This is a genomic window from Flavobacterium araucananum, assembly GCF_002222055.1.
GTDB classification, from domain to species: Bacteria; Bacteroidota; Bacteroidia; order Flavobacteriales; family Flavobacteriaceae; genus Flavobacterium; species Flavobacterium araucananum.
The window spans coordinates 230685-346027 of record NZ_MUGS01000002.1; the positions used below are offsets into that span (position 1 = coordinate 230685).

The 115343-nt window shown below is 33.8% G+C and carries 103 protein-coding genes and 4 tRNA genes (2 of these 107 cut by a window edge); 48 read left to right on the plus strand and 59 right to left on the minus strand.

The window, feature by feature from the left end:
* The 10 genes from B0A64_RS01305 to B0A64_RS01350 form a co-directional block, all read left to right on the plus strand.
* Positions 1–84, plus strand: the 3' end of a protein-coding gene (locus B0A64_RS01305) for a M1 family aminopeptidase (RefSeq protein WP_089477735.1). It extends 2493 nt beyond the left edge of the window; 84 of the gene's 2577 nt are visible here — the last part of the coding sequence; its start codon lies off the left edge, out of view; it ends in the stop codon at positions 82–84.
* Complete coding sequence (locus tag B0A64_RS01310; protein ID WP_089477736.1) at positions 81–1007, plus strand: DUF58 domain-containing protein; 927 nt, start codon at positions 81–83, stop codon at positions 1005–1007. The genes B0A64_RS01305 and B0A64_RS01310 overlap by 4 nt, the downstream gene beginning before the upstream one ends.
* Positions 1008–1093: 86 nt before the next feature.
* Positions 1094–1167, plus strand: a tRNA-Asp gene (locus B0A64_RS01315).
* 480 nt (positions 1168–1647) lie between these two features.
* A tRNA-Asp gene (locus B0A64_RS01320) sits at positions 1648–1721 on the plus strand.
* A gap of 354 nt (positions 1722–2075) precedes the next feature.
* Positions 2076–2897, plus strand: coding sequence for a helix-turn-helix transcriptional regulator (locus tag B0A64_RS01325; protein ID WP_089477737.1), 822 nt, complete (start codon positions 2076–2078; stop codon positions 2895–2897).
* A 269-nt stretch (positions 2898–3166) separates the two neighbouring features.
* Positions 3167–4525, plus strand: coding sequence for a TolC family protein (locus tag B0A64_RS01330; protein WP_089477738.1), 1359 nt, complete (start codon positions 3167–3169; stop codon positions 4523–4525).
* A 166-nt stretch (positions 4526–4691) separates the two neighbouring features.
* Positions 4692–5744, plus strand: a complete 1053-nt coding sequence (locus tag B0A64_RS01335) for an HlyD family secretion protein (protein WP_089477739.1) — start codon at positions 4692–4694, stop codon at positions 5742–5744.
* Between the two features lies 1 nt (position 5745).
* The gene (locus B0A64_RS01340; RefSeq protein ID WP_089477740.1) at positions 5746–7329 is read left to right on the plus strand and encodes an efflux MFS transporter permease; all 1584 of its coding nucleotides are present in this window, start codon (positions 5746–5748) and stop codon (positions 7327–7329) included.
* 169 nt (positions 7330–7498) lie between these two features.
* Complete coding sequence (locus tag B0A64_RS01345) at positions 7499–7732, plus strand: hypothetical protein (protein ID WP_089477741.1); 234 nt, start codon at positions 7499–7501, stop codon at positions 7730–7732.
* A 900-nt stretch (positions 7733–8632) separates the two neighbouring features.
* Entirely contained in the window at positions 8633–9094 is a 462-nt protein-coding gene (locus B0A64_RS01350; protein ID WP_089477742.1) for a hypothetical protein, read from the plus strand.
* A gap of 190 nt (positions 9095–9284) precedes the next feature.
* On the opposite strand, the gene B0A64_RS01355 is transcribed toward B0A64_RS01350, so the two are convergent.
* Positions 9285–9366: transfer RNA gene (locus B0A64_RS01355), tRNA-Leu, on the minus strand.
* A gap of 108 nt (positions 9367–9474) precedes the next feature.
* On the opposite strand from B0A64_RS01355, the gene B0A64_RS01360 reads away from it, so the two are divergent.
* From B0A64_RS01360 to B0A64_RS01375, 4 genes are all read left to right on the plus strand, one after another.
* Positions 9475–10863 (plus strand): dipeptidase, encoded by a 1389-nt coding sequence (locus B0A64_RS01360; RefSeq protein WP_089477743.1) that lies wholly within the window; start codon positions 9475–9477, stop codon positions 10861–10863.
* Positions 10864–11486: 623 nt separating this feature from the next.
* Entirely contained in the window at positions 11487–11909 is a 423-nt protein-coding gene (locus B0A64_RS01365; protein WP_089477744.1) for a toxin-antitoxin system YwqK family antitoxin, read from the plus strand.
* Between the two features lie 177 nt (positions 11910–12086).
* Positions 12087–12458, plus strand: coding sequence for a BlaI/MecI/CopY family transcriptional regulator (locus tag B0A64_RS01370; protein ID WP_089477745.1), 372 nt, complete (start codon positions 12087–12089; stop codon positions 12456–12458).
* Positions 12455–13678 (plus strand): M56 family metallopeptidase, encoded by a 1224-nt coding sequence (locus B0A64_RS01375; protein ID WP_089477746.1) that lies wholly within the window; start codon positions 12455–12457, stop codon positions 13676–13678. Before B0A64_RS01370 ends, B0A64_RS01375 begins: the two co-directional genes overlap by 4 nt.
* A 395-nt stretch (positions 13679–14073) precedes the next feature.
* On the opposite strand, the gene B0A64_RS01380 is transcribed toward B0A64_RS01375, so the two are convergent.
* Positions 14074–15438, minus strand: coding sequence for a saccharopine dehydrogenase family protein (locus B0A64_RS01380; RefSeq protein WP_089477747.1), 1365 nt, complete (start codon positions 15436–15438; stop codon positions 14074–14076).
* A 192-nt stretch (positions 15439–15630) separates the two neighbouring features.
* On the opposite strand from B0A64_RS01380, the gene B0A64_RS01385 reads away from it, so the two are divergent.
* Both B0A64_RS01385 and pckA read left to right on the plus strand, forming a co-directional pair.
* Positions 15631–16017 carry a DUF423 domain-containing protein gene (locus B0A64_RS01385; RefSeq protein ID WP_089477748.1) on the plus strand — a complete coding sequence of 129 codons (387 nt, stop codon included), beginning with the start codon at positions 15631–15633 and terminating at the stop codon, positions 16015–16017.
* Positions 16018–16317: 300 nt separating this feature from the next.
* Positions 16318–17922: a phosphoenolpyruvate carboxykinase (ATP) gene (gene pckA / locus B0A64_RS01390; protein ID WP_089477749.1), complete on the plus strand. Its 1605-nt coding sequence runs from the start codon at positions 16318–16320 to the stop codon at positions 17920–17922.
* 125 nt (positions 17923–18047) lie between these two features.
* Here the strand turns inward: pckA and B0A64_RS01395 are convergent, their stop codons facing one another.
* Positions 18048–19106: a phytase gene (locus B0A64_RS01395; RefSeq protein ID WP_089477933.1), complete on the minus strand. Its 1059-nt coding sequence runs from the start codon at positions 19104–19106 to the stop codon at positions 18048–18050.
* 74 nt (positions 19107–19180) lie between these two features.
* Complete coding sequence (locus B0A64_RS01400; protein ID WP_089477750.1) at positions 19181–21991, minus strand: TonB-dependent receptor; 2811 nt, start codon at positions 21989–21991, stop codon at positions 19181–19183.
* A gap of 236 nt (positions 21992–22227) precedes the next feature.
* On the opposite strand from B0A64_RS01400, the gene B0A64_RS01405 reads away from it, so the two are divergent.
* Positions 22228–23328, plus strand: a complete 1101-nt coding sequence (locus B0A64_RS01405; RefSeq protein WP_089477751.1) for a DUF4407 domain-containing protein — start codon at positions 22228–22230, stop codon at positions 23326–23328.
* Between the two features lie 125 nt (positions 23329–23453).
* On the opposite strand, the gene B0A64_RS01410 is transcribed toward B0A64_RS01405, so the two are convergent.
* The 7 genes from B0A64_RS01410 to ruvC form a co-directional block, all read right to left on the minus strand.
* A complete protein-coding gene (locus B0A64_RS01410) occupies positions 23454–24167 on the minus strand; it encodes a PH domain-containing protein (RefSeq protein WP_089477752.1) in 714 nt (237 codons plus the stop codon).
* Between the two features lie 70 nt (positions 24168–24237).
* Positions 24238–24609: an MmcQ/YjbR family DNA-binding protein gene (locus tag B0A64_RS01415; RefSeq protein ID WP_089477753.1), complete on the minus strand. Its 372-nt coding sequence runs from the start codon at positions 24607–24609 to the stop codon at positions 24238–24240.
* Positions 24610–24617: 8 nt separating this feature from the next.
* Positions 24618–24968, minus strand: coding sequence for a DUF4260 domain-containing protein (locus B0A64_RS01420; protein WP_089477754.1), 351 nt, complete (start codon positions 24966–24968; stop codon positions 24618–24620).
* Positions 24968–25366, minus strand: coding sequence for a GNAT family N-acetyltransferase (locus B0A64_RS01425; protein ID WP_089477755.1), 399 nt, complete (start codon positions 25364–25366; stop codon positions 24968–24970). The genes B0A64_RS01420 and B0A64_RS01425 overlap by 1 nt, the downstream gene beginning before the upstream one ends.
* A gap of 149 nt (positions 25367–25515) precedes the next feature.
* Entirely contained in the window at positions 25516–26268 is a 753-nt protein-coding gene (locus B0A64_RS01430; protein ID WP_089477756.1) for a cyclase family protein, read from the minus strand.
* Between the two features lie 88 nt (positions 26269–26356).
* On the minus strand, positions 26357–27514 hold the full coding sequence (hemW, locus tag B0A64_RS01435; protein WP_089477757.1) for a radical SAM family heme chaperone HemW: 1158 nt from the start codon (positions 27512–27514) through the stop codon (positions 26357–26359).
* Between the two features lie 71 nt (positions 27515–27585).
* Positions 27586–28140 (minus strand): crossover junction endodeoxyribonuclease RuvC, encoded by a 555-nt coding sequence (gene ruvC / locus B0A64_RS01440; RefSeq protein WP_089477758.1) that lies wholly within the window; start codon positions 28138–28140, stop codon positions 27586–27588.
* 130 nt (positions 28141–28270) lie between these two features.
* Here ruvC and B0A64_RS01445 point away from each other — a divergent pair, with 130 nt between their 5' ends.
* Positions 28271–29224: a lysylphosphatidylglycerol synthase transmembrane domain-containing protein gene (locus tag B0A64_RS01445; protein WP_089477759.1), complete on the plus strand. Its 954-nt coding sequence runs from the start codon at positions 28271–28273 to the stop codon at positions 29222–29224.
* Between the two features lie 561 nt (positions 29225–29785).
* The gene (locus tag B0A64_RS01450) at positions 29786–30892 is read left to right on the plus strand and encodes a glycosyltransferase family 2 protein (protein WP_394338339.1); all 1107 of its coding nucleotides are present in this window, start codon (positions 29786–29788) and stop codon (positions 30890–30892) included.
* A 15-nt stretch (positions 30893–30907) separates the two neighbouring features.
* On the opposite strand, the gene B0A64_RS01455 is transcribed toward B0A64_RS01450, so the two are convergent.
* Together B0A64_RS01455 and B0A64_RS01460 are read right to left on the minus strand one after the other, a co-directional pair.
* Positions 30908–31393, minus strand: a complete 486-nt coding sequence (locus B0A64_RS01455; protein WP_089477760.1) for a hypothetical protein — start codon at positions 31391–31393, stop codon at positions 30908–30910.
* Between the two features lie 48 nt (positions 31394–31441).
* Positions 31442–31825 (minus strand): hypothetical protein, encoded by a 384-nt coding sequence (locus B0A64_RS01460; RefSeq protein WP_089477761.1) that lies wholly within the window; start codon positions 31823–31825, stop codon positions 31442–31444.
* A 49-nt stretch (positions 31826–31874) separates the two neighbouring features.
* On the opposite strand from B0A64_RS01460, the gene B0A64_RS01465 reads away from it, so the two are divergent.
* Both B0A64_RS01465 and B0A64_RS01470 read left to right on the plus strand, forming a co-directional pair.
* A complete protein-coding gene (locus tag B0A64_RS01465; protein WP_089477762.1) occupies positions 31875–32375 on the plus strand; it encodes a DUF456 domain-containing protein in 501 nt (166 codons plus the stop codon).
* Between the two features lie 284 nt (positions 32376–32659).
* Positions 32660–33262 (plus strand): DUF937 domain-containing protein, encoded by a 603-nt coding sequence (locus B0A64_RS01470; RefSeq protein WP_089477763.1) that lies wholly within the window; start codon positions 32660–32662, stop codon positions 33260–33262.
* Positions 33263–33329: 67 nt separating this feature from the next.
* On the opposite strand, the gene B0A64_RS01475 is transcribed toward B0A64_RS01470, so the two are convergent.
* The 7 genes from B0A64_RS01475 to B0A64_RS01505 form a co-directional block, all read right to left on the minus strand.
* The gene (locus B0A64_RS01475) at positions 33330–34238 is read right to left on the minus strand and encodes a pseudouridine synthase (protein ID WP_089477764.1); all 909 of its coding nucleotides are present in this window, start codon (positions 34236–34238) and stop codon (positions 33330–33332) included.
* Positions 34239–34531: 293 nt separating this feature from the next.
* Positions 34532–35488, minus strand: a complete 957-nt coding sequence (locus tag B0A64_RS01480; RefSeq protein ID WP_089477765.1) for a geranylgeranylglycerol-phosphate geranylgeranyltransferase — start codon at positions 35486–35488, stop codon at positions 34532–34534.
* Positions 35489–35552: 64 nt separating this feature from the next.
* Entirely contained in the window at positions 35553–36143 is a 591-nt protein-coding gene (locus B0A64_RS01485) for a DUF502 domain-containing protein (RefSeq protein WP_089477766.1), read from the minus strand.
* A gap of 74 nt (positions 36144–36217) precedes the next feature.
* Positions 36218–37156 (minus strand): mevalonate kinase family protein, encoded by a 939-nt coding sequence (locus tag B0A64_RS01490; protein ID WP_089477767.1) that lies wholly within the window; start codon positions 37154–37156, stop codon positions 36218–36220.
* Positions 37153–37452: a type II toxin-antitoxin system RelE/ParE family toxin gene (locus B0A64_RS01495; protein ID WP_089477768.1), complete on the minus strand. Its 300-nt coding sequence runs from the start codon at positions 37450–37452 to the stop codon at positions 37153–37155. The genes B0A64_RS01490 and B0A64_RS01495 overlap by 4 nt, the downstream gene beginning before the upstream one ends.
* On the minus strand, positions 37452–37670 hold the full coding sequence (locus B0A64_RS01500; protein ID WP_089477769.1) for a hypothetical protein: 219 nt from the start codon (positions 37668–37670) through the stop codon (positions 37452–37454). Before B0A64_RS01500 ends, B0A64_RS01495 begins: the two co-directional genes overlap by 1 nt.
* Before the next feature lie 30 nt (positions 37671–37700).
* Positions 37701–38804, minus strand: a complete 1104-nt coding sequence (locus B0A64_RS01505) for a diphosphomevalonate/mevalonate 3,5-bisphosphate decarboxylase family protein (protein WP_089477770.1) — start codon at positions 38802–38804, stop codon at positions 37701–37703.
* 168 nt (positions 38805–38972) lie between these two features.
* On the opposite strand from B0A64_RS01505, the gene B0A64_RS01510 reads away from it, so the two are divergent.
* Positions 38973–39449, plus strand: coding sequence for a TspO/MBR family protein (locus B0A64_RS01510; RefSeq protein WP_089477771.1), 477 nt, complete (start codon positions 38973–38975; stop codon positions 39447–39449).
* A 20-nt stretch (positions 39450–39469) separates the two neighbouring features.
* Here the strand turns inward: B0A64_RS01510 and B0A64_RS01515 are convergent, their stop codons facing one another.
* From B0A64_RS01515 to B0A64_RS01560, 10 genes are all read right to left on the minus strand, one after another.
* Entirely contained in the window at positions 39470–40195 is a 726-nt protein-coding gene (locus B0A64_RS01515; protein ID WP_089477772.1) for a DUF3908 family protein, read from the minus strand.
* 157 nt (positions 40196–40352) lie between these two features.
* Positions 40353–41561, minus strand: a complete 1209-nt coding sequence (locus B0A64_RS01520) for a BaiN/RdsA family NAD(P)/FAD-dependent oxidoreductase (RefSeq protein ID WP_089477773.1) — start codon at positions 41559–41561, stop codon at positions 40353–40355.
* Between the two features lie 98 nt (positions 41562–41659).
* The gene (locus B0A64_RS01525) at positions 41660–42337 is read right to left on the minus strand and encodes a glycerophosphodiester phosphodiesterase (RefSeq protein ID WP_089477774.1); all 678 of its coding nucleotides are present in this window, start codon (positions 42335–42337) and stop codon (positions 41660–41662) included.
* Positions 42338–42621: 284 nt separating this feature from the next.
* Positions 42622–44211, minus strand: coding sequence for an alpha-amylase family glycosyl hydrolase (locus tag B0A64_RS01530; protein ID WP_089477775.1), 1590 nt, complete (start codon positions 44209–44211; stop codon positions 42622–42624).
* A 203-nt stretch (positions 44212–44414) separates the two neighbouring features.
* A complete protein-coding gene (locus tag B0A64_RS01535; protein WP_089477776.1) occupies positions 44415–46274 on the minus strand; it encodes a glycoside hydrolase family 13 protein in 1860 nt (619 codons plus the stop codon).
* Between the two features lie 153 nt (positions 46275–46427).
* On the minus strand, positions 46428–48542 hold the full coding sequence (locus tag B0A64_RS01540; protein ID WP_089477777.1) for a glycoside hydrolase family 97 protein: 2115 nt from the start codon (positions 48540–48542) through the stop codon (positions 46428–46430).
* Positions 48543–48771: 229 nt separating this feature from the next.
* Entirely contained in the window at positions 48772–51075 is a 2304-nt protein-coding gene (locus tag B0A64_RS01545; protein WP_089477778.1) for a glycoside hydrolase family 65 protein, read from the minus strand.
* A 92-nt stretch (positions 51076–51167) separates the two neighbouring features.
* Positions 51168–51824 carry a beta-phosphoglucomutase gene (pgmB, locus tag B0A64_RS01550; RefSeq protein WP_089477779.1) on the minus strand — a complete coding sequence of 219 codons (657 nt, stop codon included), beginning with the start codon at positions 51822–51824 and terminating at the stop codon, positions 51168–51170.
* A complete protein-coding gene (locus tag B0A64_RS01555) occupies positions 51817–53337 on the minus strand; it encodes an MFS transporter (protein WP_089477780.1) in 1521 nt (506 codons plus the stop codon). The genes pgmB and B0A64_RS01555 overlap by 8 nt, the downstream gene beginning before the upstream one ends.
* A gap of 178 nt (positions 53338–53515) precedes the next feature.
* Positions 53516–54547, minus strand: a complete 1032-nt coding sequence (locus tag B0A64_RS01560) for a LacI family DNA-binding transcriptional regulator (protein ID WP_089477781.1) — start codon at positions 54545–54547, stop codon at positions 53516–53518.
* A gap of 235 nt (positions 54548–54782) precedes the next feature.
* Between B0A64_RS01560 and B0A64_RS01565 the strand changes: the two genes are divergently transcribed.
* The 3 genes from B0A64_RS01565 to B0A64_RS01575 are packed head-to-tail and all read left to right on the plus strand — an operon-like array spanning position 54783 to position 60264.
* Positions 54783–57758 (plus strand): SusC/RagA family TonB-linked outer membrane protein, encoded by a 2976-nt coding sequence (locus B0A64_RS01565; RefSeq protein WP_089477782.1) that lies wholly within the window; start codon positions 54783–54785, stop codon positions 57756–57758.
* Positions 57759–57795: 37 nt separating this feature from the next.
* The gene (locus B0A64_RS01570; protein ID WP_089477935.1) at positions 57796–59424 is read left to right on the plus strand and encodes a RagB/SusD family nutrient uptake outer membrane protein; all 1629 of its coding nucleotides are present in this window, start codon (positions 57796–57798) and stop codon (positions 59422–59424) included.
* 18 nt (positions 59425–59442) lie between these two features.
* The gene (locus B0A64_RS01575; protein WP_089477783.1) at positions 59443–60264 is read left to right on the plus strand and encodes a SusE domain-containing protein; all 822 of its coding nucleotides are present in this window, start codon (positions 59443–59445) and stop codon (positions 60262–60264) included.
* Between the two features lie 138 nt (positions 60265–60402).
* On the opposite strand, the gene B0A64_RS01580 is transcribed toward B0A64_RS01575, so the two are convergent.
* From B0A64_RS01580 to B0A64_RS01595, 4 genes are all read right to left on the minus strand, one after another.
* Positions 60403–60630: a DUF6814 family protein gene (locus tag B0A64_RS01580; protein ID WP_089477784.1), complete on the minus strand. Its 228-nt coding sequence runs from the start codon at positions 60628–60630 to the stop codon at positions 60403–60405.
* Positions 60631–60640: 10 nt separating this feature from the next.
* The gene (locus B0A64_RS01585) at positions 60641–62137 is read right to left on the minus strand and encodes an MFS transporter (RefSeq protein WP_089477785.1); all 1497 of its coding nucleotides are present in this window, start codon (positions 62135–62137) and stop codon (positions 60641–60643) included.
* Between the two features lie 328 nt (positions 62138–62465).
* Positions 62466–62699 carry a hypothetical protein gene (locus B0A64_RS01590; protein ID WP_089477786.1) on the minus strand — a complete coding sequence of 78 codons (234 nt, stop codon included), beginning with the start codon at positions 62697–62699 and terminating at the stop codon, positions 62466–62468.
* Between the two features lie 466 nt (positions 62700–63165).
* A tRNA-Phe gene (locus tag B0A64_RS01595) sits at positions 63166–63241 on the minus strand.
* 99 nt (positions 63242–63340) lie between these two features.
* Here B0A64_RS01595 and B0A64_RS01600 point away from each other — a divergent pair.
* The 7 genes from B0A64_RS01600 to B0A64_RS01630 all read left to right on the plus strand — a co-directional run bounded on the left by B0A64_RS01600 (position 63341) and on the right by B0A64_RS01630 (position 70285).
* Positions 63341–64075, plus strand: a complete 735-nt coding sequence (locus B0A64_RS01600) for a type III pantothenate kinase (RefSeq protein ID WP_089477787.1) — start codon at positions 63341–63343, stop codon at positions 64073–64075.
* A complete protein-coding gene (locus B0A64_RS01605) occupies positions 64068–65300 on the plus strand; it encodes a hypothetical protein (RefSeq protein ID WP_089477788.1) in 1233 nt (410 codons plus the stop codon). Before B0A64_RS01600 ends, B0A64_RS01605 begins: the two co-directional genes overlap by 8 nt.
* 51 nt (positions 65301–65351) lie before the next feature.
* On the plus strand, positions 65352–65909 hold the full coding sequence (gene lptC / locus B0A64_RS01610; RefSeq protein ID WP_089477789.1) for an LPS export ABC transporter periplasmic protein LptC: 558 nt from the start codon (positions 65352–65354) through the stop codon (positions 65907–65909).
* 2 nt (positions 65910–65911) lie between these two features.
* Positions 65912–66112 (plus strand): hypothetical protein, encoded by a 201-nt coding sequence (locus tag B0A64_RS01615; RefSeq protein ID WP_089477790.1) that lies wholly within the window; start codon positions 65912–65914, stop codon positions 66110–66112.
* Positions 66113–66114: 2 nt separating this feature from the next.
* Positions 66115–67374: a hemolysin family protein gene (locus tag B0A64_RS01620; protein ID WP_089477791.1), complete on the plus strand. Its 1260-nt coding sequence runs from the start codon at positions 66115–66117 to the stop codon at positions 67372–67374.
* A 108-nt stretch (positions 67375–67482) separates the two neighbouring features.
* A complete protein-coding gene (locus tag B0A64_RS01625) occupies positions 67483–69582 on the plus strand; it encodes a peptidylprolyl isomerase (RefSeq protein ID WP_089477792.1) in 2100 nt (699 codons plus the stop codon).
* Positions 69583–69874: 292 nt separating this feature from the next.
* Complete coding sequence (locus B0A64_RS01630) at positions 69875–70285, plus strand: hypothetical protein (RefSeq protein ID WP_089477793.1); 411 nt, start codon at positions 69875–69877, stop codon at positions 70283–70285.
* 63 nt (positions 70286–70348) lie between these two features.
* Here B0A64_RS01630 and B0A64_RS01635 read toward each other — a convergent pair whose 3' ends face one another.
* Complete coding sequence (locus B0A64_RS01635) at positions 70349–71269, minus strand: GYDIA family GHMP kinase (protein ID WP_089477794.1); 921 nt, start codon at positions 71267–71269, stop codon at positions 70349–70351.
* Between the two features lie 3 nt (positions 71270–71272).
* A complete protein-coding gene (locus B0A64_RS01640; protein WP_089477795.1) occupies positions 71273–72586 on the minus strand; it encodes a hydroxymethylglutaryl-CoA reductase, degradative in 1314 nt (437 codons plus the stop codon).
* 182 nt (positions 72587–72768) lie between these two features.
* On the opposite strand from B0A64_RS01640, the gene B0A64_RS01645 reads away from it, so the two are divergent.
* From B0A64_RS01645 to B0A64_RS01675, 7 genes are all read left to right on the plus strand, one after another.
* Positions 72769–74940 (plus strand): S9 family peptidase, encoded by a 2172-nt coding sequence (locus B0A64_RS01645; RefSeq protein ID WP_089477796.1) that lies wholly within the window; start codon positions 72769–72771, stop codon positions 74938–74940.
* Between the two features lie 36 nt (positions 74941–74976).
* Positions 74977–76653 carry a peptide MFS transporter gene (locus B0A64_RS01650; protein ID WP_089477936.1) on the plus strand — a complete coding sequence of 559 codons (1677 nt, stop codon included), beginning with the start codon at positions 74977–74979 and terminating at the stop codon, positions 76651–76653.
* 1 nt (position 76654) lies between these two features.
* Positions 76655–78139, plus strand: coding sequence for a peptide MFS transporter (locus B0A64_RS01655; RefSeq protein ID WP_089477797.1), 1485 nt, complete (start codon positions 76655–76657; stop codon positions 78137–78139).
* A 52-nt stretch (positions 78140–78191) separates the two neighbouring features.
* The gene (locus B0A64_RS01660) at positions 78192–78659 is read left to right on the plus strand and encodes a thioredoxin family protein (protein WP_089477937.1); all 468 of its coding nucleotides are present in this window, start codon (positions 78192–78194) and stop codon (positions 78657–78659) included.
* 224 nt (positions 78660–78883) lie between these two features.
* A complete protein-coding gene (locus tag B0A64_RS01665) occupies positions 78884–79336 on the plus strand; it encodes a hypothetical protein (RefSeq protein ID WP_089477798.1) in 453 nt (150 codons plus the stop codon).
* A 271-nt stretch (positions 79337–79607) separates the two neighbouring features.
* Complete coding sequence (locus B0A64_RS01670) at positions 79608–80054, plus strand: thioredoxin domain-containing protein (RefSeq protein ID WP_089477799.1); 447 nt, start codon at positions 79608–79610, stop codon at positions 80052–80054.
* Between the two features lie 271 nt (positions 80055–80325).
* Positions 80326–80775 (plus strand): thioredoxin domain-containing protein, encoded by a 450-nt coding sequence (locus B0A64_RS01675; protein WP_089477800.1) that lies wholly within the window; start codon positions 80326–80328, stop codon positions 80773–80775.
* Positions 80776–80792: 17 nt separating this feature from the next.
* On the opposite strand, the gene B0A64_RS01680 is transcribed toward B0A64_RS01675, so the two are convergent.
* The 5 genes from B0A64_RS01680 to surE form a co-directional block, all read right to left on the minus strand.
* Entirely contained in the window at positions 80793–82814 is a 2022-nt protein-coding gene (locus B0A64_RS01680) for a ComEC/Rec2 family competence protein (protein WP_089477801.1), read from the minus strand.
* A 56-nt stretch (positions 82815–82870) separates the two neighbouring features.
* Positions 82871–83356, minus strand: a complete 486-nt coding sequence (locus tag B0A64_RS01685; protein ID WP_089477802.1) for a C40 family peptidase — start codon at positions 83354–83356, stop codon at positions 82871–82873.
* Between the two features lie 10 nt (positions 83357–83366).
* Positions 83367–84485: a lipid-A-disaccharide synthase gene (gene lpxB / locus B0A64_RS01690; RefSeq protein ID WP_089477803.1), complete on the minus strand. Its 1119-nt coding sequence runs from the start codon at positions 84483–84485 to the stop codon at positions 83367–83369.
* Positions 84486–84553: 68 nt separating this feature from the next.
* Positions 84554–84826, minus strand: coding sequence for a hypothetical protein (locus B0A64_RS01695; protein WP_089477804.1), 273 nt, complete (start codon positions 84824–84826; stop codon positions 84554–84556).
* Positions 84819–85598: a 5'/3'-nucleotidase SurE gene (gene surE / locus B0A64_RS01700; RefSeq protein ID WP_089477805.1), complete on the minus strand. Its 780-nt coding sequence runs from the start codon at positions 85596–85598 to the stop codon at positions 84819–84821. Before surE ends, B0A64_RS01695 begins: the two co-directional genes overlap by 8 nt.
* A 211-nt stretch (positions 85599–85809) precedes the next feature.
* Here surE and B0A64_RS01705 point away from each other — a divergent pair, with 211 nt between their 5' ends.
* Complete coding sequence (locus tag B0A64_RS01705) at positions 85810–87996, plus strand: carboxy terminal-processing peptidase (protein WP_089477806.1); 2187 nt, start codon at positions 85810–85812, stop codon at positions 87994–87996.
* A gap of 141 nt (positions 87997–88137) precedes the next feature.
* A complete protein-coding gene (locus tag B0A64_RS01710; RefSeq protein ID WP_089477807.1) occupies positions 88138–88920 on the plus strand; it encodes a DNA/RNA non-specific endonuclease in 783 nt (260 codons plus the stop codon).
* Positions 88921–88939: 19 nt separating this feature from the next.
* On the opposite strand, the gene B0A64_RS01715 is transcribed toward B0A64_RS01710, so the two are convergent.
* Positions 88940–90580 carry an MFS transporter gene (locus tag B0A64_RS01715; protein ID WP_262495522.1) on the minus strand — a complete coding sequence of 547 codons (1641 nt, stop codon included), beginning with the start codon at positions 90578–90580 and terminating at the stop codon, positions 88940–88942.
* Between B0A64_RS01715 and B0A64_RS01720 the strand changes: the two genes are divergently transcribed.
* A complete protein-coding gene (locus tag B0A64_RS01720; protein WP_208863506.1) occupies positions 90560–91399 on the plus strand; it encodes an AraC family transcriptional regulator in 840 nt (279 codons plus the stop codon). The genes B0A64_RS01715 and B0A64_RS01720 overlap by 21 nt on opposite strands.
* A gap of 188 nt (positions 91400–91587) precedes the next feature.
* Here B0A64_RS01720 and rpe read toward each other — a convergent pair whose 3' ends face one another.
* The 15 genes from rpe to B0A64_RS01785 all read right to left on the minus strand — a co-directional run bounded on the left by rpe (position 91588) and on the right by B0A64_RS01785 (position 107967).
* Positions 91588–92250 (minus strand): ribulose-phosphate 3-epimerase, encoded by a 663-nt coding sequence (gene rpe / locus B0A64_RS01725; RefSeq protein ID WP_089477808.1) that lies wholly within the window; start codon positions 92248–92250, stop codon positions 91588–91590.
* A 351-nt stretch (positions 92251–92601) separates the two neighbouring features.
* The gene (locus B0A64_RS01730; protein WP_007804760.1) at positions 92602–93465 is read right to left on the minus strand and encodes a sigma-70 family RNA polymerase sigma factor; all 864 of its coding nucleotides are present in this window, start codon (positions 93463–93465) and stop codon (positions 92602–92604) included.
* A gap of 129 nt (positions 93466–93594) precedes the next feature.
* Positions 93595–95322 (minus strand): hypothetical protein, encoded by a 1728-nt coding sequence (locus tag B0A64_RS01735; protein WP_089477809.1) that lies wholly within the window; start codon positions 95320–95322, stop codon positions 93595–93597.
* Positions 95310–96536 (minus strand): DUF4249 domain-containing protein, encoded by a 1227-nt coding sequence (locus B0A64_RS01740; RefSeq protein WP_089477810.1) that lies wholly within the window; start codon positions 96534–96536, stop codon positions 95310–95312. Before B0A64_RS01740 ends, B0A64_RS01735 begins: the two co-directional genes overlap by 13 nt.
* A gap of 5 nt (positions 96537–96541) precedes the next feature.
* On the minus strand, positions 96542–99280 hold the full coding sequence (locus tag B0A64_RS01745; protein ID WP_089477811.1) for a TonB-dependent receptor: 2739 nt from the start codon (positions 99278–99280) through the stop codon (positions 96542–96544).
* Between the two features lie 20 nt (positions 99281–99300).
* Positions 99301–100020, minus strand: coding sequence for a hypothetical protein (locus tag B0A64_RS01750; protein ID WP_089477812.1), 720 nt, complete (start codon positions 100018–100020; stop codon positions 99301–99303).
* Positions 100021–100229: 209 nt separating this feature from the next.
* Entirely contained in the window at positions 100230–100478 is a 249-nt protein-coding gene (locus B0A64_RS01755; protein WP_089477813.1) for a hypothetical protein, read from the minus strand.
* A gap of 206 nt (positions 100479–100684) precedes the next feature.
* The gene (locus tag B0A64_RS01760; protein ID WP_089477814.1) at positions 100685–101431 is read right to left on the minus strand and encodes a LytR/AlgR family response regulator transcription factor; all 747 of its coding nucleotides are present in this window, start codon (positions 101429–101431) and stop codon (positions 100685–100687) included.
* Positions 101432–101632: 201 nt separating this feature from the next.
* A complete protein-coding gene (locus B0A64_RS25035; RefSeq protein WP_165769736.1) occupies positions 101633–101773 on the minus strand; it encodes a hypothetical protein in 141 nt (46 codons plus the stop codon).
* Between the two features lie 45 nt (positions 101774–101818).
* Positions 101819–101968 carry a hypothetical protein gene (locus B0A64_RS25040; protein ID WP_165769737.1) on the minus strand — a complete coding sequence of 50 codons (150 nt, stop codon included), beginning with the start codon at positions 101966–101968 and terminating at the stop codon, positions 101819–101821.
* A gap of 250 nt (positions 101969–102218) precedes the next feature.
* Positions 102219–103751: a tetratricopeptide repeat-containing sensor histidine kinase gene (locus tag B0A64_RS01765; protein WP_089477940.1), complete on the minus strand. Its 1533-nt coding sequence runs from the start codon at positions 103749–103751 to the stop codon at positions 102219–102221.
* Between the two features lie 349 nt (positions 103752–104100).
* Positions 104101–104529, minus strand: coding sequence for a hypothetical protein (locus tag B0A64_RS01770; protein WP_089477815.1), 429 nt, complete (start codon positions 104527–104529; stop codon positions 104101–104103).
* Positions 104530–104766: 237 nt separating this feature from the next.
* Positions 104767–106902 (minus strand): polyribonucleotide nucleotidyltransferase, encoded by a 2136-nt coding sequence (locus tag B0A64_RS01775; RefSeq protein ID WP_089477816.1) that lies wholly within the window; start codon positions 106900–106902, stop codon positions 104767–104769.
* 177 nt (positions 106903–107079) lie between these two features.
* The gene (gene rpsO, locus B0A64_RS01780; RefSeq protein WP_041516556.1) at positions 107080–107346 is read right to left on the minus strand and encodes a 30S ribosomal protein S15; all 267 of its coding nucleotides are present in this window, start codon (positions 107344–107346) and stop codon (positions 107080–107082) included.
* A 165-nt stretch (positions 107347–107511) separates the two neighbouring features.
* Positions 107512–107967, minus strand: a complete 456-nt coding sequence (locus B0A64_RS01785; protein ID WP_089477817.1) for a GAF domain-containing protein — start codon at positions 107965–107967, stop codon at positions 107512–107514.
* 71 nt (positions 107968–108038) lie between these two features.
* Here B0A64_RS01785 and xrtF point away from each other — a divergent pair, with 71 nt between their 5' ends.
* From xrtF to B0A64_RS01815, 6 genes are all read left to right on the plus strand, one after another.
* Positions 108039–108575 (plus strand): exosortase family protein XrtF, encoded by a 537-nt coding sequence (xrtF, locus tag B0A64_RS01790; RefSeq protein WP_089477818.1) that lies wholly within the window; start codon positions 108039–108041, stop codon positions 108573–108575.
* Positions 108565–109011 (plus strand): exosortase F system-associated membrane protein, encoded by a 447-nt coding sequence (locus B0A64_RS01795; RefSeq protein ID WP_089477819.1) that lies wholly within the window; start codon positions 108565–108567, stop codon positions 109009–109011. The genes xrtF and B0A64_RS01795 overlap by 11 nt, the downstream gene beginning before the upstream one ends.
* 45 nt (positions 109012–109056) lie before the next feature.
* Positions 109057–109455 carry an HYC_CC_PP family protein gene (locus B0A64_RS01800; protein ID WP_089477820.1) on the plus strand — a complete coding sequence of 133 codons (399 nt, stop codon included), beginning with the start codon at positions 109057–109059 and terminating at the stop codon, positions 109453–109455.
* Between the two features lie 109 nt (positions 109456–109564).
* Complete coding sequence (locus tag B0A64_RS01805; RefSeq protein ID WP_089477821.1) at positions 109565–111571, plus strand: TonB-dependent receptor plug domain-containing protein; 2007 nt, start codon at positions 109565–109567, stop codon at positions 111569–111571.
* A gap of 50 nt (positions 111572–111621) precedes the next feature.
* Positions 111622–112011 carry a heavy-metal-associated domain-containing protein gene (locus B0A64_RS01810; RefSeq protein WP_244285323.1) on the plus strand — a complete coding sequence of 130 codons (390 nt, stop codon included), beginning with the start codon at positions 111622–111624 and terminating at the stop codon, positions 112009–112011.
* A 130-nt stretch (positions 112012–112141) separates the two neighbouring features.
* Complete coding sequence (locus B0A64_RS01815) at positions 112142–112822, plus strand: DedA family protein (RefSeq protein ID WP_089477822.1); 681 nt, start codon at positions 112142–112144, stop codon at positions 112820–112822.
* 236 nt (positions 112823–113058) lie between these two features.
* Here the strand turns inward: B0A64_RS01815 and rodA are convergent, their stop codons facing one another.
* Positions 113059–114294 (minus strand): rod shape-determining protein RodA, encoded by a 1236-nt coding sequence (gene rodA / locus B0A64_RS01820; RefSeq protein ID WP_089477823.1) that lies wholly within the window; start codon positions 114292–114294, stop codon positions 113059–113061.
* Positions 114295–114308: 14 nt separating this feature from the next.
* Positions 114309–115343 carry the 3' portion of a penicillin-binding protein 2 gene (gene mrdA, locus B0A64_RS01825; protein WP_089477824.1) on the minus strand. It continues 918 nt past the right edge of the window, so only the last 1035 of its 1953 coding nucleotides appear in the window; its start codon lies beyond the right edge, outside the window; the stop codon is at positions 114309–114311.

The following is a 115343-nucleotide window of genomic DNA, read 5'->3' on the forward strand; positions in this document are numbered from 1 at the left end:
TTTAGTCCGATTTTAAAACGAAAATTGCTGCAGGCGACAGACGGTTTATACCGCGCGCAAAACATTAAAAAAGAAACTGAATGAAAATTGAATCGGAAATAGAGAAAGTCTCCAGTTTTCAGCACCTCGAAATGCTGGCAAATCAGGTTGTAGAAGGTTTTATATCCGGAATGCATAAGAGTCCGTTTCATGGGTTTTCGGCTGAATTTGCTGAGCATAAAGTCTATAATGCAGGAGAAAGCACCAAACATATCGATTGGAAATTGTTTGCCAAAACAGATCGTTTGTATACCAAACGTTACGAGGAAGAAACCAATTTGCGTTGTCATCTTATAGTCGATAATTCGTCGTCGATGCATTATCCGGAACTAAAATCCGGTCAGCCTTTTTATGAAAAAAAGATTGGTTTTGCCGTTTTGGCATCGGCAGTTTTAATGAATATCTTAAAAAAACAGCGTGATGCCGTTGGTTTAAGTGTTTTCTCGGACAGTTACGAATATTATGCGCCCGAAAAAGGAAGCGATCGCCATCATAGAATGTTGCTCAATAAATTAGAGCAATTACTAGAACAGCCAAAAGTCAAAAAAACAACGGATACGATTACGTATCTGCACCAGATAGCAGAGAAAATGCATCGTCGTTCGATGATTATCCTGTTTACAGATATGTTTCAGTCAGAAGATGATGAAAAGCTTTTTAATGCCTTACAACATCTTAAACACAACAAACACAAAGTTGTTTTGTTTCATGTGGTAGACAATGAAACAGAGCTAAATTTTGACTTTGATAACACGCCAAGAAAGTTTATTGACTTAGAATCAGGTGAAGAAGTATCGATTTTTGCCGATAATGTAAAAGTAGAATACGAAAAAAGGGCAGAAGCTTACTTTAAAAAATTGGCTTTGACCTGTGCAAAGAACCAAATTAAGTACGTTCCGGTGAATGTTGGTGATAATTTTGAAAAAATATTGACTACATATTTAGTTGAAAAACAAAACTTTGGCTAAGGATTTAAAAATATATTTAATTTTTTTTAGCAAAACACTTGCAGAAATGAAATTCTGTACTATCTTTGCAACCGCAATAACGCAGAGGTTTGGTAGTTCAGTTGGTTAGAATACATGCCTGTCACGCATGGGGTCGCGGGTTCGAGTCCCGTCCAGACCGCAATATTGGGAAAAGCCTTTCGTAACAGAAAGGCTTTTTTGCCCAAATACGGTATCTAAGATTAGTTGTGTTGTTTTGCTACGACTTTGTAACTCGTAGCTGGTTTAGTAGTTAGACCAATGAAAAGCTTTCCACTTTTGTGGATGGCTTTTTTGATTTAAGCCATTTCTGTTTTGGATTCTATAAGTAATTAGGAGTTCATTTAAAGTAAAAATTTGAATATAAAGAACCCGAAGATTTTCGCAAAGTCCGCAAAGCTTGATTATTCAGCTTTGCGGACTTTGCGCTTTTAACCTTGCATTCTTTGGGGTTAAGTTTCGTCTTTTTTGGGTGGCGATACTAAAATTTGGGATTTTACTTACAACTATTGGTTTGGAATTTATTTAAAATCAGGAGATTAAAAATTTCTCAATTTTTATTGCTAAAAACCCTTGCAGAATCCAACTTCTATTGTATTTTTGCACTCACAATAACGCAGTTGGTTTGGTAGTTCAGTTGGTTAGAATACATGCCTGTCACGCATGGGGTCGCGGGTTCGAGTCCCGTCCAGACCGCAATATTGGAAGAAGCCTTTCTTAACAGAAAGGCTTTTTTATTTTATAGCCTTTCGGTAAATTCCAATTTTTTAGCTTTTTAAATTTTTGTTTTTGTACTCATTGTATTTAAACCATAGCCCAAGGTTTCATCCTTGGGAAACGTATTGTGATGATCTATATGGAAGCATATATTGCGTCCCAAGGTTGAAACCTTGGACTATGGTTTTGAAAAATTTTGCGAACCTTGCATTTTTACCTTATGAACTTTGTTGTTAAATCTACACAATCCAGTTTTGGAATTTGGAATTTTTAAAATATTGAAATTTAAATTTCCCTACATTTATATCACAATAAAGATATTCGATTACTTCAATGGAACATTCCGGCCAGAAACTAGATAAGTATTATATCAAAAAAGTAGATGCTGATAAAAAAAGCATTTATTGTCACCACGATTTGATGGGAGAATTGTTTGTGCCCACACACAAACACGAAAAAGCACAAATGCTGTATGCCGAGGGGGATGTGGTTTTTGTAACTACAGAAACTAAAACCTATTTTTTGCCTGCAAGACATTTTATCTGGATCCCCAGTGGAGTAGAACACAGTATTCAGCCCAAATCTGAAAATGTGATGATGCGAAACTTATATTTTCCGATAGAAAAAAACGAAGATGCTTTTTATAAAAACGAAGGTATTTATCCGGTCAATAATTTACTGCTTCAAATGATGCTTTTTACCAATCAATGGAACGGTGATCTTAAAAAAGGTTCTCCAAATTTTGTGATTGCAAAAGCTATAAAAGCCATATTGCCTCAAATATGTCTGACCAATTTGCCGCTTGAATTACCGTTGCCCAAAGACGCTCGTCTGGGTAAAATTTTGCGTTATGTCGAGAATAATTTGGGCGAAACAATTTTGTTTGCAAATGTTGCGCATGAATTTGGGTACAGCGAACGCTCTTTGTATCGCTTGTTTCAAAAAGATCTCAAAATGTCTTTTATTCAATATTACACGATTCGCCGAATCCTTAAAGCAATTGAACTTTTGCTTGACAGAAAACTTTCTGTAAAAGAGGTAGCCCAGGAAGTTGGTTATAATAGTGTACCTACTTTTAGTAATACTTTCTTTAAAATCCTCGGGCAAAGACCTTCTGACTACTTAAACGGAGAAGATGTTTTAAAGAGTAGATAGATTTTCTTCTCTCGCAGATCTTGCAGATCTTGCAGATTGAGCGGATTATTTGTAGAAAAAAGAAATCTGCTCAATCTGCAAGATCTGCGGGAAAATTTCATACTTAATGCCATTTGTTTGTAATTATTTGTTATTCAATGTTTTAATATAACGTTTTCGGGAAATTAAATTTTAACATTTGTCCGAAATGAATATGTTATTGACTTTTTAGAATTATCAGTCATCAGAAAAATGCAGGAACTTTGCATCATAAAATTATTTAAATATTCATGTTCCTTAAAACAACAAATACTACAGAAGATTGTTTTCTTAAAACGGTGTTGATATTTTTAATCCTATTAACATTTAATGGTTTACAGGCTCAGGAAATTCACTCGGTTTCGTTAACCGAAGCGGTGAAACTGGCGAAAGAAAACAATAAAAAAATCCTTAGATCTCAATTAGAGACTACGCTCTCTGAGCAAAACATCAAAGAACGAAAAGAAATGCGTTTGCCGGATATCGAACTAAACGGCGAATATTCGAGAATTACCAACATTACAGAATTTAAAGGCAGTGGTTTCCTGAATGGAAAAGAAGTAACGAAAGCAATTCCTGAAATCTATCAGGTCAATTCGACTTTCAAGATGCCAATTTATGCGGGTAATAAGATCAATAACGCCATCAAAATTGCCAATCAGGAAAACGAAATTGCCAAAATAAAAACCGAAAAGACTCAAAATGACATCGAGCTTGAAGTTGTGGCAAATTATCTGGCGGTTTATAAAATGATGGAACTTCAGAAGATATTCGAAGAAAATATTAAAGAAGAAAAAAGCCGATTGAAAGAAGTTCAGTCACTGCAAAAACACGGAACGGTAACCAAAAATGAAGTCATTAGAGCCGAATTGCAGCTTTCTGACCGTGAATTGAACTCGCTGACCAATTCTAAAAATATAAAAATTGCATTGCATGATTTAAAAACGTTGATTCAGATTCCGGAAAACGAAGAAGTCGCAATTGATACTACAGCAAATATGGATAAAATGAACGGTTTGGATCCGTATAATTTTTATCTGGAAAAAGCTTTTGAAAACGAAGAAATGCGAATGGCGAGTCAGGAATTGAACATCAAAAAAACAGAACTCAAGTTGGTAAAAGCAAATTATCTGCCAACGGTAAACTTTTTTGGGAACTATGGTTTCTATTATCCTAACTACAAATTTTTTCCGCCAAATCCGTATTTGTACACTTTAGGGCAAATTGGTATCGAAGCACATTTTGATATTTCGGCTTTGTATAAAAATAAAGTCAAAGTGCAGCAAGCCAATACCAATATCGAATGGCAAAAAATGCAGTCGGAAATTATAAAGGATGAAATTCAGGATAAGCTGTTTAAAGAACATACCCAATATCAGGAAATCCTCGAGAAGTTTGTGGTAGTAGATAAAGCCCTGGATCTCGCCAATGAAAATTACCGAATTGTAAAGCTAAAATACCTGAACCAATTGGTTTTGATAACCGAAATGGTCGATGCAGATAATGCGTTACTACAGGCAAAATACAACAAGATTTCGACCCGACTGGACGCGATCCTAAAACATTACGAATTGCTGCATACTGCGGGGATAATGCCAGAGGAGATTTAGGAGTTAGAGGATAGAGGCAAGATCTTAGAAGCAAGAGGATAGAGTATAGAAAATAGAGTGTAGAATATAGATTTTCAGTTCCGAAGGAACGATTCATATTGTAGCGCCGGATTTTAATCCGGTGGAGAATTAGAGAGAATAGAAAACAGAAAAAGATATAGAGTTTATGGTCAAGATTAAAAATGAAACTAGAGCAAACAGATCGTTTCATATTATAATAACAATAATTGCTTGTGTTTTGGTGGCAAGCGGAATCATTTTGGGGATTTGGTTTTATGTGTTCAACAAAAACCACGAAGAAACCAATGATGCTCAGGTTGAGCAATACGTAACGCCCATTATGTCCAGAATTACAGGTTATGTGCAGGAAGTTCGTTTTGATGAAAATCAGTTCGTGCATAAAGGCGATACACTGGTTGTAATCGACAATCGAGAATACAAATCGAAGCTAAATGTAGCTCTTGCCGATGTGCAAAGTGCGAAACAAAGCAGTGTTGTGGCCGAGAAAAATGTAGCTACAACGGCAAGTTCTGCCGTAATTGGCGAATCGCAATTGGCGGCGGCGAAAACCAATCTCTGGAAAACAAAATTAGAATACGACAGATACCAGGCTTTAGTAAAAGACGAAGCAGCAACCTCGCAACAATTAGAAAAAGTAAAGGCAGATTACGAATCAGCGCAAGCACATTTTCAGGAAATGAGAGACAGGATTCAGTCTTCGAACCTGAGTACTTCTCAGGCGCAGGCAAATGTGCCTACAACCCAAACCAATATTGCGTCCAAACAAGCTGTGGCAGACAATGCTGCATTGTTTCTTTCGTACACCATAATTACCGCGCCTTATGATGGTTGGGTGGGTAAAAGAACCATTCAGCCCGGACAAATGGTTAAGGAAGGTCAATCATTGCTTTCGATAGTAAGTAAAGAAAAATGGATTACCGCCAATTTTAAAGAAACACAATTGCAATATTTAACCATAGGTCAGGAAGTTCGTATTCAGGCAGATGCCTTAAATGACAAAGAATTTACAGGAATCGTAACCTCATTATCTCCGGCAAGTGGCGCGAGATTTTCGTTATTGCCTCCGGATAATGCAACAGGAAACTTTGTAAAAATTGAACAAAGAATTCCGGTTCGTATTCAGTTGAAAGATACTGACAAGCAAGCCGACTTTTTGAGAGCCGGAATGAATATCACGGTTATTGCCGAACACCAATAAAATGGAAGATAAAAGTATTTTTAAATCCTGGGTTCCAAACTGGGCGATCATCATCATATTATTCGTGTGTTTGTTGCATTCGATGATTTTGTTGGGCGTTTACAGTTCGAACGTGGCGTATGCCGCAAGTTTTCTGGATATAGAACCCGAAGATTTGCAATATGCCATGTGTGTAACCTACGGAACTTTGCTGGCAACGATCATGATCGAAAGTCGATTCTCGAATTACTTTCCTGCAAAAAGCTACTTAATTGCCCTTTATGTATTGATCGCCGTAACGATAATTTCGTCAGGATATGTAACCAATTTTGCTGTTTTTATAATGTTGCGAGTTGCCGAAGGAATCTTGATGGCTTTGCCGGTTATGATTTTGAGGCAATTGTTGGTAGAACGTTTTCATTCTAAAAACGCCATTATTATAGGATTCTCCTTTTATTACGGATCGCTTTTGTTGGCAACGCCCTTTATTATGAACATTGCTGTTTGGTTTCTGGATCATTACGACTGGAAATACATGTTGTATGTTTCAGGAATGCTGCAACTTATTAATGTTTTCCTGATCCTGGTTACCTTTAGAAGTCATAGAATAACAAAGAAAATCCCGTTGTATCAGGTCGATTTATTGAGTTATGTTTTGGTTTTGGTTTCGATTTTAACAGGCGCTTACTTTTTTGTGTATGCCGAAAAAAAGTACTGGTTCGAATCTTCGCAATTGATTCTCGCTTTGATAATGTGTTTGGTTACAGGCGGATTATTCATTTTTAGACAATTATTGGTCAAACGACCAAGTTTTGATTTTGAAGTTTTCAAGTACGCAAATCTTAGAATTGGGTTTCTCTTGTTTTTTCTCTTTTACATCGCCAGAGCAACCTTAAGTCTTTGTCATAGTGCGATGTTTAGCATCTGGAACTGGGATCCCTCGAGAGTTGCCGGAGTACAATACATAAACGGATTAGGAAATGTAATAGGCCTGTTTCTAGCCGCCATTTTCCTGATGCGATCTCTCGCAACCAAATACATATTTATGATAGGCTTTGCGCTTTTGGCCGTTTTTCATTTTTGGTTTACGTTTCTCTTTGTACCAGATGTTTCTTTGAGCGATATTATTATACCTTATATAATACAAGGAATCGCGGTTGGTATTTTGTTTGTGCCCTTGGTTTTGTTTACCGTTACTGCTGTTCCGGGCAAGATGATGACTTCGTCTGGAATTATTGGAGTTTCGGGACGTTTTTGGGGTAGTACAATTGGTTTTTGCATCATGCAGAATGCACAGGTATTCCTGAACAAAAAACACTTCCTGAAACTAAGTCAATTCGTAACAGGCGAAAATCCCGAAGCACAGCAAACAATTGCCACAACAGCGCAGGGTTTTATGGCCAAAGGATATTCGGCAGATAATGCCAATACACTTGCCCTGAAAAAAGTTTTTACGACCCTTGCCAAACAAGCAACCTTATTGTCGAATATGGAAATTTATACCGCTGTAGGATATGGTTTGTTGATTTTGGTCGTTTTAATAGGCTTTAATCAACATCTAAGACATACGGCAAACTTGTTTAAAAAGAAGATTTGGATTAGTTAGAAAATTAAAATTCCAATTTTGAAAATTGTCGATTCTACGAAAATAAATTGCCTCCTGCTTTAGCTGGAGGTTTTTTTTATGAAAAAATAAAATAGAATTGAACTCATATATGCGCTCAAATGAAAATATGTTCTAAGGATTTTTGTGGTATTCTTAAAACTTAACGATAATGACTACAGAAAAACTTTCAAAAGAAACAGAACAAATGCTGATAGATTTTTTTAATACTATTATCTCTGCCAAAGATCTGGCAAAAACAATACGACGATTAAACTATATAGTCGCTTTGGGGATATTAAGAAAAGATGAAACTCTAAAGCTTGAACTCGAAAAAATAAGCGATGGCTTTTATTGGCTCAATGAATTTGCAGAGATTCTAGATCCTTATTTTGAGGTTGAATAAGGTGAGGTTTTTGCGTCTGTTTTTTTATTTTTTTGTTTACGTTGTGTTCAACGGATTAAAATCCGTTGCTACAAAATAGATCATTCCTTCGGAATTTTATAGAGAGTTCCGTAGGAACGAAACCTTATTGTAGGGATGGATTTTAATCCGTCCTTCGTGGTTATAATCGACAAATATTTTGTTTACGTTGCGTTCAACGGATTAAAATCCGTTGCTACAAAATAGATCATTCCTTCGGAATTTTATAGAGAGTTCCGTAGGAACGAAACCTATTGTAGGGATGGATTTTAATCCATTCTACGTGGTTATAATCGACAAATATTGTGTTTACGTTACGTTCAACGCATTAAAATCCGTTGCTACAAATAGATCATTCCTTCGGAATTTTATAGAGAGTTACCTAGGAACGAAACCTATTGTAAGGATAGATTTTAATCCGTCCTTCGTGGTTATAATCGACAAATATTGTGTTTACGTTACGTTCAACGCATTAAAATCCGTTGCTACAAAATAAATCATTCCTCGGGAATTTTATGGAGAGTTCCGTAGGGACAAAACCTATTGTAGGGATGGATTTTAATCCGTCCTTCGTGGTTATAATCGACAAATATTGCGTTTACGTTGCGTTCAACGGATTAAAATCCGTTGCTATAAAATAGATCATTCCTCCGGAATTTTATAGCAAGTTCCGTAGGGACAAAACCTATTGTAAGGGTGGATTTTAATCCGTCCTTCGTGGTTATAATCGACAATGTTATAATTGCATTTTAATTTCGGCGAAAGCCAAAAGCTAAAAATGTTTTAAACAATCGATAAATATATTACTCTTTTACGGAAAATCGTAAAATCAATGATTTGCGCAGGACTACATTTGTCTATTATTAATTTAAGAAAAAAAACATGAAAAAATTATTATTAGTTGTTGTCTTGATTTTAGGGTTTAATCTTAATGCACAAATTGTAAGGCATTCCGAAGATAGCAAGCCAGATGAAGTAATTTCTGTAAATATGGGTACCACGAAAATAAACAGGTTTGGAGAATTATATAGTTTAAATATGCCGGATGTAACTACTAAAAACGATGTAAGATGGAGTTATGTGCTTAAAAAATCAGAAATGATAGAGATTTATAATGAAGTATTTAGAGTGATGAACAGTGCTGAATATAAAAAGGGAGAAAGTTTTGATTATAAAAATTGGAAAGGCGATATAGTGACAATTCGTTATGATAAAATGCTGGGGGTTAAAAGTGTTTATTTTGTAAAAAAACAAAACGAATCGGTGACTCATATTGGTGGCCCACTTACTTTAAAAAATTTACAAAAGTTATTTAGTATAGAAGATACGCAAAAAGATGGCTAGTAATTTAGACCCGATTCAGAAATGCGATCGGGTTTTTTATTACTTTCTTTTTAAGCTGTTTTATCTTTTGAAAAGATTTAATTATGCAAAACTAAAATGAACTTATATTACTTACAAGGTTCAAATAGTAGTAATATTTGTCAAAAGACCAAAAACAAAAAAGCTTCTGATTTCTCAGAAGCTTTTTCAGTGCGGATAATAGGACTCGAACCTACACGCCTTGCGGCACCAGATCCTAAGTCTGGCATGTCTACCAATTTCACCATATCCGCTCAATTGTGGGTGCAAAGATAAACATAACTTCTATATTTCAAAGCATTTTTGAAAAAAAATATTAATTCTATTTTTTGTATTTTTGAATTTCTATAAAAATAATTGAAATGGAAAATATTAAGTCTTACGTTCAACAACATAAAGATCGGTTTATCAACGAATTGATCGAATTATTAAAAATTCCGTCGGTAAGTGCTGACACTGCATATTCGCAAGATGTGATCGATACTGCCGAGGCTGTTAAGGAAAGTTTAACAAAAGCAGGCTGCGATTTTGTCGAAATTTGCGATACTCCAGGTTATCCAATCATTTATGGAGAGAAAATAATCGACCCAAATTTACCTACAGTTCTTGTTTACGGACATTATGATGTTCAACCACCAGATCCTATCGAATTATGGACATCGCCACCATTCGAACCCGTAATTAAAAAAACCGAAATTCACCCGGAAGGCGCAATTTTTGCCCGTGGAGCCTGCGATGACAAAGGACAAATGTACATGCACGTAAAAGCCCTTGAGCTTATGGTGCAAACCAATACTTTGCCTTGCAACGTAAAATTCATGATCGAAGGCGAAGAAGAAGTAGGTTCTGCAAGTTTGGCCTGGTTTGTAGAACGCAATCAGGAGAAACTAAAAAATGATGTAATCTTAATTTCAGATACCGGAATGATCTCGAACCAACAACCGTCGATCACGACAGGTTTACGTGGGTTGAGTTATGTAGAGGTAGAAGTTACAGGACCAAATCGTGATTTGCACTCCGGATTATACGGTGGAGCAGTAGCGAACCCAATAAATGTTTTGGCAAAAATGATCGCTTCTTTGCATGACCAAGACAATCATATTACCATTCCTGGTTTCTATGATCGAGTACAGGAGTTATCTACAGAGGAAAGAGCCGAAATGGCAAAAGCACCTTTTAGCTTAGAAAAATATAAAAAAGCCTTAGACCTAAACGATGTTTATGGCGAGAAAGGATATGTTACCAACGAGCGCAACTCGATTCGTCCTACATTGGACGTAAACGGAATCTGGGGCGGATATCAAGGCGAAGGAGCCAAAACAGTTATTGCGAGCAAAGCTTTTGCTAAAATCTCCATGCGTTTGGTCCCTAATCAGGATTGGCATGAAATCACAGAGCTTTTTACCAAACATTTTACCAATATTGCGCCGTCTGGAGTTACCGTAAAAGTAACGCCACATCACGGTGGGCAAGGGTATGTTACGCCAATTGACAGTATTGGATATCAGGCAGCAAACAAAGCCTATACAGAAACGTTTGGAGTTCCTGCAATTCCGGTTCGTTCCGGCGGTAGTATCCCAATTGTAGCGTTGTTTGAGAAAGAACTAAAAAGCAAAACAATCCTTATGGGTTTTGGTCTGGACAGTGACGCGATTCACTCACCAAACGAGCACTTTGGGATTTTCAATTTCTTGAAAGGAATCGAAACTATTCCGTTGTTTTACAAATATTTTGTAGAGCTTTCTAAGTAATTTGCCACGAAGGCTCTAAGACACAAAGTTTTTTTTTACAAAGTTTCCTAACAGGTTTTCAAAACCTGTTAGGTATCAAAATACAATCCGTTTATTCTTTTTAGAGTAAGCGGATTTTTTTTATGGGCGTTTCCGCTGCCGCGGTCGGGCTTTCGGCTATATCTTTTATTCCATTTCATTTCATAAAAGGATACCGCCTCTATCCCTAACGCAAAAGAGAGGTTCAAAGGCATAAAGTGACAAAGGTTTTCCGTAGAGACGCACAGCAATGTGTTTAAAGGTGCAAAGCGACAAAGGGTTTTTATATCAGAAATTGAATAGGCTCCAGCTTTAGCTAGAGTTTTTTGTAAAGAAAAGAAATGGCTTTAGCCAAAATATTTAAGCGTCTGAGAATTTATTTGGCTAAAGCCATTTCTTTCTCATTGTATTGTGAGCCCTGGCTAAAGCTGGGGACTATTCAAAAAAACTTTGTCCCTTTCAATGTTCTACAAACCTCTGTGCCTTTGTGGCTTTGTTTCTTTGAACCTTAAAAAAAGAAACTTTTTTTAAATTCTTTTTGTTATTAAAAAAATAACTCTACATTTGTAGAGCAACATCTATAAATGTAGAGTTAAATTCGAAATATGAAAAACCTTCTTTTACTATTTTTTTGCGGAATGATACTTTTGGGCTGTAAAAGCAAACCTATTAATCAGAAGATTGATAAAAAGAAAGAAGGTCTTTGGGTCGAAAACTATAAACAAGACAGCACAACTTATAAATCATTTGAATATTATAAACACGATATAGCGGTAAAAAAATGGAAATCCTATATTAACGGGAAAATCTACAAAACCGAGAAATACAAAAACGGAATCTGTATTGTAAAATATTATTATGAAAATGGAAAACTACAATCAAAAGGAAAAACAAAAATCGAAGTCAACGCTGTAGAAACACATTGGTTTTATTTTGGAGACTGGAAATTTTACTCAGACAAAGGCAAACTAACCGAAATCAAGAACTATAACAATGGTAATTTGATTTCAGAGCGAGAAATAAAGTAGCTTACTGTTTTTTTTAGAGAATAGAATATAGAATATAGAATATAGAATATAGAATATATAATATAGAATATAGAATATAGAATATAGATTAATCGTAATCATCAAAAAAATTAGAGAAAATTCGAGCAATTCATGGCAAAAAAACTTAGTATCTCAGAACCTTAGCACCTTAAAAGTATGCAACTATCAAACTCAGAAGAACAATTAATGGAGCATCTCTGGAAGCTTGAAAAAGCTTTTATGAAAGATTTACTCGAAGCGTATCCGGAGCCAAAACCGGCAACAACAACCGTTGCAACACTTTTGAAACGTATGATCGACAAGAAATTCGTCGCCTATAACGAATTTGGGAATTCGAGAGAATATTATCCTTTGGTCGAAAAGACCGTTTATTTCTCGAAACATGTAAACGGATTAATCAGTAGTTTTTTTAATAATTCGGCATCACAATTTGCTTCTTTTTTTACGAAAGAAACCAATTTGTCGACTTTAGAATTAGAGGAACTTAGAAAAATAATCGATTCAGAAATCCAAAAAAAGAAAAAATGACAACCTATCTTCTAAAATCAGGAATACTGCTTTTCGTTTTTTATGCAGTATATAAATTGTGGCTTGAAAACGAGAAAATGTTTCGTTTTAATCGTGCTTATTTATTGGTGAGTTTGGTTTTTAGTTTCGTGATTCCGTTGCAAATTATTTCGTTTCAATCGACTGTTTCAAGTACAATAGGATTGATTGAGCTCAATGAATTGGTGATTCAAAAAAGCAGTCAAAGTTTTGAGATAATTTCGTTTAGCGATTTTGTAATGGTTTTAATTTTAGCCATTTATTCCGTGGGCGTTTTATTGCTTACAACGCGGTTTTTATTTGGCTTATATTCATTTTATAAGAGGTTAAAAAGGAGTGAAGTACACTTTATAAAAGACGATAAAATAGTTTTGATCGAGGAATCTATTTTACCGCATTCTTTCTGGAAATCTATTTTTATCAATAAAAATGAATTCGAAAATGGTAAGATTCCATTAGAATTAATAGCGCATGAAAAAGCACATTTAAAGCAAAAACATACTTTGGATATTCTTTTTGTTGAGATTTTACAAATTATTTTTTGGTTCAATCCGTTGCTTTTGCTTTACAAAAAATCCATAAAACTCAATCATGAATTTCTGGCTGACGAAGCTGTAAACAAACAGTTTGAATCTGTTAAAAGTTATCAGAATCTATTGTTGGATTTTGCTTCTAATAAAAAAACGATTGCTCTTGCGAGTAATATTAATTATTTAATAACTAAAAAACGTTTACTGATGATGACCAAAAAAGAATCTCCGATTAAAGTTGTATTAAAAGTATTTAGCGTAGGTATAATTTATGCTTTATTGTTGTTTGTTTTTAGTACCAAAACAATGGCTCAAAAGGTTTCTAACAAAGCCGATGTTAAAGAAAAAGACCTTTATGTAATTGAGGAAGTTGAAAAATTGCCTGAATTTCCGGGTGGCATGAATGCGTTTTATAAGTTTATTGGTGAAAATTTTAAAATGCCGGTAGCAGTTGGAAAAAATAAGATTGACGGGAAAGCCTACATACGCTTTGTGATCGAAAAAGACGGCAGTCTAACAGATATCACAACACTAAAAGATCCGGGTTACGGGATAGGCAATGAGGCAATTCGCGTTCTTAAACTTTCCCCAAAGTGGACTGCCGCCACCCAAAAAGGAAAAGTCGTTCGGGTAATGTATACTTTGCCAATTACGTTTCAGGCTGAGAAATAGGTTTTTTTTTAAGGTTTTGAAAAAGGTTCAAAGTTGCAAAGGTTCAAAGCCACAAAGTTTCAAAGGTTTCTTTTGGGTATGAATAGGCTCCAGCTTTAGCTGGAGTTTTTGTAAAGAAAATAATTGGCTTTAGGTGAAATTTTAATCATCAAAATGTGTTTATTGGGCTAAAGCCATTTCCTTCTCATTGTATTGTGAGCCCTAGCTAAAGCTAGGGACTACCCAAAAACCTTTGTTACTTTTGCGTAATCTAAAGAAACCTTTGAAACTTTGCAGCTTTGTCCCTCTGTACCTGTTAACACCTTTCTTTCAAAAAAAAATCCGCTTCTGAAAAATAGAAGCGGATAAATAAAAAACTAAAAAAAAATTCTAAAAAAAACTAACAAAACCAGATCTTAAAACAAATCTGGGTTGTATCCAAAATAGGGCATATTTTGCTCGTTAAAAATGACCCCATATTCTTCTAACTCTTTCAAAATGGGTAAATACACTTCTTTTTTTATCGGAAGTTGTACTCCGGGAGTTGTTATTTGTTTATTCAAAATCAATAATGTGGCCATTGCAACCGGTAATCCTACCGTTTTTGCCATTGCAGTATAAGTTTGATCGTCGCCAATACAAACCATTTTTGAATCTATTTGCTGTTTTTTGCCATTTAGTTCGTATCCAAATTTGTGATACATAACAATCATATCCTTGTCGTTGGGTTCCAGGGTCCAACTGTCTGATAATATTTTTTCTAATATTTGTGCAGGAGTAGCATTGGGTAAATTCACTTTTTTGTCCGGATTAAACAAATCCAATTCCAGAAGTTTATCCCACATTATATCATCCTGATCTATTTTTAAAATCAATCGCGTTTTAATCTCTACAGAATCTGTTGGGTGATACGGCAAAAAGGAGTTCACAAACTCACGGTAACTCATGTTTTCTGAGCCTTCCATAATATAACTATCATCTGTCATGCCTAGTTGCACAAACATATTCCATGCTTTCGAATACCCCACTCTTCTAATTGTTCCTCGATATAAAGTCAGGATGTCATCCAAGCCGTAAATCGACCTGTATTTAAGCGAATCCCGGTTCGAATAGGCTTCGAATTTCCCGTAACCTTCGACTTCCAGAAATTCGGTCCTGCGAAACACAGTTCCGTAGGGGATATATTTATAAGTACCTTCCTGAATAAATTTTGCAGCCCCGCCTTGTCCCGCCAGAACTACATTTCTGGGCGCCCAGGTAAATTTATAATTCCATAAATTGTTATCACATTCGGGAGCCACTAATCCGCCACAAAAAGATTCAAAAAGCAACATATTGCCGCCTTTTGCTCTAATCTCGTCAATAACTTTCATGGCACTCATGTGATCGATTCCGGGATCAAGACCAATTTCGTTCATAAAAATCAGATTGTTTTTCCTGGCCTCTTCGTCCAGCGCCTGCATGGCATCGCTTATATAAGAAGCGGTTACAAGGTGTTTTTTGAACTCCAGACAATCCTTGGCGATCTCTATATGCAAATGAGCAGGCAGCATCGAGATTACGATAGATGCTTTTTCGATTGCAGCTTTTCGCTGTTCGGTATCAAAAATATTTAAAGCAATTGGAGTAGCATTGTGGTGATTCTGTGTCTTTTTTTCGGCTAGAGCCAATGACAGGTCAGCTACAATAAGATGTAGATTTTCACTTTCTGATTTTGATAGTAAATAACGTATCAAGGACGATGCAGATCTACCGGCTCCAATAATTAAAATGCTTCTCATGTTTTAAATATATAACACAAATATATTAAATTGTTAAATATGTAACAATTTTAATTTTCTAAAAATGCATTATTTTTTATTTTGAAGCCAAAAAGCAATGAAATTCTTTTTCCGGAAAAGATTTTCGAAAACTAAAATGCTTTTTAAAATGTATTGAAGTATTTTTGTTGTAGAAATAAAAAGATAGAAAACATGAAAAGAAAAATTGTTTTAGCAGGAGCTTTTATGGGAATGATAGCCATTATTTTGGGGGCTTTTGGTGCGCATTTACTAAAAAAATATTTATCTGTCGAAGAGCTAAATACTTTTGAAGTTGGAGTTCGTTACCAAATGTATCATGCCTTGTTTTTGCTTTTTCTTTCGACCAGAAAAGATATTGCCGAAAAAACCTTAAAAGCAATCTATAATTTAGTTGTGGCAGGTGTACTTCTATTTAGCGGTTCTATCTATTTATTAGCGACAAAAAGTCTTACAGTTTTCGATTTTAAAATTATCGTATTCGCAACTCCTTTGGGTGGTTTTTTATTAATTATTGCTTGGGCGGCATTATTTGTTACAATTTTGAGAAGAAAATCATAAAATCCCGAATAAAAAATTCTATCTAAAAATTAATCTTTAATTTTGTCTCATAAATAACATATAATCTTATTTATGTGAATTTCTGTTGTTTTTTGCTTTAATACGTAAATTATATAACAAATTCATTTAGTGGATTATAAGAAAACAAATTGGGGGCGGTTATTTTTTTGTTTTATTGATTTTTGAGATCAAATTTTACTTTATCGATATAAATAAAAGTGAAATTTAATTTTTTTTAAAGGTTTGATAATAAATACATAATTTTGCTTCTTATTAAATATCACACACAACTTAAAATTTATGGACAGTCACACAGTTTTCACGCAATCGATTTCGCTAAAGGAGTTAGGAATTGAAAATGCAAAAGTTCGCTACCAATTATCTGCTGATGAATTGCATGCGATTACTTTGCAATCAGGCCAAGGTGTTGAGAACTCTACAGGCGCATTGGCAATTAATACAGGTGAATTTACAGGGCGTTCTCCTCAGGATCGTTACATTGTAAGAGATAGTATTACTGAAGATCAGGTTTGGTGGGGAAAAGTAAATATTCCTTTTGAACCAGCTGCTTTTGAAAAACTATATAATAAGGTAACTCAGTTTTTATCAAACAAAGAGGTTTTTGTTCGTGATTCGTATGTTTGTTCTGATGCCAATTATAGATTAAATGTTCGCGTTGTTACAGAAACTGCCTGGTCTAATTTGTTTTGTTACAATATGTTTCTAAGACCGGAAGATTCAGAATTAGCAAATTTCACCCCGGAATGGACGGTAATTTGTGCACCAAGTTTCATGGCAGATCCTGCTGTAGATGGTACACGCCAGTCTAATTTTGCTATTTTAGATTTTACAAAAAAAATAGCACTTATTGGTGGAACAGGTTATACAGGAGAAATGAAAAAAGGGATTTTCTCTGCTTTAAATTTCATTTTACCGGTTTTCAAAAATACTTTACCAATGCACTGTAGTGCCAATGTTGGTGAAGATGGAGATACTGCAATTTTCTTTGGATTATCAGGAACAGGAAAAACAACTTTATCAGCAGATCCTGCACGTAAATTAATTGGAGATGATGAACACGGTTGGACTGCAGAAAATACAGTTTTTAACTTTGAAGGTGGTTGTTACGCAAAAGTAATCAACTTAACCGAAGAGAATGAACCGGACATTTTTAGAGCTATCAAAAAAGGAGCACTTTTAGAAAATGTGGTTTTTAAAGCAGGAACAAACGAAGTTGATTATGATGATGTTTCCATCACACAAAATACTCGTGTAAGTTACCCAATAACACATATCGATAATATTCAGCCGGGATCTATAGGTCATAATCCTAAAAATATATTTTTCTTAACGGCAGATTCTTTTGGAATTTTGCCTCCAATCTCAAAATTAACTCCAGGTCAGGCAGCGTACCATTTTATCTCAGGATATACTGCAAAAGTTGCAGGAACAGAAGCTGGAGTAACAGAACCACAACCTAATTTCTCAGCTTGTTTTGGTGCACCATTTATGCCATTGCACCCAACACGTTATGCCGAAATGCTAACGAAAAAAATGAAAGACGCAGACGTAAAAGTTTGGTTGATCAACACCGGTTGGACAGGTGGAGCATACGGAACAGGAACTCGTATGAAACTAAAATATACACGTGCCATGATTACCGCTGCATTAAACGGTGAATTGGACAATGTAGAATATAAAAATCATAAAGTGTTTGGAATCGCAAAACCACAATCATGTCCGAATGTGCCAAGTGAAATTTTAAATCCTAGAAATACTTGGGAAGATCCTGAGTTGTACGATAAAAAAGCAGTTGAATTGGCTCAGAAATTTAAAGCTAATTTCGCCAAATTTGAAGAGTTTGCAAACGCTGAAATTTTAGCCGGAGCACCGATTACAGAATAAGGAAGATTACTAATTCAAACTAAAAAAAGCTGTTCGTTATGAACAGCTTTTTTGTTATGTCTCAGTCTCAGTTTACAGTCCAAGTATTCAATCGCAGTTAAGAAACTGAATACTGAGACTGCAAACTATTTCTTAGCTTCGTCGATACGTTTCTGGATCAAATCCCAGGTATAATAATGAAAAGTCATTCCGTTGCTCATCGCTACAAAAAGTCCGTTTTTAAAATTTCCTCCTAAATTTATACTAGTCGCATCAGCGCCGTCGCATTCGATTGTTGATGTTGGGATTTCGGCTAACAAAGGATAATTGGCAGGATTGCCTTTTGCACCTTCTCTGGGATATACCATAAAAGTATTTGCTTGCTGATTAGAGACTAAAATATATCCTGTAGAATCTGTTTTTTTATAAATAGCAATTCCTTCATTGTCGGCTTTAAAGCCTTTTTTTCCAAAAATAGTGATCTCTTTGTTATCGTTTAAAGCAGGATCGGCTTTGTATTTTCTAATCCCAAATTGTTCATCACAGTACAAAACAGTTCCCAATTCGTTATCAACCGCAATGGCTTCAATTTCTTTCTTTCCGCTATAAGCGCCAAATTTCCGAACGACTTTTGCAGTTGCAAATTTTCCGTTTCCAGAAAGTTCATATTGCCATAAGTAACTTCCCGATGGTCCTGATTTTCTGCCTACGATGGCAAAAATTTTACCATCGCTTTTTCTGGTATACAAAGCAATTCCCATTGGATCACGCAGATCTTCACCGTCAAAAACAGCTATTCCGCCATTATCAATTGCTTTTAAATCAGGCAAACTAAAAATTCTTATTTTATTAGATTCACGTTCTGTAGTTACAGCAACGTCTGTTTTTTTTCCGTCAATTACCAAACCGTAAGCGATATCTACATTGTTCGGGCGTTTTAAAACCTCTGATTTGGCAACAATTTTTCCTTTTAAATCAAAAGCATACAAAGCACCGTCTGTATCCTTATCAGTCCCTACAATAATACTTTTTGATGCATCTGTTGGATGAATCCAGATCGATGGATCATCAGTATCGTGCGGTAAAGCCTGAGTAACAACGGTTGGTTTTACTGCATTTACAGCAACCGGCGCCAGTTTATTGTCTTTGCAAGCGATGAATAGAGTGCTTAAAAGTAAAAAAACTATGATAGATTTATTTTTCATTACAGATTTCATTTTAATAAAATTAGACAGAACGGTTATGTTCTGTCTAATTTAAGAATTTTATAAATTGATTATTACAAGTCAAGTTTTAACCCAAAATTGTATCGGGCCTGATAATACTCTGCTTGTTTGGTATGCGCCTCAACTCCTTGGTAGTAGCGTAAAGGCTGGTTTGTTAAGTTGTTAGCTTCGGCAAAAAGACGAAGTTTAGGTGTAATCTTGAACGAAGCATTTGCATCTAAAAAGAATTGTTTGTCGTAATAGCTGTCTTTGTAAGATTCTGAACCCAATTCGTCTAAATAATCTGAAGTGAAATTGGTCGAAACTCTGGCAGAAAAACGTTTGTTCTCCCAAGACAACGATCCGTTGAACATGTGTGGAGTTGTTCCCGGAAGACTGATATTATTTCTTTCGTTTCCGTCTTCGTCAGCAATTCCTTTTGCTTTAGATTTCGTGTACGTGTAGTTTAAATAAATACCAAATCCCTTAAGGAATTTACCCGGAAGGAAATCTAACTGACGTTGAAACGCCATTTCAAAGCCATAAACATCAACTGTATCTCCGTTTCTTGATTGTAAAAATGACCAGTTTTCTCCCGCTGGAATTGGATTAGTCTGATTGGGGAAATCAGCCGCAAATTTTGCATCAGTATATTGATTGTCACTATAGTTGTAAATAAAATTGTCTAGCCTCTTATAAAAAACACCACCTGAAATTAATCCAACAGATTTGAAATAATTCTCGGCCATAAAATCATAATTATAGGAATAGGTAGCGTCAAGATCCGGATTTCCGGCTGTAATTTCTTTATCGGCAGCAATATTATTTACATAAGGAGCCAATGCATAATAGTCCGGTCTTGCCAAAGCCGTTGTAACAGCCGCTCTCAAAACGAGATCTTTTGTAGCATTATACTGCAACGAAATACTCGGTAGCAAGTTTGTATAGGCATTCGTCGTATTTATTTGACTCTCTAGTTTCTCTTCATCTAAAACGCGATTTCCTGTATAATCAATATGAGTATTTTCGACTCTGAAACCTAAAACCATAGAAAGTTTGTCGTTAAAATCCTGATCCCATCTTACGTAAGCGGCATAAATACTTTCTTTGGCATTATAATTTACCGCTAAAAACTCTGATGGATCTTCGGATTTTTTAAATAATGCAGCATTGTTTAAGTCCAGACTTCCCAGAAAATTTGCCGAAGCAAAACTTCCAGGAACATATTTGCTTCCCGGATTAAAGTTCTGACCATCGTAATAACTGTTTTGAACTTGTGATAACAAAGCCATATCAGTATTGATTGGTGCATAAGCGTAGAAATTATTATCTCTTTCTTTTTCTTTTAATCGAAGTCTAAGCCCGGTTCTCAATCTTCCTTTTTCAGAAGGAATAATCGTAAAAGGAAAACGGATATTCACTTTTGCCCCAAATTCACTTTCGCTCGTTTCATTTGTATTTTCTGTAGCGGTTTGAAATTTGAACTTATCAAGAGATTCTCCGGTTGTTGTCATTAGCGGAAACCTGATATCAGACAAATCCTGAACCATATCCAGGCCTTTCTGACGGTATTCGATATAGCGTTCTCCAGGGCGATATTCTCTTGCTTTTGCATAATTGGCAGACCAGTCTAAATCTAGTTCGGAGTTGATTAAATGTTCTCCTCGAATCGAATAATTCTGAACACGTTGATCTTCTAATCTTCGGTTTTTATCACGATTATTATCAACCCCTCCTTTTGTCTGACGTTTTACACGACCTTTAAAACCTGTAATTTGTTCGCCATTATAAATAGGTGCAATGTCATCATAAGTAGTTCTAAAACGGTTTTCTCTGTCGTCTCTCCAGTTATAAATTGCGTTGGCAAAAATCGTATTGTTCTCATCAAATTTATAGTCTAATGCCACAGATCCGCTACGACGAATACGTTGTACATCATATTTTCTAATTTCTGATGCCTGTAGATATTCATTCCCGAATTTATCTTTTACCCATTCGTTTTCGATATTATCAGATCCGTAATTTACATTATTATAAGAACCGCTAAAAACAGCTCCTAATTTATTGTCAAAAAAACGGTTTCCGTAAACTAAACCAGCAGTATAGGTTGCATGCTCACGTATTGGCATAAAACCACCGGCAAGTGTGGCTGAGATTCTTTGGCCGTTAGGTGTTGCTCTGGTTACCAAATTTACAGACCCTCCAATTGCATCAGCATCCATGTCAGAAGTCAGGGTTTTGTTGACTTCGATTGTCGAAATCATATCAGATGGAATTAAATCCATTTGCACGTTTCTGTTGTCTCCTTCGGCAGACGGGATTCGATCACCATTTAAAGTTACCGAGTTCAATGACGGAGCCAAACCTCTAATGATAATGTTACGTGCTTCGCCCTGATCATTTTGCATTGTAATTCCCGGGACACGTTTTAAGGCATCTCCAACGTTTGCATCAGGAAACCGCCCCATTTGATCAGATGAAATGATGTTTCCGATATTTTTGCTGTTTTTTTGTTGGTTTAAAGCTTTTGCCTGGCCTTTTAGAATATCTCCAACAATAACCTCATTTAGTTCTGTTCCTGAAGTTTTAAGGGCAAAATCGATGACGTTATTTTTACTTTGTTCTACAGTGATCTCTTGAGTTATCGCAGTATATCCTATATATTTTACTTCTACTTTGTAAGTTCCAACATTGATGTTAAGCAATTCAAAACGACCGTTATAATCTGAAACCGTGTATTTGTTTTCACCTACAATTTGAATCATCGCTCCCGGTAAAGGAAGTTTATCATCAATATCTAATACTTTTCCGGAGATTATTGCTTTTTGAGCATAACCTGAAAAGGCTAATAGCATGAATGTTACTACTAAATAAATTTTTTTCATTGTGTTTTAGTTTGATTTCTTGCGAAACTAGAACCTTAATGTTATTAAAGGCGATAGAAAAAATTAACATAGTGTTATGATTCCTTTCCAACATTAGAAATAGATTAATGTTAAAATAACATTTAACAAAAAAGGATTTTTTATTGATGCAAGTAAAAACAAATCAACTATTTACATCAGAATTAAATTTTTGGCGTTAAATTTGCCCTATCAATCACAATCAAAAATCATCAATCATGTTAAAACAATTTTTTATCCTCTGCTCTGGGGCTGATCGGGACTTACTCGATAATTGCTCAGAAGGCGAACAAACCAAATATGTTGGTATTGGAGCCACCGTTTTTTTTACCGCTGTTATGGCTTTTCTTGCAAGTGCCTATGCGCTTTTTACTGTTTTTGACTCAATTTATCCAGCTTTAATTTTTGGATTTGTATGGAGTTTACTCATTTTTAATTTAGATCGTTTTATTGTTTCAACAATTAAAAAAAGAGACCGTTTTCTTGATGAATTTCTTCAGGCAACACCTCGAATTTTGTTGGCGGTTATTATTGCCATTGTAATTTCTAAACCTTTGGAGATTAAAATTTTTGAAAAAGAAATCAATACCGTTTTATTAAAAGAAAAAAATGAAATGGAATTGGCAAATAAAAAGCAAGTTGGTAATTACTTCAAATCAGATGTAGATAAAAATAAAGCTGAGATTGCGGCTTTAAAAAATGATATCCTTGCAAAAGAAAAAGAAGTAAACGCTTTGTATTCAACATATATTACAGAAGCCGAAGGAACGACGGGAACTAAAAAGCTGGGCAAAGGACCCGTTTATAAAGAGAAGCGAGACAAACACGATGCTTCCTTAAAAGAATTAGCAGTTTTAAAAACAACTAATGAGGCCAAAATTGCCGAAAAAGAAAAAACAGGTAAACAACTACAAGCCGATTTAGATAAAAAAGTCTTGCAAACTCAACCTATTATTGAAGGTTTTGATGGTTTAATGGCTCGTATAAACGCTTTAGATAAATTGCCCTGGTTGCCATCATTCTTTATTATGTTGTTGTTTCTCGCGATCGAAACTTCTCCAATTATAGCTAAATTACTGGCCCCTAAAGGCGAATTCGATTTTAAACAGGAAGAAGCCGAAACAGCAATGAAAGCTACTTTGGTACAAAATAAATACCAGCGTGAATTATTGGTAAAAACAAGTGCTTCAATGCACGATAGGGTTTATGCTGATATTGCCGGGGATAAAAATTTATACGATTTGCAACGAAAGAAAGCAACAGAATTGTTGGAACTGCAAGCGCATAGTTTTGTAGAAAAACAAAAAGCGACTTTGTAAGTTGAAAGTTATAAAGTCAAAAGTCAAAAGTTAAAAGTCAGAGTATAGACTTGAAAATAAAAGCCAGAAATATTTCTATTTCTGGCTTTTTTATTTTAGACAAAGGTTAAAACTTTCAGACTAAACTACATATAGCTTAAAATCTCTTTTTTGTAAGTATCATATTCACCTTGCATGATTAAACCATTATCAAGCAATTTTTTATAATTCTGTAATTTATCAAAAAGTTCTTCTTTAGATAATTCGCTTAATTTACGATCTGCTGTCGAAGGTTGCGCTTGCTGAATAGGCTCAAAAGTTTCGTAAGGTGTTGTTGTTGCAGGCAAAATTTCGGCATAATTTGTTACCTCTTCTGTTTCAACTTCTTCAACATCGTCTTCAGAATCATCTTCTGTCTCAATAGTTTGAGTTGTTTCTGTAATAGGTGCTTGTGCAACAACCGGATTTTTAAGTAAATCTAATTGTTCTTTAGCGTATGTATAAATTTTTCTAGCCTGAGTTTTTGGGATATAATCGATCGAAATAGTCAAGTCTGTCTGAGTGCCAAATGAAAACTCAGAACCCAAAATGTTTTCTTTTACAAAAGTACTTGTAATATCATCCCAGGTATAATCCGTAAAATCCATTGAAAGCCCTAAATTTTTAGGTTTACAAATGATGATACGTTTGTTGGTTAAGATTATGCTATCTGGAAAAACAGTAATTGCTGGTTTTTTTTGAACCGCGATATAGCCAATTTCTTCGTTTTTCATCAATAAATCATTGAGTTTCGAAGTGATTTTTTCAATCGCTTTTGGATCTTGTTCTTCGTTCAGAAATTTTTTAAATTGTTCTTTCATGTCTATAAGTTGCTAATTTGCAAATTAATTGAGTTGTTAAGTTTTTTATCTTACGATGCAAATGTAATGCCTAATTTTCTAATTCAATAATTTCATTCTGAATTTTCTTTGTCAAACTTTTGAAAACCAACTCATACGAATGATCGATTAATTCTTTTACAAAAGAAGTCGATAAATTCCCCTTTAAGCCAATAGTGTTCCAATGTACTTTGCTCATGTGAAAGCCCGGTTTTATCTCGTCATATTCAGCTCGTAATTCCTGAGCACGTTCCGGATCGCATTTTAAATTGACCGAAGGTTCATTTTTCTCCCACTGCAATAAGGAAGATAAAGCAAACATTTTGCCGCCAACTTTAAATACCAGAGTGTCTTCATCAAAAGGAAAATGCTCGCTGGCTCCCTTTTTTGAAAGACAATATTCGTAATACGTTTCTAAATTCATATTATTTTTTATTTACCAATTTCACCTAAATGAGTGTATTTAAAACCTTTTTCATATTTTAATCCATAACCAAAAATTCGATCCATAGCAGAATGAGAAAATAGAATGATTCCCGCCAATTGTATACTTTCGATTTTTAAATAACTACCTGCGATATATAATAAAACTGCAATTGCTTTATGATGAAATACATTATAAAAAAATGCGCCGCTTTTGTTTCCAAATAGATATCCAAACATTGACAAATCCGGAGCTAAAAGTAAAACTAAAAACCACCACCAATGATACGTTAAAAGACTAAATAAATAGATTCCGAGGATAAATAAGCCTAACTCTTCAAGTTTAGTTATTGTTTTCATCATAGTTTTTTCTCCATTAATTTTTCAGGATGTTCCAATTGAGTAAAGCCAAATTTACGATATAAAAAATGAGCATCAGTTGTAGCCAATCGCCAGATTTTAATGTCTTTTAGAATTGGTTCGTTCATCATATTTTCGATTAAAATGGATGAATATCCTTTTCCACGATGTTCTTCGGTAATAAAAACATCCATAACATATCCAAAAACGACATAATCTGTAATTACGCGTGCAAAGCCAATTTGTTTGTCATTCAGGTAAATTCCAAAACAAACCGAAGCATCAATTGTAGTTTGAACTTCATCGATTGTTCTTCCCGCAGCCCAATAAATATCCTTTAGGAAATTTTGAATAAACGGAACGTCAAGTTTAGTTTTATCTGTAGAAACGTTAATCATATTGGTTTAGTTTTTTCTGTCACGAATTACATGAATTTACACTAATTTCTTTATTCTTATTTTGATACAGATTAAATCATTTTAATCCCTTAATCTGTGGCAAAAAAACAGGATTAGCTTGTGTAAATTTGTGTAATTCGTGGCAAACTTTAAATTTTATATAAAATAGGTTTGCTTGGACTTGCGTCATTTTCAAACGAAGCGATTTGTAAATTTAGTATATAATCACCATCTTGAATTTCATCAGCAACAAAAATCATTTCTGTAATTGTTGCATTTAAGCGTGCGTCAGCGTTTAGGTATAAAGTGTCTTTTACATTCCAGAATGCTTTGTGGGCCAATAATTTCCCTTCGTCATGTTCTTTGTCCACACTTGGCAAATCAATAAGTAAATGCTCAATTTTGCTTTCGCGGATAAAAACAGCAGCTTCTTCAGAGAAATAGGGTGGATTTGTATTCGAGTATTTTCGAGATTTTTTGTCTTTTTGATTTGGAACCGTTCGGATAATTAAAGCCTCAATTGTCCCATTGAGCGAAGTCGAAATACTTTCTTTCGTAATCACCAAATCATCACCGATTTTTTCAGGTTCGATTGTAATTAGTTTTGCAAAAAAGAAAAACCGTTTTAAAGACTGATTGATGCTATAAAAATCATTTGTAATATGTCCTAAACATTCCGTATGTGTACCATGTCCATGCGGATTGAAGAAGATATTATTAAAGTTTGTTGATGATTTTCCTTCCGAAACTTTTCCAATCCAATCGCCAAAAACCACGGGTTCAATAACTGGTTTTTCAATATACCATGCAATTGGGTTTTCGTCTGTATTGGTTAACGGAATCGAAATATCAATGGGTTTTGATAAGTCTATTTGGTATTTGTCGTCAATAAGTGCTAGCATAACGGAACGCGGATTTACAGATATTTTAACGCGGATTTTACGGATTTTTATCAGCGTTGCCTGCCTCCGTTTTATCAGTGTCCAATTTTTATTCTTCCAAATTTAAGTAAAAGAGATCACTTGCAATTCCATCCGTTAAAAATTTTCCTTTTGCAGTAGGTTTTAAAATATTATTTTCGATAAAAACCAAATCGTCGTCTAAGAATTTCTGACTTTGTTTTTTGAGATAAGTCAGATAATTTAATCCAAATTCATTTTCAATTCGTTCTAGCGAAACACCCCAAATGGTTCTTAAACCGGTCATAATATATTCGTTATAACGATCAGAGAGTGTTAGGGTTTCTGTTTCTATGGGCAAGATATCTTCCTGAATAGATTTTAAGTAAAGAGAATTATTAGCAATATTCCAACCTCTTTTTTTACCATCATAACTATGTGCCGAAGGGCCAATTCCGATATATTTTTTACCTAACCAATACGCCGAATTATTTTTTGAAAAATAATTTTCTTTCCCAAAATTTGATAATTCGTAATGAATAAAACCATTTTTTTGAAGCATGTCGACCAAAATCATAAAATGGTTTGAAGCGACCTCGTCTTGTGGTTCAGCGATTTTACCGGTATCAATTAGTTTTTTTAAAGCTGTTTTAGGTTCAACCGTCAAAGCATAACTTGAAATATGCGGAATACCAAACGACAAAGCTGTTTCGATATTTTTCTTCCACATTTCATCTGTCAATCCCGGGATTCCGTAAATTAAATCAAGCGAAATGTTGTCAAAATATTTGGTTGCTTCTGTCAAGCAATTTATAGCTTCTACCGAATTATGAGCTCGATTCATCATCTTTAGATCGTCTTCATAAAAAGATTGAATGCCAATGCTTAAACGGTTTATTGGGCTTTTGGATAACTCTAAAATTCGTTCTGTAGATAAATCATCCGGATTTGCCTCGAGCGTAATTTCCGGATTTTCTACAACTTTATAATTGTCGTAAACAGTACGAATCAGAAGATTAATTTCTTCGGTTGTTAATACAGAAGGTGTTCCACCGCCAAAATAAATGGTTTCAATTTGGTTGTTATTTCCGGCAGAGTCAAGAAGCTCAAATTCATTTTTGCGCATGGCAATTTCTTTGGCTAAAGCCAAAATCATTTCGTCTTTCTTTTTCATGGAAGTCGAAAAATGAAAGTCGCAATAATGGCAAGCCTGCTTGCAAAATGGTATATGAATGTATATTCCTGACATTTTTTAGTTTTCAGTCTCAGTTTTCAGTCTCAGTTTCCAGTCTTAGTATAACTGTAAACGGCCACTGAAGACTATTTTCTAACTTTATCTTCGTTTTGTTTTACAAATGCATCCCAGCCGGTATAACTTTTTCCGGCAACGATTTTTCCGGAGTTAAAAAAATGGCAAACTGCGGCTGCTAATCCATCGGTAGAATCCAGATTTTTTGGCAATTCTTTTAGTCCTAAAAGCTGTTGTAGCATTTTTGCCACTTGTTCTTTACTGGCGTTTCCGTTTCCGGTAATCGCCATTTTTATCTTTTTAGGCTCATACTCAGTAATCGGAATGTCTCTCGAAAGTCCTGCTGCCATTGCAACTCCTTGCGCACGACCTAATTTAAGCATCGATTGTACATTTTTACCAAAGAAAGGAGCTTCGATCGCAATTTCGTCAGGATGATGTGTTTCGATTAACTCGATTGTGCGTTCAAAAATGATTTTTAGTTTTTGGTAATGATTGTCGTATTTAGAAAGTTGCAATTCGTTTAGTTGCAAGAATTCCATTTTTTTATTGATGACCTTAATCAATCCAAAACCCATAATCGTTGTTCCGGGGTCAATACCTAATATGATACGTTCTTTTGTCATTTTTTGTAATTACACAGAGATTCACGAAGAAACTTGAAGATTCGCAAAGTTTAAATTTCTATAAAATCTTTGCGAAACTCTGTGGGGCTTTGCGTGACTTTGTATAATAGTTTTTCCTTTACTTTGCAAGATGATTTCAATTCCTCACAAAGCTAAACAATTCCTAGTTCTTCTGGTCAAACTTTTGATTGTAGGCGGTGCATTTTATTTTATTTATAATCAATTGGCACACAATGATAAACTCGATTGGCAGAAGTTTATCACCTTGTTTCATAAGAATCAATCGGTATCAGGAATTGGATTTATCCTGCTTTTAAGTGTTTTGAATCGTTATTTTGAGATTTTGAAATGGCAAAATTTAGCCAGGGTAATTCATGAAATTTCTTTAGGGGAAGCTACAAAACAAGTTCTGGCAGCACTTACGGCTGGAATTTTTACGCCAAATGGTGTAGGAGAGTATGCCGGAAAAGCATTATTCTATCCTAAAACAGAAGCTAAAAAAGTAGTTTTCCTGAATTTGATCTGTAATGGAATCCAGATGATTTTAACAGTGATTTTTGGGATTTTTGGGATGTTGTATTTCAATGCTAAATATGAGATTATTACAGCACAAACAGTAGCTGTTTTATTTGGTATTTTTGTCTTGCTTTTTGTTGTTTTGTTTTCGTTGAAAAAAATAAAAATCAAAGGATATTCGATCGAGAAATTGCTGCATAAGATCAATGAAATTCCAAAACCAATTCATCGCAAAAATATTCTTTTAGGAGTTTTACGCTATTTAGTTTTCTCTCATCAATATTACTTTTTGTTTTTGGCTTTCGATGTTCATTTACCTTATTTCACGCTGATTGCTACAATTGCAGTGGTTTACTTTTTGGCTTCGTCATTGCCTACTTTTCAGTTTTTAGACTTTGCGGTAAAAGGAAGTGTTGCCGTCTATTTCTTTGGGATTTTGGGTGTAAACGAATGGATTGTGGTTTTTATAAGCACTTTGATGTGGTTTCTTAATGTGGTTTTGCCGGTAGTTATTGGTGCTTATTATGTGTTGAATTTTAAAAGCTCTTCAGTAAGCCTTAAACAATAATTGGCAAAAAAAGGGACTAGTTTCTTTATCTGATTAAAGATTTATATAGTCCCTACGAGACAAAATTAGTCAGGCATATTGATTCTGGTTACCAATATATAATCTCTACGAGATATACTTTTGGTAATGTTAAATGTATTTTAAGGAGTAACCCGTTGGGTGTAATTAATTTTAAGACATAGTAACATATTTTTTGACGCAAGCGAAGCGAACAGACGAAGTAATTACACCCAATGGGTTAAGGAGTAATAAAAGTACAATGATATATTTGCCATCTATAATTTCTGTATGATATACTCCGTTAGGAGTTAAATGTTTGTGGTAAATCATACAAGTACAATAATATATCTTCCAATTTGTAATTTATGCCGGATATACTCCGTTAGGCGTTAAATGTTTGTGGTAACTCATACAAGTACAATGATGTATTTGCCAATCTATAATTTTTGCAAAACATACTCCGTTAGGCGTTAAATATTGGTAGAAAACAATAAAATGAGTGAGTAAGAATGTCCCGTAGGGACTACATTTGCGAATGAAAAATGATTTTAAAACAAAGTTATGATTACCATTATTCTAAGTATAATTTCTGTTGTTTATTTATCTGGTATTGGATTGCTTATTTATGGTTTTAAACGAGTAAAAAAGCATCAAAAAACAGTTTTAGAGCCTCAAACTAGTTTTACAATTATAGTTCCGTTTCGAAATGAAGGCGAGAATTTACCGAATCTTCTAAAAAGTTTTTCGGCGTTGATTTATCCAACAAATTTGTTTGAAGTGATTTTGGTTGATGATAGTTCGAAGGAGAAGTTTGAGGTTTCAGGTTTGAAGTTTCAGGTTTCTGTTATTGATAATATTCGGGTTTCGAATTCGCCAAAAAAAGATGCTATAGCTACAGCGATGCAAGTCGTAAAAACAGACTGGGTTATAACTACTGATGCAGATTGTCTGGTGCCGGAAAACTGGTTACTCATATTTGACAATTACATTCAGCAAAACAATGTTTCGATGCTTGCCGGTGCTGTAACTTATGAATGCGACAATTCATTTTTGCATCATTTTCAGCAATTAGATTTAACGAGTTTACAAGGAGCAACAATAGGAAGTTTTGGGCTAGGTAAAGCTTTTATGTGTAACGGAGCTAATTTTGCGTACACAAAATCGCTGTTCAAAAAGCTAAACGGATTTGATGGAAATGATAAAATTGCAAGTGGTGATGATGTTTTTTTATTGCAAAAAGCGACCAATTTATTCCCTGATAAAGTTCATTATTTAAAATCGGAAGAATCGATTGTAAGTACAAAACCAACCGAAAGCTGGAAATCTCTATTTTACCAAAGAGTGCGTTGGGCAGCAAAAACAAGTTCATATCAAAGCAGTTTTGGAAAGGTTTTAGGATTGCTTGTTTTCTTTGGAAACCTAAATTTTGTAATAGGATTTTTCGCCTTAGCTTTTGGGATTTTGCCTTATCCGTTTTTTGTTTTGTTTGCTTTCTCAAAGTTTACAATTGACTTTGTATTGCTTTATATCACAAATCAATTTTTGAGAAAGACAAGAATAAAAAGTTTGCTTTTAAGTAGTTTCTTATATCCTTTTTTTAGCTCAACTGTAGCGTTATATAGTCTGTTTGGTTCTTATGAATGGAAGGGGAGACGATTTAAATTGTAAAAGAAAACAGTAAAATTATTCTTTACCTTTTGCTTTAAGAATTACCGGCAAGATAAATTGAGTTTTTACCGGAAGTCCGCGTTTAAGAGCAGGATTTATTTTTGGAAAATCGACTAAACGAGCGTGTAGAATACTATCGATTTTGATGGTGTCATAAGCGACTGAATCTTTAGGGAATTGTGGCTCAAATTTCATGGTAGCATTTGGAAAAACCGTTACTTTTACGGCTATGGTATCAAGTTCCGGATACAGTATAGACAGTGTATCGATGTCTAGTTTTTCCTGAATCAATTGTGCCATAACGTCAAAAAAACATTGTTGGCGTAGCTTTTTATCGGCTATTTTTTCGCAATTGGGTACAGACGGGTATTCGTCAACTTCTTTCCAGTTGATTGTTTTTAATTCTTTTTGAAGTAATTCTTTTTCAGACGGAACCTGCTTATCAATATATTGACAAGAATTGAAAAATAAAATAACTAAAAAAAGGAAAAACTGCTTCAAGATTTTGATGTTGAATTGAATGGACTGATTAAAGGTATAAAAATACGACTATTTTTTTTGAGATGCTTTGTATTGCAAATAATCTTCATAGCTTTCTAAGAGCCATTTTTCTTTGTTTTGTGCTGCAACTTCTTTCTGATCAGGATATAATTTTGCCAATCGGTCAGAAAAAATGGCAATTTGAACCGTGTAAGCATAAAAATCTTTTCTGCTTAACACCACATTCGAATCGGTTCTATGATTAAAATATTCAAAGAAAAGGGAATCAAATTCTCTCATAGAAAAATTAAGTACTTTTTTCTTATTACTTTTATAAATGCTGTCCTGAAGTAGTTGATCATCGATCGAAAGCTTTTTAACTTGCGAATACGTATTATCGCTGATTAAAATAATCAAAGAAGTAAATAATACGATTTGCAATATTTTACGCATTTAAGAGTTTTTATTAAGAATTTGTAGGTACAAAATTACAAAAAAATATATGGATTCACTATTGTTATTACTTGGTTTTATATGTATGATTGTGGGCGTTTTGGGTAGTTTTTTACCTGTATTGCCTGGGTTATCCTCTTGTTGGGTAGGTTTATTGTTGTTGTATATGACAAAAGCGGTAGACAATAATTATTGGGTTTTGGGTATTACTCTTTTGATAACAATAGTAATTACAGTTCTTGATTATGTAATTCCGGCAAAAGGAACGAAGAGATTTGGCGGAAGTTCTTACGGAATCTGGGGAACCAATATTGGTTTGATTGTTGGGATTCTTGCACCAATCCCTTTTGGTGTTATAATTGGTCCTTTTGTAGGGGCTTTTATTGGTGAATTAATCTATGATTCTAAAAATCACAAGCGAGCGTTAAAAGCTGCAACCGGATCATTACTTGGTTTTCTGGCATCTAGTTTTTTGAATTTTTTATTCTGCATCATCTTTTTAGGTATATTTTTGAATGTGACATGGGAATATCGAACAATTTTATTTTAATTGTGTAACATACGCTTAAGCTTTTTCTTATAATTCATTTTTTTTGCAAAAAATATTTATTTCTGTAATTCCACCTTTTGTGTATGTTTTGATAACGAAAGGGTTATATTTATTGATACTTCTAAAAATTGCTCTTAACAGACTGTTTATCTCGGGATTAATATTTTAACTTATTTTTTGGATATGTTAAAATATTTTATATTTTTATCCTGATAAACGATAAAAAGCCTCACTTTATCGGTTATTTTGAATAGATTTAAATAATTTCTTTAAACAATTTAAACATGACTCCAAACCTACAAATTGAACTTAGACGTTTTATTTCTTCTAATGTTGTCTCCAAGCTAAACAAGTTTTATTTTGAAAATGATGCACTTTTAATCAAGGGAATTGATGTTTCGATAGGTACGGTTTTGATGGGGTTGTATAATAGGGCAGAGGAATCAGATTTTTATAAAGGAATTGTCTCCTTATTACCGGATGATTCGACGTTTTATCAGGAAGTTGATTTTACATCCGGCCGAATTTTATCAGTAGATGATTGTTACCGTTTAGAAGGAAACGTTTTACTGAAAGAAATTTTCACCAATAAAAAAGGAAGGATTTCTGAAATGATTTCAAACGAAGTCGGAATCAAAAGTGAGACAGCAAGGGAGATTCTTAATTTTTCAGCCTTATTAGTCGCTTCTTATCTTAGAAATAATCTTCAATTACTGGAAAGCTTAAAATTGCTTCTGGACGATCAAAAAAGAGATATTTTAAACAGTATTCCGCCCGGAATCAAAATTATCCTTGGTTTCTCCTCTTACGAAACGGTCGAAGAAAAAAACCAATCTATCGGACGCTCTATCTTTACACTTTTCGGTCACAATTTTTTCAGTTTCTAAATAAAAAAAAATCCCATCTTACAAAAGTAAAACAGGATTTATATTCAAATCAATTTTGAATCGTTTATTAAACGTTTTTCAAATTGATAATTTCTTGCTCTGTCAAAAAGCGCCAGTTACCTCGAGGTAAATTCTTTTTGGTTAAGCCGGCAAATGACACACGATCAATACGTAAAACATCATATTCAAAGTTTTCAAAAATTGCACGAACTACTTTTACATTCGATGAACGTAATTTAAGGCCTACTTCGCTTTTTGCTTCTTTCTCAATATAACTGATTTCTTCAACAAATACGCGGTGTCCATCAAGAACTAAACCTTTACTTATTTTTTCTAAATCTTCAAATTTCAAGTTTTTATCTAAAGAAACCTGATAGATTTTAGATGATTTCTGACTCGGTAAAGTAAACTTACGAATCATATCTGTATCGTTTGTAAACAACAACAATCCTGTTGTGTTTTTGTCCATTCTTCCTATAGGAGCAATTTTAGCCGTTGTAGAACCACGAACCAATTCTAAAACATTACGATATTCCTGACCTTCGTCAAGAGCGGTTGTAAAGTTTTTAGGTTTGTTCAACAAGATGTATTCTTTCTTTTCCGGAGTCAACACAACACCATCAAAGTTTACAACATCATTCAATTTTACTAAATAACCCATTTCAGTTACCGGAACACCATTTACTTTTACGTTCCCGGACTGAATGTATATATCAGCATCACGACGCGAACAAACACCAGAATTAGAGATGTATTTGTTCAAACGAATTTCGTCTGCAGCTTTTTGTCTTTTTGGAGCCTGATTCTGTTTTTTAAGTTTTTGCGCCGCTTCTTCTTCCGCAGCCTTAACAGCGGGTTTCACTTTTTTTGGCCCTTGAGCGCGCTTCGCCATAGGAGGTTTTGGCTTGTTAGAGTTTGGTCTAGAGCTATTTGGCCTAGAACCGCCTCTTTTATTATTGCCTTCCTTATTGTTCATAAATTCTGTAATTTGTGCAAAGATAGTTTATTCTTGCTAAATAATCCTAAGTTGATTGTTCTTAGATTAATAGCTATTATTTTTTGGAGTTGCAGAAGCATCACAATTGGCTTTTTTTAGGCATAATTCCCGCTTTCGGCTTTATCTTGTTCCGTAAACTACACAAGGATAGCGCCTCTATCGGGGCTAGATTCAAACAATTGGCTTCTTTTAAACAAATTATTAGAAAACCTTGAGGTTAAAATTTTTGTGCATCTTCGTGAAATTCTCCGTGAGTCTTTGTGGTATAACTCTTAGGACTTTAAAAGTAAATTCTTTCCATGCCACAAAACACTTGGGTTTATCAAAACAATGCAGCAAACCCCTGAAACAATCAAAAATTTGAGCACATTGTGCAAAAGTAAAAACTGCTCTTTAGAATTTGAGTTCCATAGATAAACCAGAAAAAATAATAAAACAGCAAAACAAACATAAAAGTAAATATCCATATAACCCACATCATAAATATTGATCAGGATATAAACAGGAACCACTGTTAGAGCAGTCAAAGCAGTAATGATTTGTTTAGAAACGGTTTCGTTATAAATGATCGGAATCGTTCTGTAATTGTTGGCGATATCGCCTTTTAGATTTTCTAAATCTTTTATCATTTCCCTAATCAATAACAATAGAAACAAGAAGACAGCATGTGCCGAAATTACCATAAAATGGCTCATGTGATCCTCAATTTCTTCAAACGAAATCTTATTATAGAAATACAGCAGAATGGCAAAAAAAGGAATAACAGCCATAAAAGCAGCTGTTAGATTGCCAACAATGGGGTATTTTTTTATTTTGTGGGAGTAAAACCAAATCAGGAAAATATAGGCAGAAAAGAATAAAAATGCACGCCAGGAAACAATCAAAGCCATTAAGGCGGCAATAAAATTGAGCGTAAAGTAAACCGAAAGTTTTGTCTTTTGACTTACTAATCTGTCCAGCATCGATTTGTTGGGCCTGTTGATCAGATCTTTCTGGCTGTCGTAAAAGTTATTGATAATATATCCTGAAGCTATGGTAATTGCAGAGGCAAAAACAATCAGAAATAAGTTGAAATCGAGCAAAATGTCAAGGGCTCTTTTTTCTGGGGCTAATATAAAAATAGCGGATAAATATTGTGCTAAAACAATAATCGGAATGTTATAGCCTCTCACTACTGAGAACAAACTAACAATTTTCAGGACTAAAAGTTTGTGCTGTCTGCTTAACATTTTTTAAATTTCGTTTGGGATTTTAATTTAAGGCTTATTTTTGAGTTGAGTTTTAAAGCAAATGTTAAAGTTTGTCTTTTAACAATGCAGCAGAACCAATACCCAATTTTCTAATGCAAGCTAAGGCTTCTTTTTGAGATATTCCAACTTCTGTGATGTCTTTTTTATTTACAAAACAAACGGAGCCAGTCCAGGGACTTGGTGCATCAGGAATAAAGACGGTAAAGTTGTCTTCGTTTATTTGCTCTATCAAAAAGGCAAATTGCAATCCTGCATCTGTGGGAACTAAGACTACTTTTAGATTTTCATTAGATTCTATTCCCATGACGTTTTCATTCGTTTTCTTCATAAACGAATAACCAGGAACGAAGCTTAAAATCCCATTTTCTAATCTTTCAATTAGTTTCTTTGCATATGTAGTTCTGGCAACTAAACCAGCACTAATGCAAATAATGAATATAATTAAGATGGCGACGATTTCTTCAATTGCCAATCCTAAAATTTTCACTTTCGGGAAATGGCTTATAATCGGAAGTGTGATTTTCTGAATAATGTGATATCCTTTCTCCAGAATAACCAGTAGTAAAACTAAAGGTGCCAGAAATAGAATTCCGCCTAAAAAAGTTGCTTTGATAATCTTTAAAATACTTTTCATATTAAATAACTTTTAGGGTGATGATTTCTAGAAAAGGATATTCAATATGAAAGGTTTTTAAAAAAATTTAAATTTTAGAATTGATAAACAACTTCTAATTTATAATCTTTTAAAGATGCTTTAGCTCGTTCCAGATCCTCGGTGAATCCAAGAATATAACCTCCTCCTCCAGAACCGCAAAGTTTTAGATAATAATCATTTGTATCGATTCCGTTTTGCCAGATTCCGTGAAATTGCTCTGGAATCATTGGCTTAAAGTTGTTTAAAACGACTTTTGATAGTTTCTTGGTATTGGTAAACAATGACTTCATATCGCCATGTAAAAAGTTTTCTACACAGGCATCCGTATATTTTACAAATTGGTTTTTAAGCATCGCACGGAAACCTTTGTCTTTTAGGTTTTCCATAAAAATGCTTACCATTGGTGCAGTTTCGCCTACGATTCCGGAATCTAATAAAAAGACAGCACCTTTCCCGTCAAAACTTTGAGTTGGAATTCCGGTTGCTTCAATATTATCTTTAGAATTGATTAAAATGGGGATACTCAAATAACTGTTTAAAGGATCTAAACCGGAACTTTTTCCGTGGAAAAAACTCTCCATTTGAGCAAATATATTTTTTAGTTGTAACAGTTTTTCACGAGTTAAATTCTCTAAAACGGTTATTTTGTGTGTAGCATATTTGTCATAAATAGCAGCTACAAGTGCGCCACTACTACCAACTCCATATCCTTGTGGGATACTTGAATCGAAATACATGCCGGTTTCAACGTCATTTTTTAAACTTGCCAAATCAAAAGCAACCAATTCCGGCTGCTCTGTTTGTAAAGTTTCAAGGTAAGTTGCAAAACGTTTTAAACTTGCATTTGATGCGATTGCTTCTGCCGAAGGATCTTCGATTCTTTTCAACGCACCATTATAAAAATTATAAGGGATAGAAAGTCCTTTAGAGTCGCGAATAATTCCGTATTCTCCAAAGAGTAATATTTTTGAGTAAAATAATGGTCCTTTCATATGTGTTTTATGTCTTTTATTTTATTTGGGTCTTGTCGTGTGTCAAAAAATGTAATTATATCTACTCTTTTTGTATTGAATTTATAATAGATTGTTGTTTGTTTTGACAAGATACATTTGCGATTTAGTTCCGACTTAGGAAAATTTTCAGGATCACTTTGTATTAGATAAATTACTTTGTCAAGATTTGATATAAATTTATTTTTTACTGTTTTTGACCATTTAATTTCTAGATACCCAAATAATTCAAATAAATTTTTTTCTGCATTTTTTGAAAAGATTATTGCTCTTTTCATTAACGATGCTTTTTCATCATATCTTCATACAAAATAAATTCACCTCGTTCAATTTGTCTTTCTCCTTCTTTAATTTCTTCTTTCTGTGCCTCAGTTAAATCATCCCACCAATCTTTTTTCTTTTTGGTCAACAATTTTATGACGGCTTCAATGATTGATGGATCATTTGTCTCTTCAATCATATTTATTGCTTCGCGTTTTCCTAATTGAATGTCCATAATCAAAATTTTAATTAAAGATACGGAAAATTATAATGCAATTGCACCATCTCCAATCTGGTCGCAAATGTACTGACCATTCTGACAAAATACAACTAATTCGTCCTGAATAAATTGTAATACTTTTCCGATAACGTTTTCTGGATATAAAACATGAACATTTGCACCAGCATCAAGTGTAAAACAAATCGGAATCTTAGTTTCATTTCTAAATTTCCAGATCGCATTGATGATTTGCAAGGTGTTTGGTTTCATTAATATAAAATAGGGCATTGATGTCATCATCATAGCGTGCAAAGTCAGGGCTTCGCTTTCGACTACTTTAATAAATTCGTCTAGATTTCCGTTTTCGAAAATTGCAATTAACTGATCTAAATTTTCGTGAGCCTGAGCAAAACGTCTTTCTGCATAAGGATGGTTGTGCATTAAATCATGTCCAACGGTGCTTGAAACTTGTTTTTCGCCTTTGTCAACTAATAAAATAGTGTCTTGATAATTTTTGAAGTTCTCATGAATAGTATAAGGAAATTCGACTCCAAATAAATCAGAACTGCCTTTGATGTTTTTCTGATCTCCCCAAACAACAACATTTCCTTTTATACTTCGGCAAGCACTTCCAGAACCTAAACGTGCTAAAAATGATGCTTTTTGATAAAAATAGTCTTCTGTCATTTCCGGGTTTAAAACCTTTTCTAAACTCATGAAATTCATGGCTAAAGCAGCCATTCCTGAAGCAGATGAAGCAATTCCGGAACTGTGCGGAAACGTATTTTTTGTGTCAATCGTAAAATGATATGCTTTCAAAAAAGGCAAATAAATTTCGATTCGCTCTAAAAATTTCTGGATTTTTGGTTTGAAATCTTCTTTTGGTTTTCCTTCAAATAATAAATCGAATGAAAAACCTCCATTTGTCACATCGAGCGGAGTCGAAATGCTTTTTTTTTCAAAACCCAACTTAGTAATCGTTTTACAATTATTAAGGGTAAAACTAACCGAGGGATTTGCCGGAATTTGATTGTCTTTCTTTCCCCAATATTTCACTAATGCAATATTGCTTGGAGCGCTCCATTCAAAATTTCCGTTTTCGATCGTCGAGGTATATTTTTCAGGAATAAAATCAGTTGCTGTAAACATGAATTATAAAATTTTTGCAAAGATAGTTTTTTCACCATAATAGGTATTTTTTTTCACCATGTAAGTTATATAAGAAATTATAAGTTTGGCCTCGACTAAAATGAACTTGTATTACTTATATGGTTTAACCTTTCTTTTTAACTATTTTTGGATAAAAATTGAATAAGAATGAACAAGGTAGTCAAAATCGTCATAGCGCTCTTTATTTGTTTAATGGTAGGATATTCTGCAAGTGTAGTAACGAGACCAAGTGTCGAAATCTGGTATCCTACGATTGTAAAGCCTGTTTTTAATCCGCCCAATTGGATTTTCATGCCGGTTTGGACTTTGCTTTATATTTTAATGGCAGTTGCCGCAGGATTGGTTTGGGATAAAATAAAAGAACAAAACGAAGAGGTAAAAAAAGCGCTAGGTTTCTTCTTGATTCAATTGACTTTGAACGCAATTTGGTCGTATTTATTCTTTGGACTAAAGAATCCAATGTTGGCTTTGATCGAAATTGTGCTTTTATGGTTGATGATTTATGAAACGTACTTAAAATTCACCAAAATAAATAAAACTGCGGGTTATTTATTGATTCCGTATATGGCTTGGGTTGCTTTTGCAGGAGTTTTGAATGCCAGTATCTGGTGGTTGAACAAATAATCCAGTAGTGAGGTTTTAGTTTAATTTAGAGGTTCTAATTTAGCTTTTTTGAACATCTCATTTTTAGCATACAAAAAATCCATTGTAGTCAATATATTATTGTTTTCTATAATACCTTTTGATCTTGGGTCTGCATCACAAAAATCTATAAAAAGATCTTTTTCTTCGGGCTTTAATTTTAATTCCTGGGTAAAAAAGCTTGAAGGAATTGATGCTGCGATGAGTTTTTTGAAAAGACTCATGGTTTCCATTTTTTCTTTTGGTTTTCCAGACCCTAAAGCAAATGATACTGACATTCCGTTTGTTATTGTTCCGTCTTTATAGCCCGGAATCGATCGGGTTAAATCATTGGCTCTTTTTAGAACATCGATGTTGTTAATAGCGCCCTGATCGAATTTAATTTTGTCAAACTTTAAACTGGTTATCACAACTTCTTTTAATTCCTCAGGTTTTATAATCATATTGACCCAGATATTATCCTGAGCAATATTTTGGGAATTTATCTTTATTCTTGTAAAAAAGTAATTTTTAGAGAAAAACAACAAACTATCATTTGGTTGTACCAGAATCGAAAATTCTCCCATATAATTTGTTCTGGTGCTGGTTTTGGCTGTTTTGTTAATGACTTCAACTTTTTCTATCGGATAATTATTGGAAAGAACTTTTCCGTGAAGTAATTTTTCTGTCTGAGAAATAGAAAGTTGGTAGGTTAAAAAAGAAATTATGGTAAGTAATCTTACTTTCATTTAATGGTATTTAGTTGGGCGTAAAATTATTAGAATTGTCTTAACGAAAACTTAGAGAATCTGTAAAATCTTGTTAATTGATCAGTTCGGTTGAAAGTCGCAGTCGCAGTTTTCAGTCACAGTTTGCAAACTGAAAACTGTGACTGAAAACTGAAAACTAAATAGCATTTGCCAAAATAAACCCGCTTGTCCAGGCATTCTGAAAGTTAAACCCTCCAGTAATAGCGTCAATATTTACTATTTCGCCAGCAAAATAAAGGTTTTGATGTAATTTGCTTTCCATGGTTTTAAAATTGATTTCTTTTAAATCGATTCCTCCTGCGGTAACAAATTCTTCTTTAAAAGTACTTTTTCCGTTTACCTGAAATTGTGCTTTTGTGAGTTGTGATGCTAGATTCTGTAATTGAATTTTAGATAAATCTGCCCATTTCGTTTCGGCTTCAATTCCTGAAGCTAAAACCAGACTTTCCCATAAACGGTTAGGAAATTCGAAAGGGGATTTTTTTGAAACAGCTTTCTTGGCATGTTCTTGTTTTAAGTCTTTCAGGATTTTTTCTGCATCTTCTGTATCAACATCATTTAGCCAATTGACAAAGATTGTAAACTGATAGTTTTTGTCGAATAAAGTACGCGCACCCCAAGCCGAAAGTTTCAAAATAGCAGGACCGCTCATTCCCCAATGTGTGATTAATAAAGGTCCTGTCGATTCGAGTTTGGTGTCTTTTACGTTTACGGTAACTTGTGCTGCAACGCCTGGCAACTCTTTTATTCTGGAATCTTTAATATTGAAGGTAAATAGGGAAGGAACCGGGCTTACAATTGCATGTCCTTGTGTTTGCAGCATTTCCCAGATTTTAGGATTACTTCCTGTGGCAAGAACCAATTTTTCGGTAGCATAATTTTCATCCTGAGTATCAATTTTCCAGTGATTTTCGGCCTTAAAAATCGATTGTACACTTTGTCCGGTTAGTACTTTAATACCTAATTTTCCGGTTGCTTCTAAGAAACAATCAATGATAGTTTGCGATGAATTCGAAACAGGAAACATTCGTCCGTCGTCTTCGATTTTTAATTCTACACCATGTTTTTCGAACCATTCGATTGTATCGCCGGAACAAAATTGATGAAAAGGACCACGAAGTTCTTTTTCGCCACGCGGATAAAATTTGACTAATTCATTCGGTTCAAAACAAGCATGGGTTACATTACATCTTCCACCACCGGAAACTCGGACTTTCGAGAGTACTTCTTTTCCTCTTTCTAAAATGGCAATTTTCAGTTTCGGATTTTTCTCTGCAATATTAATCGCAGTAAAAAAACCTGCAGCGCCTCCGCCAACAATAATTATGTCGAAATTTTTGATCATGTTATTTTGTTTGTCACAAAAGTTTTAGCCACGAATTCACGAATTTTTATTCTCAAAGATTGTCAAGAAATAATTCGTGAATTCGTGGCTATTAAACTTTATATTTTATCGGGAAAATCAGAGATAATTCCGTCTACGTTAAAGCTTTTTATTTTTTGAATGTCTTCTGCTGTATTTACTGTCCAGGGTAAAACCATAAAACCTTTGTCCTGTATTTCCTGAACATTTTCTAGATTCAATAATTGATAATCGGGATTAATGGCGTGTGCTTGTATTAATTCGGCGAAAGCCAAAGCCTTGTTCACATCTTCTTCTGTCAAAACCCCAATTGCAATATTCGAATTTAGATTTGACGTTTCTTTCAGTAAATCCCAATTAAAACTAGAAACGATAAAATGTCCGTAATTCCAATTTTTCTCAGTAATGTATTCTTCAATTAATGCGGCAACTTTATCCGCAGTTCCTAAGCCTTTTAGCTCGATATTGATCAGACATTTTTTATTGACTAAATCAAAAACCTGTTTTAAAGTTGGAATCTCGTATTGATCATCAATCAAAAATGTCTTTAATTCTGCTAAAGAAAAAGTATTTACAAAACCTTTTCCATTGGTCGTTCTGTCGATCGTTTCATCATGAATTACGATTATATGTCCGTCAGAACTAAGGTGAACATCTAGTTCGATTCCGTCAGCCTTTAAGTCTAATGCTTTCTGGAAGGACTTTAGAGTATTCTCAGGTTCATATCCTCTGGCACCGCGATGAGCTATTTTTAGCATGTATTGAGCGTTTAACCGTTTAACTGCAAAGGTCGCAAAGTTTACCCAAAATGCGCTAAGGATTAGATAAAAAGTTAGCCACAGATTATAGGATTAAAATGATTTTTGTTTCACACAGATTTTGCAGATTTTTTAGAATGTATTTATAAATATCGGTATAGATTTTTTAATCTGCCTTATCTGCGAGAGAAAAAAAAGTTAGCCACCGATTAAAAAGATTAAAAGGATTTTTTAAATCTGTGCTAATCTTTTAAGTCTGTGGCTAAAAAACTTTGCAGTTAACTCTATATTTTTTCTAATAAAACAAGTCCAAATTCAGAATGTACAAATGCTTTTCCGTCCTGAACTTCTGTTTCTTCACCAGAAAAAGCATCTTTTAGTTTCGTGCCATCCTGAAAAATCGATGCTACGGGAAGTTCTTTTAGACCAAGGTTAAGGTCTAAACCAATTATGACTTGATCTGTATAATTTTCAGTGGTATAGCTTCTGGAAAAGATATATGGTTTTTGAGTAATCATACGGTGTATTCCTGCACCAACTGCGGGATGATTTCTTCGAAACTGACCTAGTTTTTGCCAGTGTAACAGTATCTTTTGTGTTTCTTCGTTAGATTGAATATCATCCCAATTCATTAAAGATCGTAAAGTAGCGTCGCCTTCTGTATCTTCAATCACCAGAGAGCGACCTGATTCGTCGCCATAATAAACCTGAGAGATTCCGGGCGAAAGCAATAATTTGGTTCCGGATTCGAAAGTTCTGTTACGATGCGCATCAAAAGGATCAGGATCATCGTGTGAGGATATATAATTAAGGACACTATATCCTTTTAATTCATTTTGAAGTTTCGTTGAATACTTCGAAAATATAAACTCATAATCATTTTGAACATCCAACTTAAACTCAAAATTGATCATGCAGTTAAAACCATTCTGGAAGTAATTTACTTTTCGATCTCCAAAATCATACTCCAGACCAGCGTTTATTCCGTAACCATATACTTCGGCAATTGTATAAAACGGATTTTGATCCAATATTTCTGTTGGATGGTTTTTTTTCCAGGTTTCGAATGCATAGTCACATTCTTTTTTAAAATCAAGCCAGACATTTTCTTCGGTATGTTTTACAGTATCGGCTCTGTAACCATCAATTCCAAATTCTACGATATAATCTGTCAACCATTTTATGATGTAATATTTAGGAGTTCGGGGATAATTGGTTCTTTTGAAGAATTCATTAATTGAAGCAATTTCTTTTTCATATCGACCTTCTTTGTGCCATTTTTCGATTAAAAAAAAGGGTATTGCAACTTCCTGATTACTTTCGGTTCTTACATCCGGAAGATTATCCACTAAGGTACACATGGTTGTGTTTTCGAATGATTTATAATCACATACAACTCCTGTTCTAACCCAGTCTTGGGGCCAGATAGGATCTTCGGGAGTTACAGGTCCGGTATGATTGATTACACCGTCGAGCATAATTCTGATGCCTTTTGCGTGTGCTTTTTTGACCAGATTAGCGAGGTCTTCTTTGGTTCCAAAATTAGGGTCTAATGTTGTCCAGTCTCTTGCCCAATAACCATGGTAGCCATAACTAAGTCCGGTTCCTTCGTCGACGCCATCATGAATTTGTTCTACAATTGGTGTAAGCCAAATGACATTGATTCCTAGTCGATCAAAATAACCGTCGTCGATTTTTTTAAGAATTCCGATGATGTCACCACCTTCAAAACCACGTAATTTTCCGGGAGTTTTGGTTCGGTTAAAATTTAAATCATTAGAAGGGTTTCCGTTGTAAAAACGATCGGTAAGTAAAAAATAAATATTTGCTCCTTGCCATGCGAAAGGAGTTTTTGAAGTAGTGTCGTTATTCATTGCAATTAATTTTTGCCAGAATATTAAAGATAATGAAAGAATGGCATATAATAAAAAAATAAGCCACAGATTACAAGGTTAAAAGGATTTTTTTAATCTGTGTCTAAAAAAAAACGCCACGAATTCACGAATTATTTTTAGACAATCTTTGAGGATAAAAATTCGTGAATTCGTGGCGAAAAAACGTTGTGCGTAATGTTTTCTTATTCCAATTCTAAAACAATTGCTGATTTTGGCTCTAAAGTAATTTCAGAAGCTAAATCGAATGTTTTTCCAGTCAAAATATCTTTTCCTGATTTAAAGTTTTTGATGTTTTCTTTAAAACGATTGGTTTTAACAACTTGCTGAGTTGCATTGTTATTAAAAACGACCATTACGGTTTTGGTATCTGTATATCTAAAATAAACATAGGTATTGTTTTCAGGGATATAATGAGTCATTTTCCCGAAATGAACGGCTTCATTTGATTTTCTCCAGTTGAATAATTTCGCAGTAAAATCAAAGTACTTTGCTTGGTCAGCAGTTCTTCCTGCTGTGGTAAAAGCGTTGTTTTTATCACCAACCCATCCTCCGGGAAAATCCTGACGAATAGCTGCGTCGCCTTTGCTTTTGTCACCGCCCATTCCAATTTCTGAACCGTAATACAATTGTGGAATTCCGCGAACGGTTGCCATTAAAGTCATGACTAATTTGTATTTAGCAAAATCATATTTATAAACATCATTGATTCTGTTGGTGTCATGATTTTCAGCAAAAACCAGAATGTTGTTTGGGTTTGGATATAAATAATCTAAAGTAAAATTGTTGTAGAACTTAATCATTCCATTGTCCCAGGTTGCATTGTCTTCATTAAAAGCAGAACCAATCTGGTCTTGCAAAGTAAAGTCCATTACACTAGGTAAATTTGAATTGTAGTTTTCGATGGCTCCAATTTTACTGTCTTTTTGCCAATAAGCTAAATTCGCCTGATTGTGCATCCAGATTTCTCCAACAATATTAAAATTTGGATATTCATTGGTAATTGCTTTTGCCCAATTTGACATGGCAGCCGGATCAGAATAATTATAAGTATCTACTCTAAAACCATCAAGATTTGCATATTCTATCCACCAAATAGCGTTTTGTGTTAAGTATTTTGCTACCAAAGGATTTCTTAAATTCAAATCCGGCATAGAAGGTACAAACCATCCATCGATACAAATTTCCTGATCTAATTTTGAGGCGTGAATATCTGTAATTACTTCGCGACGGTGATGTGTTTGTGTGTAGTTTTCGAACTGATTCAACCATGATTTAGTTGGTAAGTCTTTGATCATCCAGTGTGTAATTCCCCAGTGATTGGTTACATAATCCATAACCAGTTTCATGTCTTTTTTATGCATTTCTGTGCCAAGACGAACATAGTCTTCATTGGTTCCGTAACGAGGATCGATTTTATATACATCAGATTGTCCGTAAGTATGATACGAGTGTTGTTTGTCGTTGTCTTCGCATAAAGGCGTGCTCCAGATTGTGGTTGCGCCAAGAGACGAAATGTAATCTAAGTTTTTTATAATTCCTTCGATATCTCCGCCGTGACGCCCGCTTGGATCCTGACGATTTCCTTTTTCGGTTAAAGAAGCATCACTGTCATTTTTAGGATTTCCGTTGGCAAAACGATCCGGCATGATTAAGTAAATCATATCCGATGCATCGTAACTTTTTCGGTCAGCGGAATTTGCTCTTCTTTCTTTAAGCGAATATTTCTGCGTGAAAGCGACTTTATTATTGTTTTTGAAAGAGAAAACCAATTCAGAAGCTTTGATATTTTGCGTATCAATAGTTACGAAAAGGTAATTCGGATTTTCTGTTTTTTCTACATTTTTAATCACAACATTGTTTGAAACCGAAGCTTCGTATTGCGAGATGTTTTTTCCGTAGAACATAATTTGTAGTTCCGGATTTTTCATTCCTGCGTACCAAAATGGTGGTTCTGTTTTCTGGATTTGCGCTTTCGCGGAAGCGGAAAATAGTAGAATGAATAGAAGTGTTTTATAGATAATATGGTTTGTTTGAATTCTCATAATTTATAGATTTAGTTTTCCTGCAAGGTTTTGAAAACCTTGCAGGACTAGATATAATAAATACCTAACAGGTTTTTAAAACCTGTTAGGATAACGGTCAGTTTAAAAAAAAGACAAGTAATCTTGGGGAAAATTACTTGTCTTTTTAAAAAATTATTTAGTTTCGATTATGCTTATGGCATAACCTCCGCCCGGAGCAGATAACTGCGATAATTTTGATTTGTTTGTTACTGCAATTTTCTTAATGGTGTAAGCTTGCGGATTTGTTTTGTAATGTGCCTCTTTTGCATCAGCATAAATTGTAGCGGTATATTTTTTACCTTTTTCAAGGAAACTGAAATCGATGTTTGATGTACGAGGCGTTTCTCCGTTTACGTTACCAACAAACCAATTGTTTGTTCCTTTTGCTTTACGGGCAACCGTGATAAAATCTCCCGGTTCAGCTTCGATATATTTACTTTCTGACCAATCTACAGCTACGTCTTTAATGAATTGAAATGCATCTGGAAAACGGTTGTAATTCTCCGGAGTATCTGCTGCCATTTGCAACGGGCTGTACATTGTAACATACAAAGCTAGTTGGTTGCAAATTGTACTGTTTACATGAGATTTGTTATCAGGATTCATTTTGCTGATATCCATTTCGAAGATTCCAGGCGTGTAATCCATTGGACCACCAATTAAACGTGTAAATGGTAAAACGGTAACGTGATTTGGTTTAGAACCTCCAAAAGCTTGGTATTCTGTTCCTCTTGCAGCTTCGTTTCCAATTAAGTTAGGATACGTTCTGCAAATTCCTGTTGGACGAACTGCTTCGTGAGCGTTCACCATAATTTTATAATCGGCTGCTTTTTCAATTGCATATTGGTAATGGTTTACAATCCATTGATCGTAATGGTTTTCACCGCGAGGCAAAATATCTCCAACATATCCGCTTTTTACAGCATCATATCCATTGTCTTTCATGAATTGGTATGCTTTGTCCATGTGACGCTCGTAGTTACGAACAGAACCTGACGTTTCATGGTGCATGATAATTTTGATTCCTTTAGATTTTGCATATTCGTGCAAACCTTTTACATCAAAATCAGGATAAGGCGTTACGAAATCAAAAACATAATCTTTTGAATGTCCAAACCAGTCTTCCCAACCTTCGTTCCAGCCTTCGACTAAAACAGCGTCGAAACCATTTGCAGCAGCAAAATCAATGTATTTTTTTACGTTTGCATTGTTTGCTCCGTGCGTTCCGCTTGGTTTTGCTTTAGAGAAATCAGAAACACCCAATTGTACCGTTGGAAAATCGTTTGTGTAGGACCAAGAGCTTTTCCCGGTAATCATTTCCCACCAAACACCAACGTATTTTACTGGTTTAATCCAGGAAGTATCATCAATTTTTGATGGATCGTTTAGGTTTAAAGTCATTTTTGAAGACAAGATTTCTGTAGCATTATCGCTTACCATAATGGTTCTCCAAGGCGAGTGGCTTGGTGCTTGCATATATCCTTTGTCACCTTTTGCATCTGGGGTTAACCAGGATTCGAAAATCATGTTTTTGTCATCCAGATTCAAGTGCATACACGAGTAGTTGATTAATGCTGCTTCGTGTAAGTTGATGTAAATTCCATCATTTGTTTTTAACATCAAAGAAGTCTGAACTCCTGTTGGTGAAAAGTTTTTTTGCGAAACATTTGCCGTATATGCTTTTTCAGACAATCCTCTGATTTCAGATAATTTAGATTTTGTATAATCGTATTCCTGAGTATCATAATCTCCCGGAATCCAAAAAGCGGTGTGATCTCCCGCCATAGCAAACTGAGATCTTTCTTCTTTGATTACGAAATAAGTCAGGTTTTTTTGCGCTGGAAATTCATATCTAAATCCAAGTCCGTCATCAAACAAACGGAAACGAATTATGATTTGTCTCTCTGTTCCTTTTTGGTTAAGGGTAACGGCTAATTCGTTATAATGATTTCTAATGTTGTCTACTTCTCCCCAAACTGGTTTCCAGCTTTCATCAAAAGTGGCTGTTTTAGAATCAACAACGGTAAAATCATTCAATAAAGATTTTTTGTCATCTTTAAGCTCAAGACCTAATTTACTGGTTTTGATAACTTCTTTATTTTTGTATTTTAAATTGTAAGTTGGAGTTCCGTCGTTTTGAAGAGAAAATTCCATTACGAACTTGCCTTCGGGTGATTTTAATTGTTGTGCTTTGGCAATTGTGCTAAAAGCAAACAAGATTAAACTTGCGAAAAATAAGTTTTTCATGTTTTTTAGTTTTTAAATTTATAGTAATGTATTGGTGGGTATAATTGTTTTTAACACATAGAAACATAGGTTTTATTTGTAAAAAAAGAGAGAATAAAGAGAAACCTGTTTCTTTTACATAGCAACTATGTTTATTTTAAATAAGTGAAACGCCTATTTGAGTACTCTAAATCTATGTTTCTATGTATTTAATATTGTTTTTGTTAATTATCCCTAATGGATTATTGTATTAATTAATTTGCATAAATTTACTTACAGTTACAGGATTTTCGTTCACGATAATAGTTAAATCCTGATCTCCATCTACAGTAAAAGTAGTTTCGTTATGATTGACAGCTACTTTTATAATTTGATTTCTAAAGTTTATTTTAAAAGAGTAGCCTTTCCATTCTTTTGGAATTTTTGGAGAAAAATGAAGCTGGTCCTTTTTAATTCTCATTCCGCCAAAACCTTCTACGATACTCATCCATGTTCCCGCCATTGAGGTAATATGACAACCTTCTTCGACTTCTTTATTATAATCGTCAAGATCAAGACGAGAAGTTCTTAAATAAAAGGTATACGCCATATCCATTTTGTCCAGATGAGCTGCCTGAATCGAGTGCACACAAGGCGAAAGTGAACTTTCATGAACTGTAAATGATTCATAAAATTCGAAATTGCGTTTTAATTCTTCTTTAGAGAAATGATCTTCAAAGAAATAAAAACATTGTAAAACATCGGCTTGTTTGATATAAGGGGAACGTAAAACACGATCCCAGGACCATTTCTGGTTTATTGGTCGTTGCGAACGGTCTAAGTCTTTTACTGGAACAAGATCTTTGTCCAGAAAACCGTCTTGCTGTAAATAAATACCCAATTCCTTAGAAGTAGGGAAGTACATATCATCAGCTACTTTTTTCCATTCCTGAATTTCGGCAGCAGTAAGATTTACTTTTTCCAGAATTCGTTTGTGATCTTCAGGATATTCTGCTGCTACTTTTTTAATTTGTTCCTCAGTATAATCAATACACCATTTTGCAATATAATTGGTGTAGAAATTATTGTTGATGTTGTTTTCGTATTCGTTTGGACCTGTAACTCCAAGAATTACATATTGATTTTTTGCTGCAGAGAAAGAAGCTCTTTGGTGCCAGAATCGTGCAATTCCGATTAAAACTTCGAGACCTTTTTCAGGAATATAAGAGTAATCTCCGGTAAAACGGTAATAGTTATAAATTGCAAAAGCAATCGCACCGTTTCTGTGGATTTCTTCGTGCGTGATTTCCCATTCGTTATGGCATTCTTCTCCATTCATGGTAACCATTGGATACAAAGCAGCGCCATTTTTGAAGCCTAAATTGTCTTTGGCATTTTCGATCGCTTTGTCTAATTGATTGAAACGATACGTCAATAAGTTTCTCGCAACTTGCTGATCTTTTGTCGCCATATAAAACGGAATACAATAAGCCTCAGTATCCCAATAAGTAGATCCGCCGTATTTTTCTCCTGTAAAACCTTTTGGTCCAATATTCAAACGAGAATCTTTTCCTAAATAAGTTTGGTTCAATTGAAAGATGTTGAAACGAATTCCTTGTTGTGCTTTTACATCACCTTCGATTGTAATATCTGACATTTCCCAAATTTTACTCCAAGCCTCAATTTGATTTTGAAGTAAAGTATCGTATCCTAAATTAACGGCAGCTTTTATTGTTTTTTCGGCTGCCGCCAATGTATTATCGTGATTTAAAGAAACCGTATATCCTCCAACTTTCTGGATAGATGAGGTTTGTCCTTTGGCAATAATAGTTCCGTAAGTAAACTGAACTTTATCCGGAGTAGAATCGATTGTAGAAGGCGAAATATTTACGTTTTCACCATTTGCCATAATCGTATTGTGCATAAAAGTAGTTACTTTAAAATGCGTTTTAAAAGTCTGTGCTGTTACAAAAGCTTCGTTTGTTCCTTTTTTTACTTCAAGGGGTTCCCAGAATTTTTCTTCCCAGTTGGCATCTTCATTGGTTACACCAGCATCGATATAAGGTTTGTAAACAATTTTTGCATCTTTGTTTAACGGTGTAATGTCAAACTTGATAATTCCTGTTTCATCCAAATCCAAAGAAAGAAAACGACGCACGTTTACGGCAATTTCGGTTCCGTTTTTTAACGTAGCTTCAAAAGAACGGTTGTACCAGCCTTCTTTCATATTCAATTCTCTGCGAAAGTTTCTAACTTCGGTACAAGTGTTTAAATCTAAATTTTCTTCATTGATCTCAACATCAATCCCAATCCAGTTTGGCGCGTTTAATACTTTCGCAAAATACTTTGGATAGCCATTTTTCCACCAGCCCACTTTGGTTTTGTCCGGGTAATAAATTCCGGCAATATAACTTCCCTGAAACGTTTCTCCAGAATAGGTTTCTTCAAAATTGGCACGTTGTCCCATAGCACCGTTCCCGATACTAAAAAGACTTTCAGACGATTTTACCCTTTCGGCATCAAATCCTTCTTCTATGATAGACCAGTTGTCTGGTTTTATATAATCTTGGTTCATTTTTTTCAATTTAATGATTAAAAGATTTAAAAATTTAAAGATTTTCGAATCACTCTAAATCTTAATTTTAAATATTTCAATATTTTAATTTTTCAATTAATTAATTTCTCGATAAAACTTGAGTCGATTTCGGTAAAATCTTTAAAAATATAATCGGCTTCATGCAAAATTGTTTTCTCGCCAATTCCCACACTTACCATTGCGCCAATATTTGCTGCCTGAATTCCGGCAACAGAGTCTTCGAATACAATTGAATTTTTTGGATCAGTACCTAATAATTGAGCTGCTTTGAGGAAAACTTCCGGATCTGGTTTTGCATTAGTCACATCATTTCCGTCAACAATAATATCGAAATATGAAATGATTCCTGTTTTTTCGAGGATTGGTCGGGCGTTTTTACTGGCAGAACCCAATGCGATTCCCTGATTTTTTTCTTTTAATAGTTGCAGAATTTTAAAAACTCCCGGAAGAATTTCGCTTTCGTTCATATCAACCAGATAAGATAAGTAATCTTCGTTTTTTTGAATCAGCCATTTGTCTTTGTCTTCCTGAGAAGCCTGAACATTTCCTAATTCAAGAATTATATCTAACGAACGTACACGGCTTACTCCTTTTAGTAATTCGTTGTCTTCGTGTGTAAAGTTTATGTTTAATGCCTGAGCGATTTTTTGCCAGGCCAAAAAGTGGTATTTAGCGGTATCTACGATCACTCCGTCAAGGTCGAAGATGAATGCTTTTTTGTTACTCATGAATTTCAATTTTAGTTTTACTATTTACTCTAAGGGTAAGTAATCCGGCAAATATCATGGATACTCCTCCAATTATTAAGGCGTAAATAGGTTCATTATGAAAGAATTGTTTGATTACAAAACCTAATATTGTTGCTGCAACAATTTGTGGTATTACTACAAAAAAGTTAAAAACCCCCATGTAATATCCCATTTTTGCGGCGGGTAATGCGCCTGATAACATCGCATAAGGCATTGATAAAATACTTGCCCAGGCAATACCTACTCCTAACATTGGGAGAATTAGCATTTGTTTATCTCCAATAAAATAAATCGAAATTAAACCAACACCTCCAGCACATAATGCTAATAAATGTGTTGCTCTAACACCTACTTTTTTTGCAATAATGGGCAATAAAAAAGCTACTGCTGCCGCAATTCCGTTATAGACCGTAAACAATACCGAGACCCAGTCTGCAGCATCATTGTATACTTTTGAAGTGGTATCTGTTGTGCCAAAAATGTGTTGTGTAACGGCTTGTGTCGTGTATATCCACATAGAGAAAAGTGCAAACCAGGAGAAAAACTGAACCCATGCCAATTTTTTCATGGTGGTTGGCATATTCAACAGATCCGTCATAATAATAGTAAAGCCATTATGAACCTTAGAAGTTCTTAACTGTGATGCTATTATAAATAAAATCCCCATGAATACAAGACCAACAAAGAGAATATAGAGTTCTTTTGCAAGACTGTTTTCGAAAATAAAAAAAGAAACTACAGCACCAATAAGGGTTAGTAATAAGCCCAGAGACAATTGTCTTTTTATATTGCTTCCCGATTCTGTATCCGGATTTAGGATAAGATCTTCTTTGTCTTTTTTGCTGTGTTCTTCAAAAGCGTGAAGTTCTTCAGGGGTGTATTCTGTTGTTTTAAAAACGGTCCATAAAACAGAAAGCAGAAAAACGATTCCGCCAATATAAAAAGACCATTTTACTGAGTCCGGAATAATTCCTTCGGGGGCAGTATTGCTTACTCCAAAAACATTTGTAAAGAGATAAGGTAAAACAGAACCTACCACAGCACCGGTTCCTATAAAAAAGCTTTGCATGGCAAAACCTAAAGTTCGTTGTTTTTCTGGTAAATTATCGCCTACAAAAGCGCGAAAAGGCTCCATTGAAACGTTTATTGAGGCATCCATTATCCATAAAGTTCCTGCGGCAATCCATAAAGTTGGAGAGTTGGGCATAATGAATAATGCGATTGAAGATAAGAGGGCTCCAATTAAAAAATAGGGGCGACGCCTGCCTAGACGAGTCCAGGTTCTATCACTAAAATAACCAATTACGGGCTGAATTATTAAACCGGAAACAGGAGCTGCAATCCATAAAATTGGAATTTCATCTATTTTGGCACCAAGGGTTTCAAAAATTCTTGAAGTATTTGCGTTTTGCAGTGCAAAACCAAACTGTATTCCCAAGAAACCGAAACTCATGTTCCAAATTTCCCAGAAACTTAATTTACGCTTTTCCATTATCGTAATTAAATAATTAATTAGACGATAAGCGCTTTGCTTATCAAAACTTACTGTTTTTTCGAAGTAAAAGTAAAAGCCTTGATGGGCGTAAAAGTATAAATTATTTTTTTAATTCAAATCATAAAAAAACCATAAATAACATTTATGGTTTTAGAATAAGTTGATTTTAAGAAAATTAGTCTGTAGATTCCCTTTTTATCAAGTGTGTTTCGATTACTTCTGTGGTGTAATTTTCGTTTTCTTCTTCGTCGTCTTCGTGTCCGGCTTCTAGTCTTTCTATCAGCATTTTAGCGGCTTTATTTCCCATTTTTTCACCACTCTGGCTTACGGTTGTAATACTTGGCGTAGAATATTTGGAGATAATTCCGTCCGTAAAAGCAATTACAGCGAGATCTTCAGGAACTTTGAGTCCCATTTTGCTGGCTGTTTTAATAATGGTTACGGCAAAAAGCTCGTTTACCGCAAATACAGCATCAAAAGCTCTGTCATGCAAAAGCTGGCTAATGGTTATTTCACACGTATCGACATCTTCAATTTTTATAATTAAATCTTCGTTAAAGGGTAGTCCGTTGTCCAGAAGTGCTTTTTCGTAACCATCTGTTCGTAGTTTTCCAACACTTACATAATCAACTGTGGTGACCAGAGCAATCTTTTTTCGGCCATTATCAATTAAACTCTGAACCGCTTCGTAGGCCGCCGCTTTATCATCAATAATTACTTTATCGCATAAAATATCATTGGTAACGCGGTCGAACATTACAACAGGCATACCTTGATTGATAACTTCGGTAATGTGATGAAAATCACCTTTGTATTGGGTTTCTTTAGAGAGTGACATGATAAAACCATCGATACTTCCGTTGGCCAGCATTTCCATATTCAGGACTTCTTTATCAAACGAATCGTCAGATAAACAGATCACGACACTATAGCCATTTTCGTTGGCTACCTGCTCAATTCCGTTAATTACAGTAGAGAAAAAATAATGTACAATTTCCGGAATGATAATGCCAATACTTTTGGTTTTTCGGTTTTTCAGACTCAGGGCAATATTGTTGGGTTTATAGTTGTAAAACTTTGCAAAAGCCTGAACTTTTAAGCGGGTTTCTTCGCCTATTTCCAGACTGTTTCTAAGTGATTTTGAGACAGTTGAGATAGATACGTCAAGTTCCTTTGCAATCTGTTTTAAGGTTATTTTGCGTTTCATAGTTATTATTGAAAAAAATCTAATTATTAATAAAGGTATCTTTTATTTTTTGATTTGACATTTTTTGACTTAAAAGATTACAAAAAATAGAAAGTTTTCAACACTATCACGTTTTCGTAATCCAATAAAAACTGTAACTGGTTGGTCGTGTTAATAAATTCCTAATTTTGAAATTCGAAGTAAAATTAAAAACTCAACTAACAATCAAAAACTCAAACTAATTTAAACAAAAAGTATGAAAACAATTTACAAAAAGTTGTTATTTTTATTCTTACTGTTACCATTTACTGTACTGGCTCAAAGTACTTTAAAAGGAACAGTTGCCGATCAGGCAACGGGGCAACCAATCCCGGGAGTAAACGTAAGTATACAAGGTGCTCCGGGCGGAACATCGACTGATTTTGACGGTAAATTTCAGTTATCTAATGTAAAAAATGGAGACAAAATTGTAGTTTCATTTATTGGATACAAAACCTCTACTATAGCTTTTAACGGTCAACAAACATTAAGTGTTTCCTTAGAAGAAGATACTAATCAACTTAAAGAAGTTGTGGTACAAGTAGGTTACGGTACTGTTAAGAAAAAAGATGCAACAGGTTCTGTATCTCAAATTTCGGCTAAAGAATTTAATAAAGGAATCAACGTAACTCCTGAAAGTTTAATCAGCGGTCGTATCGCTGGTGTAAATGTAACGGGAGGTGGAGCTCCTGGGGCTAAAGCAGATATTAGAATTCGTGGAGGATCTTCTTTGAATGCTTCAAATGAGCCATTAATCGTTTTAGACGGACTTCCGTTAAGCAACGCGGTTCCAAGTGGTGCAACAAGTATTTTGTCTACTATTGATCCTAATGATATTGAATCTTTTACGGTGCTTAAAGATGCTTCTGCTGCTGCAATCTACGGATCAAGAGCTGCAAATGGTGTAATTGTTATTACTACTAAAAAAGGTTCTAAAGGTGGTGTAAAAGTTAATTTTAGTTCTCAAATTGGTATCAATACTGTAGCCAATACGGTTGATGTAATGAGTGCAGATCAATTTCGTGAATTGGTAAAGACAAAAGGTACTCCGGCACAACAGGCTTTATTAGGAAATGCAAATACAAACTGGCAGGATGAAATTTTTCATACAGCCCTGACAACTAACAATAATATCTCTGTAAGTGGTTCTTTGTTTAATAAAGTTCCGGTTCGTTTATCTGTTGGTAATGTTGATAATCCTGGAATCCTAAGAAACACTTCTTTTGAAAGAACTACGACATCGATATCGTTAAATCCTGTTTTGTTTGATAATCACTTAAAAATTGACATTAGCGGAAATTTATCTTTCGGTAAAAATCAATTTCAGGACGAAGCTGCCGTTATTGGAAGCGCTATTGGGTTTGACCCGACACAACCGGTTTATCAATCAGGTTCTCGTTACGGAGGTTACTACGAATGGTTAGAACCAAACGGAAATTTACCATTATTGCCGTCAAGAAATCCTGTGGCAAGATTAAACCAGGACGACAGAAGAGCAACTTCTACCAGAAAATGGGGTAACATTAGATTAGATTATAAACTTCATTTCTTTGAAGATTTAAGAGCAGTTGTAGAAGCTGGGATTGATCGATTTGACAGTAGCGGATATACTGAGGTAAGTACTCAAAGTGCTTTAGGATATCAGCCAAAAGCATTTAGTGATACGGGTTATGTAAACTTAGGAAACTATAATAGCTATACAGATGCGCTTCAAAATAAAAACTTAAATGCTTATTTTAATTATACCAAAGATTTAGGAAAAATTAAAATTGATGCAACTGCAGGTTATAACTACCAATTGTTTCAAAAAGAAAAATACTCTTCAGGAGAGGTTAGACAACCAAATCCTAATGAAGATGTTGCTACAGATCCTGATGTTAACTTACAATCTTTCTTTGGTCGTGTAAATTTAGGGTACGATAGCAGATATTTATTGACTTTAAATTACAGAAGAGACGGAACATCCCGTTTCTCTGAAGACAACAGATGGGGTAATTTTGCAGGAGGTGCTTTTGCCTGGAATTTATCTGAAGAAGCTTTCTTAAAAGACAACAAAACGGTTTCGACTTTAAAATTAAGAGTTGGATACGGTACAACAGGACAACAGGATATCTCTGCTCAGTATGATTATTTACGCAGGGTAACTTTAGGAACTATTAACTCTCAATATATTTTTGGTAATACTGTTTATTCTACAGCAAGACCGGAGGGATATAACGAAAACATTAAATGGGAAGAATTGGCAGAGGGTAACCTTGGTATCGATTACGGATTTTTTAATGACAGAATTACAGGATCGATTAACTATTTTGATAAAAAATCGACAGATTTATTAGCAGATATTGCAGTTCCTGATGGAGCAAATCTTAGAAATCAAGGTTTCTTTAATATTGGTAGTGTAAGAACAAAAGGGGTTGAATTTAGTATTGCTTCTGATATTGTTAAAAATGATAATCTGACATGGAATGTAGCTTTTAATACAACTTATATTGATCAGAATATTTCTGAGTTAGGAATCACGGTTCCTGGTTTTCAAGGATATTTGACAGGAGATAATATCGCTGGTGGAAACGGAAATAAAATCCTTATCAACTCAGTAGGATATGCACCAAATTCATTTTTTGTATACGAGCAATTGTACGATAGCAATCATAAACCTATTGCAGGAGCTTATGCTGACAGAAATGGAGACGGAAAAATTGATGCGGGAGACCGTTACAGAGCTGGTAAAGCAGCACCGGATTATACTTTTGGGTTGTTCTCTACTTTAAATTACAAAAAGTTTGATTTTACAATGAACTGGAGAGCAAGTTTAGGAAATCATATTTTTGATAACGTAAGTTCTAATTTAGGATATTCTGACGCCGGATTAAGAAGACAAACAGATTTGTCTAACGTAAGTTCAGATTACTATAATACTGGTTTTACTTTTGAAGATAACGGGACATCACGTTACTTGTCTGATTATTTTGTAAAGGATGCTTCTTTTATCAAATTAGACAACGTTACCCTTGGATACACTTTTGATAAAACAATAATTAAAAGTGCTTCTTTAAGATTTACAGCTGGTGTTCAGAATGTTTTAATTCTGACGAAATACAATGGATTGGATCCTGAGAAATTCAACGGAATTGATAATAATGTGTATCCAAGAGCAAGAACATTCTTGTTTGGAGTGAATGCGAATTTCTAATAGTAGACTGAAAATCAAAAATTTAAAAACAAACAAAATGAAAATATCATTTAAATATATATCTTATTTTTTCCTATTCGTTTTAGGATTGAGTATGACGCTTACTTCGTGTACGGACGATTTAAACGTGACGCCTAAGGATGATGATGAGTTTTTATCTGAGGCCTTTTTTAAAGATCCTGCATCATACAAAGAAGTATTGGCTAAATTATACGCCGGTTTGTACGTTGGTGGTAATGATGGTGATGGTGATGCCGCTGTACCTGGAAAAAGCCCTGATATTGCAGGACTTGGTGGTGACTTTAGCAGTTACTTAAGATTGCTTTTTGTAACTCAGGAGTTTACAACAGATGAGGCTATTATTGCATGGGCAGATGGTACTTTGCCAACATTAAATGCTCAGACATGGGCTCCGGCGAATGAATTTCTGGAAGGAACTTTCTCAAGAGCATTTTATCACATAAGTGTGGCAAATGAGTTTTTAAGACAAACTACAGATGAGAAATTAACAGAAAGAGGTGTTGATGCAAACTTAAAAGCTGATATCGCTAATTTTAGAGCCGAGGCTCGTTTTTTAAGAGCTTTCTCTTATTATAACTTAATGGATTTGTTTGGAAATGTGCCCATTACAACAGAAAAAGATCCTGTTGGATTTTTCTATCCGGAACAAAAATCAAGAGCAGAAGTTTTTGCTTTTATAGAATCTGAATTGAAAGACTTAGACAATAGTTTAGTGGCTTCAAAAGCAAACGAATATGGTAGAGTTGATAAAACTGCGGCTAAATTTTTATTGGCACAAATTTATTTAAATTCTAAAGTATATACAGGTGTAGACAGAAACAACGAAGCTGCAACATTGTGTAATGAAATCATTACCGCTTCTGGATATACGTTTGCAAATGTTCCTTACCGTTTCTTATTCTCTGCAGATAATAATAGAAATGGTGCTCAGTCTGAATTTATTTTCCCAATTATTGGCGATGGTAATGCAATTAGAGCTACTGGTGGAGGAATGAGTTTTATCATGCACGCTTCTATTGGTGGTAGCATGGATGCTGCATCAAGAGGTATGAATGGTGGATGGCAAGGGATCAGAACTCGCAGAGAGTTTGTAAATCTTTTCCCGGATGCAACTGCAACGGCAGACAACAGAGGGACATTTTATACAGATGGTCAATCAAAAGATATTAATAATGTTGGAACTTTTACAGATGGTTATGCAGTAACAAAATACATTAATAAAAATGCCGATGGTTCTGACGCACAAAGAAATGATATCCCGGATATCGATTTCCCAATGTTTAGATTAACAGATGCTTATTTAATGTATGCCGAAGCAACTCTTAGAGGTGCATCAAGTGGTAACCTTACAACTGCTTTAGGATATATAAATAAAATTAGAGCCAGAGCAAATGCACAAGCAATTACACTTCCAGAGTTGACACTTGATTTTATCCTGGATGAAAGAGGAAGAGAATTATTCTGGGAATGCCACAGAAGAACAGATTTAATTCGTTTTGGAAAATTTACCGGAAGTTCTAAAATCTGGCAATGGAAAGGTGGTTCTGTAAATGGTAACGCTACAGAGTCATTTAGAGATTTGATGCCAATTCCTGCAAGAAACATTCAGGCAAATCCAACTTTAAAGCAAAATCCAGGATACTAACATCTTATAAACATTAAAATGAAAAATATATATAAAATTTTAATCGCATTTATTGGTGTATTGGCGGTTTCATGTAATGCGGATGATGTAGACAACAGGCCTGTTATTGAGGCAGAAACTGCTCCGGTATTGTTAACACCAAAATCTGATTTTAGCATTGTGCTATCAAAAGAAACAGAGAAAAATGTTGCAACTACTGTAACCTGGAATAAAGCAACTTATACAGGAAAGCAAACAATTGTCAATTATACCATTCAAATTGCAAAAGCAGGAACTAGTTTCGCTAATCCAATAACTTTAATGAATACTACCGCTATTTCGCAAGAAGTAACAGTAGAAGAATTAAACTCGGCATTAGTAAACGGAGGTTTTATCGAGAAAGCAGTAAACAGTGTTGATATTCGTATTAAATCTGCTGTAGGAGCTTCAGGGATTCCTCAATATTCTAACTTTTTTACCATCAAAGCAACTCCTTATCATGTTCCTTTAGCGAGTTCTCATTGGTTAGTAGGTGGAGCGACTCCGGGAGGATGGTCTTGGGATGGCGATGCCGAAACTGAATTTCCTTTAGTTGCCGGAGAGACTAAGATCTACAAGGTTTCATTAGTACTAAAATCAGGAGAAGGATTTAGAGAGTTTCTGGCAAATGATTTTACAAGTGGTGGTAACTGGGGTGCAACCAATAGTCATAACTATACTTATTATGCAGATGCAGGATATACTATCGATTCAGAATTAGAAAATGCAAATGATGGAGATAAAAACTTTAAGTATACAGGACCAACAGGTCTTAGAGTTTTTAAAATTGATAACGTTGCAAAAACGATAACAGTAGATTAATTCTTATTGTAGATAATTTAAAAGGCTATCTTAAAGGTAGCCTTTTTTATAGAAATCAACCCGCAGGGTAAAAGATTTTGGTTTTGTTAGTAATCCGAAAGGGCTGTCTCTAAATGAGGCAGCCCTTTCAATTTTGTACTATTTCTTTTTGTTGCTGTATTCTCCAATTACAGAAAAGTAGCCAAAAGTTCCCAGTCCCAGAACAATTAGCGGAGTAAGAATAAAGAGGATAATGATCCCAAAGACTAAATCGTCTTGTTTGTCTGAAAGCAGTTTAGGTAAACCAAATTCAAAAACGCAAAAATAAGCCGCAGCAACCGCTAGTATAACCCATAAAACACCTAAAATTTGTTTGATCGTATCCATGTTAAAAATATTAAAGGTGATTAGTTTTGTTTTTATTATCGATATAAATCATTCCTATTACAAAGCATACAGATGCTATAATAATGGGGTACCAAAGCCCTTCGAGATAAAACTCCGGTTCCCCGGCTTCTTTGGCATGAGTTACAAAATAGGTTGAAATTGCGGGTAATAAACCTCCAAAAATACCATTGCCCACATGATAAGGCAGAGACATTGATGTATACCTGATTTTTGCCGGAAACATTTCTACTAAAAAGGCTGCAATTGGCCCATAAACCATTGTAACAAATAAAACCTGAATGAAAACTAAAAATATTAATGTCCATTCGTCGCCTGAATTTATATTGATCGAAATACTGCTTTGAGATTCTTTTTTATTTGCAAAAGTGGTCTTCTTTTCGATATACGTAGTTCCGTCAGTATAGGTTTTTGATATAGAGGTTATTGTGTCATTATTTTTTGTAGTTTCTATGGTTTGATTTCTCTCTTCTACAATTTCAGTTTTATAATTTATATCTGTTGTGTTGTACATCATCTTATAAATTGGTCTGTAGAATAAGATAGCCAGCAACATGCCAAACATCATAATATATTTTCGTCCTACCTTGTCACTCAACCATCCAAAAACAATAAAAAACGGAGTACCAATCAATAATGCAATCCCCAACAAGCCATCGACCTGAGATGAATCAATATTCATGACGGTTTTCATGAAGCTCATAGCATAAAATTGTCCGGTGTACCAAACAACACCTTGCCCCATTGTAGCGCCAAATAATGCCAGTAATACAAATTTTAAGTTATATCGATTGCCAAAACTCTCTTTTAACGGATTTGTACTCGTGGTTCCTTCTTTTTTTGCTTTGGCAAATACAGGAGATTCATCCATGTTTTTGCGTATTAAATACGAAACGCCAACCATAACAATAGAAACCCAAAACGGAACACGCCAGCCCCAGGAATCAAATTCTGTAGGCGAGAGAACATTTTTTGTGGCAAGAATTACCATCAAAGATATAAATAAGCCAATTGTAGCTGTGGTTTGAATCCAGGAGGTCCAATAGCCTTTTTGGCCTACCGGAGCATGTTCTGCGACATAAGTGGCGGCACCGCCGTATTCGCCACCAAGAGCAAGACCTTGCAATAAACGAAGAATTAAGACTAACAAAGGCGCCATAAAACCTATAGTTTCATAACTGGGGATACAGCCTATTAAAAAAGTAGAGCCTCCCATTAATAATAAAGTAGCCATAAAAGTGTATTTACGACCAATAATGTCACCAAGTCTCCCAAAGAATAATGCGCCAAAGGGCCTAACAACAAACCCTGCCGCAAAGGTGGCCAACGTAGATAAAAATGCTGCTGTAGGGTTATCACTCAGAAAGAATTTTGTTGAAATTACGACTGCCAAACTCCCAAAAATATAGAAATCATACCATTCGATCATTGTACCCATTGAGGAGGCCGAAATTACTTTCCAGATGCCTTTTGTAGAATTTTTACCCATAAAACGTTCTGTATTTTTAGCAATAAATAAAATAATTAAGTATCATTTTACGAATATATAATATATTTGTTTATTTAGTTGATACTTTTTTAACAAAAAGTACTTAATTATTAACTTGTGGGTTTTTAGTAGAAATTAGTTTGTTAAAATAACAGATCAAGAAGAGTTTCGACGCTAGAATGGTGCAAAGCGCCATGAACGAAAAGGATAATGTATGTTTAAGCCCTGAAAAGGCGAAAGATATTATATGAAAAGAATATTTTAATTTATAAAACCGAAAAAACCTCGATTAAAATTGAGGTTTTTTGTAAAAAAGGACTATTAGAAATTACTCCACATCCAGATAAGGATTGAGGGTTTCGGCCAATTCGTTGAGCCAATAAAAGCTGTTTTCTAATTTAATTATTTCTTCTTGCAGGGTTTCGTTTTCCCTGACGAGGCTTAAAGCGAGCACAAAATTTACTTGTCTAAGTGCTTTTGCCATACGTTCTGGTGCAATTGTTTGCGTAAAAAAATTCATTAGCCTTGTTTCGGCTTCTTTTGAAAGGGTGCTTGTACTCATAATGTGAAGATTTAAGAACAAAAACCCTCATGCGTTAGCAGTCTTACGCGTCTTCACGGCGTCAAAGTCCTTTCAGATCTTTACTACATAACATAAGGGCAATTTTATTTTGTTCTTAATGTGAAGATTTAAGAACCGCAAATGTAGCAAAAAAAGGGATTGTTGTATAGTAAGAAAATAATTATAAATAGATATTTGTATAAATCAATTTTTATCAAGTAGCAAAGGCACCTGGCAGGATTGTGTGGCAAGGCAATGATGGTTGCGCCTGTTGGTAAAGGCAAGCGAGAATAGATATTCAAAAAGATGCAGCGATGCTAGAACAAGGATAGAAATGTAGCGTTTTTTCTTTTAGACTAACCAATATTTACACTTAATTTTTGATGCTTTACAAGTTTTCGTGTTGATCCAATATTCTTTAGGAAAGTATTAAAAACAAAAAACCCGAATATTGCTATTCGGGTTTTGGTGGTGCCTCCAGGGATCGAACCAGGGACACATGGATTTTCAGTCCATTGCTCTACCATCTGAGCTAAGGCACCGTGCTGATTGCGGGTGCAAAGATAGAATCATTTTTCGTTTATCCAAAACATTTTTTAAAAAAAATCAATTCGTATCTTTGCAGTTGTAAAAAAGTAAACATGATTTTAACCGTCGATGTTGGTAATACCAGAATTAAAGCAGCTGTATTTGAGGGCGATACTGTTCTTGAAAATTATATTTTTGAGAAAAATGAGTTTGAAGAAAAAATTCAAAAAATTTTAAAAAAATTCCAAAACTGCTCTGATTTGGTTGTCGCATCTGTTGGAAAAATAGAAAAACAATCTTTTTTGGCTTTCGAAAAAGAATTAAACGTTCATTTTTTAACGCATGAAGATGTTTTTCCGTTTATAAATAAATATGCGACACCCAAAACATTAGGAATAGACAGGATGGTTTTGGCTTCCGGAGCAACTTTGCAGTTTCCGAAACAAAACCGATTGGTGATTGATGCGGGTACATGTATTACCTATGATTTCATCGACGAAAACGACAATTATTTGGGCGGAGCCATATCTCCGGGCTTAAGATTGCGTTACGAAGCATTGCATAACTATACGGCCAGACTGCCTTTGCTGACTTTTGAAACCCCGGAACAGTATATAGGAAACTCGACTTCGCAAGCCATTCATTCCGGAGTTGTAAATGGGTTCGTCTATGAGATTGATGGTTTTATCGATGAATATCGAGCAAACTTTTCAAATTTTATAATAATTTTAACGGGAGGAGATGCAGATTTTTTGGCTAAACGATTAAAAAATACCATATTTGCCAATTCAAATTTCCTTTTAGAGAGTTTGAACCAAACATTTCAATATAAAATCGACAATGATTAAAAAAATTATAGTAAGCGCTTGTTTGCTTATCTCGTTCGTTTCATTTGCTCAACAGGGTACTGCTTCTCCTTATTCTTTTTTCGGAATTGGGGATGTAAGATTTAAAGGAACTCTTGAAAATAGGTCTATGGCAGGAGTTTCGGTAGAGCAGGACAGTATACATTTAAACATTGAAAATCCAGCGAGTTATGCCAGTTTGGGACAAACGACTTTTACAGTTGGAGGAACTTTTGGAAGCGCAACACAAAAAACCAGCGAGCAGTCTGCAAAAGTGCAACGCTCAACTTTTGATTATTTAGCAGTAGGAATTCCCATGGGAAAATTTGGGGCAGCCTTTGGTTTGGTTCCTGTATCTTCTGTTGGGTATAAAATTCAAAATGACAATACAGCAACAGAAGGAGCAACAAGTACACAACTTCAGGGAAAAGGAGGAGTTAATAAAGTATTTTTGGGTTTAGGGTATAAAATTAAAAAACACTGGACTGTTGGAGCTGATGCACAATATAATTTTGGTAAAATTACCACCACAAGTGTAGAGCTTGTTACAGGAGTTCAAAATGCAACCAGAGAAACAAACGCATCTGAGTTGTCTGGTGTTAGTTTTAATATTGGTACGATGTATCAAACAAAAATCGATAAAAAATTAAGCTTGTTTACCAGTTTGAGTTATACTTTTGCGAGTACCTTAAACTCTAATAGTACCAGGGTTATTGATGTAGACGGCGATCCGGATCCTTATGCAGTTCCTGCGCATGAAGATAATCTTAAACTGCCAAATAAAGTAACATTTGGTGCCGGTATCGGAGAGGCAAGAAAATGGTTGGTAGGTACTACAGTTGCTTTTCAGGGTAACGGACAGCTTGCAAATTATTACAATGCAGCAGATAATGTGCGTTATGAAAAGTATCAGAAATATGCAGTAGGAGGTTATTTTATCCCTAACTATGCTTCTTTTACCAGCTATTTAAGCAGAATTACTTATAGAGCAGGTTTAAAATATGAAAAATTGGGTTTGATTGTTAATAATCAATCAATCAATGATGTTGGAATGAGCCTAGGAGCAGGAATCCCTTTGGGTAACGGATCTTTTTCGAATGTAAACGTAGGTTTGGAATTTGGAAAAAGAGGAACAACAACTGCCAGTCTGGTTCAGGAGAATTACATAAACTTTAGTTTGAGTTTCTCTTTTAATGACAGATGGTTCGTGAAAAGTAAATTCAATTAAGGATTAACTTTTGTGCTTTTTTAAGCCCATACAATTTACTACATTTGGCAAATGAATTTACCAAAGAGATATATTATAGCCGTTGTCACAGTTTTTGCTGTGACACTGTTTTTTGGATGCGAAAGTAATTTTAAAGATGTTCAAAAAATTAACTTCTCAGAGTTTGTTCCGGGAAGTGATGCAGACACTGTTAATATAAAATATACAGATTCCGGGCTTATAACCGGCGTTTTAAAAAGTCCAAAAATGTTGGATTATTCTAATCTGGATTTTCCATTTACAGAGTTTCCAAAAGGAATTGATGTTACCTTATACGATAAAAAACAAAAACGTACATTTATAGTATCAAATTATGCGGTTTCGTATAAGCCAACCAGTATAATAGACTTGCAGGGAAAGGTAAAAATTACCTCAGAAACAGGGCAGATGCTGGAGACGGAGCAATTGTATTTTGATCAGAAAAATGAATGGTTTTATACCGAGAGAAAGTTCAAGCTTACAGATGCAAAAGGCGTTTCTTACGGACAGGGAATTGATTTTAGTAAAGATTTTAAAGTGATTAATTCGCAACGTGTAAGCGGTGAGATAGAATCAGAAGAAAAATTATAATTATGGGCATTTTAAAATATACACAGTATCTTTATTTATTAATAGCAGCTGCTTTCATTTATGATGGAGTGATGAAGCTAATTTCGGCAAATGAAAATGAAAATCCGTGGTTGAGCTTTATAGTTGCAGGAGTGAGTGTTTTTATGTTTTTTTTCAGGAGAAAATATGCCAAGAAATTTGATGACCATTATAAAAAACAATAAAAATGGAAATTAGTATTATAATACTATGTTTAATACTATCAGCCTTTTTTTCAGGAATGGAAATAGCTTTTATTTCCTCGAATAAAATTTATCTTGAAATAGAGAAAAAGCAAGATAATTTTTTATCACAAATTTTAACCAAACTTACTCAGAATCCTTCTAAGTTTATTGCGGCAATGCTTATTGGTAATAATGTAGCATTGGTAGTTTATGGTTTTTTTATGGGAGATTTAATTCTAAAATGCATTGTCGATTTAGGATTTCATTTTTCTAATCTGACCAGTTTATTGGTGCAAACTATTATTTCGACTTTTATAGTTTTAATAACAGCAGAGTTTTTTCCCAAAGTTTTCTTTCAGATTTATGCCAATTCATTAATTAAAATTTTTGCAATTCCGGCGTATCTGTTCTACAGGTTGTTCTATTACATCTCTACTTTTTTTATCTGGATTTCGGATTTTGTTTTGCGAAAATTTTTCAAAACAGAAGGCGATCAGGTGCAGTTGTATTTTAGTAAAATAGAACTCGGAAATTACATTACAGAGCAAATGAATTCTGTTGAAGATGATGAAGAAGTAGATTCTGAAATTCAGATTTTCCAGAATGCATTAGAGTTTTCAGGTGTAAAAGCGCGTGATATTATGACACCTCGTACAGAAATAGTCGATATAGATTTGTTTGATAGTATTACAGATCTAAAAGATTTGTTTGTAGAAACAGGTTATTCTAAAATAGTAGTAAGTCAAAACTCGCTTGATGATATTGTGGGTTACGTTCATTCGTTTGATTTGTTTAAAAAGCCAAAAACAATAAAATCAGTTTTAATGACTGTTGAGTTTGTTCCGGAAACCATTTTGATAAAAGACGCCCTTAATTTGTTGATAAAAAAGCGTAAAAATGTAGCTGTCGTTTTAGATGAATACGGAGGGACTTCAGGAATAATTACCATCGAAGATATAGTCGAAGAACTTTTTGGCGAGATTGAAGACGAGCATGATCTCGATGAAGAATTAATTGAGCAGGAATTAGGAGAGGGTAAATATTTATTTTCGACCCGATTAGATGTCGAATATTTAAACGAAACTTATAAACTTGCGATTCCTGAAGAAGATTCTTACGGGACATTAGGCGGTTTTATTGTGAATTCTACAAAAGAAATACCTCAAAAAGGCGATGAAATAGCAATAAACAGGTATCATTTTGTCATTGAAGAAGCCACAAATAAGAAAATAGAATTGGTTAAATTGACAATAAAAGAGTGATTTTTTAAATTAATAAAAAAAATTGTGTAAAATAAAACGCTAGTTGTATTGTTATTAACTAGATAATTGTATTTTCGCAAACTGAATATAAAATTAACGATAATAAAAATGGCAGTTTTAGCAAAAATTAGACAGCGTTCCGCTTTATTGATAGGAGTTATTGCACTTGCATTATTTGCATTTATAATACAAGATCTTTTCACCAGAGGAAGTTTCGGTCAAAGTTCGAAAGATGTGGGAAGCATTGACGGAAAAGATATTTCATTTGAAGACTTTAGAGTTAAAGTTAGTAATGTTGAAAAAAGTGGTCAAGGAATTACTTCCACTGAAGCTGCAAACAGAGTTTGGGATCAAGAAGTTTCGATCGCATTATTATCAGCGCAATTTGATAAATTAGGATTAAGAGTTGGTGAAAAACACCTTCTTGAAGTTTTAAAATCAGATCCAAATATTGGTAAAAATCCAATGTTCTTAAACGCGGCTGGTGGTTTTGACGTAGTAAAATTTAAAGAGTACTTTAAAACAAATCCGGAAGCGGCACAATATATTTCTGAAAAAGAAAAAGATGCTGAATTAAACGCAAAATTTCAAATCTACAATACATTAGTAAAATCAGGTCTTTACACTACAGCTAGTGAAGGGAAATTGAAATACGAAATGGAAGCTAACAAAGTAAACTTTGCTTATGCTGCTGCATTATATTCTTCTATTAAAGATAGTGAAGTAAAAATTTCTGATTCAGAGATTGTAGATTATATGAAGAAAAACGAGAAAAAATTCAAAGCAGATGCAACTCGTGAAATTCAATACGTTTTAGTAGAAGACAAAGCTTCTAAAGAAGATGAAGCTGAAATTAAAGCTAAAATCACTGCTTTATTAAACGGTAGAGTAGAGTATAACGCAAAAACAGGTAAAAACGATACTTTGCCAGGTTTTAGAAACGCAACTAACATTGCTGAATTTGTAAACTCAAACTCTGATGTTCCTTACGATTCTACTTATGTAGCCAAAAATTCTTTACCAGCTGTTGATGCTGATAAATTGTTTAGTCTGCCAGCCGGATCAATTTACGGACCTTACGTTTTTGGAAGATACTATGCTGTTTCTAAATCTTTAGGATTTAAAGCTGGTGTTAATGCAAAAGCAAGTCATATCTTAATTGGTTATCAAGGATCTCAAACTCCAAACCAAAAAGAAAAAAGAACGAAAGAAGAAGCTAAAGCTAAAGCCGAAGAAATTCTGGCTCAGGTTCAGGCAAATCCGGATAGTTTCATGATGTTGGCTTTTACAAGTTCTGATGATTCATCTGCACAACAAGGTGGTGATTTAGGATATTTTGGTCAAAACCAAATGGTAAAACCATTCAATGATTTTGTATTCAATAACCCAATTGGTAAAGTTGGTTTAGTAGAAACTCCTTTTGGATTTCACATTATCAAAATTACAGATAAACAAGACGGAATTCGTTTAGCTACAATTGCTCAAAAAATTGAGCCTTCTGAAGCTACTTCTGATAAAGTATTTACATTGGCAACTAAATTTGAAATGGATGCTGCCGATAAAGATTTTAATGCTACAGCAAAAGAGTTAGGTTTAAAAGTGGCTCCTCCTGTAACAGCAAAAGCTATGGATGAAGCGTTTGGTCCTCTAGGAAACCAACGTAACATTGTAAGATGGGCTTATGATAAAGAAACAAATGTTGGAGATGTAAAACGTTTTGAAATCGCTAATATTGGTCACGTAATTGCTCAATACAAAAGCGAAAACAAATCAGGTTTAGTATCTGTAACATTGGCAAGACCTTATGTTGAGTCAATCTTGAAAAACAAGAAAAAAGCAGAACTTTTAAAAGCTAAAATGACAGGTTCTACTATTGAAGCTGTTGCTAAAAGTGCTGGTGTAGCCGTTCAACAAGCTGCAAACGTAACTATGGATAATCCGGTTTTACCTGGTGGAGTTGGGCAAGAGCCTAAAGTTGTTGGTAATGCATTTGCATTGACTGCAAATAAAATTTCGGCTCCAATTGAAGGGAATACAGGAGTTTATGTTGTAAAAAACATTAGTACTGTAAAAGCACCTGCAATTGCTAACCACGCAGAATATGTTGCTAAAGTAAAAGCGCAAACCGCATCTGATGCAAGCAGAATTTTGCCAGCTTTAAAAAGCAATGCTAAAATTGAAGACAACAGATTACAATTTAACTACTAGTTTTTAGTAGATAAAGATTTCAATATAAAAAACCCGAAACGTTCTTAAGAATGTTTCGGGTTTTTCTTATTTTATACAAATCTCACAATTGTTTTTTGTAATAATAATCACGCTATTTTCTTAAGTTATATAGGAATAATAGAAATATTATTGAAAAGTTTGTGATATTCAGATAATTACAGTTAATTTGCTCGAATTTTTATTTTAGTAAAGTTTTGTTGATTTAGAAATTGTCAAATAAAATTACAAAAATCGATGAGTAAGTACGGTAGTAATCAAGCATGTAATATTTATGTTTAATTTGTTGAGAAGAAGGCCCAGAGTATATTCTAAAATTGAGAACCATATTTTTGGAATAATTACCGAGCTTTTAAAACTTAGTAGTACCGACATCAATAGTGATGAACTGGCAGGAAAGTACTATTTAAGTAACGAAGAGCAACATTTTAAAGTTACCATCATGAGCAACGATCATGTGATCAGACTTACCAATACTCGGGATTCAGTTGCTGAAAAATATGAGAAAACCTTTGTAGAAGATGTTCTAAAAGCGGTAAAAGAAGAGAAACACCGCCGGATGGAACTTGTGTATGACTCTATTAACAACAGCATCGAAAAAATGGCTGAACGTTTGCATAATACCCTGATCGAATCGAATGAGCTCGAAACCCTAAAAATTCGACACCTTGAAAAAACATCTTAATAATAAGGTAAAACTTTTAGTTTATCTTTCTTGCCTGTAAAGTATTGCAAATGTAATGCATACTTATTTTAGTAAAATCATCTCCTCGTAAGGCAGTATAGTTTCATATCCTTTTGAAACAAAATAGGCAGTAGGATTTTCTTTTGAAATTGCCATTACAAAATCGCCACCCCAGGCGCCAAGACTTTTAATGACCCCGTTGAAATCCGGAAAAGCAACTTCTTTTATAGTTTGTATTTCTAAAATACTACTTAAATGAATTTCATGTTTTTCTATAGAAAAAGTAAATTCTTTAAGCGTTTGTGCCTTTATAACAGCATCGGTAATTTTGTTGTTAGCGTTTATATTTTGAGCTAAGCTTTGATTTTTGTTCGCATAGTAAGCAGTAATAGCTGCCTTGCTATTTTGCTTTTTATTCAGGTAAACAAAATAGATGTTATTTGTAAAATCGGGATCAAAGTCGACCTTTTCTACCACAGGCAAATTCTGCTCTAATCGATATACAATTGGAGTGTCATTTTGTGCGCAGGCAATATCATAACCACTTCCTCCAAAACTGTTTTTAAGCAATGTAAAAGCATCAATCTGTGTCCACTGAGCAATGTTGTTTAATAAAGTAGAAGAGGTGCCCAGACCCCAGTTTTTTGGAAACGTAAGATGCGTGCTGATTTTATATCCCTCATAATTATTGATAAAATCGGGATTTAATAAATAAGCTTCATGCAAAATGTTGATTAAAGTCGTTTTTACGGTTTCGATCTTTAGGTCTGTATTGCTTATAATTTCAGCAAAAGAAATAGTGTCTTCGTACCATAATTGTGCATCAAAATTGTAGCTTTTCCATTGAATTTCGTTGTTTGAACCATTTTCAACAATTAAATTTTGTCCAAATTTGGTAGGTAATGCAAAAGCTCTGGCTCCATCTAAAACTAAATATTCGCCCGTAATGAGAAGTTTCCCGTTACTGTAAAAGGTTGTTTTCATTCTTTATTTTCTTAAACTCTCAATAAACTCAACTACGGCACTATGTGAGACAGTATTTTTCTTGAAATGACTTTTTATTAAACGACGTTCTTCTTCGCTGGCTTCAAATTGATTGATGATGTTGTTTAAATGCATTTTCATGTGGCCTTCCTGAATTCCTGTTGTAGTTAAAGAACGTAAAGCCGCAAAATTTTGTGCCAAACCTGCAACCGCAACAATTTGCATTAATTCTTTTGCAGATGGTTTTTCGAGTATTTCAAAACATAATTTTACCAGAGGATGTAAGGATGTTAATCCGCCAACGGTTCCTAAAGCCAACGGAATTTCAAGCCAGAATGTAAAGATTCCGTTCTCGATTTTGGCATGCGATAAACTCGAATATTGACCGTTTCTCGATGCATAAGCATGAACTCCAGCCTCGACAGCCCTAAAATCATTTCCGGTAGCCAGAATTACAGCGTCAACACCGTTCATGATTCCTTTATTGTGTGTTACAGCTCTAAAAGGTTCAACTTCGGCAATTTGAACCGCTTGCAAAAAACGCTCGGCAAATTCTTGTGGATTTGGAATGTGTTTTTCGCTCAAATCTTCAATAGCACAAGAAACTTCGGCTCTTACAACACAATGTGGTACGTAATTAGACAAAATACTCATAACAACCTTTAATGTGTCATCTTCAGAAAATAAATCAGAATGTTGAAATTCATCTTTCAAAGTTGTGGCAAATTGCTCCAGGCATGAGTTGATGAAATTGGCTCCCATGCTATCTTTTGTTTCGAAAGTAGCATGAAGCTGAAAATAATTTTCGAGCAAACTTCTTTTGTCTTTTAGTTTAATATCTAAAATTCCTCCACCACGTTGTTGCATGTTTTTAGTAATGCTTTGGGTTTCAGAGAAAAATTTAGGTTTTATCTGATCAAAGAATGATTCTAGCTTTTCTGTATCACCATTGAAAATAAAATGAACCTGACCAATTTTTTCAGTATCAATAACAGTGGCTTTAAAACCACCTCGCGTCGACCAGTATTTTGCTGCTTTTGATGCAGCAGCGACTACTGAGCTTTCCTCAATTGCCATTGGGATAGTTTTATACTGTCCGTTGATCAAAAAATTTGGTGCAACCCCAAGCGGTATATATAGGTTTGTAATAGTGTTTTCGATGAACTCATCATGCAATTGTTGTAGCTTTTCGTCTGAATTCCAGTAATTTCTTATAATAGTAAGGGCTTCTTCGGGCTTTGAAAAATAAGTATTGGCAATCCAGTTTATTTTTTCTTTTTTGGATAATTTAGAAAATCCGGCAACAGCGTTGTTCATTCTCAGTATTTTAAATAATAAAGTTGTTACAAAGATACCATTTTAAGGGTTTTGTTTGCAAGTGATTTGAAATTTGAAAAGTACGCAAACGTTATTTTTTTTAACATTTAACAGTTGAAATGTGTATTATGTTCATTTTTTTTACTAAAATTGGTCTCTTTTTTATATTTAAAATAATTCTAATGAATACTAGTAAAATTACTGTAATACTTTTGTTTTTGGTCGCCTCCGTTTTTGGGCAACAAAAAATTACTGTCGAGAGCATTTATAGCGGAACATTTCGCGCAAAGGGAATGGATGAATTACAGTCATTAAAAAATACAGATCAATATACTGTTTTAAATGTAGATCAGGCAAGTAGGAGCATGCAGATCGATTTGTACGATTTTGCAACCCTAAAAAAAGTATCTAATTTAATTGATACTAAAAACCATGCAGCTCTTGCTGAAGGGATTGATAGTTATACTTTTGATGCCTCAGAAAAAAAGATTTTAATCGCATGCAACTCCAATAAAATTTTTCGCCACTCGTTTACGGCAGATTACTTTTTGTACGATATAACTTCTAAGTCCTTAACGAAGCTTTTTAATTTTCAAATACAAGAACCTACTTTTTCGCCTGACGGAACTAAAATTGCTTATGCGAGAGAAAATAATCTGTACGTATATGATGTAGCTTCGGCAAAATCTACAGCAATTACAACCGACGGGAAGAAAAACGCAATTATCAACGGTATTACGGATTGGGTTTATGAAGAAGAATTTGCTTTTGTCCGGGCTTTTGACTGGAGTAAAGACAGTAAAAAATTAGCCTATATTCGTTTTGACGAAAGCCAGGTTCCTGAGTTTTCGATGTCCATGTTTAATAAAGATCTGTATCCAACAATTGAAACTTTTAAATATCCTAAAGCAGGAGAAAAAAACTCAGAAGTTTCACTACATATATATGATGTGGCGGGCAATGCCACAAAAAAAGTTGAATTAGGTAATTATAATGACTTTTATATTGCCAGATTACAATGGACAAACGATAACAACATATTATCTGCACAGGTTTTAAACCGCCACCAGGACAATCTTGATTTATTATTTGTTGACGGAACGACTGCTACGGCAAAAGTAGTTCTGAACGAAAAAGATAAAGCTTACGTTGATGTTACAGACAATCTGACTTTCTTAAAAGATAATAGCTTTATCTGGACAAGCGAAAAAGACGGTTTCAATCATATTTATGTATATGATAAAACCGGAAAACTTAAAAACCAGGTTACAAAAGGAAACTGGGAAGTAGTGTCTTACTACGGTTTCGACGAAAAAACAAAAACTATTTTCTATCAGTCTACAGAAAATGGTTCGATCAACAGAGATATTTACCGCATCGCTTTAGACGGAAAAAACAAAGTGCGTCTGTCCAAAAATACAGGAACAAATGCGGCAACTTTTAGCCCTAACTTTCAGTTTTTTATTAATACTTTTTCAAGTGCAACTCAGCCTACGACCTATACTCTAAATGAGTCAAAAACAGGCAAAGAGATTCAGGTTATCGAAAATAATCAGGAGCTTGCAACCCAGTTAAAAAATTATAATCTGCCTGCAAAAGAATTTTTTGTTTTAAAAACAGCAAGAGGCAACGAACTAAATGCATGGATCTTAAAGCCAAAAGATTTTGATCCTTCAAAAAAATATCCGGTTTTTATGTACCAATATTCCGGACCGGGATCTCAGCAAGTTAATAACGACTGGAATAACAATGATGATTATTGGTTTGCTTCACTTACACAACAAGGTTATATTGTGGCTTGTGTAGATGGTAGAGGAACTGGTTTTAAAGGTGCTGATTTTAAAAAAGTTACTCAAAAAGAATTAGGAAAATACGAAGTACAGGATCAAATAGATGCAGCCAAAGTTATTGGCGCTTATCCTTATGTTGATGCTTCGAGAATTGGAATCTTTGGTTGGAGTTATGGTGGTTTTATGGCTTCGAACTGTATTTTTCAGGGTAATGACGTGTTTAAAATGGCAATTGCTGTTGCTCCGGTAACCAACTGGCGTTTTTATGACAGCGTTTATACAGAAAGATACATGCAAACTCCGCAGGAAAATGCGAGCGGATACGATCAAAACTCTCCAATAAATCACGTTGATAAATTAAAAGGAAAATTTTTATTGATTCATGGTTCCGGAGATGATAATGTTCATGTACAAAATTCGATGCAAATGATGGAAGCTTTGATTCAGGCAAATAAACAATTTGATTCTCAGATTTATCCGGATAAAAACCACGGGATCTATGGTGGTAAAACCAGAATTCAGCTTTATAATAAAATGACTAACTTTATCAAAGAAAATTTATAATCTAAAACTTTAAACCTTAAATAAATAATGAATAATATGGGAGAAACTCAAGTAAAAACTGCGCATCCAAAAGGACTTTGGGTATTGTTTGGAACGGAGATGTGGGAGCGATTCAATTTTTATGGAATGCGAGCTTTATTAACTTTATTTCTTGTGAATTCATTATTGATGAAAGAAGAAGAAGCGTCTTTAATTTATGGAGGTTTCCTTGGACTTTGTTACCTAACGCCAATGTTGGGAGGTTTTGTTGCCGATCGTTTTTTAGGGAACAGAAACTGTATTTTATTAGGAGGACTTTTGATGGCAGTTGGACAAATGCTTTTGTTTACCAGCGGAAGTATTTTTGAAGGAAATTTGCCTTTGGCCAAAATTATCATGTATTCTGCATTAGGAGTTATCGTTTTTGGTAACGGATTCTTCAAGCCAAATATTTCCAGTATGGTAGGAAGTTTGTATCCTAAACAAGAAAAAACAAAATTAGATAGTGCTTTTACTATTTTCTATATGGGTATCAACATCGGAGCTTTTTTAGGTCAGTCAATCTGTCCTTTGTTAGGAGATGTAAAAGATGCAGGAGGAATTAGAGATATCCATGCTTTTAGATGGGGATTCATGGCAGCTTCTGTTGCGATGTTGTTAGGAACAATTCTTTTTTACTTCTTAAAAAATAAATATGTAGTTTCTCCGGAAGGAAGACCATTAGGAGGTTTGCCTTCTAAAAATGTTGATGCAGATTTTGAAGAAGGTGAAGCGCAAAAAGCAAATTTCTCTGGAAAAGCCCTGGCTATTGCCGGAATTGCATTTATTGCTCTTGGATTCTTTTTTCATTATGCAGTAGGTCAAAACTTAATTTATACCCTTATTTATTCTAGTGGTTTGTCATTGGCAGGATTAATTATTTCAGATACTTCATTGACTAAAATCGAAAGAGACAGAATTATTGTAATTTATATCGTATCCTTCTTTATTATTTTCTTTTGGGCGGCTTTTGAACAAGCAGGTTCATCATTGACTTTTATTGCAGACAATCAAACAGACAGAAATTTCTTTGGCTGGTTAATGCCGCCATCAATGGTTCAGATTTTTAATGGATTATTTGTAGTTCTTCTGGCAGTACCTTTCAGTATACTTTGGGATACTTTGAGAGCTAAGGAAAAAGAGCCTATTTCGCCGGTTAAACTAGCAGTAGGTTTGGTAGTGATTTCTATAAGTTTCTTTATGATTGCAACTCAGGTTTCTTACATAGGAACTTCAGGTTTGTTATTGGTAAAATGGCTTATTTTATTATATTTCTTAAATACTTGTGCTGAGTTATGTTTATCGCCAATTGGTTTGTCATTGGTAGGTAAGTTATCTCCAAAACGTTTTGCATCTTTATTATACGGAGTATTTTTCTTGTCTAATGCATCTGGTTATGCTTTAGGAGGAACTCTGGGTTCTATCTTGCCTGCAACAGGAGATAAATTTGCAAAAGCAAAAGAATTAGGAATCGATCTTCAGGCAGTATTAGATAATAAAGTTGTGCCAACGGCAGAGCAACTATCACTTTTAGAACAACATCAAATTAGCGCTCATAATCACTTTTTTGCCGGATTTGAAATTCATAACCTATATGAGTTTTTTATGGTATTTGTTGTTCTTACAGGTATCGCAGCAATTGTATTATTTGCTTTGACTCCGTTCTTGAAAAAAATGATGCACGGTGTTAGATAAAATGGAAAAAACGATTACACTAGAAGAAATACAGAATTTTAAAGGCAATTACCCAAAGCAATTATGGTATTTGTTTTTTGTTGAAATGTGGGAGCGATTCTGCTTCTACGGAATGCGGGGAGTTCTTACCTTTTTTATGGTAGATCAGCTTTTATTAAAAGATGAACATGCCAATTTGCAGTATGGAGCCATTCAGGCGTTTGTATATGCTTTTACTTTTATAGGAGGTATTTTTGCCGATAAAGTATTAGGGTTCAAAAAATCATTATTCTTTGGAGGAATCGTTATGATTCTGGGTAATCTTTTGATTGCCTTTTCTCCGCAGGTAATGTTTTATTATGGTATCGCTTTCTCGATTATTGGAACAGGTTTTTTTAAGCCTAATGTTTCCTCAATGGTTGGAGAGTTGTATCATGAAGATGATAACAGAAGAGATGCCGGTTACGGAATGTTTTATGCCGGGATAAATGTAGGAGGTCTTTTAGGAGGTGCTTTGTGTATTTATTTAGGAAAGTATTATTCGTGGCAATTGTGCTTTTTGTCTGCAGCCGTAGTAATGTTTTTAGGTTTAGTTACCTTTTTGTTTACCAAAAAGTATTTAGGCCCAATTGGTGATTCGCCATTATTGAATCTGGAACCAGGTAAAAGAAGAATTCGTGAAATTGCAGTATATGCAGTGTCGATTTTAAGTTTGCCGTTTATTTTTATAATGGTAAAAAATACAGATTACACAGATTATTTCATGTATACAATTGGAATTGCTGCTGTTTTGTATTTTACGTATGAATTGATTAAACTGGGAGATGCAAAATTACAGAAAAAGCTGTTTGCAGCATTTTTGTTTGTGTTTTTCTATCTTTTGTTCAATGCAATTTATGAACAGAGTGGGGGATCTTTATCTCTTTTTGCAAAAGACAATCTAAGCGATAAATTGTTGTTTTTTTCAATTGATCCAAACATTGTAAACAATAGTTCGAATACATTTTTTGTAGTAGTTTTAAGTCCTATTATTGGTTTGTTGTGGATCTGGCTTGGTAAGAGAAGAATTGAACCTAACACCTTAATTAAATTTGGGATTGGATTCCTGTTTCTGGGAGCTTCTTTCTATATATTTTACCTGACAAAATTCTTTGCAAATTCTAAAGGTATTGCCTCTTTAAACGTGTTTACCTTTGCTTACTTGGTAACGACGATAGGAGAGCTTTGTTTAGGGCCAATCGGGATGTCGATCATTACCAAGTTATCTCCAAAAAGATTGTTTGGTATGATGATGGGATTGTGGTTTCTGGCAAGTGCATTCGGGCAATTATTTGCAGGTAAATTAGGGGCTGAAATATCGAGATCAAATACAGGAGTTACCTTGCTTTCTAAGCTGCAATCGTATACACAAGGGTATTATCAATTGGCAATTTATTCGCTGGTTGCCGGGGTTGTTTTAATTGCAATTTCGCCAATTATTAGAAAATTAATGCAAGAAGTAAAATAGACGACATTTTGCAATTCTTTTTTTGTTTAAATTTGTTGAAAATAAAATAAAAATGAAAAAAATATTTTTAATAGCATTGTTTTTAGTTGGTGCGTTTGCAACACAGGCGCAAGAGCTAAAATGGTACACTGATGTAAGAGAGGCAATTACCGTAAGTAATAAAGAGCAAAAGCCATTGTTACTTTTTTTTACAGGAAGTGATTGGTGCGGATGGTGTATTCGTTTGCAAAATGAAGTTTTAAAAACTCCGGAATTTAAAAAATGGGCTACAGATAATGTTGTTTTGGTAGAATTAGATTATCCTCGAAGAACAGCACAAACGCCAGAGCTTAAAAGCCAGAACAATGAGTTGCAACAAGCTTTTGGAATCCAGGGTTTTCCTACCGTATTTTTTACAAGTGCTGAATCAAAAGACGGCAAAGTAAATTTTAAAGGACTTGGACAAACAGGTTATGTTGCCGGAGGCCCATCTGCTTGGTTAACAGTTGCAGAAGGAATTGTTCATCCTAAAAAATCTTAAGAGAGAAAAGATATAGTACAATATTTTATAAAACTCCTTGCGTGTTCGTAAGGAGTTTTTTTGTTTAGTAAGAAAAGTTATTCATTTGTTTTGACGAATTTAAGACTTTGATATTTTATTGTGTCAAAAAAAACATATAATATAATTTTTGTATTAATAAAAATTGGAAAATTAAAATAATATGTTAATTTCGTCATACTATACTAACCAAAACCAATTGTATTATGACCAAAAAATTACTTATCCTACTCTTTTTTTTAGGTTCATTTTTTCTGCATTCGCAAAATTTAGTTTGGAGAACAAACATGACAGATGCCATTGCTATTAGTAATGAATTAAGAAAACCAATGTTAATTTTATTTACAGCCTCAGGTGTATCAGAAAATCTTCAGAATGAAATATTTAAAACTCCGGATTTTGCTGTTTGGTCGCGTGACAATGTAGTTCTTGTAAAACTTGATTTGTCTGATTCTTCGGCAGATCAAAGTGATACAGAACAAAATATTAAATTAAAAAATGCATTTGGCGTTGAAGATCTTCCCGAAGTATGTTTTGCCAGTGCATCAGTTCGAAAAAACAAAACAACCTTTAGTGCACTAGGAAAAATCGCCTACAAACCGGGTGGAGCAAAAGCATGGATAGCAGAGTCGAATGCAATCTTGCATCCTAGCGAATAGATTAGATTTAAATTAAGTTTTCTTAGTTTAATTTGTAGATTCCCTTTTTGCTTTCGGGTAAAAGGGGATTTTTTTTACAAAACGTTTATGGCCCAATGAATGCTTTTACGATTTAAAGGGTATTATTTTTTCCATTTTCTTAAAAAAATATGGTTTTATTGTTGAATTGCTGTTTTGTTTATTTTTTATATTTTTTTTGTTTAAATATAACTTGTTTGCTAAAGTTATTATGTTAATTTAGTCCCATAAACCTACTTAAAACCAATTTTATATGACCAAAAAATTACTCATCCTGCTATTTTTTTTAGGTTCATTATTTCTGCATTCACAAAATTTAGCTTGGAAAACGGATATGAATGATGCTATTGTGGCAAGCGACGCCCAAAAACGACCATTATTAATTTTATTTACTGCGACAGGTCTTTCACAAAGAATGGAAAGTGAAATTTTTGCAACTCCGGATTTTGCCGTTTGGTCGCGTGATAACGTAATTCTTGTTAAACTTGATTTATCAGATTCAGAAGCATCTGATGTTGTAAAAGATCAAAATGTTAAACTAAAAAATGCTTTAGGCATTAATGAATTACCACAAGTATGTCTTTTAATGGCATCTGTTAGAAAAGGAAAAACAACGTTTAATAATATGGGTTTAGTTCCTTACAGACAAGGAGGAGCAAAAGCCTGGATCGCTGATGCAAATTTGATTTTGAATCCATAAATGATTTAAAGCAGACCCTTGGTTTAATGCATAAATTCCCTTTGTACTTTCGAGCACAAAGGGAATTTTTTTTAGGTCTGGTTTTAAGGCTGTTAATCCGTATTCTGTTGTTTATAAGGTGATTTTTTTTTGTTTTGCTAAAAAATTAATGTTTTAATGATTAATCTTTATTTGTTTTGATATTTGATTAAATATTTTAATTTTTATATTTTTTTTAATATGTTTTGTGTTAAATTGGTGAAATAAATGTAATTTTTAAATAAAATTTAATATGGCACGAAAACTACTTATCCTGTTATTTTTTTTAGGTTCATTTTTTCTGCATTCGCAAAGTTTAGCCTGGAAAACCAATATGAATGATGCAATAGTAGCCAGTGATGAACAAAGAAAACCATTGCTGATTTTTTTTACAACATCAGGGATTTCTCAGCTCATTCAGAACGAAGTTTTTGCAACAACAGATTTTGCAGATTGGTCTGGTGATAATGTTGTTTTGTTAAAACTTGATTTATCAGACTCTACACTATCTGAGTCAGATAAAGAACAAAATCTCAAACTGAAAGAAGCTTTGGGAATCGATGAGCTGCCTCAGGTTTGCCTTGTTACCGCTTCTATTAGAAAAAATAAACCAACGATTAATAAACTGGGTCTGCTGGGATATAAAGTTGGAGGTGCAAAAAAATGGATAGCAGATGCCAAGTCGATTATAAATGGAGAATAAAGGAGCTAACTTTGTTCCTAATTTAATTTATAATATCCCTTTTCGTTCGTCGCATGAAAAGGGATGTTTTTTTTAAGACAGGTTAATTTCCATGTTTTCAAAATAGCATGCGAATTTGAAGCGTCGGCAATTATAATTTTTGGATGTAAATCCCTTAAAATCCGTTCTAAATTTATCTTGGTCGATTGCGTAAGTATAAGAATGTCCGGTTGAATATTTTTAGTATAAACTCCCGAACTGTCTATCAGGAATATTTTCTTATTCTTAAAAAACAAAATATTTTTTATCGAATTAGTTGCTTTCAGTCTGCCGGAATTGCCTACCAGATAAAAGTTTAGTACATTATTTTTAGAGATAGAATCTTTTGTATAAAGTATAATATCCCGTCCATTTCTCTCAGAAATTAAAGTGTTTTTCTTTGTGTTATAAACAATAAATTCCTGTATACTCTCGATTTCTTTTTTTGTACAGAGGAAAGAAACCTGCAATAAGATTATTGTGGTTAATAAAAAACACAATTTGTTATAATCTGGTTTTTTAGTCCAGACGATTGCCGAAATAATAAACAAATAAAAGGTGAGTAAATAATAAGAGTTAAAGCTGATATCTCTTATTACAAACCATTCAAACGAAGCCACAATATGAATCGTCAGGTTAAGGAGGTAAATGCTTTTTTCGAAAATTACGATTAAGAATACTGGTGGTGAACTAATAATTGCGAAAAGCATTACTATAATCCCGGCAATCATTATAAATGATAAAAGTGGAATAATGACAATATTGGTCACAAAAAACAATCCCGGAAATTGATGAAAGTAATACAAACACAGTGGCAAAGTGCCTATTTGAGCGGCGAATGAAACCGTTAGTGCGTTCCAGACAGAGGTTTGAATTTTGTTTTTTGGTTTCCATATTTTTTTTAATACAGGTTGTAACCATACAATAAAAAGTAAGGCGAGATAGCTGAGCTGAAATCCAACATCAAATAAAAAGTAAGGTTCAAAAAGTAGAATAAGTAATATAGATACTAATAAAGTATGGTAAATACTTCCGGTTCTGCGCAAATGATTACCAATTGATAAAAATGAAAACATTACCACAGAACGCAGAACAGATGGTGAGAGACCTGAAATTATTGCAAAAGTGGTTAAGGATAATAAAATCGAAAATAGTTTTATCAAAGATCCTTTTCGTGTATTGGGTATTGGTTTTAAAATAAAATTTATAAAAATCATAATAAAACCAACATGCAATCCTGAAACGGATAGTACGTGTGTCGCGCCAGAATATTGATAATCCTGAATAATTTCTGTCGAAATATCTTGTTGTTGGCCTAAAATTAGTGCCAGCGCAACATTCATTTCTTCCTTGTTAAAATTGGCTTTATCAAGATTGCGAACGATCCTGGCATGCAAACGACCGGAGTAATACCAAATATCTTTTTTGATCTTTTTGTTGATGTTAAGCTCTGCTTTGGTAAGATAAACTTGTGCACAAACTTGCTTGTTGGCCAAATATTGGCTGTAATCAAATTGATTGGGATTTTTGTTTGATTCATTGCGTTGCAAAACAGTTTTGACCTTAATAAGATTTCCAATAATAGGATTTTTAAGACTGTCTTTACGGATATTGACAATTATTTTTCCGGAGTAAGGTTTGTCGCCAATAGTATTTACTATCGCTGTAAACCGGTCATTATAGGAGTTGCTTTTTAGTTTTTCCCGTAGAGTAAACGTTATGATTTGAGGGGATTTAAAAGCTTTTTCGCAATGTATATAATTGGATTGCTGAAGCGAATTGGTATGGAATAATAAAGTCAAAACACCAATAAAAAAGGAAATAAAGTAAGTGCTGATTCCAAATACCGTGTTTATGTTTTTATTTTTTCTAATAGTAAAATAAGAAAGTATAAATAGGACTAAACCAACAACAAGTGCCGGAATGGCAAAATAAATGGAGGGTTTGCTGTAATAACAAAACAATATACCAATAAGAAACCAAAGTGTAATTTTGGTCAAAGGAAAATCTAATACTTTCATGTTTTAAAAGTATTGAATTTTTTGTAAGAAAAAAGATATATTTTGTCTAATACAGTTTAATCAATAACCCGATTGATTTGAGCAAAAGAATTCTGATAATAAGGCTCTTTTGTTGACGAAATTATAACTCCTTTTGAGGTAGAAGAATGAACAAATTTTATTTCAGTCGTATTGACTTCCACAATTAATCCAACATGATTAATTTGCTTGCTTTTATTTGTTTTAAAAAAGATCAAGTCTCCCTTTTGAGCATCACTTAATTTGATGATTTTTCCAACATTTGCCTGTTCGTATGAACTTCTGGGAAGTTTAATGTTCTCAGATTCAAAAGTAGTAAACACCAATCCTGAACAATCAAAACCACTTTTGGTTGTGCCACCCGCTTTATAGCGAACACCAATGTTGTCGGTTGCTTTTTCAATCAAATTATGAACTACATATCTGTTTTCTTTCTTCGACTCCTTTTTGCCCACAGCAGTAGAAGTCGATTTACAAGAAGTAAAAAAGACAGATAAAAGCAATAAAACGACTATTTTTTTCAAACCAAAAAAATTAAACTTGTTTTAAATCAGCCACAATAAGTTTTGCTGTCTTTTTACTAGCGCCAATTCCACCCAGTTTTTGCTCCAGGATATCATAATTCTTAAGTAGTTTTTTGCGATAATCAGGCTCCAGTAATTTCTGTAATTCTTCTTTTATACGTTTTGTGTTGCATTCGCTTTGAATCAATTCAGTAACAACCTCCTGATCCATAATTAAGTTAACAAGCGAAATGTATTTTAGAGTAATAATGCGTTTTGCAATTTGATAAGAAATCGAACTTCCTTTGTAGCAAACTACTTCAGGGACTTTAAAAAGAGCCGTTTCAAGAGTTGCAGTTCCTGAAGTTACCAATGCTGCAGTCGAAGAACGCAACAAATCATACGTTTTATTCGAAATAAATTTGATGTTTTTGTTCGAAATAAATTGTTGATAGAATTCAAAATCCTGACTAGGTGCACCCGCAATTACAAATTCGTAATCCTCAAAATCATCTACAACACTTAGCATAACACTTAGCATTTTGGTAATTTCTTGTTGGCGGCTTCCGGGTAAAACAGCAATAATAGGTTTTTCGCCCAGTTGATTTTCTTTTCTAAAAGTAGTTTCATCAAACGAAGGTTGATTCTGGATCGCATCTATTAACGGATGCCCAACAAAATCTACCGGAAAATGATGCTTGTCTTCATAAAAGCTTTTTTCAAAAGGCAAAATCACAAACATTTTATCAATGTCTTGTTTGATTGCTTTAATACGGTTTTCTTTCCAGGCCCAAATTTGTGGGGATATATAATAATGAGTTTTATAATTTAAAGCTTTAGCCCATTTTGCGATACGCATATTAAACCCCGGGTAATCAATAAAAATTAAAACATCAGGTTTGAATTCTGTAATGTCTTTTTTGCAAATTTTTATATTGCTTAAAATAGTTTTTAGATTAAAAATCACTTCAATAAATCCCATAAAGGCCAATTCCCGATAGTGTTTTACTAAAGTTCCTCCGGCTTTTTGCATCAGATCACCACCCCAAAATCGAATTTCAGCCTGAGGATCTTCTTCATATAAAGCTTTCATTAAATTTGAACCGTGTAAATCTCCAGAGGCTTCACCTGCTATTATGTAGTATTTCATATCAATTTTCTTGAAAGTGTGTTTTCATTTTTAAACACAATATTTTTTTTGCAAAGCAAAGATAAGATTTAAATAAATAAAGTAGAAATGGCTAAAACAATCACAGCCAATACAACACCTCTTGCCATAAGTTCCTGATTTTTTTTCAGCAAAATCCCAAAAACGGCCAGATCCAAAACAGTACCTATCGTAATTACTTTTCCTAAATATCCTTGTTGTCTGATGGTTTGCAATCCTGTCGTAATATCAAATTTCGTAAAAAAGGAAACAAACAAATAACTACCAAGTAATGCCGTAAAAATGCCAATTGTAAAGCCAATAAGCAGGTCTTTTTTATCCATTTAATTTCCAGGTATTAAGTTGTTGAATAGAGTGATGTGCTGTTAAGTCAAATTGAACGGGAACTACTGAAATATAACCGTTTTCCAACGCCCATTCGTCTGTATCTTCGCCTTGATCCTCGTTGGTAAATTTTCCGGTAAGCCAGTAATAGTCTTTTCCGTAAGGCGTTTGTCGTTTGTCAAATTTTTGAGCGTAGTAGGCCTTCGCCTGGCGACAAATTTTTATTCCTTTAATTTCTTTTTCCTTTAATTTAGGGAAATTAACATTTAAAACCACTCCCGGAGGCAGTTTGTTTTTGAGTGTTTCTAGAGTGATTTTCTTAACGAATGATTTTATTTGTTCAAAATCAGCATTCCAGTCAAAATCCAGTAAAGAAAATCCAATGGCCTGGATACCTTCTATTCCTGCCTCGACAGCAGCGCTCATTGTTCCGGAATAAATTACATTTATAGAAGAATTTGAGCCATGATTAATTCCTGAAACACAAAGATCTGGTTTTCTCTTTAGAATTTCATTTACTGCCAGTTTTACACAATCAACAGGAGTTCCTGAGCAACTATATTCCGTTATAATATCTTCGTCTTTAGAAATTTTATCCAGAAATAAGGTGTTGTTTATGGTTATTGCATGTCCCATGGCACTCTGAGGTTTGTCCGGAGCCACTACTATTACTTCTCCAATCGTTTCCATTACACTTATTAAGGCTCTAATTCCCGGAGCCAGAATTCCGTCATCATTAGTGACTAATATTAGTGGTTTTTCATCTTTCATGAGGTTATTATTATTCTGATTTATCAAAATTAAAGCTTCTTAAAGCAAATGTAGTAACAGATTTTGGTAGAATACTATCAAAAAGATAAAAATTGCAAACTAAATTCAAGAAGACTTTTGGGCATCAAACATTTTTATATCTTTAACAAAAAATTATAGTGAACTTGGCATGTTGACATTAATTTTACCGTTAACTTAGATTAAAAAATTGATGAATGCTATTATTAAATTTATGAAAAGAAATTATAAAATACTTATAGCCGTATTATGCTTGTCATTAACATTGTTTGCATTTAAAATAAATGCAGACAAATCAGTAGATCCGGACCCAAACAGAGATAAAACACTTTTAGAATTATTGGCATTTGTTATTGAAAAAGGACACTACAGTCCGGCAGAAATAAACGATGAATTTTCTAAAGGAATTTTTAAAGATTATATTGATGCATTAGATCCTTCAAAAAGATTCTTTTTGCAATCTGATATTGATGAATTTAAACAATATGAGTTGCAGTTAGACGATCAGTTTTTGAATAAAGATCTAACGTTTTTCAATCTTACTTATACCAGATTGATGAAACGAATGGAAGAAAGCAAAAAGCGTTATAAAACTATTTTGGCGCAACCTTTTAACTATGATGTTGATGAAACTTTTAATGCAGATTATGATAAGTTGCCTTATGCCAAAAATGCAGCAGAAATTAATGAGAGATGGAGAAAACAAATTAAGTTATCGACACTTTCATCACTTGTAACCAAACAAAAGTTAGAAGAAGATAAAAAGAAAGCAGATCCTGCCTACAAAGTAAAATCTTTTGAAACTCTGGAAAAAGAAACACGCGACAGTTCATTAAAATCTTTAGATGATAATTTTAGTCTTATCAAAGATCTTAATAAAGAAGATTGGTTTTCTGTATATGTAAACTCAATTATGACGCGCTTTGATCCGCATACAAGTTATTTTGCTCCCGAAGAAAAAGATCGTTTTGATGTAAATATTAGCGGTAAACTGGAAGGTATTGGAGCAAGACTGACCAAGAAAAATGATTTTACTCAAATCGATGAGTTAATCTCTGGTGGACCTGCCTGGAAAGGAAAACAACTAGAAGCAGGAGATTTAATCCTGAAAGTAGCACAAGGAAACGAAGAACCTGTAGATGTTGTAGGGATGCGTTTAGACGATGTTGTCAAAAAAATAAAAGGACACAAAGGAACGGAAGTAAAACTTACGGTTAAAAAAGTAGACGGAACTATAAAAGTAATTTCTATTATCAGAGATGTAGTAGAAATCGAAGAAACGTATGCTAAATCCAGTATTGTAGAAAGAAACGGATTAAAATATGGTGTAATTTATTTGCCTAAATTTTATATCGATTTTGAAAATAAAGATGGCCGTGATGCCGGAAAAGATATTGCTCTTGAAGTCGAAAGATTGAAAAAAGAAGATATCAATGGTATCGTACTTGATGTTCGTGATGATGGAGGAGGATCGCTATCTACCGTTGTAGATATTGCAGGTTTATTTATTGAAGAAGGACCAATTGTTCAGGTAAAATCAGCAGGAAAAAAGAAAGAAGTTTTATACGATAAAGATAAAAAAATCGAGTGGGACGGACCATTAGTAATTATGGTAAACAGCTTCTCGGCTTCGGCATCAGAGATTTTGGCTGCTGCAATCCAGGATTACAAACGTGGTGTTATCATTGGTAGTAAACAAACTTATGGAAAAGGAACAGTACAAAATGTACTGGATCTAAATCAGTTTGTTCGTAATGCAAATTATGGCGACTTAGGAGCTTTGAAAATTACAGGACAAAAGTTTTACAGAATCAACGGAGGTTCGACTCAGTTAGAAGGAGTTCATAGTGATGTTGTTATGCCAGATCGTTATGCCTACCTTAAAATGGGCGAGCGTGATATTGATAATGCTATGCCATGGGATAAAATTGATCCTGCAGATTACAGCACCTGGAAATCCAACGAAAATTTTACAAAAGCTATTGAAAATAGTAAAGGTAGAATTGCCCAAAATGCTCAATTCAAATTAATTGAAGACAACGCAAAATGGATCGATGTTAAAAATAAAGAAAACACCTATAGCTTAAATATTAAAAGCTTTAAAGCTACTCAGGAACAAGTAGAAAATGAAGGTAAAAAATACAAACCAATTTCAGATTACAAAAACAATTTGGTTTTTAAATCTTTGCCTTACGAAGAGCTTGAAATGAATAGTGATGCAACCTTAAAAGAAAAAAGAGAGGTTTGGCATCAGGCATTATCTAAAGATGTATATGTAGAAGAAGCATTAAATGTTTTAGATGATTTGCAATCTAAAGGTAGTGTCGTAAAAGGATCAGTTTCTCCTAAAATGAAAAAGGATAAATTAGTAAAATCTTAATTCGTTAAAGAATTAATTTGTTGGAAAACGCTCCAGAAAGTTCAGCTTTTTGGAGCGTTTTTTTGTAATTTTAAATCGATGAAATTGTTATCTCATCAAAAGTTTGAATATATTCTATATGAGTAAAATATAAGTAACAGGATGAAAAAATATATTGTTTTGGGTTTAATAGGTTTTGTTCTCCTGGCGTGCAAAAAAGAAAGCAATCCTAAAAATGAAGTGGTTCAAAGTCAGGAACCAACCTTTGTCTCCAATCAAAATAGTACAGGTTCTTTGTATACAGTTGCTTATTTGCCAACTTCTACAACAAAACAAATTGTAAAACATACTTATTATACCTTGTCGTATAATGAGCAATACGAACAGGCAGAGTGGGTTGCTTATGAATTAAAAAAAGAATATCTCAAAAACGCCAACTATAAACGCCCTTATTTTATTGAAGATCCAAGCGTAACAACTGGTTCTGCAGACTGGAGAAATTATAAAAAATCAGGTTATGATAAAGGGCATCTTTGTCCTGCCGCAGATATGGAATTTGATCAGCGTGCGTATAATGATACTTTTTATACCTCGAATATTTCGCCTCAGGATCATGATTTTAATAGCGGAGTCTGGAATAGATTAGAGCAAAAAACACGTTATTGGGCAAGTAAGTATAATGATATTTATGTCGTGACAGGTGGAATTCTGGATGATTCGGATAAAAAAATAGGAACAGAAAAAGTTTCCGTTCCTAAATATTTCTATAAAATAATTTTGGCTAAAATCGGTACTGGGCATAACGCTATTGCTTTTCTGGTTCCTAATAAAGACAGTGATAAGTCATTGTATGATTTTGTAGTTTCAATTGAAAGTCTGGAAAAAATGACCGGAATTGATTTCTTTCCTAATTTAAAAAATTTACAAAGCAGTAAAGATTTTTAGAAAAGCAATAATGCCAATTTTATAAACGCTTTTGAGTTTTTCCGGCATTGAATACAATAAAACTCATAAACGCCAAAAACCAGACGCCAATTCCTCCGTATAAAAGTATCATTTCGAAACCATGGGCAAGCGAAGCATGCAAAATTGATTGTGATGAATCTAATAAAGTTAATTGTGGAAAATCTTGATGAAGAGATGAAAAGTTTCCTGCCGCTACTTTTTCTGAAATAGAGTGCAATACTTTTTTATCAACAGATCCGGAAAAAGCAGTATGGAGATACGAGAAAATACCTTCTGTCAGAATAAATCCCATCAAGGCAATATTTATTGATAAAGTAATTAATCTGGCGCTCATGTCTATTCCTGAAGCCATACCGGAACGGTTTGACGAAACTGATCCCGTTGTTGTGTTGGTTACAGGTGTGTTGGTTAACCCTAAACCAATTCCTGCCAGTAAAGATCCCGGAAGCATGGTGAGCCAACTCGCATTCTCTTCAATACTGCCATATCTCATCGCAATAAAACCAAGTCCTATTATAAATAATCCTAACGGGATTACAACTCCTGAACGATATCGCACAGATAGGTATTCGGCAAAAGGAGGGATAATTAAAGTAGGCAATGTATAAGCAAGTAAAGAAAGACCAACAGTTACCACATCATATCCCAGACAGCTCTGAAAATAAATGGGCAAATAGATGATAAAGGGCCAAAAGCTAAAATTCATGCCAATAGATCCGAAAATAGCACCTGAAAAATTACGGATTTTGAATACCGAAAAATCAAACATCGGATAAGGATTTGTTCGTTCTATCCATACAAATAAAATGAAACTTATTATTGCAATGCTTATGATAGCCAAAGCTTTAAGGCTTGTAAAACCAAGATCTGGTCCTTGCGTAATAAAATAGGTTAACCCAAATACAGCTGCAGATAAGGTAATCATACCCCAAATATCGACGTTTTTTGCATCAGAATCTTTAGATTCATCTACGTAACCGTAAACAAGAATTACTGCTAGAATTGTGATGGGTACGTGTATTAAAAATACCCATTGCCAAGATAAAATAGCTATAATCGATCCGCCAATTATAGGACCAAATCCTAATCCTGTACCAAGAATAATTCCCCAGATGGCAAAGGCTTTGCTTCGTTCATTTCCTTCCTGAAACTGATGCGAAAGTGTCGCAATCTGACAAATTAGCATTGCTCCGCCGCTTATTCCCTGAAAAAATCGACTGATGATTAGTAAAGTTACATTTTGTGCCAAACCACAGATTAAAGAAGAGATACCAAATAAAATTAAAGTAATAATCAAAATACGTTTTCGGCCGTATCGATCTGCCAGAGTTCCCGCAGCCATTAGCACAGTGGTACAACCTATTGTATAAATATTCATAATCCATTGCATATCTTTTAGATTCGCATGTAGTACTTTTTCAAGTGTTGGCAGGATTACAGGGACACTGGAGATCTCAAGTGAGAACATTAATGTAGCAAGGCAAATTGCAATTAGAACAATTGTGTTTTTGCTGGTATAAAATTTTTGTTTCATTTTTTTATTCGGTTTTAAGCAAAAATAAACTGAATAATCTTTATTTTTCAGTACAATAAAAGTATAAAGAAGTACTTTTGTAATATGAAAAAAGAGAATATGCACCAATCGATTGAGGTGATTTATAAAAAAGTCGACGATTGTTCGCTCGTAAATTCGCAACTTAGTTTTTTTCAGATGGTGTATGTTATTTCAGGTAGCGGATTTCTTAGGATCAATGGTAATGCGATAACGTATTCAACAGGTAATTTGATGTTACTTACGCCAAATGACTTTCATACATTTGATATTACAACTCCAACAGAGTTTTTATTGGTAAAGCTTAATAGTGAGTATATAAAAGCGTATAAATCAAAAAGTATTGATCATATAGAATGTTTGTTGCATTATGCATCGCATTTGTCAGGTTGTATCTTAAAACGAAAAGAGGATGAATTTTTGGTAAAATCAATATCAGAATCATTGATTTATGCTATCGATAATAAAGATATTTATGACGAAGATTTAATTACACATTATGTAAACGCTCTTATAGTAATTGCTGCGAGAAATATTGCGAAAATAAAGCCAACGGGAGTAAAAGAAAGTGCTGATAAAAGGATTTTGGAAATTATTAATTATATTCAGGCTAATATTTACGATCCTCAAAAAATTAAAATCTCGGTGATTGCAGATAGATTTGATATATCGAATACTTATCTGGGAAGTTATTTTAAAAATCATTGTGGTGAAACAATTCAGTCATTTGTTTCAAATTATAAAATTCGATTGATAGAACACCGACTTCGTTTTAGTGACAGGAGAATAAATGAAATTGTCGATGAATTTGGTTTTTCTGACGAAAGCCATCTGAATAAATTTTTTAAGAAACACAAGGATATTAGCCTGACAGGATATAGAAAAGCTAAAGTTTTGCCTAATTGATAAATTCATAAAAGACAAAAATTGAAAAAGTTTATGCCACTGATTAAAAAGATTATAAAGGATTTCTTCTGCGTCGCCCGTTTGGTGTAACTTTGATTTGCAAATTAAGGGAGGTTTAATTTTAAAATTAATTCAATAAAAAAGCCAAAGAGAGATCTTCGGCTTTTGTTTTCTATTTTGTTTAAAGCTTAAAAAGTAGTCAAAGCTTTTAATTCAGTAATTGTTTGAGTTGGATTTTCGGCTTTAAATACAAAGCTTCCTGCAACTAAAACATCAGCTCCGGCTTCTACCAATTGTTTCGCGTTTTTGCTTGTTACACCGCCGTCAATCTCAATTAATGTTGAAGCATTTTTGCGGGTAATTAAAGCTTTTAGTTTTTCGACTTTGGCATAAGTGTTTTCGATGAACGATTGACCTCCAAAGCCCGGATTGACACTCATGATACAAACTAAGTCAATGTCGTTGATAACATCTTCCAGTAAGTCAATATTAGTATGTGGATTGATTGCTACTCCTGCTTTCATTCCTTCGGCCTTAATAGCCTGCAGTGTTCTGTGCAAATGCGTACAAGCTTCATAATGTACGGTTAAGTTATTTGCGCCTAAATCTGCAAAAGTTTTAATATAGCGATCCGGGTCAACAATCATTAAATGCACATCGATTGTTTTTTTGGCATGTCTTGAAATTGCTTCTAAAACGGGCATTCCAAAAGAGATATTAGGTACAAAAAGTCCATCCATAATATCAATATGAAACCAATCAGCCTGACTGTCGTTAATCATCTCGATATCACGTTGTAAATTGGCAAAATCAGCTGCAAGAACAGAAGGTGCAATAAGTGTATTCTTCATTGTGTAGTTGTGTGTTGTTGTTTTTTTTGCAAAAGTAAGATTTTAGTTTCGTTTACAATGAAATTAAATTTCATTTTTGAACCATTTAGATATTAAGTTAATTAAGCTTTATGTCTTTTACTAACTTATTTTTTTAGTTGATTAAGGGTTTTACTTTATGAAACTTAATTTCTTAATGGTTTAAAACAAAAATAAAAAACTCCGGTAATCAGCCGGAGTTTCAATCATCAATCAAAAAACGAACAGTCAATCAAACTGTTGTTTGCTATAATAACTAATATACGTAATTTCACAACAAATTCCAAATCCCAATATTTGGAATTTGGAATTTATATATTAGTTTTTGGGTGATTACCCAAGGTAAGTTTTAAGAATTTTACTTCTTGAAGTATGTTTTAATCTACGGATTGCTTTTTCTTTAATCTGACGAACACGCTCACGAGTCAGGTCAAAAGTTTCTCCAATTTCTTCTAAAGTCATTGGGTGCTGATCGCCAAGACCAAAATACAAACGAACAACATCAGCTTCTCTTGGAGTTAATGTTTCTAGCGAACGCTCAATTTCAGTACGCAATGATTCGTGAATTAACTCTCTGTCCGGGTTTGGAGATTCTCCAGAACGTAAAACGTCATAAAGGTTAGAATCTTCTCCTTCAACAAGTGGAGCATCCATAGATAAGTGACGACCAGAGTTTTTCATAGACTCTTTTACGTCATTTACAGTCATATCAAGTTCTTTTGCAATTTCTTCAGCAGAAGGTGGACGCTCATTAGATTGCTCTAATAAAGCATACATTTTGTTGATTTTATTGATAGAACCAATTTTGTTTAATGGTAAACGAACAATACGGGATTGTTCTGCCAAAGCCTGAAGGATCGATTGACGAATCCACCATACAGCATAAGAGATGAATTTGAAACCACGAGTTTCATCAAAACGTTGAGCCGCTTTAATTAAACCTAAGTTTCCTTCATTAATTAAATCCGGAAGAGTTAATCCTTGATTTTGATATTGTTTAGCAACCGATACAACGAAACGTAGGTTGGCTTTTGTTAATTTTTCTAAAGCTCTTTGATCACCAGCCTTTATTCTTTGTGCTAATTCTACCTCTTCATCAGCGGTAATTAGGTCAACTTTTCCAATTTCTTGTAGGTATTTGTCTAACGATGCAGTTTCACGATTTGTTACCTGCTTGGTGATTTTAAGTTGTCTCATGTTTTTTGTCTCCTCAATTTTTAAGTGTACAAGTAGTTATACGTAATGCAATACAAAAAGGTTACATTTTAGTAAAAAAAATTTTTTTTTAGTGCAAAATAAATCTGTTGTCTCACTTTTATTAGAGTCTTAATTAGCGGTAGAATCTTTGATTTCTATTATTTCCTTAATAAAAACTGGTTTTCCGGTCGCTGAAAATCCTTCCAGTATTATTTCGAATTTACCCGAAACATCTGATGCATAAAATGATATTTTCGAATCTTTATTACTTAAGTCAACTTTTGGCAGCCATAATAACTGATGTCTGTAATCCGGAATTCTTGCGTTTTGATGGTTCGCATAATCAGGTTGAAAATATTCTTTTTTGGACTGAGGTCTTAATAATTCCGGTCTTGTTATAAAAGACCCTTTAAGTTTAGTTTCGAAATCTCCTTTTTTGGTAGTAAAGGCAACCAAACCATTAAAAGATTTTGATCCATAATAATAGATTCCTTTTACCACATTGACTTTATCAATGTTTTTGGAGTTATAAGCAAATAATTCAGTAAGATCCTCTATTATTAAACCGTCGACAACTATTAAGGCTGGTAATTCAGATTCGTAGTTAGGGTCGTAATCGTAAACATGAATAGAATAATTATTCTTGGTTTTTGTAAAATACGTACCCGCAATAACTTCTGTTATGGTTTCTTCGATAGTATGAAATCTTGTAAAGGCGTCTAGTTTATATTCTTTTGATAAATTATTGTAGAAAGGAATAGTATCATTAGAAGATAACGTGCTGTCTTTTTTGATGTTGTAATAAGCATTTTCGATCTGGCTCGAAATTAGCCTTTCTGAAATGTTTTGCCTGAATTCTGAGTTGAATTGAAAAGTTGGAAATGTCAGATTAGAGAAATCGATACCCTTTGGTTTATCAATTTCAATCGTGTAATCTTGTTTGTTATCCTCAATAATCTGAACAATTATATTCGAACCCGGATTAGATTTTTCCAAATTAAAAATAAACCGACCTTCAGCATCTGTTTTAGCCAACTTTAAAATATAATTTTTGCCTACTATAGAGAGGGCAATTTTTTTATTTTTAGTTTCTGCATTAGTAGATGATATCTTTCCGGAGATTATTTCACCACGTAATTCAGGTAATATAAAATCGGTGTTTTTTATTTCGTTCTCAGAACTATTATTAAAATTGAGGGTTTCAAATTTTACTTTATTTTGAGATAAAAAGCCATCTGCTTTTTTTACAGAAAGCACATAATTGCCCTTGCTAAATTCATCAGAATTGGTATTGACTTTCAATTCTATCAAATCTCTATTGGTATATGATTTGCTTTTTAAATCAAAAGAGATATTCTCATTCGACACAATTTCCAACAAATTAGATTCTTTTTGTAAAACAGTATTTGTTGGTTTTTCTTTATAAGGATTTACGATATAAAGGTAAATAGTAGCGTATTCCGCAGCTTTTTTATTCAGCATCCAGTTCGTATACCCTATTATTTTATAACTTCCGGTTTCTAAGGTTGTTGGTATAAAAAAATCACTATTTGCAATACCGTTTTCAAGGAATAATTTATGCGTAAAAACGATCTTTTTATTACTGTCGATAAGTTGCAAATAGGCAATTTTACTATAATTTGATGCTGTGTTTGTTACTTTATTGGTGCAAAAAATCTTGTAGAATAAAGTTTCCCCGGTTAGATACGAATTAGAATTTGTACTGATATAAAGTGATTCATTTAGCTTTTTATCTATTTCATTCAGTTCTGTTATAGCATTGTTTTTTTGAGCAAATGAAATCTGCTGAAAACTAAGGGCTAAAGCTATGATTGTTATATATTTTAATCTATCCAAAATGATGGTTTTATGTTTGATGAAAATGAAGTGCAATCTCCGCATTCTATAGGATACAATATGTAAGCGCCACTTTCGTCAGGAAAATAAGTTTTAGTTCCTGAACTAAGTAAATCTAAAATTAGATTGCCCTGACAAGCAGGTGATTGACCAAAGCAATAGGTGTATAAATAATTATCGGCTTCTGACTCCGGAATCGGAGCCGGACAATTATACTGATATTCCGGAATTGATTGTCCGGGAAGAATCTCTGTGAAATTAAAAAACAATCTTTTTTCTGAGTACGAAGACACTTCAAAAAAGCCAATTACTTTTTCTCCCGGATTGTCAACAGCTTGTATGTTTCCATAAAAAAAACCAGGCTGGGTTTGTGACAGAATACTACCGGTATTAGAGATCTCTTTTAAGGTTTCAGAAAAAGTATGAGCAGCAAGACTCTGAACGTATTGTTTTACCAATATGCTGTATCGGTTTCTTATAATAGGATCGTTGCTGCTAATGAATCTCACAGGAAAATCAGTCACTTTGTCTTCACTTAGCTGGTTGGTATTGGTTAAAATCAGATCGTTTGATTTTTGATTTAAGTAACAAATTCTGGCTTCTGTTGTTCTGTCTTCCAAAACAACTCGTCCTTTAGGATTGGATCCGGGAGCAAAAAGAACAGGAACTGCTTTTTGATAATACCATTTAGGAGCAACTACTTTATATGTTTCTTCATATTCGTATCTGTAATATTTAGAGTTATTGGTAGGATCTGTACTGTTTACAGTAATCTCTACACCAAGAACACCATTTTTTGTAACCGCTTTGGACTCTAATTTATCAATTTGAGTTTGTTGGGGTAATTTTTCTGTAGTCGAAATATAGGATCGTCCATCTTTTGTACGAACATGCAATTGATATGATCTGTCCGGACTGGCCTGAAATTGTGTTAAAGAAACATATAATGCTCCGTTTTCCTGAAAATCATATTTATTACCACTATCATCTGTTACATAAACGACTGCTTTGCTTTCAAAAGTTGGTGTTTTTTCTTCGAGTTTATACGTTCTGGATAGTTTTATTTCCTGGTTTTTATATTGATTCGTGATCGTGGCTTCTATTACAATAGCATCTTCAAACCCATTGGTCTGATAGGTATATGGTGTGGTACAGCCAAATACTGAGGCAAGAATTATTGTTACAAGAAATCTATATAAGAAGATTTTTTTCATAACGTTTAAAATTTAAAATTATAAGTAATGGTTGGTATTGGAACAGAAAAAATAGAGGTCTGATACGCTTTTACCTGTCCTTCTTTTGTTACAAAAAAGATGGAATATGGATTATTTCGCCCTAATACATTGTATATAGAGATGTTCCAGAAACTATGTGCCAGTTTTTTTATTTTATGATTTCCTTCGATGTTTAATCCAATATCTAATCTGTAATAATCCGGTATTCTGTATTTATTTCGATCACTATAAAAGGTGTATTCGGCTCCATTATAATTGTATTTTCCAATAGGGTAGGTTATTGGTCTTCCTGTTTGATAGACAAAATTTGATGAAAAACTATAACGATGTGTGAATTTATAGTTCATCACGATACTTACATCATGAGGTTTATCAAAATTGGTTGGGAAGTAAGCACCGTTATTTACTTTCTCATCATTAAACTGACTGTCCAGTTTTATAAAGGTTCTTGAATACGTATATCCTATCCATCCATTTAGTCTTCCTACCGATTTTTTTAGTAAAAATTCAATACCATAAGCTTTTCCGTCACCTTGCAATAATTCTGTTTCCAGATCTTTGTTTAAAAGTAAGTTCGCTCCAACTTTGTAATCAAGTATGTTTTTGGATGTTTTATAATAGCCCTCAAGACTTAACTCGATATCATTATAGTCCAGTTTTTTAAAGATTCCAAGAGAGTATTGTAAGCCGCTTTCCGGTTTTACATTCAAATCAGATAATTTCCAGGTATCTGTAGGCGATTGAGTAGTATTGTTGGTTAAGAGGTGAATGTATTGGTAGTTTTTATCAAAACCAGCTTTTACAAATAAACTTTCATCAAAAATATAACGTAAAGCAACTCGCGGCTCAAAACCTCCATTAGTATTAATTACTTCATTATTGCCATATTTTTTTTCCTCCGTAACAGTCGATGGCGTCATAGGCACACCATCTTTATAGACTTTTTGGGTTGATTCTCCTAAAGCCGCATAAAAAGAATATCGGGCTCCAATATCCAGTAAAAGCTTTTCGGTTATTTTAAATTTGTCTGAGAAAAACACAGCAGATTCTAATCCTTTTTCATTATCAATTTTTATTGGCGTAACCAATGATGATTCTCCCTTTGCATTTAATTCTCCGGGAGACACTTTGTGTAATTTACTTGTTATACCGTAGGTAAATTTGTGCTTGCTATTTAATTCACTACTGAATTTTAGACTTGCCTGAGTTTCATTTATTTTATACTTAAAAGTAAATGATTCCGGATTTACGGATTCGTAATCGATACTAAATTTATATTCACTGTTCGAAACATTCAATTCACTACTGTTCTTTTCGTTAAAAGCGTGTTTCCATTTTAGCGAAATAAGGCTGTTGCTGTATTGGTATAAAGAATCCGGAGTTATACTGTATTTATCTTTACTATAGTATCCCGTACCTTCTACAGAGTTGTTTTTGTTTATCTTATGGCTGTATTTTGCAAATAAATCATAGAAAGAAGCTTGACTATTTTTTAAGTTTTCTTCGTCTAATGATTTTAAAATCCAGTCAGAATAGGTTGCTCTCCCGCCTACTAACAAACTGGCTTTTCCTTTTACGACTGGAATCGAAGCCGTAAGATTGCTCGTAACAGGACCAATTCCTCCTTCGCCGGAAAATTTTTCTGTGTTTCCGTTTTTCGAGGTAATATCAAAAACAGATGATAACCTGCCACCAAATTCAGAGGGTATTCCACCTTTATAAATATCGACTTTGTTTATCGTATACGGATTAAGAGACGAGAAAAACCCAAAAAGGTGAGCAGGGTTATAGATCGTACCGTTGTCTAATAACATTAAATTTTGATCTTCTTTTCCGCCTCTTACATTAAATCCGGAAGAGCCTTCACCGGCAGTTTTTATTCCCGGCAGGGTTAAGGCAATTTTCAAAACATCTCTTTCTCCAAGAACCAGCGGAACCGTTTTTACGCCTTCGGCTTCGATTGTTGTAACTCCCGTTATGGCGGTTCTGATGTTTTGACTGTTTTTTCCTTTTACCAAAACTTCTTTCAGCTGATTGATCTTTTCTATTATAGAAAAATCTAAAGTTCCGTTGCTGTAAATCATTATTTTTCGGGATGTATTGTTGTACAATACAGATTCTATTTCGATTGTAGCAAGTCCTACAGGAAGTTTCAGGCTGTAAAATCCTTCGCTATTGGTCGTCGTTTTGATTGTCGTGTTCTTTACCCTGACCGTAATATCGCCCAGATGTTTTTCATCTTTCAAATCAGTTATATGACCGGACAGCGTATAGAAATCAACTTCATTATCAGGTGTTTCTTTTCCTATTAATGCTATTGGAGCCGTTTCTGTTTTATTTTTTCGAACAGAATCATACTGCTGAAAAAAGATGGGAATATTAGTATTCTTAGACTTGTCATTTTCAAACGTATCATTGATGATACTATTATTTGTTAAAATGATTTTGTTTTTAGTAATAAAGAAATTAAGATTCGTATCCTCAAAAACTTTGCTTAATACTTCCTGAATCGTTTTATTGGTATAATCGCCAGACAGGAGAACATTCTTGTCCAGCCAGTCATCCTGAAAATAAAACCGATAGTTAGTAGCCGCTTCTATTTTTTTTATAACTTCAACTCTGTTGATGTTACTATAACTAAGAGTAAGCTTGTTTTTTTGATCTTGTGAATAGGTAAGTTGATGAAAACCGAAAAATAATAAAAAGATGATAAATAGTCTCATTTTGATGATTTCTACAGATTTTAATTGTTAATGTGTTTTAAAAGATTTTGCATAAATAAGGGAGTATCATCCTTTTTTAAGCTTCTATAGGTAGCATAAAAATCATTTATTTTTTTCTTGCTGTCCGGAAACAGTATTATGATTTCTTTTTTATCGTTTACGAGATAAAATTTATTTTCTTTTAATACTATGAATTCGTATTTTGGTATAAATTCGATCAAATCAATTTCGTCTTTATTGATTTTTTTCTTCTCTTTATAGTATTTTATAAAGAGCGTTATGTTGTTTCCTGTCAGGATTTCTTTGTAATATCCTTTTCTAAAAGTAGTTGTGTTTAGTGTTTTCAGGTTAACAAATTTGTCATTCCCTATTTTAAAATAACTAATGTTGTCTTTAATGACATTAATTTTGGTTGTATTTGATTCTCCGTAAGGCTTTAAAACCAGCTCGTCGTTATAAGTATCATAATTCAGTAATAAGTCAAAATAATCCTGGTTATTATAGTGGATATTGCCTTTTATGAAGTCTTCAGAAATGTAGTAGCGATTTTTATTGTTGGCTAGCTTATCAAAATTTAAATGGGCAGGTCCGTTCTCAAAGTCTAAGGATTCTACACCAATGTTTTTGTCAAACCAATTGTACAGTGAGGTTTCATGGCTTGTTTGAGAATAAGAACTGTAAATGTTTAAGAATATTCCAAATAGAATAAGGCAAAGAGACTTTGTTTGATTTTTTTTCAAAGGATTAGTGGTTTGGTTTTTAGTTTTTAGCTTTCCAAAAATATCAAAAAAATGTTAATAAGCACAGAAATATTGTTAAAACATATTGCTTTTTTTATTTTTTTAAAGGAAGAACCACTAAAATTCCTAATTGCTCAAAATAAAACACACACTCAGACTTAAAAAAATAATTTGAAGTGCTTTATTGAAAAAAAGGGCAAACTTTTTTATTATGATAAGTCATCATAGACATCGAGCATATTATCGAATATCTTTTTTAATGATTTTATGTACAAAGGAAATGCAATAACCAGCAATATATATTCCTTTCTTAAAACAGTTACATCGTCAAGAATTTCATATAAACTAGGAATAATTAATGTTAATGAAACTGCAATACCAACCCAGGGATTATTCTTTATTTTTTTTAGAATGTATAAAATTTTCATATCTGGCTGTCTGTTTAATGCGATTCTCATTCTTAGCTATTGATTTTGGGGTTTCTTAGCGTAAAAGTAATTTTGATTTTTACGTTTGAAATTAAAAATGTCATGAAAGCCATTTTTTTTGTCATAAGATTTTAAAAATCAAATAACTCACCTGATTTACAATAGTTCTATAAACGAAAAAATCCTCTCGCGAGGAGAGGATTTTATAAAGTTGATCTTATGGTAGTTTGATTTTATTAAGACAAAATATTCATCTTTTTCAGGAAATCCTTATAAGTATCGCTAAGGTTTATTTTGTGATCTCCTTTGAGGATGATAAGGTTATCTGCCAGGATAATTTCTTCGATTTTATCAGTATTGACAATAGTATTTCGATGTGTTTTTACGAATTTATTTTTATCCAGCAAGTTGCTGATTTTGGTCAGGGAAATTTGAATAACAAATTTTTCTTTTTCGGTAATGATATTACAGTAACGTTCTTCGACTTCAATATAAAGAATGTCGTTTATGGATACCTTTTTTAGCGAATTTTTCTTTTTTATAAACAGGTAATCATTGCTAATTACGGTGTCTTGTTCTTCGCTCATAAAAACATTCGTTTGGGCATAAAATTTTTCAACTGCCATTTCGATAGCATACAGAATTTCAAGCTCATTAAAAGGCTTCATTAAAAAGCTAAAAGGTTTCGTAAGTTTAGCTCTTTCAAAAATTTGACGATCGTGTGAACTAGTCAGAAATACAAATGGTTTTGAGGAGTTTGGAATAACATTAATAGATTCAGCAAAGGTTATCCCGTCCGGTTTTCCGTCTAAAAAAACATCAATAATAATAATGTCTACTGTGTTTTCGTAAAATAGTTTTAGCGCATCAGTAAAATTTGCTGCAACTCCTACAGTATTATAATTGTTTTCAAGTAGAACTTTGACAAGTGCATCACTTTGCTCTTTAGTATCTTCTATGATTAAAACATTAATATTATCCATTTGTTCTTGTTTTTGGGGAGCAAGTAATTAGGTGGTATTTTTTAATGAAGTAAAGTAAAGAATTATTATAGAAATAAGAATTGTTAAAAAAGTATTTTTTAAGGTGATTTATTTAAAATAAAGATTGGAATTTTAAATAATACTACTTGTGAATAAAAAAGAATGTAAGCCTTTAAATTTAACGTAGCACATGATTTCTGATTAATCAGATATACTTGTCTTTGTGCCTCTTGAAGTTTTTGGGTCATCTCCTCCTGCAATAGTTTGTAATTGTTTTCTGGAAAGAGGAGTAAAGTTTTTTAGGTCGGATGTTTTTGCGGTTTGTGTTGCTTTGTTTTTCATGGTATTTTTTAGTTTAGTATTTTATTAATGGTTAAATTATTTAGATTAGTCTTGTATACTTGTCTTAGTACCTCTGGATATTTTTGGGTCGTCTCCTCCTGCAATAGTTTGTAATTGTTTTCTGGAAAGAGGAGTGAAGTTTTTTAGGTTAGACGTCTTTGCTGTGTCTGCGATTTGTGTTACTTTGTTTTTCATAGTTCTCTATTTTTGTTGATTATAGAATAAAAATAAACAAAAAAAGTATACAAATATAGAAGTAATGTAAGATAATTTAGACTGAAATAATTCTATTAGTTTTGTTAATAGCGTGTTGTGTAAAAGAGAGGATTCTTTTATTAGAAATCAATATAGATTTAATTCTATAGCAATACAATACAAATAGGTATTTGTATTAGTGTTTAATTTGCATTAAAAGGAATCTGCTTTAGAGCAATTGGCTGGATTTTTAAACAATCGTTTTTGGGAAGCTTAAGATCATTTTGGTTCCTTTATTGATCTCACTTTCCATGGCTAGCGTACCGCTATTTTTCCGGATCATTTGTTTGCATAATTGTAAACCTAAACCGGTACCTATAATTTCAGAACCACTTTTTTTGGCTAAAAGCTCTCCTTCTTGTAGGAGTTCTTTAATGGTGCTTTCGCTCATTCCTATCCCGGTATCCTCAATTACAAGATCACAGAAATCAGGGGTGGTTTCTTGGGTATAAAAACTTATTTTGCCGTTTTCATTAGAAAATTTAATAGCATTGTCCAATAAGTTACGCAGTACAATCTTGAGCGAATCCAGATCTACAAAAATAAAGATGTTTTTTGAAACCAAATTGTCAAAAGTAAGTGTTTTGTCAAGCAGTAATGGCTTATAGCTGTATTCGATTTGCTGTACAATAGAGTACAAATGAACAGATTCTTTTTGAAAATAGAGTTGTTTGGTTTGCAGCATCGCCCAATGCAGTAAGTTGTCTAATAAGCTATAAGCTCCATTTGCAATCGTACTGTTTTGAATGATGAGCTGGTGTAATTCGTCGTAATTTTTAGTTTCGAGAGTAGCAGATAATTTCGAATTACTTGTTTTCAATGCATTTACAGATGATCTTAAATCATGGCTTACAATAGAGAATAATTGATCTTTTGTGGCGTTGAGTTCATCGAGTTTGTTTTTTTGGAGCAGTATGATTTTCGCATTTTTTACTTTTTGACCATACAAATAAACTCCGGCAGTTAGAATTAATAATAAGCCAATGGCAGCAAAAAAGAAGCCATTACGTTCATTGTTTTTAAGCTTGTTCTCGACTTCGAGCACTTTGATTTGTTTTTGTTTTTGAGCTACGGCGAACTTTTTCTCAAAATCGGCCACTGCCCAAATTTTATTTTGATTGTTTAGTGAATCTTTCCATTGAGTAGATTCTTTTCTATAAACTAGGGCTTTTTTGTAATCGCCTCTATTTTCTTCTACCACTGCCATATTGAAGGCTGTGGTTTGTTTTAAGTCGAAATCTTTTATATTTTTAGATAAGGTATACGCTTTTTGAAAATAGTGTATGGCTTGTTGGTCTTTATATTGTGCGTAATAAAAATTAGCAATATTTATATTAGCTCGAACCACACTTTTTGTGATTTGTTTTGGATTTAAAAGAACCTCTTTTTTTAGGTAAAATTCTGCTTTTTTATATTGATTTAAGTGCAAATAACAGATTCCGATATTTTCATACAAAGTGGCTATTTCGCTTTCATCTTTATGGTTTAGTATTTCTTTTTCGGCCTTCAAATAATAAACAATTGCTTTGTTGAATTTTTTTTCATAATAAAACAGTAATCCAATATTATTATCGACCTGATAATAATATTGGAAAGATTTGTTTATTATACCAAATTCAATGTGTGCTTGTTTGTAGAGTCCTTTTTTTCTTAATGAATAACCTCTAAAATAATGACAATAGTTTCTGGTTTCTAAATCAGGACTAGAATTCAACTGCTTCATAGAATACACCAATGTGGAGTCCCATTTCTTTTTTAAGAAAAAGTATTGTGCTTTGTTAAAGTTAATTTCGCTTTTTAGTGAATTTGCTTTTTTTTGAATAGCAATATCAAAATAATTTAAACTTTTTTCTTGTTGAGAGAAAACTATTGAATAAAAAAAAAGAAACAGTAAGAGAAACTTGTGTTTTTTTTGAATCATTGTTGATATATTATAAAAATCACTAAGAATTGATTGTATTGATGATTAATGAATTTGTAGATAAAATCATTATTAAATATTTATCAAAAAACAATAATCATCAATAAAAATGGTGTAAATCTAGAAATATAAATGGCTAACTACTTTTTAGTTAATCTCCTGCGCTTGTTTTTGTGCCTCTAGAAATTGTTGGATCTTCTCCTACGCCGCCATCTAAAGGTGGAACTGTATATTGTAAGTAAGATGTAACTTCTGTAATATCTTCAACATTTTCAGCAGTATAATCTATTTCTACATACCAAACATCATAGGTGTCAGGGCTATATCTATCCCAAATGTACTTAAAGTAAATTTCGGCAGTACCGTTTTTATTTTGTGTCAGGCTTCCAAAAGTCGGAGCTTTCGACTCTAAAGAATTAATGTAAAGAGTAGCACAAATTTTTAATATTTTTTCTCCTTCTTCATTTTCATAAAAGTTTACAGAAGATAGGGGAGGAATCGGAAAAGTTAGATTCTCGATGTCTGTAAACTTGAAATCATCTCCGTTGATTTTTGTAATTTGAACAACTTTCAATGTCATAATAGGGTTTTTTTAGGGTTAATGAATTTATTTTTGGTGGGTTAAAGTTATTTTTTTTCTTTGAATAAAGTGTAAAATTCATGTATTTTTTTAGTTTTATTCTCGTTAAAAAATAAAAGCCAATTATTCGACAAAAACAAGCTTTTTTAATTTGTTTTGTTCCAAAACGAAAAACCCCAATTCAACTAAATGAATTGGGGTTTTCTATGAATAAACCTTTAGTAAACTAAGATCTGATTACTCTTTTTTCTCCTCACGTGGAGGTCTTGGTAAAAGTGCTTTTCTTGACACTTTTTCTTTTCTTGTTTTAGGATCAAGTCCTAAGTATTTAACCTGAAATACATCGCCCATATTTACTACATCTGTAACGTTTTCAGTACGTTCCCAAGCAAGCTCAGATACGTGTAGTAAAACTTCGTTTCCAGGTGCAGCAGTATATTCTACTACAGCTCCAAAATCAAGCATTTTAATCACTTTAACTTCATAAGCTTCGCCCATTTGAGGTTTGAAAGTAATAGATTGAATTTTAGCCAATACCGCTTCAATTCCGGCAGGATCTGTACCTAAGATTTCGATAACACCTTCTTCGTTTACTTCGTTGATCACGATAGTTGTTCCCGTAGCTTTTTGTAATTCCTGAATTACTTTTCCGCCAGGTCCAATTAATGCTCCAATAAAGTTTCCAGGAATAGTTCTGGTAATGATTTTTGGAGAATGCGCTTTAACATCTGCATTTGGTTTCGCAAGAGTTTCAAGCAATTTGCCTAAAATATGCAAACGTCCATCACGAGCCTGAGCTAATGCTTGCTCCATGATTTCGTATTTCAATCCGTCAATTTTGATATCCATTTGACAAGCTGTAATACCTTCTGAAGTTCCTGTTACCTTGAAATCCATATCTCCTAAATGATCTTCATCACCTAAAATATCAGATAAAACTGCAAAACGATCGCCATCAGTAATCAATCCCATTGCAATTCCGGAAACCGGACGGATCATTTGAATACCAGCATCCATTAAAGCTAATGTTCCGGCACAAACTGTAGCCATAGAAGAGGAACCATTTGATTCTAATACTTCAGAAACAACTCTGATCGTATAAGGGTTTTCAGCAGGAATCATGTTTTTCAATGCTCTTTGAGCTAAGTTACCGTGACCAACTTCTCTTCTTGAAGTTCCTCTTAACGGACGAGCTTCTCCTGTAGAAAATGGTGGGAAGTTATAGTGCAAATAGAACTTTTCTTCTCCTTGTTCAGATGGTGAATCAATTTGGTTTGCTTCTCTGGATGTTCCTAAAGTTGCAGTTGCCAATGCTTGAGTTTCTCCACGTGTAAACAATGCAGAACCGTGTACAGATGGTAAATAATCTACTTCACACCAGATAGGTCTGATTTCTGTAGTTTTTCTTCCGTCAAGACGGGTTCCTAAATCTAAAGTTACATTACGAACAGCCTCTTTATTGGTTTTATAGAAATATTTAGCAACTAAGTCTCCGTTTTCTGCCAATTCTTCTTCTGTAAATAAAGCTTTTACTTCTTCTTTTACAGCATCAAATGCAGCAGAACGTTCATGTTTAGCTGAACCAACTTTTGCAATGTTGTAAATTTTATCATAAGCCGCTGCTTTTACTTTTGCGTATATAGCATCGTCTGTTTTTTCAGTTTCATAAGTACGAACTTCTTTTTTACCAAAAGCAATTGCTAATCTTTCCTGAGCATCAATTTGTACTTTAATATGTTCGTGAGCAAATTTAATTGCTTCTAACATTTCAGCTTCTGAGATTTCTTTCATTTCTCCTTCTACCATTGCGATAGAATCAGTCGAAGCTCCAATCATCATATCAATATCTGATAATTCTAATTGTGCACGAGATGGATTGATGATAAATTTACCGTCAATTCTACCAACTCTGGCTTCAGAAATTAAAGTTTCAAAAGGAATGTCAGACAAAGCAAGAGCTGCTGAAGCGGCTAATCCTGCTAATGCATCCGGCATTACTTCTTCGTCATGAGACATTAACTGAATCATAACCTGAACTTCTGCGTGATAATCACTTGGGAAAAGCGGACGTAAAACACGGTCTACTAATCTCATTGTTAATACTTCGCTGTCGCTAGGGCGCGCTTCTCTCTTGAAGAAACCACCTGGAAAACGACCTGCTGCTGCAAATTTTTCACGATAATCTACCGTCAATGGCAAAAAGTCGATACCTGGACTTGCTTTTCTTGATGATACAACTGTTCCTAAAATAACAGTTTTACCAATTCTTACTACTACAGAACCATCAGCTTGTTTGGCTAAACGTCCTGTCTCGATTGTGATGCTTCTGCCATCACCTAAATCGATACTTTCTACAAATAATTGTGGAATCATAAATTTTTCCTTATTGGTTATACAATGGGTTTTAGTTGTGTTGTAGTTGTTGTGTGTAGTTGTTGTTAATCTAAAACCCAATGAAAAACCAAACTTTTTTTCTTATTAAAAATGCTTGTAATGCTTATAATCTGTAAAAACAAAAAGAGGCACTTTCGCACCTCTTTTCTATATTGATTATTTTCTGATATTCAATACTTTGATAATCTCACGATATCTGTTGATCTCTTTCTTTTTCAAGTAATCTAACAACGATCTTCTTTTACCTACTAATAGTACTAATGAACGCTCAGTATTATAATCGTGACGATTTTTTTTCAAGTGCTCTGTTAAGTGACTAATTCTGTAAGTAAACAATGCGATTTGAGCTTCTGCTTTTCCAGTGTTTGTTGCTTCACCGTGTTGTGCAAAAATCTCTTCTTTCTTTTCTTTAGTTAAATACATTCCAATATTATTTAATGATTTTTATGTATGTCATACATCTTTTGTAAGACGGTGCAAAAATAATACTTTTTTTTCGAAAAAATAAATTTAAAGATTGAAAAAATTAAAGATTTAGCAATTAAGACTAAAAAACTTCTTTATATCAAGGTTTAAAGGGGGTGTTTTTTAGAATAATTTTGCAACTTCCTGATTTACAAATTCTAAAAAGCGTTCGTCAGCTTCTGTAAAAGGGTCTATTACGTGACTGTCAATGTCAATTTGACCAATGTTTTGTCCGTTTACAAATAAAGGAACCACGATTTCAGATTTTACTGTAAAGCTACAGGCAATATAATTGTCCTGAGCGGCAACATCCGGCACTACAAAATTTGCATTGCTTTCTGCGACTTGCCCGCAAATTCCTTTTCCAAAAGGAATTACAGTATGATCTGTTTCAGCCCCAACATAAGGACCTAAGTGCAATGTTTTGTTTTCATGATTGGCAAAATAAAAACCAACCCAGTTATAATATTCTACATTTGCGTTTAAGAGTTGGCAAATGGCTAATAATTTTTCGTCTCTAAGCGTTTTAGTATCAGCTACAATAGCGCTTATTTTTGGTTGTAATTCCTGAAATGTCATGATGTAAAAATTTTATACAAAAGTATTTAAAGCTAATCTCAAAAAATACATAAATTTGAAAAAAATTTCCATTGAAAAAATACCTCATACAATTTAAGCCTTTCCTTATATTTATAACCACTTTTTTTGCAGCATATATTTTGCTTACAATCGTTTATAAATTCTATTTAGACACTTTTGAAACAAAGGATGTTGACGGGATAACTTATATTGTAGGTAAAAATGTGGCGCAATTAATGAATGTATTTAATTGTGATATCAAAATTTATAAAAGTAGTACCGATTCCTGGCTAGAGGTGTGGTACAATAAAAAATATGTTCTTAGAATCATTGAAGGCTGTAACGCTGTAAGTGTTATCATTTTGTTTATTTCTTTTATACTTGCTTTTTCCGGAAAACTTAAAACTACGTTGCTTTATATCGTGTTTGGTATTTTGTTTATTTATGTTCTCAATGTTATTCGGATTGCTTTGTTGGCAGTTTCATTATTTTATGTTCCTGAAAAAGAACATATTTTGCATGGTGTTCTTTTTCCATTAGTTATTTACGGTGCAGTCTTTATTTTATGGATTGTCTGGGTAAATAAATTTTCGAAGTATGCTAAATAAATTACTGCAACATAAAGTTAAAATTCTCATAGCAATTCTTGTCATCTTTAGTTTTGGATTGATAAGAGCTTTTGAGAGTAAAATATTTTATGATCCCTTTCTGGTTTATTTTGAATCCGATTTTAAAAACGCACCTTTTCCTCCAGTAGATTTTTTTAGCCTTTTCTGGAGCCTTTTATTTCGATATGCTTTAAATACTGCTTTGTCATTGCTCCTTATCTATACTTTATTTCAGGATCTTGAAATAATCAGGTTTAGTGCGTTTTTATATGGTTTCTTTTTAATAGTGCTTTTAGGGATGTTCCTAATAATTATAGCATATTTTCCTGAGGGTAATTGGCTTCTTTTTTATGTTCGAAGATTTATTATTCAGCCCATATTTGTATTGTTGTTTATTCCTGCATTTTATTATCAGCAACAAAATCTTAAAAAATAACATTTTATTAAATACTTTTTCAAGTCTTTTAGGTAGTTTTGCAGTATGAATCTAAAAAAGTGCACAGGATTATTTTTAGCGTTCCTATTGTTGGTTTCCAACATTGGGTTTGCTTTTGATGTGCATTATTGTGGTGGCAAAATCGCTTCTGTTTCATTAAATACTTCAGTTACGGCATCTCCTGAAAAGAAATGTTGTGGAGCATCAGAAAAAAAATCTTCTTGTTGTAAAGACAAAGTAGTTCATTTTGAAAAAAAATCTGATGATGCAACGCTTAAGTTTTTCTTTTTTCAATTTGCTTTTCCAGCCGTAATTCAGGAATTTAAACCAATTGCTTTTTTATCAATTCCAAATTTCAAAAGCAATCAAATCACTTCGTATTATTCTGATGCGAATGCCCCCCCGTTATTTAAATTATACAGTCAATATATTTTTTATTCCTGATTTTAATGTTTAGAATCAAGCTATCTGTTGGCTTGCGCTATGCTGTTGGTTTCATATTTAGTGAAATTTCTTAAGACAGCTTTTCTAATTAACATTAAAATCTTTTTTTATGCAAAAAAATATTATGCTTTTGGGTATGATGTTGCTTTCTATTGCTGTTTTTTCGCAAGAAGATCTGGAAGAAGTAAAAATCACCAAAAAGCAAAAAGGAATTAAAAAATCCTATACGCTTACCACCAATACGAGTCTTATTACAAGTAAAGAATTACTAAAAGCCGCTTGTTGTAACCTGGCCGAAAGTTTTGAAACAAATCCTTCAATTGATGTCAATTTTTCGGATGCCTTAACAGGAACGAAGCAAATAAAAATGCTTGGATTAACAAGTCCTTATCTCATGATTACCGAAGAAAACATACCGTCGGTTCGTGGGGCTTCTCAGGCTTATGGGTTGTCATTTACTCCGGGAACCTGGATCGAAAGCGTCCAGATTACCAAAGGAGCCGGAAGTGTTATTAACGGTTACGAAAGTATTTCAGGTCAAATAAACACAGAGTTGTTGAAACCTTTAAGCGATATTCCGTTCTTTCTAAATGTTTATGGCTCTACAGATGCTCGTTTTGAGGTTAATACCCATTTTAATAGAAAGCTATCGGACAAATGGGCAACAAGTTTGTTTGTTCATGGAAATGCACGCGTCGCAAAAAACGATATGAATGATGATGGATTTCTGGATAATCCGTTAGGAAAACAAATAAATGTACTAAATCGTTATCAATATTATAATCCGGAAAGTGGCTTGGTTAGTTTTATCAATTTCAGGTATATGAATGATAAAAAACAAACCGGAGAAGTAGATTTTGATAAGGACAGAGATCGCGGTACAACAAATCACTGGGGTTCAGAGATTAATACAGAACGTTTTGATGTCTCTACAAAAATAGGATATGTTTTTAAGGATATGCCATATCAAAGTATTGGTTTTCAAAATGCTTTTAACAGTCATAATCAAAATTCTTATTTTGGTCTGAATCTGTATGATATAAAGCAAAATAGTTTTTATTCGAACCTGATTTTCAATTCGATTATTAATAATACGATGCATAAGTTCACGACTGGTTTGAATTTCTCATACGATCAGTATCAGGAATTTGTAAACGTGACTGATTACAGCAGAATTGATAATTCAGTAGGAGCATTCTTTGAGTATACCTATGATAATACCGACAATTTCAGCGTAATTTTAGGCGGAAGAGTTGATAATCATAATCGTTTGGGCTTTTTTGTGACCCCTCGTTTACATGTAAGATACAATCCGTGGAAAGATGCAGTAATTCGTTTTTCTGCCGGAAGAGGGAAACGTTCTGCAAATATTTTTGCCGAGAATCAACAACTTTTTGCTAGTTCAAGAACGTTTTCGATTTTGGATACCGGTGGCAAGATCTACGGTCTGAATCCTGAAATAGCATGGAATTATGGGGTGAGTTTTTCTCAGAAATTCAAACTTTTTAATAAAAATGCCGATATTGGTTTTGATTTCTATCGCACCGATTTTCAAAATCAGGCCATTGTAGATTTGATGCAAAGTCCGCAGCAGGTTTCTTTTTATAATTTAAAAGGAAGTTCTTTTGCAAATAGCTTACAAGTTGAGTTTAATTATGAGCTTATTCATAATTTGAATTTGAGAACCGCTTATAAATATTATGATATTCAAACCGATTATTTAAGTGGTACTTTTCAGCGTCCCTTGCAGGCAAAACATCGTTTTTTAGGTAATCTGGAATATGAAACAAACTTGAACGATGGTAAACAATGGAAGTTTGATTACACCTTCAATTGGTCCGGAAAACAACAATTGCCTTATACAGCATCTAATCCTGTTCAGGACCAATTTCCTGATTTTTCGCCATCGTATGCTGTTATGAATTTTCAGGTAACACGAGTGGTTTCACCTGTTTTAGAAGTCTATGTTGGAGGAGAAAATATTGGAAACTATAAACAAGAAAAAGCAATTTTAGGGGCTCAGGATCCGTTTGGTCCTAACTTTGATGCTTCGATAGCCTATGCTCCAATTTTTGGACAAATGTATTACGCAGGATTGCGTTTTAAAATAAAATAACGATTGGGTAAATTAAAATAATAATTTTACAAACATTAATAACAGACAAAATGAAATCATCGATTCACGAATACAAAAAAAACAATATAAAAGGCATGAGTAAAAACATACTTTTAATTGCATTAGTGACTTTTTTAGGATTTTCGGCACAAGCTCAAACTAAAAAGAATAAGAATTTAAAATACACTACAGAAGTAAATGGTAATTGTGAGCAATGCAAAAAGCGCATAGAAAAAGCAGCTTTTGGTGTTCCGGGTGTAAAATCGGCTATATGGGATATTAGTTCACATCAATTGGCAGTTATTTTAAATGAAGAAAAATCATCTCCCGCAGATTTAAATAATGCTATTGCTAAAGTAGGGCATGATACAAAAGAGGTTAAGGCAACAGAAACTGATTATGACAATTTGCATACTTGTTGTAAGTATGTAAGAGAATAATGATCTTGAGAGCCCAAGTTTAAACTTGGGCTTTTTAATAGTTAATTTATCTTTAAAATATGTCATTTTATTGGTGTTGACGCAAATTATTGTTAATTTCACGAACTTATAAATATAACCAAACGCATTTATGAATAATTTTGATTGGACTCAATTAATCAACCCCGAATTTTATATCACATTAAGTATCGGCGGTTTTCAAATTGGTTTATTTATTGTTTTGTTTATAGTTTTTGCTGAAACAGGACTTTTTGCTGGTTTTTTTCTTCCCGGAGATAGTTTGCTTTTCTTGGCGGGTATTTACAGTCGCGATTTAATGCTTAACGTTATCGATATTCCATCTGATTTTATAAATGTCTTTTTGCTTTCGACTCTGGTTGCAATCATGGGGGTTTTGGGTAATATGACAGGATATTGGTTTGGAGCTAAAAGTGGCTACTATTTGTTTAAAAAAGAGGATTCTTTCTGGTTCAAGAAAAAGTATCTTTTGCAATCTAAAGACTTTTTCGAAAAGTATGGTGGAAAAGCAATTATCTACGCACGTTTTCTTCCTATTTTCAGAACATTTGCACCAATCATTGCAGGAATAGTTTCTATGGATAAAAAGAAATTCATGTTTTATAATATTTTGAGTTCTTTTTTATGGTCTTTCATCCTGATTTTTTCCGGACATTATTTATACGGAGTATTTTTGAAACATGGAATAGACTTAAAACAACATATTGAGTATATCATTATTATAATTGTGATCATATCGACATTCCCGGTTTTACTGAAGTTATTGAAAAAGAGACCAAGCGAAAAGATATAATTAGAATAAAAAACATAAAATACAAAAAAGTCCGAAGTTTTAAGCTTCGGACTTTTTTTATGCTTGAATTTGTATGATTTGTGCAGTCCTTAATAAAAGGTTATTTGGAGTTTTCTATGATGCTGCCAGGTATAACTAAAGCTTGTGGAAAGACCTTGATTCAGCATAAGGGATAAACTGCTGTATAAATAATCTCGTTATTTTAGTTTAGAATTTTACATTGCAATTTACCAAGATTACCACTCGTTTACTTTGTTTGCATCCATTTTTAAGAATATAAACAATAAAATTGTGAATCCCCAGAGTCCCGAACCTCCGTAAGAAAAGAAGGGAAGAGGAACTCCAATAGTTGGAAAAATCCCGATAACCATTGCAATATTAACAAAAAAGTGAGTGAATAAAATCCCGGCAACACAATAACCATAAACTCTGCTGAATTTTGTTTTTTGTCTTTCGGCCAGATAAATTACCCTTAAAAATAAGGCAACAAAAAGCGCAATAACAACCATAGAACCGGCAAAACCCCATTCTTCACCAACAGTCGTAAAAATATAATCCGTATGTTGCTCAGGAACAAAACCTCCTTTGGTTTGGGTTCCTTCTAAAAATCCTTTGCCAATCCAGCCTCCGGATCCTACTGCGATTTCAGATTGATTTGTATTGTATCCAATACCTTTCATGTCGACAGTTTTACCCAGTAATATATTAAAACGGTCACGGTGGTGTTGTTTGAAAATATGGTCAAAAACATAATCTACAGAAAAGACAAATGCTGAAATAATAGCTAATAGAATACCGCTTAAAAGAATGTTTCGATCAACAGCCCTACCTTTAAAATGTATAATAATTAATACGCCCAAAGCAATTAAAACGACCGCATAAGGTTCTAGAACAAGTGTTAAAACGAACAATAAAATAGTAATAAAACCAGTCCATACATACCAGGAAGGTAATCCTTCTCTATACAAAACAACTATAAAGATGCTGTAAATTAACGCACTTCCGGGGTCTGGTTGTGGTAGAATTAATAATACAGGCAAAAATACAATAGCCAAAGCCTGGACTTGCCTGTTTACATCTTTTAGATTAATTTGTGTGTCACTTAAGTATTTTGCCAAGGCTAATGAAGTGGCCGCTTTTGCAAACTCAGATGGTTGTATGGTAAAACTTCCTATGGCATACCAACATCTTTGTCCGGCAATGGTTTTTCCAAAAAGAAATAAACCTGCTAACGATAATAGCGAAACGCCAAAAATAATACTGGCATATTTTTCGTAGAATTTTCCATCAACAAAAAGTACGATAAAGATCAACGGAATTGTACACCCAATAAAAATCAGCTGTTTTTGATATGTTCCTTCTGTCGATAATAATGATGACGAATAAATATTTAACCACCCTAGTATTACCAACGTGCTGTAGATAAAAACACTTATCCAGTCAATGTTATTTTTTACACTTTGATTTCTCATTTGAAATAATCTTGTTAGTTTTCTTTGGTGGTATCTATGGGTGTTTTTTTAATTTCTACTTGTTGTGGTTTTGCTATTTTAGCTTTCATAACAGAGTCTTTAGGAGTAGACTCAATTGCGCTGGCCTCAGTCATGCCGCCTAACTTAGCATATTCGCTTGCAAGACTTTTATTTAATACGCGAATTTCTAAATCAGTTCTTGAAATTTTCTTTTTCAAATATTTTTCAATCATCAAACTGGCAATTGGTCCTGCAACGGTAGCACCAAATCCTCCGTTTTCGATCATAATGGCAATAGCAATTTTAGGATTGTCTTTTGGTGCAAACGCAACAAATATAGAGTGATCCTTAAGCTGTGTTCTTTTTCCGTTAATTTTGGCAAAATTCTCAGCGGTACCGGTTTTTCCACAAATATCAATACCGTTAACTCTCAATGCGTGAGCGGTACCAAGGTTATAAACATCAAATAAACCGCTAATTACAGGCGGGAAATATTTTTTATCAATTGTGGTTTCGTGTTTAGTAGTAAACTTAGGATCTATTTTTTTGCCTTCTATCTTTTTAATGATATGAGGCGTGTAATAATATCCCTGATTGGCTACCGTTGCCATCATGTTGGCAAGTTGAATTGGCGTCATCAGTACTTCACCTTGTCCAATCGCATTAGATACAATTGTTGTGCTTCTCCAGCCACCGTTAGGATATATCTTTTTATAGGTCTTAGAGTCTGGGATATTTCCTTTTTTACCTGTTGGTAAATCATACCCCATAAATTGTCCTAGTCCAAAACTTTTTACGTGGTCACTCCAAACATCTACTGCCTTAGCTGGATTCGAATATTTGTTTATCGTTAACATGTACGATTGCGCAAAATAAGTATTACAGGAATTATAAATTCCGTTATGCAATTGGTGGGGGCCAAAACCGTGACATTTCATAAAACGACCTCTGCCGTAACTAAATCCATGATGACACATAAATGTAGTTTGCTCATTAATCACGCCTTCTTGCAGCGCAACTAATCCGGTTAAGATCTTAAAAGGAGAACC

Bases quoted from the DNA above. Each gene is read 5' to 3' on its own strand.
- rpe (WP_089477808.1), bottom strand. From the start codon at position 92,250: ATGAAGAATACACTTATTGCACCTTCTGTTCTTGCAGCTGATTTTGCC.
- B0A64_RS01705 (WP_089477806.1), top strand. From the start codon at position 85,810: ATGAATGCTATTATTAAATTTATGAAAAGAAATTATAAAATACTTATA.
- surE (WP_089477805.1), bottom strand. From the start codon at position 85,598: ATGAAAGATGAAAAACCACTAATATTAGTCACTAATGATGACGGAATT.
- B0A64_RS01365 (WP_089477744.1), top strand. From the start codon at position 11,487: ATGAAAAACCTTCTTTTACTATTTTTTTGCGGAATGATACTTTTGGGC.
- B0A64_RS01590 (WP_089477786.1), bottom strand. From the start codon at position 62,699: ATGAGTACAAGCACCCTTTCAAAAGAAGCCGAAACAAGGCTAATGAAT.
- B0A64_RS01580 (WP_089477784.1), bottom strand. From the start codon at position 60,630: ATGGATACGATCAAACAAATTTTAGGTGTTTTATGGGTTATACTAGCG.
- B0A64_RS01635 (WP_089477794.1), bottom strand. From the start codon at position 71,269: ATGAAAACAACCTTTTACAGTAACGGGAAACTTCTCATTACGGGCGAA.
- B0A64_RS01375 (WP_089477746.1), top strand. From the start codon at position 12,455: ATGACAACCTATCTTCTAAAATCAGGAATACTGCTTTTCGTTTTTTAT.
- B0A64_RS01805 (WP_089477821.1), top strand. From the start codon at position 109,565: ATGCAAAAAAATATTATGCTTTTGGGTATGATGTTGCTTTCTATTGCT.
- B0A64_RS01540 (WP_089477777.1), bottom strand. From the start codon at position 48,542: ATGAAAAACTTATTTTTCGCAAGTTTAATCTTGTTTGCTTTTAGCACA.
- B0A64_RS01655 (WP_089477797.1), top strand. From the start codon at position 76,655: ATGGAAAAAACGATTACACTAGAAGAAATACAGAATTTTAAAGGCAAT.
- B0A64_RS01400 (WP_089477750.1), bottom strand. From the start codon at position 21,991: ATGAAAAAAATTTATTTAGTAGTAACATTCATGCTATTAGCCTTTTCA.
- B0A64_RS01770 (WP_089477815.1), bottom strand. From the start codon at position 104,529: ATGACATTGAAAGTTGTTCAAATTACAAAAATCAACGGAGATGATTTC.
- B0A64_RS01815 (WP_089477822.1), top strand. From the start codon at position 112,142: ATGAATAATTTTGATTGGACTCAATTAATCAACCCCGAATTTTATATC.
- B0A64_RS25040 (WP_165769737.1), bottom strand. From the start codon at position 101,968: ATGAAAAACAAAGTAACACAAATCGCAGACACAGCAAAGACGTCTAAC.
- B0A64_RS01575 (WP_089477783.1), top strand. From the start codon at position 59,443: ATGAAAAATATATATAAAATTTTAATCGCATTTATTGGTGTATTGGCG.
- B0A64_RS01370 (WP_089477745.1), top strand. From the start codon at position 12,087: ATGCAACTATCAAACTCAGAAGAACAATTAATGGAGCATCTCTGGAAG.
- B0A64_RS01515 (WP_089477772.1), bottom strand. From the start codon at position 40,195: ATGAAAGTAAGATTACTTACCATAATTTCTTTTTTAACCTACCAACTT.
- B0A64_RS01340 (WP_089477740.1), top strand. From the start codon at position 5,746: ATGGAAGATAAAAGTATTTTTAAATCCTGGGTTCCAAACTGGGCGATC.
- B0A64_RS01555 (WP_089477780.1), bottom strand. From the start codon at position 53,337: ATGGAAAAGCGTAAATTAAGTTTCTGGGAAATTTGGAACATGAGTTTC.
- B0A64_RS01420 (WP_089477754.1), bottom strand. From the start codon at position 24,968: ATGAAAACAATAACTAAACTTGAAGAGTTAGGCTTATTTATCCTCGGA.
- hemW (WP_089477757.1), bottom strand. From the start codon at position 27,514: ATGTCAGGAATATACATTCATATACCATTTTGCAAGCAGGCTTGCCAT.
- pckA (WP_089477749.1), top strand. From the start codon at position 16,318: ATGGACAGTCACACAGTTTTCACGCAATCGATTTCGCTAAAGGAGTTA.
- B0A64_RS01535 (WP_089477776.1), bottom strand. From the start codon at position 46,274: ATGAGAATTCAAACAAACCATATTATCTATAAAACACTTCTATTCATT.
- B0A64_RS01510 (WP_089477771.1), top strand. From the start codon at position 38,973: ATGAACAAGGTAGTCAAAATCGTCATAGCGCTCTTTATTTGTTTAATG.
- B0A64_RS01785 (WP_089477817.1), bottom strand. From the start codon at position 107,967: ATGACATTTCAGGAATTACAACCAAAAATAAGCGCTATTGTAGCTGAT.
- B0A64_RS01505 (WP_089477770.1), bottom strand. From the start codon at position 38,804: ATGTTTACAGCAACTGATTTTATTCCTGAAAAATATACCTCGACGATC.
- B0A64_RS01650 (WP_089477936.1), top strand. From the start codon at position 74,977: ATGGGAGAAACTCAAGTAAAAACTGCGCATCCAAAAGGACTTTGGGTA.
- B0A64_RS01345 (WP_089477741.1), top strand. From the start codon at position 7,499: ATGACTACAGAAAAACTTTCAAAAGAAACAGAACAAATGCTGATAGAT.
- B0A64_RS01485 (WP_089477766.1), bottom strand. From the start codon at position 36,143: ATGAAAAGTATTTTAAAGATTATCAAAGCAACTTTTTTAGGCGGAATT.
- B0A64_RS01460 (WP_089477761.1), bottom strand. From the start codon at position 31,825: ATGCGTAAAATATTGCAAATCGTATTATTTACTTCTTTGATTATTTTA.
- B0A64_RS01730 (WP_007804760.1), bottom strand. From the start codon at position 93,465: ATGAGACAACTTAAAATCACCAAGCAGGTAACAAATCGTGAAACTGCA.
- B0A64_RS01605 (WP_089477788.1), top strand. From the start codon at position 64,068: ATGATTAAAAAAATTATAGTAAGCGCTTGTTTGCTTATCTCGTTCGTT.
- pgmB (WP_089477779.1), bottom strand. From the start codon at position 51,824: ATGAGTAACAAAAAAGCATTCATCTTCGACCTTGACGGAGTGATCGTA.
- B0A64_RS01335 (WP_089477739.1), top strand. From the start codon at position 4,692: ATGGTCAAGATTAAAAATGAAACTAGAGCAAACAGATCGTTTCATATT.
- B0A64_RS01385 (WP_089477748.1), top strand. From the start codon at position 15,631: ATGAAAAGAAAAATTGTTTTAGCAGGAGCTTTTATGGGAATGATAGCC.
- lptC (WP_089477789.1), top strand. From the start codon at position 65,352: ATGAATTTACCAAAGAGATATATTATAGCCGTTGTCACAGTTTTTGCT.
- B0A64_RS01625 (WP_089477792.1), top strand. From the start codon at position 67,483: ATGGCAGTTTTAGCAAAAATTAGACAGCGTTCCGCTTTATTGATAGGA.
- B0A64_RS01475 (WP_089477764.1), bottom strand. From the start codon at position 34,238: ATGAACAATAAGGAAGGCAATAATAAAAGAGGCGGTTCTAGGCCAAAT.
- B0A64_RS01405 (WP_089477751.1), top strand. From the start codon at position 22,228: ATGTTAAAACAATTTTTTATCCTCTGCTCTGGGGCTGATCGGGACTTA.
- rpsO (WP_041516556.1), bottom strand. From the start codon at position 107,346: ATGTATTTAACTAAAGAAAAGAAAGAAGAGATTTTTGCACAACACGGT.
- B0A64_RS01680 (WP_089477801.1), bottom strand. From the start codon at position 82,814: ATGAAAGTATTAGATTTTCCTTTGACCAAAATTACACTTTGGTTTCTT.
- B0A64_RS01545 (WP_089477778.1), bottom strand. From the start codon at position 51,075: ATGAACCAAGATTATATAAAACCAGACAACTGGTCTATCATAGAAGAA.
- lpxB (WP_089477803.1), bottom strand. From the start codon at position 84,485: ATGAAATACTACATAATAGCAGGTGAAGCCTCTGGAGATTTACACGGT.
- B0A64_RS01695 (WP_089477804.1), bottom strand. From the start codon at position 84,826: ATGGATAAAAAAGACCTGCTTATTGGCTTTACAATTGGCATTTTTACG.
- B0A64_RS01560 (WP_089477781.1), bottom strand. From the start codon at position 54,547: ATGAAACGCAAAATAACCTTAAAACAGATTGCAAAGGAACTTGACGTA.
- B0A64_RS01810 (WP_244285323.1), top strand. From the start codon at position 111,622: ATGAAATCATCGATTCACGAATACAAAAAAAACAATATAAAAGGCATG.
- B0A64_RS01620 (WP_089477791.1), top strand. From the start codon at position 66,115: ATGGAAATTAGTATTATAATACTATGTTTAATACTATCAGCCTTTTTT.
- B0A64_RS01480 (WP_089477765.1), bottom strand. From the start codon at position 35,488: ATGTTAAGCAGACAGCACAAACTTTTAGTCCTGAAAATTGTTAGTTTG.
- B0A64_RS01470 (WP_089477763.1), top strand. From the start codon at position 32,660: ATGACTCCAAACCTACAAATTGAACTTAGACGTTTTATTTCTTCTAAT.
- B0A64_RS01640 (WP_089477795.1), bottom strand. From the start codon at position 72,586: ATGAACAACGCTGTTGCCGGATTTTCTAAATTATCCAAAAAAGAAAAA.
- B0A64_RS01325 (WP_089477737.1), top strand. From the start codon at position 2,076: ATGGAACATTCCGGCCAGAAACTAGATAAGTATTATATCAAAAAAGTA.
- B0A64_RS01430 (WP_089477756.1), bottom strand. From the start codon at position 26,268: ATGCTAGCACTTATTGACGACAAATACCAAATAGACTTATCAAAACCC.
- B0A64_RS01755 (WP_089477813.1), bottom strand. From the start codon at position 100,478: ATGAGAATCGCATTAAACAGACAGCCAGATATGAAAATTTTATACATT.
- B0A64_RS01495 (WP_089477768.1), bottom strand. From the start codon at position 37,452: ATGAAAAGAGCAATAATCTTTTCAAAAAATGCAGAAAAAAATTTATTT.
- B0A64_RS01645 (WP_089477796.1), top strand. From the start codon at position 72,769: ATGAATACTAGTAAAATTACTGTAATACTTTTGTTTTTGGTCGCCTCC.
- B0A64_RS01600 (WP_089477787.1), top strand. From the start codon at position 63,341: ATGATTTTAACCGTCGATGTTGGTAATACCAGAATTAAAGCAGCTGTA.
- B0A64_RS01520 (WP_089477773.1), bottom strand. From the start codon at position 41,561: ATGATCAAAAATTTCGACATAATTATTGTTGGCGGAGGCGCTGCAGGT.
- B0A64_RS01565 (WP_089477782.1), top strand. From the start codon at position 54,783: ATGAAAACAATTTACAAAAAGTTGTTATTTTTATTCTTACTGTTACCA.
- ruvC (WP_089477758.1), bottom strand. From the start codon at position 28,140: ATGACAAAAGAACGTATCATATTAGGTATTGACCCCGGAACAACGATT.
- B0A64_RS01525 (WP_089477774.1), bottom strand. From the start codon at position 42,337: ATGCTAAAAATAGCTCATCGCGGTGCCAGAGGATATGAACCTGAGAAT.
- B0A64_RS01530 (WP_089477775.1), bottom strand. From the start codon at position 44,211: ATGAATAACGACACTACTTCAAAAACTCCTTTCGCATGGCAAGGAGCA.
- B0A64_RS01775 (WP_089477816.1), bottom strand. From the start codon at position 106,902: ATGATTCCACAATTATTTGTAGAAAGTATCGATTTAGGTGATGGCAGA.
- B0A64_RS01675 (WP_089477800.1), top strand. From the start codon at position 80,326: ATGGCACGAAAACTACTTATCCTGTTATTTTTTTTAGGTTCATTTTTT.
- B0A64_RS01395 (WP_089477933.1), bottom strand. From the start codon at position 19,106: ATGAAAAATAAATCTATCATAGTTTTTTTACTTTTAAGCACTCTATTC.
- B0A64_RS01585 (WP_089477785.1), bottom strand. From the start codon at position 62,137: ATGGGTAAAAATTCTACAAAAGGCATCTGGAAAGTAATTTCGGCCTCC.
- B0A64_RS01630 (WP_089477793.1), top strand. From the start codon at position 69,875: ATGTTTAATTTGTTGAGAAGAAGGCCCAGAGTATATTCTAAAATTGAG.
- B0A64_RS01795 (WP_089477819.1), top strand. From the start codon at position 108,565: ATGCTAAATAAATTACTGCAACATAAAGTTAAAATTCTCATAGCAATT.
- B0A64_RS01330 (WP_089477738.1), top strand. From the start codon at position 3,167: ATGTTCCTTAAAACAACAAATACTACAGAAGATTGTTTTCTTAAAACG.
- B0A64_RS01740 (WP_089477810.1), bottom strand. From the start codon at position 96,536: ATGAAAAAAATCTTCTTATATAGATTTCTTGTAACAATAATTCTTGCC.
- B0A64_RS01500 (WP_089477769.1), bottom strand. From the start codon at position 37,670: ATGGACATTCAATTAGGAAAACGCGAAGCAATAAATATGATTGAAGAG.
- B0A64_RS01450 (WP_394338339.1), top strand. From the start codon at position 29,786: ATGATTACCATTATTCTAAGTATAATTTCTGTTGTTTATTTATCTGGT.
- B0A64_RS01570 (WP_089477935.1), top strand. From the start codon at position 57,796: ATGAAAATATCATTTAAATATATATCTTATTTTTTCCTATTCGTTTTA.
- B0A64_RS01760 (WP_089477814.1), bottom strand. From the start codon at position 101,431: ATGGATAATATTAATGTTTTAATCATAGAAGATACTAAAGAGCAAAGT.
- B0A64_RS01310 (WP_089477736.1), top strand. From the start codon at position 81: ATGAAAATTGAATCGGAAATAGAGAAAGTCTCCAGTTTTCAGCACCTC.
- B0A64_RS01445 (WP_089477759.1), top strand. From the start codon at position 28,271: ATGATTTCAATTCCTCACAAAGCTAAACAATTCCTAGTTCTTCTGGTC.
- B0A64_RS01350 (WP_089477742.1), top strand. From the start codon at position 8,633: ATGAAAAAATTATTATTAGTTGTTGTCTTGATTTTAGGGTTTAATCTT.
- B0A64_RS01615 (WP_089477790.1), top strand. From the start codon at position 65,912: ATGGGCATTTTAAAATATACACAGTATCTTTATTTATTAATAGCAGCT.
- B0A64_RS01800 (WP_089477820.1), top strand. From the start codon at position 109,057: ATGAATCTAAAAAAGTGCACAGGATTATTTTTAGCGTTCCTATTGTTG.
- B0A64_RS01670 (WP_089477799.1), top strand. From the start codon at position 79,608: ATGACCAAAAAATTACTCATCCTGCTATTTTTTTTAGGTTCATTATTT.
- B0A64_RS01710 (WP_089477807.1), top strand. From the start codon at position 88,138: ATGAAAAAATATATTGTTTTGGGTTTAATAGGTTTTGTTCTCCTGGCG.
- B0A64_RS01415 (WP_089477753.1), bottom strand. From the start codon at position 24,609: ATGAATTTAGAAACGTATTACGAATATTGTCTTTCAAAAAAGGGAGCC.
- B0A64_RS01765 (WP_089477940.1), bottom strand. From the start codon at position 103,751: ATGAAGCAGTTGAATTCTAGTCCTGATTTAGAAACCAGAAACTATTGT.
- B0A64_RS01720 (WP_208863506.1), top strand. From the start codon at position 90,560: ATGAAAAAAGAGAATATGCACCAATCGATTGAGGTGATTTATAAAAAA.
- B0A64_RS01665 (WP_089477798.1), top strand. From the start codon at position 78,884: ATGACCAAAAAATTACTTATCCTACTCTTTTTTTTAGGTTCATTTTTT.
- B0A64_RS01465 (WP_089477762.1), top strand. From the start codon at position 31,875: ATGGATTCACTATTGTTATTACTTGGTTTTATATGTATGATTGTGGGC.
- B0A64_RS01360 (WP_089477743.1), top strand. From the start codon at position 9,475: ATGGAAAATATTAAGTCTTACGTTCAACAACATAAAGATCGGTTTATC.
- B0A64_RS01660 (WP_089477937.1), top strand. From the start codon at position 78,192: ATGAAAAAAATATTTTTAATAGCATTGTTTTTAGTTGGTGCGTTTGCA.
- B0A64_RS25035 (WP_165769736.1), bottom strand. From the start codon at position 101,773: ATGAAAAACAAAGCAACACAAACCGCAAAAACATCCGACCTAAAAAAC.
- B0A64_RS01425 (WP_089477755.1), bottom strand. From the start codon at position 25,366: ATGATTAACGTTTCTACAGATAAAACTAAACTTGACGTTCCGTTTATT.
- B0A64_RS01490 (WP_089477767.1), bottom strand. From the start codon at position 37,156: ATGAAAGGACCATTATTTTACTCAAAAATATTACTCTTTGGAGAATAC.
- B0A64_RS01745 (WP_089477811.1), bottom strand. From the start codon at position 99,280: ATGAGACTATTTATCATCTTTTTATTATTTTTCGGTTTTCATCAACTT.
- rodA (WP_089477823.1), bottom strand. From the start codon at position 114,294: ATGAGAAATCAAAGTGTAAAAAATAACATTGACTGGATAAGTGTTTTT.
- B0A64_RS01380 (WP_089477747.1), bottom strand. From the start codon at position 15,438: ATGAGAAGCATTTTAATTATTGGAGCCGGTAGATCTGCATCGTCCTTG.
- B0A64_RS01410 (WP_089477752.1), bottom strand. From the start codon at position 24,167: ATGAAAGAACAATTTAAAAAATTTCTGAACGAAGAACAAGATCCAAAA.